General features: G+C 66.6%; 94 protein-coding genes (2 of these 94 running past the window's edge). 37 read left to right on the top strand and 57 right to left on the bottom strand.

Annotated elements, in window-relative coordinates; translation table 11 throughout:
- A protein-coding gene (locus AC1HFW_RS01200) for a cyanophycin metabolism-associated ABC transporter (protein WP_061072112.1) crosses the window boundary here: on the bottom strand, positions 1-482 show its start. It extends 1,804 nt beyond the left edge of the window; the window shows 482 of its 2,286 coding nt (coding positions 1-482); it begins with the start codon at positions 480-482; its stop codon lies beyond the left edge, outside the window.
- A gap of 260 nt (positions 483-742) precedes the next feature.
- On the opposite strand from AC1HFW_RS01200, the gene cphA (AC1HFW_RS01195) reads away from it, so the two are divergent.
- From cphA (AC1HFW_RS01195) to AC1HFW_RS01175, 5 genes are all read left to right on the top strand, one after another.
- Complete coding sequence (cphA, locus tag AC1HFW_RS01195) at positions 743-3,358, top strand: cyanophycin synthetase (RefSeq protein ID WP_035360094.1); 2,616 nt, start codon at positions 743-745, stop codon at positions 3,356-3,358.
- A gap of 63 nt (positions 3,359-3,421) precedes the next feature.
- The gene (cphA, locus tag AC1HFW_RS01190; protein ID WP_061072114.1) at positions 3,422-5,992 is read left to right on the top strand and encodes a cyanophycin synthetase; all 2,571 of its coding nucleotides are present in this window, start codon (positions 3,422-3,424) and stop codon (positions 5,990-5,992) included.
- Positions 5,993-6,661: 669 nt separating this feature from the next.
- Positions 6,662-6,862, top strand: a complete 201-nt coding sequence (locus AC1HFW_RS01185) for a CsbD family protein (protein ID WP_006393596.1) — start codon at positions 6,662-6,664, stop codon at positions 6,860-6,862.
- Positions 6,863-6,888: 26 nt separating this feature from the next.
- Positions 6,889-7,053, top strand: a complete 165-nt coding sequence (locus AC1HFW_RS01180) for a DUF1328 domain-containing protein (protein WP_006389411.1) — start codon at positions 6,889-6,891, stop codon at positions 7,051-7,053.
- A gap of 79 nt (positions 7,054-7,132) precedes the next feature.
- Positions 7,133-7,471, top strand: coding sequence for a BON domain-containing protein (locus tag AC1HFW_RS01175; RefSeq protein ID WP_006393595.1), 339 nt, complete (start codon positions 7,133-7,135; stop codon positions 7,469-7,471).
- Between the two features lie 106 nt (positions 7,472-7,577).
- Here AC1HFW_RS01175 and AC1HFW_RS01170 read toward each other — a convergent pair whose 3' ends face one another.
- The 17 genes from AC1HFW_RS01170 to AC1HFW_RS01090 form a co-directional block, all read right to left on the bottom strand.
- Complete coding sequence (locus AC1HFW_RS01170) at positions 7,578-8,450, bottom strand: PhzF family phenazine biosynthesis protein (RefSeq protein WP_479286445.1); 873 nt, start codon at positions 8,448-8,450, stop codon at positions 7,578-7,580.
- Positions 8,451-8,855: 405 nt separating this feature from the next.
- On the bottom strand, positions 8,856-9,176 hold the full coding sequence (locus tag AC1HFW_RS01165) for a hypothetical protein (RefSeq protein ID WP_479281555.1): 321 nt from the start codon (positions 9,174-9,176) through the stop codon (positions 8,856-8,858).
- On the bottom strand, positions 9,173-9,562 hold the full coding sequence (locus AC1HFW_RS01160) for a VENN motif pre-toxin domain-containing protein (protein WP_479281554.1): 390 nt from the start codon (positions 9,560-9,562) through the stop codon (positions 9,173-9,175). The genes AC1HFW_RS01165 and AC1HFW_RS01160 overlap by 4 nt, the downstream gene beginning before the upstream one ends.
- Positions 9,563-9,799, bottom strand: a complete 237-nt coding sequence (locus AC1HFW_RS01155; protein WP_479281553.1) for a hypothetical protein — start codon at positions 9,797-9,799, stop codon at positions 9,563-9,565. It lies immediately after the preceding gene.
- Between the two features lie 136 nt (positions 9,800-9,935).
- Positions 9,936-10,256, bottom strand: coding sequence for a hypothetical protein (locus AC1HFW_RS01150; RefSeq protein WP_479281552.1), 321 nt, complete (start codon positions 10,254-10,256; stop codon positions 9,936-9,938).
- Between the two features lie 109 nt (positions 10,257-10,365).
- On the bottom strand, positions 10,366-11,103 hold the full coding sequence (locus tag AC1HFW_RS01145; protein ID WP_479281551.1) for a hypothetical protein: 738 nt from the start codon (positions 11,101-11,103) through the stop codon (positions 10,366-10,368).
- The gene (locus AC1HFW_RS01140; protein WP_479281550.1) at positions 11,100-20,816 is read right to left on the bottom strand and encodes a hemagglutinin repeat-containing protein; all 9,717 of its coding nucleotides are present in this window, start codon (positions 20,814-20,816) and stop codon (positions 11,100-11,102) included. The genes AC1HFW_RS01145 and AC1HFW_RS01140 overlap by 4 nt, the downstream gene beginning before the upstream one ends.
- 24 nt (positions 20,817-20,840) lie before the next feature.
- Positions 20,841-22,562, bottom strand: coding sequence for a ShlB/FhaC/HecB family hemolysin secretion/activation protein (locus AC1HFW_RS01135; RefSeq protein WP_479281549.1), 1,722 nt, complete (start codon positions 22,560-22,562; stop codon positions 20,841-20,843).
- A gap of 171 nt (positions 22,563-22,733) precedes the next feature.
- Positions 22,734-24,131: a 4Fe-4S binding protein gene (locus AC1HFW_RS01130; protein ID WP_116521587.1), complete on the bottom strand. Its 1,398-nt coding sequence runs from the start codon at positions 24,129-24,131 to the stop codon at positions 22,734-22,736.
- A 48-nt stretch (positions 24,132-24,179) separates the two neighbouring features.
- Positions 24,180-25,028 (bottom strand): FTR1 family iron permease, encoded by an 849-nt coding sequence (locus AC1HFW_RS01125; protein ID WP_006393590.1) that lies wholly within the window; start codon positions 25,026-25,028, stop codon positions 24,180-24,182.
- A 13-nt stretch (positions 25,029-25,041) separates the two neighbouring features.
- Positions 25,042-25,395, bottom strand: a complete 354-nt coding sequence (locus AC1HFW_RS01120; protein WP_006393589.1) for a cupredoxin domain-containing protein — start codon at positions 25,393-25,395, stop codon at positions 25,042-25,044.
- 2 nt (positions 25,396-25,397) lie between these two features.
- A complete protein-coding gene (locus tag AC1HFW_RS01115) occupies positions 25,398-25,934 on the bottom strand; it encodes an iron transporter (RefSeq protein ID WP_006393588.1) in 537 nt (178 codons plus the stop codon).
- 222 nt (positions 25,935-26,156) lie between these two features.
- Positions 26,157-26,726: a polyhydroxyalkanoate synthesis repressor PhaR gene (phaR, locus tag AC1HFW_RS01110; protein WP_006393587.1), complete on the bottom strand. Its 570-nt coding sequence runs from the start codon at positions 26,724-26,726 to the stop codon at positions 26,157-26,159.
- 120 nt (positions 26,727-26,846) lie between these two features.
- Positions 26,847-27,584: a 3-ketoacyl-ACP reductase gene (locus AC1HFW_RS01105; protein WP_006393586.1), complete on the bottom strand. Its 738-nt coding sequence runs from the start codon at positions 27,582-27,584 to the stop codon at positions 26,847-26,849.
- An 82-nt stretch (positions 27,585-27,666) separates the two neighbouring features.
- On the bottom strand, positions 27,667-29,304 hold the full coding sequence (gene phaC, locus AC1HFW_RS01100; protein ID WP_006393585.1) for a class I poly(R)-hydroxyalkanoic acid synthase: 1,638 nt from the start codon (positions 29,302-29,304) through the stop codon (positions 27,667-27,669).
- A gap of 123 nt (positions 29,305-29,427) precedes the next feature.
- Positions 29,428-30,192, bottom strand: coding sequence for a peptidoglycan editing factor PgeF (gene pgeF / locus AC1HFW_RS01095; protein ID WP_241073499.1), 765 nt, complete (start codon positions 30,190-30,192; stop codon positions 29,428-29,430).
- Complete coding sequence (locus AC1HFW_RS01090; RefSeq protein WP_035360090.1) at positions 30,180-31,178, bottom strand: RluA family pseudouridine synthase; 999 nt, start codon at positions 31,176-31,178, stop codon at positions 30,180-30,182. Before AC1HFW_RS01090 ends, pgeF begins: the two co-directional genes overlap by 13 nt.
- A 107-nt stretch (positions 31,179-31,285) precedes the next feature.
- Between AC1HFW_RS01090 and AC1HFW_RS01085 the strand changes: the two genes are divergently transcribed.
- The gene (locus AC1HFW_RS01085) at positions 31,286-32,074 is read left to right on the top strand and encodes an outer membrane protein assembly factor BamD (protein ID WP_006393582.1); all 789 of its coding nucleotides are present in this window, start codon (positions 31,286-31,288) and stop codon (positions 32,072-32,074) included.
- Between the two features lie 96 nt (positions 32,075-32,170).
- Here the strand turns inward: AC1HFW_RS01085 and AC1HFW_RS01080 are convergent, their stop codons facing one another.
- Positions 32,171-34,258 (bottom strand): ATP-dependent DNA helicase, encoded by a 2,088-nt coding sequence (locus tag AC1HFW_RS01080; protein WP_479281548.1) that lies wholly within the window; start codon positions 34,256-34,258, stop codon positions 32,171-32,173.
- A 229-nt stretch (positions 34,259-34,487) separates the two neighbouring features.
- Here AC1HFW_RS01080 and tex point away from each other — a divergent pair, with 229 nt between their 5' ends.
- A complete protein-coding gene (gene tex / locus AC1HFW_RS01075; protein WP_006393580.1) occupies positions 34,488-36,869 on the top strand; it encodes an RNA-binding transcriptional accessory protein Tex in 2,382 nt (793 codons plus the stop codon).
- A gap of 327 nt (positions 36,870-37,196) precedes the next feature.
- Entirely contained in the window at positions 37,197-37,700 is a 504-nt protein-coding gene (locus AC1HFW_RS01070; RefSeq protein ID WP_006393579.1) for a hypothetical protein, read from the top strand.
- A gap of 91 nt (positions 37,701-37,791) precedes the next feature.
- On the opposite strand, the gene AC1HFW_RS01065 is transcribed toward AC1HFW_RS01070, so the two are convergent.
- From AC1HFW_RS01065 to AC1HFW_RS01005, 13 genes are all read right to left on the bottom strand, one after another.
- Positions 37,792-39,144 (bottom strand): tryptophan--tRNA ligase, encoded by a 1,353-nt coding sequence (locus AC1HFW_RS01065; protein ID WP_241067866.1) that lies wholly within the window; start codon positions 39,142-39,144, stop codon positions 37,792-37,794.
- A gap of 99 nt (positions 39,145-39,243) precedes the next feature.
- A complete protein-coding gene (locus AC1HFW_RS01060; protein WP_061072123.1) occupies positions 39,244-39,567 on the bottom strand; it encodes a DUF3325 domain-containing protein in 324 nt (107 codons plus the stop codon).
- Between the two features lie 6 nt (positions 39,568-39,573).
- Positions 39,574-41,274 carry a PepSY-associated TM helix domain-containing protein gene (locus tag AC1HFW_RS01055; protein ID WP_479281547.1) on the bottom strand — a complete coding sequence of 567 codons (1,701 nt, stop codon included), beginning with the start codon at positions 41,272-41,274 and terminating at the stop codon, positions 39,574-39,576.
- Positions 41,271-41,552, bottom strand: a complete 282-nt coding sequence (locus tag AC1HFW_RS01050; RefSeq protein WP_006393575.1) for a DUF3649 domain-containing protein — start codon at positions 41,550-41,552, stop codon at positions 41,271-41,273. Before AC1HFW_RS01050 ends, AC1HFW_RS01055 begins: the two co-directional genes overlap by 4 nt.
- Positions 41,553-41,575: 23 nt before the next feature.
- Positions 41,576-42,208 (bottom strand): DUF4198 domain-containing protein, encoded by a 633-nt coding sequence (locus AC1HFW_RS01045; RefSeq protein ID WP_479281546.1) that lies wholly within the window; start codon positions 42,206-42,208, stop codon positions 41,576-41,578.
- A gap of 149 nt (positions 42,209-42,357) precedes the next feature.
- On the bottom strand, positions 42,358-44,868 hold the full coding sequence (locus AC1HFW_RS01040; protein ID WP_061072126.1) for a TonB-dependent siderophore receptor: 2,511 nt from the start codon (positions 44,866-44,868) through the stop codon (positions 42,358-42,360).
- 89 nt (positions 44,869-44,957) lie between these two features.
- Positions 44,958-45,914 carry a FecR domain-containing protein gene (locus tag AC1HFW_RS01035; RefSeq protein ID WP_083827841.1) on the bottom strand — a complete coding sequence of 319 codons (957 nt, stop codon included), beginning with the start codon at positions 45,912-45,914 and terminating at the stop codon, positions 44,958-44,960.
- Positions 45,907-46,440, bottom strand: coding sequence for a sigma-70 family RNA polymerase sigma factor (locus AC1HFW_RS01030; protein WP_104021580.1), 534 nt, complete (start codon positions 46,438-46,440; stop codon positions 45,907-45,909). Before AC1HFW_RS01030 ends, AC1HFW_RS01035 begins: the two co-directional genes overlap by 8 nt.
- A gap of 120 nt (positions 46,441-46,560) precedes the next feature.
- Positions 46,561-47,652, bottom strand: coding sequence for a cell division protein ZapE (gene zapE, locus AC1HFW_RS01025; RefSeq protein WP_061072128.1), 1,092 nt, complete (start codon positions 47,650-47,652; stop codon positions 46,561-46,563).
- A gap of 81 nt (positions 47,653-47,733) precedes the next feature.
- The gene (lpdA, locus tag AC1HFW_RS01020) at positions 47,734-49,161 is read right to left on the bottom strand and encodes a dihydrolipoyl dehydrogenase (RefSeq protein ID WP_006393569.1); all 1,428 of its coding nucleotides are present in this window, start codon (positions 49,159-49,161) and stop codon (positions 47,734-47,736) included.
- A gap of 120 nt (positions 49,162-49,281) precedes the next feature.
- Positions 49,282-50,514, bottom strand: a complete 1,233-nt coding sequence (odhB, locus tag AC1HFW_RS01015) for a 2-oxoglutarate dehydrogenase complex dihydrolipoyllysine-residue succinyltransferase (protein ID WP_006393568.1) — start codon at positions 50,512-50,514, stop codon at positions 49,282-49,284.
- Positions 50,515-50,616: 102 nt separating this feature from the next.
- A complete protein-coding gene (locus AC1HFW_RS01010; RefSeq protein ID WP_061072129.1) occupies positions 50,617-53,484 on the bottom strand; it encodes a 2-oxoglutarate dehydrogenase E1 component in 2,868 nt (955 codons plus the stop codon).
- A gap of 329 nt (positions 53,485-53,813) precedes the next feature.
- Complete coding sequence (locus tag AC1HFW_RS01005) at positions 53,814-54,284, bottom strand: Lrp/AsnC family transcriptional regulator (RefSeq protein ID WP_006393566.1); 471 nt, start codon at positions 54,282-54,284, stop codon at positions 53,814-53,816.
- Positions 54,285-54,477: 193 nt separating this feature from the next.
- Between AC1HFW_RS01005 and AC1HFW_RS01000 the strand changes: the two genes are divergently transcribed.
- The 4 genes from AC1HFW_RS01000 (at position 54,478) to AC1HFW_RS00985 (ending at position 59,609) form a co-directional block, all read left to right on the top strand.
- Positions 54,478-55,494, top strand: a complete 1,017-nt coding sequence (locus tag AC1HFW_RS01000) for a 1-aminocyclopropane-1-carboxylate deaminase (RefSeq protein WP_006393565.1) — start codon at positions 54,478-54,480, stop codon at positions 55,492-55,494.
- 228 nt (positions 55,495-55,722) lie between these two features.
- Positions 55,723-56,667 carry an allantoinase PuuE gene (gene puuE, locus AC1HFW_RS00995; RefSeq protein WP_479281545.1) on the top strand — a complete coding sequence of 315 codons (945 nt, stop codon included), beginning with the start codon at positions 55,723-55,725 and terminating at the stop codon, positions 56,665-56,667.
- Positions 56,668-56,678: 11 nt separating this feature from the next.
- The gene (locus tag AC1HFW_RS00990; protein ID WP_479281544.1) at positions 56,679-58,373 is read left to right on the top strand and encodes a hydantoinase/carbamoylase family amidase; all 1,695 of its coding nucleotides are present in this window, start codon (positions 56,679-56,681) and stop codon (positions 58,371-58,373) included.
- Between the two features lie 3 nt (positions 58,374-58,376).
- Positions 58,377-59,609, top strand: a complete 1,233-nt coding sequence (locus AC1HFW_RS00985) for a M20 family metallopeptidase (protein ID WP_479281543.1) — start codon at positions 58,377-58,379, stop codon at positions 59,607-59,609.
- 52 nt (positions 59,610-59,661) lie between these two features.
- Here AC1HFW_RS00985 and AC1HFW_RS00980 read toward each other — a convergent pair whose 3' ends face one another.
- On the bottom strand, positions 59,662-61,713 hold the full coding sequence (locus AC1HFW_RS00980) for an OPT family oligopeptide transporter (RefSeq protein WP_241070496.1): 2,052 nt from the start codon (positions 61,711-61,713) through the stop codon (positions 59,662-59,664).
- A 294-nt stretch (positions 61,714-62,007) separates the two neighbouring features.
- On the opposite strand from AC1HFW_RS00980, the gene mdeB reads away from it, so the two are divergent.
- The 3 genes from mdeB to AC1HFW_RS00965 all read left to right on the top strand — a co-directional run bounded on the left by mdeB (position 62,008) and on the right by AC1HFW_RS00965 (position 67,838).
- Positions 62,008-64,695 carry an alpha-ketoglutarate dehydrogenase gene (gene mdeB, locus AC1HFW_RS00975; RefSeq protein ID WP_479281542.1) on the top strand — a complete coding sequence of 896 codons (2,688 nt, stop codon included), beginning with the start codon at positions 62,008-62,010 and terminating at the stop codon, positions 64,693-64,695.
- Between the two features lie 243 nt (positions 64,696-64,938).
- Positions 64,939-67,236: an NADP-dependent malic enzyme gene (locus AC1HFW_RS00970; RefSeq protein ID WP_006393559.1), complete on the top strand. Its 2,298-nt coding sequence runs from the start codon at positions 64,939-64,941 to the stop codon at positions 67,234-67,236.
- Positions 67,237-67,385: 149 nt separating this feature from the next.
- Complete coding sequence (locus AC1HFW_RS00965; protein WP_116522081.1) at positions 67,386-67,838, top strand: DUF2214 family protein; 453 nt, start codon at positions 67,386-67,388, stop codon at positions 67,836-67,838.
- Between the two features lie 61 nt (positions 67,839-67,899).
- On the opposite strand, the gene AC1HFW_RS00960 is transcribed toward AC1HFW_RS00965, so the two are convergent.
- From AC1HFW_RS00960 to AC1HFW_RS00925, 8 genes are all read right to left on the bottom strand, one after another.
- Entirely contained in the window at positions 67,900-69,009 is a 1,110-nt protein-coding gene (locus AC1HFW_RS00960) for a hypothetical protein (protein ID WP_479281541.1), read from the bottom strand.
- A gap of 113 nt (positions 69,010-69,122) precedes the next feature.
- A complete protein-coding gene (locus AC1HFW_RS00955; RefSeq protein WP_006393556.1) occupies positions 69,123-70,433 on the bottom strand; it encodes a citrate synthase in 1,311 nt (436 codons plus the stop codon).
- Between the two features lie 19 nt (positions 70,434-70,452).
- Complete coding sequence (locus AC1HFW_RS00950) at positions 70,453-70,713, bottom strand: succinate dehydrogenase assembly factor 2 (RefSeq protein WP_035361300.1); 261 nt, start codon at positions 70,711-70,713, stop codon at positions 70,453-70,455.
- Positions 70,714-70,739: 26 nt separating this feature from the next.
- Positions 70,740-71,456, bottom strand: a complete 717-nt coding sequence (locus tag AC1HFW_RS00945) for a succinate dehydrogenase iron-sulfur subunit (protein ID WP_006389365.1) — start codon at positions 71,454-71,456, stop codon at positions 70,740-70,742.
- Between the two features lie 18 nt (positions 71,457-71,474).
- Positions 71,475-73,253, bottom strand: a complete 1,779-nt coding sequence (sdhA, locus tag AC1HFW_RS00940) for a succinate dehydrogenase flavoprotein subunit (protein WP_054429534.1) — start codon at positions 73,251-73,253, stop codon at positions 71,475-71,477.
- A 3-nt stretch (positions 73,254-73,256) separates the two neighbouring features.
- On the bottom strand, positions 73,257-73,640 hold the full coding sequence (gene sdhD / locus AC1HFW_RS00935) for a succinate dehydrogenase, hydrophobic membrane anchor protein (RefSeq protein ID WP_006393552.1): 384 nt from the start codon (positions 73,638-73,640) through the stop codon (positions 73,257-73,259).
- Positions 73,641-74,057, bottom strand: coding sequence for a succinate dehydrogenase, cytochrome b556 subunit (sdhC, locus tag AC1HFW_RS00930; protein ID WP_006393551.1), 417 nt, complete (start codon positions 74,055-74,057; stop codon positions 73,641-73,643).
- A 121-nt stretch (positions 74,058-74,178) separates the two neighbouring features.
- Positions 74,179-74,958: a GntR family transcriptional regulator gene (locus AC1HFW_RS00925; RefSeq protein WP_479281540.1), complete on the bottom strand. Its 780-nt coding sequence runs from the start codon at positions 74,956-74,958 to the stop codon at positions 74,179-74,181.
- Between the two features lie 357 nt (positions 74,959-75,315).
- On the opposite strand from AC1HFW_RS00925, the gene AC1HFW_RS00920 reads away from it, so the two are divergent.
- From AC1HFW_RS00920 to AC1HFW_RS00850, 15 genes are all read left to right on the top strand, one after another.
- Positions 75,316-76,305, top strand: a complete 990-nt coding sequence (locus AC1HFW_RS00920; protein ID WP_054429535.1) for a malate dehydrogenase — start codon at positions 75,316-75,318, stop codon at positions 76,303-76,305.
- A gap of 277 nt (positions 76,306-76,582) precedes the next feature.
- Entirely contained in the window at positions 76,583-77,473 is an 891-nt protein-coding gene (gene prpB / locus AC1HFW_RS00915) for a methylisocitrate lyase (protein WP_006393548.1), read from the top strand.
- A 96-nt stretch (positions 77,474-77,569) separates the two neighbouring features.
- On the top strand, positions 77,570-78,775 hold the full coding sequence (gene prpC / locus AC1HFW_RS00910) for a bifunctional 2-methylcitrate synthase/citrate synthase (protein WP_006393547.1): 1,206 nt from the start codon (positions 77,570-77,572) through the stop codon (positions 78,773-78,775).
- A 79-nt stretch (positions 78,776-78,854) separates the two neighbouring features.
- Positions 78,855-80,306, top strand: coding sequence for a bifunctional 2-methylcitrate dehydratase/aconitate hydratase (locus tag AC1HFW_RS00905; RefSeq protein WP_061072137.1), 1,452 nt, complete (start codon positions 78,855-78,857; stop codon positions 80,304-80,306).
- A 398-nt stretch (positions 80,307-80,704) separates the two neighbouring features.
- Entirely contained in the window at positions 80,705-81,133 is a 429-nt protein-coding gene (locus AC1HFW_RS00900; protein ID WP_192579587.1) for a CopD family protein, read from the top strand.
- A gap of 34 nt (positions 81,134-81,167) precedes the next feature.
- Complete coding sequence (locus AC1HFW_RS00895; RefSeq protein ID WP_479281539.1) at positions 81,168-82,958, top strand: THUMP domain-containing class I SAM-dependent RNA methyltransferase; 1,791 nt, start codon at positions 81,168-81,170, stop codon at positions 82,956-82,958.
- A 248-nt stretch (positions 82,959-83,206) separates the two neighbouring features.
- Positions 83,207-83,395 carry a hypothetical protein gene (locus tag AC1HFW_RS00890; RefSeq protein ID WP_006393542.1) on the top strand — a complete coding sequence of 63 codons (189 nt, stop codon included), beginning with the start codon at positions 83,207-83,209 and terminating at the stop codon, positions 83,393-83,395.
- A 155-nt stretch (positions 83,396-83,550) separates the two neighbouring features.
- Complete coding sequence (locus tag AC1HFW_RS00885) at positions 83,551-84,066, top strand: RDD family protein (protein WP_006393541.1); 516 nt, start codon at positions 83,551-83,553, stop codon at positions 84,064-84,066.
- Between the two features lie 150 nt (positions 84,067-84,216).
- Positions 84,217-85,125 (top strand): DUF2167 domain-containing protein, encoded by a 909-nt coding sequence (locus tag AC1HFW_RS00880; RefSeq protein WP_061072139.1) that lies wholly within the window; start codon positions 84,217-84,219, stop codon positions 85,123-85,125.
- Positions 85,126-85,128: 3 nt separating this feature from the next.
- A complete protein-coding gene (locus AC1HFW_RS00875) occupies positions 85,129-85,854 on the top strand; it encodes a site-2 protease family protein (RefSeq protein ID WP_479281538.1) in 726 nt (241 codons plus the stop codon).
- 106 nt (positions 85,855-85,960) lie between these two features.
- Positions 85,961-86,833: a UDP-2,3-diacylglucosamine diphosphatase gene (locus AC1HFW_RS00870; RefSeq protein WP_104021583.1), complete on the top strand. Its 873-nt coding sequence runs from the start codon at positions 85,961-85,963 to the stop codon at positions 86,831-86,833.
- A 128-nt stretch (positions 86,834-86,961) separates the two neighbouring features.
- Positions 86,962-88,629 carry an acetate--CoA ligase gene (locus AC1HFW_RS00865; protein WP_006393537.1) on the top strand — a complete coding sequence of 556 codons (1,668 nt, stop codon included), beginning with the start codon at positions 86,962-86,964 and terminating at the stop codon, positions 88,627-88,629.
- Positions 88,630-88,675: 46 nt separating this feature from the next.
- Complete coding sequence (locus tag AC1HFW_RS00860) at positions 88,676-89,197, top strand: gamma carbonic anhydrase family protein (protein WP_006389349.1); 522 nt, start codon at positions 88,676-88,678, stop codon at positions 89,195-89,197.
- 86 nt (positions 89,198-89,283) lie between these two features.
- Positions 89,284-90,213, top strand: coding sequence for an Hsp33 family molecular chaperone HslO (hslO, locus tag AC1HFW_RS00855; protein ID WP_061072140.1), 930 nt, complete (start codon positions 89,284-89,286; stop codon positions 90,211-90,213).
- Positions 90,214-90,286: 73 nt separating this feature from the next.
- Positions 90,287-90,925, top strand: coding sequence for a TadE/TadG family type IV pilus assembly protein (locus AC1HFW_RS00850; protein ID WP_479281537.1), 639 nt, complete (start codon positions 90,287-90,289; stop codon positions 90,923-90,925).
- Between the two features lie 82 nt (positions 90,926-91,007).
- Here AC1HFW_RS00850 and ftsB read toward each other — a convergent pair whose 3' ends face one another.
- The 4 genes from ftsB to AC1HFW_RS00830 all read right to left on the bottom strand — a co-directional run bounded on the left by ftsB (position 91,008) and on the right by AC1HFW_RS00830 (position 94,983).
- Entirely contained in the window at positions 91,008-91,463 is a 456-nt protein-coding gene (gene ftsB, locus AC1HFW_RS00845) for a cell division protein FtsB (RefSeq protein WP_479281536.1), read from the bottom strand.
- Between the two features lie 64 nt (positions 91,464-91,527).
- Entirely contained in the window at positions 91,528-92,814 is a 1,287-nt protein-coding gene (gene eno, locus AC1HFW_RS00840) for a phosphopyruvate hydratase (protein WP_006393534.1), read from the bottom strand.
- Between the two features lie 4 nt (positions 92,815-92,818).
- Positions 92,819-93,103: a DUF1330 domain-containing protein gene (locus AC1HFW_RS00835; protein WP_006389344.1), complete on the bottom strand. Its 285-nt coding sequence runs from the start codon at positions 93,101-93,103 to the stop codon at positions 92,819-92,821.
- A gap of 227 nt (positions 93,104-93,330) precedes the next feature.
- On the bottom strand, positions 93,331-94,983 hold the full coding sequence (locus tag AC1HFW_RS00830) for a CTP synthase (protein ID WP_238892088.1): 1,653 nt from the start codon (positions 94,981-94,983) through the stop codon (positions 93,331-93,333).
- 192 nt (positions 94,984-95,175) lie between these two features.
- Here AC1HFW_RS00830 and AC1HFW_RS00825 point away from each other — a divergent pair, with 192 nt between their 5' ends.
- Positions 95,176-96,180, top strand: a complete 1,005-nt coding sequence (locus AC1HFW_RS00825) for a hypothetical protein (RefSeq protein ID WP_479281535.1) — start codon at positions 95,176-95,178, stop codon at positions 96,178-96,180.
- Between the two features lie 73 nt (positions 96,181-96,253).
- Here the strand turns inward: AC1HFW_RS00825 and AC1HFW_RS00820 are convergent, their stop codons facing one another.
- The 9 genes from AC1HFW_RS00820 to AC1HFW_RS00780 all read right to left on the bottom strand — a co-directional run bounded on the left by AC1HFW_RS00820 (position 96,254) and on the right by AC1HFW_RS00780 (position 107,564).
- The gene (locus tag AC1HFW_RS00820) at positions 96,254-98,044 is read right to left on the bottom strand and encodes an aminopeptidase P family protein (RefSeq protein WP_479281534.1); all 1,791 of its coding nucleotides are present in this window, start codon (positions 98,042-98,044) and stop codon (positions 96,254-96,256) included.
- An 8-nt stretch (positions 98,045-98,052) separates the two neighbouring features.
- Entirely contained in the window at positions 98,053-98,955 is a 903-nt protein-coding gene (locus tag AC1HFW_RS00815; protein ID WP_479281533.1) for a M55 family metallopeptidase, read from the bottom strand.
- Positions 98,956-98,975: 20 nt separating this feature from the next.
- Positions 98,976-100,070, bottom strand: coding sequence for a DmpA family aminopeptidase (locus AC1HFW_RS00810; RefSeq protein ID WP_035360086.1), 1,095 nt, complete (start codon positions 100,068-100,070; stop codon positions 98,976-98,978).
- Between the two features lie 169 nt (positions 100,071-100,239).
- Positions 100,240-101,142 (bottom strand): glutathione ABC transporter permease GsiD, encoded by a 903-nt coding sequence (gsiD, locus tag AC1HFW_RS00805; RefSeq protein ID WP_006393528.1) that lies wholly within the window; start codon positions 101,140-101,142, stop codon positions 100,240-100,242.
- Between the two features lie 7 nt (positions 101,143-101,149).
- Positions 101,150-102,070, bottom strand: a complete 921-nt coding sequence (gsiC, locus tag AC1HFW_RS00800; RefSeq protein ID WP_006393527.1) for a glutathione ABC transporter permease GsiC — start codon at positions 102,068-102,070, stop codon at positions 101,150-101,152.
- 88 nt (positions 102,071-102,158) lie between these two features.
- Complete coding sequence (gene gsiB, locus AC1HFW_RS00795) at positions 102,159-103,712, bottom strand: glutathione ABC transporter substrate-binding protein GsiB (RefSeq protein WP_006393526.1); 1,554 nt, start codon at positions 103,710-103,712, stop codon at positions 102,159-102,161.
- 66 nt (positions 103,713-103,778) lie between these two features.
- Positions 103,779-105,665: a dipeptide ABC transporter ATP-binding protein gene (locus AC1HFW_RS00790; RefSeq protein WP_006393525.1), complete on the bottom strand. Its 1,887-nt coding sequence runs from the start codon at positions 105,663-105,665 to the stop codon at positions 103,779-103,781.
- Positions 105,666-105,711: 46 nt separating this feature from the next.
- Positions 105,712-106,692: an isoaspartyl peptidase/L-asparaginase family protein gene (locus AC1HFW_RS00785; protein WP_479281532.1), complete on the bottom strand. Its 981-nt coding sequence runs from the start codon at positions 106,690-106,692 to the stop codon at positions 105,712-105,714.
- Positions 106,689-107,564 (bottom strand): MurR/RpiR family transcriptional regulator, encoded by an 876-nt coding sequence (locus tag AC1HFW_RS00780; protein WP_061072148.1) that lies wholly within the window; start codon positions 107,562-107,564, stop codon positions 106,689-106,691. Before AC1HFW_RS00780 ends, AC1HFW_RS00785 begins: the two co-directional genes overlap by 4 nt.
- A gap of 187 nt (positions 107,565-107,751) precedes the next feature.
- Between AC1HFW_RS00780 and AC1HFW_RS00775 the strand changes: the two genes are divergently transcribed.
- Positions 107,752-108,210, top strand: a complete 459-nt coding sequence (locus tag AC1HFW_RS00775) for a GNAT family N-acetyltransferase (protein WP_479281531.1) — start codon at positions 107,752-107,754, stop codon at positions 108,208-108,210.
- Between the two features lie 91 nt (positions 108,211-108,301).
- On the opposite strand, the gene AC1HFW_RS00770 is transcribed toward AC1HFW_RS00775, so the two are convergent.
- The 3 genes from AC1HFW_RS00770 to AC1HFW_RS00760 all read right to left on the bottom strand — a co-directional run bounded on the left by AC1HFW_RS00770 (position 108,302) and on the right by AC1HFW_RS00760 (position 110,416).
- Positions 108,302-108,955 carry a CoA transferase subunit B gene (locus AC1HFW_RS00770; RefSeq protein WP_006393521.1) on the bottom strand — a complete coding sequence of 218 codons (654 nt, stop codon included), beginning with the start codon at positions 108,953-108,955 and terminating at the stop codon, positions 108,302-108,304.
- Between the two features lie 12 nt (positions 108,956-108,967).
- Positions 108,968-109,666, bottom strand: a complete 699-nt coding sequence (locus AC1HFW_RS00765) for a CoA transferase subunit A (protein ID WP_006393519.1) — start codon at positions 109,664-109,666, stop codon at positions 108,968-108,970.
- 300 nt (positions 109,667-109,966) lie between these two features.
- Complete coding sequence (locus AC1HFW_RS00760) at positions 109,967-110,416, bottom strand: acyl-CoA thioesterase (RefSeq protein ID WP_479281530.1); 450 nt, start codon at positions 110,414-110,416, stop codon at positions 109,967-109,969.
- A gap of 112 nt (positions 110,417-110,528) precedes the next feature.
- Here AC1HFW_RS00760 and AC1HFW_RS00755 point away from each other — a divergent pair, with 112 nt between their 5' ends.
- The 5 genes from AC1HFW_RS00755 to AC1HFW_RS00735 form a co-directional block, all read left to right on the top strand.
- Positions 110,529-112,175, top strand: a complete 1,647-nt coding sequence (locus tag AC1HFW_RS00755) for an electron transfer flavoprotein-ubiquinone oxidoreductase (protein WP_006393517.1) — start codon at positions 110,529-110,531, stop codon at positions 112,173-112,175.
- Positions 112,176-112,189: 14 nt separating this feature from the next.
- The gene (locus AC1HFW_RS00750) at positions 112,190-113,038 is read left to right on the top strand and encodes an NAD(P)H-binding protein (RefSeq protein ID WP_479281529.1); all 849 of its coding nucleotides are present in this window, start codon (positions 112,190-112,192) and stop codon (positions 113,036-113,038) included.
- A 72-nt stretch (positions 113,039-113,110) separates the two neighbouring features.
- Entirely contained in the window at positions 113,111-114,244 is a 1,134-nt protein-coding gene (locus AC1HFW_RS00745; protein ID WP_479281528.1) for a cytochrome P450 family protein, read from the top strand.
- The gene (locus tag AC1HFW_RS00740) at positions 114,241-114,585 is read left to right on the top strand and encodes an antibiotic biosynthesis monooxygenase family protein (RefSeq protein ID WP_006393514.1); all 345 of its coding nucleotides are present in this window, start codon (positions 114,241-114,243) and stop codon (positions 114,583-114,585) included. Before AC1HFW_RS00745 ends, AC1HFW_RS00740 begins: the two co-directional genes overlap by 4 nt.
- A 130-nt stretch (positions 114,586-114,715) precedes the next feature.
- Positions 114,716-115,343, top strand: the 5' portion of a protein-coding gene (locus tag AC1HFW_RS00735) for a GntR family transcriptional regulator (RefSeq protein ID WP_479281527.1). The gene runs 254 nt beyond the window's last position; only the first 628 of its 882 coding nucleotides appear in the window; the start codon lies at positions 114,716-114,718; its stop codon lies beyond the right edge, outside the window.

Here is a 115,343-nt window from a genome sequence, read left to right as displayed (position 1 = left end):
TGCTCCTGGTTGCAGGTGGGGCATTCGTCCTGGCCGGCGGGGATGGCGCTGTTGCAGATGGTGCACTGGCGTTCGCCCGCCTCGGCTTCCGGCTGGCCGGACAGGCGGATCGCCTGCTGCGCCTCGAACTGGCCCAGCAGCCGCAGCGCGGCCGGGTTGCAGGCCAGCGTGAAGCGCCAGATGCCCAGGCGCGCGCTGTCGTCGTGCAGTTCCAGCACGGCGGCGCCGGCGTGGTCGGAAAGATTCAGGGACAGTTGGGGACCGTACGCCCAGGATTCCCAGCCGGTATCGGCCGGGTTGCGGGCGATCACGCGGCGGTCGGTGACCGCGACCAGGCCGGGCTGGAACTTCAGCCGCTGATCCAGGTCAATTTCAACCCAGGCCAGCAGGGTTTCATCCTGCGCGAGTTCGGCGCGGATTTCATCCCGCCAGCGGGCAGGAAAGGCTTCGGCTAGGCCGGAAAGCAGGTGTGGTTTTTTCATTAGAACGCATACCGGGCCAGGACTCTGCCCTACAAGGCGGCGACGGCATGCCAACCCCGGGCTGGCAACGTGTCCCTTCCTTACAACACAACGAGTTCACGCCTTTCAAGGCGTCGTATAGTATCAGCCGATTTTTCTAATTAGGAATATCTGGGATCCCCCACTCGTTGGCATTATTCTTAAGGCGCAACCCCAATAAATTCGCGGTCTTGCATAGGGGCGTCCGCGCGTGCCAACCTGCTTCTCAAGTAAATTAAAACATGAAAAAGAAAGACATTGAATTTCTCGATGTCGTGGCTTTGCGCGGCCCGAACATTTGGACGTACCGTCCGGTACTTGAGGCGTGGGTGGATATCGGCGAACTGGAGGACTACCCCTCCAACACGATCCCCGGCTTCTATGAGCGCCTGACCGCGTGGCTGCCGACCCTGATCGAGCACCGCTGCAGCCCGGGCGTGCGGGGCGGCTTCCTGTCCCGCGTCAAGGAAGGCACCTGGCCCGGCCACATTCTCGAACATGTCACCCTTGAGCTGCAGAACCTGGCCGGTTTGCGCGGCGGCTTCGGCAAGGCCCGTGAAACCTCCACCCGCGGCGTCTACAAGGTCGTCGTGCGCGCCTGGCAGGAACAGGTCACCCGCACCGCCCTGAACGAAGGCCGCGACCTGGTCATGGCCGCCATCGAAGACCGTCCGTTCGACGTCGACGCCGCCGTGGCGCGCCTGCGCCGGCTGGTCGACAAGCACTGCCTGGGTCCCAGCACCGCCTGCATCGTCGATGCCGCCGACGACCGCGACATCCCCTACATCCGCCTGTTCGAAGGCAACCTGGTGCAGTTCGGCTACGGCTCGCGCCAGCGCCGCATCTGGACGGCCGAGACCGACCGCACCAGCGCCATCGCCGAAGGCATTTCGCGCGACAAGGACCTGACCAAGGAACTGCTCTCGACCTGCGGCGTGCCGGTGCCCGAAGGCCGCCTGGTCGACAGCGAGGACGACGCCTGGTCGGCCGCCGAAGACATCGGCCTGCCGGTGGTGGTCAAGCCGTATGACGGCAACCACGGCCGCGGCGTGTTCACCAACCTGACCACCCGCGAAGAAGTCATCTCCGCCTACCGCGTCGCCGTCGACGAAGGCAGCGGCGTCATCGTCGAGCGCTTCGTGCTGGGCAACGAGCACCGCCTGCTGGTGGTGGGCAACCGCATGGTGGCCGCCGCCGCCGGCGAGCCGGCCTGGGTCACGGGCGACGGCAAGTCCACCCTCACCGAACTGATCGACCACCAGATCAACACCGACCCGCGCCGCGGCCGCACCGAAAACCATCCGCTCAATCCGGTGCGGCTGGATTCGGCAGCGCGCCTCGAGATCGCCCGCCAGGGCCTGACCGAAGAAAGCGTGCCGGCCGACGGCCAGCGCGTGCTGGTGCAACGCAGCGGCAACGTCGCCTTCGACGTCACCGATCGCGTGCACCCCAGCGTCGCCGCCACCGTGACCCTGGCCGCCCGCGTGGTCGGCCTGGATATCGCCGGCGTCGACCTGGTGGCCGAGGACATCTCGCGCCCGCTGGACGAACAGCGTGGCGCCATCGTCGAAGTCAACGCCGGTCCCGGCCTGCTGATGCACCTGAAGCCGGCCGACGGCACCCCGCGCCCGGTTGGCCACGCCATCGTCGACCACCTGTTTCCCGAAGGCGACGCCGGCCGCATTCCCATCGTCGGCGTCACCGGCACCAACGGCAAGACCGTGGTGGCACGCCTGGTCGCACGCCTCTTGCACCTGTCGGGCAAGCGCACCGGCCTGGCCTGCAGCGAGGGCCTGTACCTCGACCGCCGCCTGGTGCAGAAGGGCGACCGCGCCGACTTCGCGTCCGGCACCCGCGTGCTGATGAACCGCAACGTCGACGCCGCCGTCATCGAGAACGACAGCGGCGTGATCCTCGGCCAGGGCCTGGCGTATGACCGCTGCCAGGTCGGCGTGGTCACCAACATCGACGACGCCGACCATCTCGGCGACTTCGACATCAACGAAACGGAGCGCATGTTCAATGTGTTCCGCACCCAGGTCGACGTGGTGCTGCCGACCGGCGCCGCCGTGCTCAACGCGCGCGATCCGCGCGTGGTGGAAATGGCCGAGCTGTCCGACGGCGCCGTGATCTTCTTCGGCATCGATCCGGCCCTGCCCGCCATCACCGCCCACCTGCAGCAGGATGGCCGCGCCGTGTTCGTGCGCGACGGCGCCATCGTGCTGGCGCAGGGCGCGCGTGAAGAGCGCCTGGCCGACGTCGCCGCGATCCCGCTGACGCACGGCGGCCGCGTCGCCTTCCAGGTCGAGAACGTGCTGGCCGCCGTGGGCGCGGCCTGGGCGCTCGACATTCCGGTCGAGCTGATCCGCGCCGGCATCGAGACCTTCGACATCGACCAGGCCGACGCGCCCTGGCAGTTCACGCTGTTCGAGCGCAACGGCAGCACCGTGGTGGTGGACGACGTCCACAACGCCTCCGCGCTGCGTCCGCTCATCACCGCCATCGACCAGTTCCCGTCGAGTACCCGCGCCGCCGTGTATTCGGCCGGCGCCGACCGCCGCGACGCCGACCTGATCGAACAGGGCAAGCTGCTGGGCGACGCCTTCGACCGCGTGGTGCTGTACGACGACGCCACCGTCACCAGCAAGCGCCCCGCCGGCCAGGCGCGCGCGCTGCTGCGCCAGGGCCTGGAGCAAGGCAGCCGCGTCAAGCAGATCCTGGACGAGCCCGACCATGGCAAGGCCATCGAGAGCCAGCTCGCCGGCATCGCGGCGGGCGACTTCGTCCTGCTGCAATCCGACGAGGCCTTCTCCGGCCCCACCATCGATCTCGTCCGCCGCTGGATCCAGCAACACTGACATCATCGTGCGCGCCGCGGCGACCCGCCGCGGCCGCGCGCAAGCTAGACAGGAATACCTGCCATGGAAGTTTCCCGTATCCGAGCACTGCGCGGCCCCAACCTGTGGAGCAAGAACACGGCGATCGAGGCCATCGTGTCGTGCGCCGACGCCGAATGCTCGATCGACACCCTGCCCGACTTTGAAGCCCGCCTGCGCGCGCGCCTGCCGCAGACCGGCCTGCTGCGCCCCGAAGGCCACCAGGGCGCGGTCTCGATCGCGCACGTGCTGCAGATCGTCTCGCTGACGCTGCAGGCCTATGCCGGCTGCCCCGTCACCTTCGGCCGCGCCTCGTCCACCATCGAACCCGGCGTGTTCCAGGTGGTGGTGGAATACAGCGAGGAAGAAGTCGGCCGTCTCGCCATGGACCTGGCGCAGCAGCTGGTTCAGGCCGCGCTGGACGACACCCCGTTCGACCTGGCCGACGCCCTCAAGCGCCTGCGCGAGCTGGACGAGGACGTGCGCCTGGGCCCCAGCACCGGCTCCATCGTCAACGCCGCCACCGTCCGCAACATCCCGTACCGCCGCCTGACGCAAGGCAGCATGGTGCAGTTCGGCTGGGGCAGCAAGCAGCGCCGCATCCAGGCCGCCGAGACCGACCTGACCAGCGCCATCTCCGAATCGATCGCGCAGGACAAGGACCTGACCAAGATGCTGCTGGACGCCGCCGGCGTGCCGGTGCCGCTGGGCCGCTCGGTCACCACCGCCGAAGACGCCTGGGCCGCGGCCCAGGAGCTGGGCGGCCCGGTGGTGGTCAAGCCGCGCGACGGCAGCCAGGGTCGCGGCGTGGCGGTCAACATCGAAACGCGCGAGCGCGTGATCCAGGCCTTCGAAGTGGCCGAGGAGATCAGCTCCGAAGTCATCGTCGAACGCTACATCCCGGGCCACGATTTCCGCCTGCTGGTGGTGGGCGGCACGCTGGTCGCCGCCTCGCGCCGCGATCCGCCGCAAGTCACCGGCGACGGCGTGCAGACCATCCGCCAACTGGTGGACCAGGTCAACGCCGACCCGCTGCGCGGCGACGGCCACGCCACCTCGCTGACCAAGATCCGCTTCGACGACATCGCGCTGGCCACGCTGAAAAAGCAGGGCTTCGACGCCGATTCGGTGCCGCCTCCCGGCACCCTGATCTTCCTGCGCAACAACGCCAACCTCAGCACCGGCGGCTCGGCCACCGACGTCACCGATGAAGTTCACCCCGAGATGGCGGCGCGCGCGGTGTCGGCGGCGCGCATGATCGGCCTGGACATCTGCGGCGTCGACGTGGTGGCCGAAAGCGTGCACTACCCGCTCGAGGAACAGAACGGCGGCGTGGTCGAAGTCAACGCCGCGCCCGGCCTGCGCATGCACCTGAACCCCTCGTTCGGCAAGGGCCGCGCGGTGGGCGAAGCCATCATCGCCAACATGTACGCCGACGGCGACGACGGCCGCATCCCGGTCGTCGCGGTGGCCGGCACCAACGGCAAGACCACCACGGTGCGCCTGACCGCCCACATCCTGGGCACGGCCGGCAACCGCGTCGGCATGACCAACTCCGACGGCGTCTACGTCGACAACCTGCGCATCGACACTGGCGACTGCAGCGGCCCGCGCAGCGCCCGCAGCGTGCTGATGCACCCGGACGTCGACGCCGCCGTGTTCGAGACCGCGCGCGGCGGCATCCTGCGCGAAGGCCTGGCCTTCGACCGCTGCAACGTCGCCATCGTCACCAACATCGGCATGGGCGATCACCTCGGGCTGGGCTACATCAGCACCGTCGAGGACCTGGCCGTGGTCAAGCGCGTGATCGTGCAGCACGTGCATCCGAGCGGCACCGCCGTGCTCAATGCCGCCGATCCCATCGTGGCGGAGATGGCCCACAGCTGCCCCGGCTCGATCACCTACTTCGCCGAGGACCGCAACCATCCGGTCATGGCGACGCACCGCGCCCAGGGCCTGCGCGTGGTCTACCGCGATGGCGATGCCATCGTCGCGGCCCAGGGCACCGAGGAAACCCGTTTCCCGCTGGCCGAGATCCCGCTCACGCGCAACGGCACCATCGTGTTCCAGGTCGAAAACGCCATGGCCTCGATCGCCGCCGCCTGGGCGCTGAACCTGAACTGGAGCATCGTGCGCCGCGGCCTGGCCACGTTCGTCAACGACGCCCAGACCGCGCCCGGCCGCTTCAACGTGTTCGACTATCGCGGCGCCACCGTGATCGCCGACTACGGCCACAATCCCGATGCGATCCTGGCGCTGGTGCGCGCGGTCGACGCCATGCCCGCCAAGCGCCGCTCGGTGGTCATCAGCGGCGCCGGCGACCGCCGCGACGAAGACATCCGCATGCAGACCGAGATCCTCGGCGGCGCCTTCGACGACGTGTTGCTGTACCAGGACCAATGCCAACGCGGCCGCGCCGATGGCGAAGTGCTGGCGCTGCTGCAGCAAGGCCTGGTCAATGCCAGCCGCACCCGCCACATCGAGGAGATCCACGGCGAGTTCCTGGCGATCGACACGGCGCTGGCGCGCCTGGGCGCCGGCGACCTGTGCCTGATCCTGGTGGACCAGGTGGAAGAGGCGCTGGCACACATCGCCCAACGCATCCGGGAAGCCTGATCCCGCGCACGGGATCGCATGCAGACGGGGCGCGCGAGCGCCCCGTTTTTATTCTGGATGACCGGCGATGGCCGCCCCGGCCATGCCTGGCGGCCACGCGCCTGGACGCGGCGCTGCGCCGCAGGCCCTAGCCTTGTGGCGCCACCACGGGCACGGCGGCCTGATAGCGATCCGTCACATGGGTGCACCCCAGCGCCGCCATCGCGGCCAGCGCCAGCAGGATCGTACCGAGCAATCGTTGCGTCATGACATGCCTCCCTTGCGTGATGTAGCCAGACCGCGCGGGCCATGAACCCGGGCACGGAACCTGCCCCCGACTATACCGGCGCGCCGGCCATGCAACCAGCGCGGGATGCGCTTGCCCATCGGCGCCACGCAATGCCTGTTTTTCGCCCAAACGCCGTGTAGGTCCCGTTACCAGCCCCGCTCAAAACGGCTCAATACGTTGCTCAGATGTAACTCCCGCTCTTGGTACGCCTGCGCTACCCCTCGTCGAAGGAAGCGCGATTTGCCCCGTCCCCGGCTGTTACATTTACCCACAGCGTCCTTTGACAGGGCTCGCGGCAGGCCTGTACCTTGAACTCAAGCTGATCAGTGCCCAACTCAACCGCGAATGCAGAGCTTATCGGCCATAAGCCGCTGCCCTCGCCCCTACGAAGAGAGGTCACCATGAACAACGACATCATCGCTGGCAAGTGGAAGCAACTGTCCGGCAAGGCCAAAGCGGCCTGGGGTGAACTCACCGACGACGAGTTGACCCGTACGGAAGGCAACGCCGAGCGCCTCGCTGGCCTGATCCAGGAGCGCTACGGCAAGACCAAGGAACAGGCTCAGAAGGAAGTGCGGGATTTCTTTGACCGCAATCCCTGATCCCAACGCCACCAGGAGAAGCTGACATGTTGCACTACGCCGTCGTATTTTTCGTCATTGCGATCATTGCGGCTGTCCTGGGCTTCGGCGGCATCGCCGCCGGCGCCGCGGGCATCGCCAAGATCCTGTTCTTCGTCTTCCTGGTTCTGGCGCTGCTGTCCATTCTGGGCGGCGCATTCCGCAAGAAATAGAAGAACATCGCACCCCGAGAATTTTCGCTTAGCCGTTGCGTCATGAACGCGCTGAACCCCATACATAAGGAGCACAACTATGGAAATCCGCAAGCTGATCGCCGCCGCCGCACTGGGTACGGGCGCCGTCTTCACTTCCATGGCCTTTGCCGCCGATGACGGCAAGCCCAAGCAATCCGTGGGCGAATATGCGTCCGACGCGACCGTGACCACCAAGGTCAAGGCCGCCTTCGTGGCCGACAAGCAATTGAGCGCGCTGGATATCGCGGTCGAGACCACCGATGGCGTGGCCAAGCTGACCGGTACCGTAGGCACCTCCGCCGAAGCCGATCACGCCGCCACCGTGGCCCGCGGCGTCGAGGGCGTGAAGCAGGTCATGAACAACATCAAGGTCGACCCGGCCAAGAACAAGAAGTAAGCCGCCAGGCCTTGTGATGGCCACGCAATGAAAAACCGGCGCCTGTGCTCACACACAGGCGCCGGTTTTCGTTTGACGCGAGATAACGGTGGCGCGATGCGCGGGCTCAAACGTCCACCGTTCCGCGACCGATCTCCAGCGCGCGGCCGCCCACCTGGATGCGTCCGTCGGCCTGCACGTCCAGCAGCAACCGGCAAGGGCGGCCCATCTGGTCGCCCTGCTCCACCAGGAAACTGGCAGGCAGCGCGTGCTGCCGATGCCGCAGCCAGCCGCCCAGGTTGGCGCAGGCCGAACCGGTGCCGGCGTCTTCCTGCACCCCGCCGCCGGGCTTGGCATAGAAATAACGCGTCACCACGACATCGCGCCCGTCCTGCTGGCGGTTCGGGTCGAAGGCAAACAGATAGCAAACCTTGCGCCCCAGGCTGTTGGCCTGCCAGCGATCAAGCTGGGAGGCATCCGGATTTGCTCGCCGCAACGCGTCGACGTTCTTGAGCGGCACCAGTAGCTGGTCCGCGCCCGTATCCACCCAGATGGGATCATCCGCCAGGTCGTCCACGTCCAGCCCCATCAGTCCGGCAATATCAGCGGCCGGCAGCGTCGGCGCCGCCGTGCGCACGCCATTCGGGCAGGGCGCGGTGAAAGTCCAGGCATCACCCTGCGCGGTGACCGGCACGACGCCGGCCTTGAATTCCAATGTCAATGCATCGCCGCGCTTGAGCAGGTCGCGCACCACCTGCGACGTGCCGATGGTCGGATGGCCCGCGAAACCCATCTCGAAGCCGGGCGTGAAGATGCGCACCCGCGCATCGGCCACGTCGGACGGCAGAATGAAAGTGGTTTCGGAAAGATTGAACTGCGCCGCCAGCTCGCGCATGGTGGCGTCGTCCATGCCACGCGCGTCTTCGAATACACAGAGGGGATTGCCGGTGAAGGTGCTGGAAGCGAAGACGTTGAGAAGGCGGAATGCGTAGGTGGCCATGGGTTGGAGGGAGGTTGCCGTGGGGAGGAAGGTCATTACTTTATCGTAACGGGGCGGCTACGGGGCGCTCCCTGTGCTGCACGGTCTACCCTCACCCCGATTCAATACAAATCAATGATTACTGGTCAAATCAAGTGCAATCAGCATCTCTAAATTGCTTAACCTACCCCTCAATTTTCTTGAGTATTCAAACACCGAACCATTCTCCACCCCGCAAATAACTCCCAACACTCTCTCAACCTCAAAACGCACAACAAAACAGCCGTTAACTAGAATATTATATATATCCCCATACTCAGTCGATCTCTGATCTTCAATTCCGCACGTGCTCCTCTCAGTTTCACCCCATCTCTCCTGGGTTACCGTAAGCTCACGTCCAACACGGTTTCGATAAATATTTTTCACTTAATAAAAATCATCACCCAGCTGCCCCTCGGATTTTAGAATGCCCAAAAACCTTTCATAGGCATTTTCATCCAGCTCGAGCAAACCATCCAGCAATCGCTCTCGTATTAGAGCCCAGTGATACACACCAGGAATCACCTCTTCATCTTGGATGTAAATCATTTTGAAACTCAAGACAGAGTCCAGCACATCAACTTTGGAAAGGTTATATACAGATAGTCCACCATGCCCCCAAGGAAAACCCAGACACAGGGATTTATTATTTATCCAATATATTGCAAAAACATCAATTATCTCGCCATTCGATTCTTTAATTTTCATTCACGCCCCTCTGAATTCACCAACAAACGCCGCATATCCGCGTTCATCTGCCACGGGATATCGCTATCTCCCCGCACATGATCTATCGCATCGCGGATCAGCATGCTGTTTGCCGGGATATCGCCGTACTCCTTCCGGCACGCATTTGGATCGGTGGCGCAGACCGAGATCAACCGGTCCTGCTGCGCAACACTCAGCCGCTCCATCTCCTCGATGACTTGATGGCAATCGCCGCGAGCGCCGCAACCTCGTGCGCGCTCCGCGAACTCGTCCAACTGAGGTGCGCTCAGATTGTTATTCTCGACCGCATTCCTGCCCGCCTGCGCGCCAGTCACGCCGCCGGCCGCATCCTCCGTGAAAGGGCCACCCGCAATTCCCGCCGCCAACTAGCTCAGCGTGCTTATCTGCTGCTTCTCGGTTTCGCTCAGCGCGTCGGGGTCTTTACTTGGAAACAGCTGCCGCGCGATCACCCGCGCCGCCAGTTCGCCGCCGCCCGCGCCCAAGCCGCCGGCCAGCGCCGATTGACCGTTCAACCGCGCCGTCACCGCGCCCAGCACCGCGTGCGCCATCGCATTGGCCGCGGGATTGTCCTCGCCGATCCGCCGCTTTATTTCGGTCGCCAAGTAGGGCGCGGCGCCGCTGCCCAATGCGCCGGCCAGGTTATTTCCCGCGAATGCAGTTAGCGCCACATGCCGACCGTTTACCCCCTACGTCGAAGCTCGACTTGAAGAATCGTAACTTCGATATAAACGTTTTTATTTAATAAAAATCATCATCCAATTGCCCCTCGGATTTCAAGATTTCCAAGAATCTTCCATAAGCATTTTCATCCCGCTCAAGCAGATCATCCAACAACCGTTCCCTTACCAGAGCCCAGTGAAGAACACCAGGAATACCACTACCATCTTTACAATAAATCAATTCAAAACTCAACGTGGCATCTACCACACCAACCTCTGAAAGATCATATACACATAGCCCACCATAATTTCTCGAAAATCCCAAACACAGAGTTTTATTACTTACCCAATAAATGGCAAAAACGTTAATAATTTCACCATCCGATCTTTTGACTTTCACCTGCCCCACCTTTTATGGAATCTTTCAAGTCGCAGCCGTCGCCCATGCCGTACCGGCATCGAACCCCATGGCTTCAAAGCGCGTCTACCAGCTACAGCAGGGCTTTTTATTAGCTTCCAGCATGGTTGTAGCGTGCCGGAATTTCATAATCTTCTGGAATATCAGCTAGCGGCTTATCATCAGGCCACCCTGCCTTTTCTATATCATCAAAGATTCTCTTAAAGAAATCTGAAAGGAACTGAGCGGAAGATTGCACCCTTTCGAGTGCGTACCTCACTGCTACCCAATCGTTCGTTCGCATCGATTTCTCAACAAGCTCTAGGTTTATGAGCAAACTCTTTATATCACCAGAATATATTTCATCCAAATTCGACACACAACCCACTCCCCACCCACCCATTGAAAACCGACCCTCACTGTCCGACAAAAAAATTAAGGAGGAGATTATTTTTTTCATTAGATTAAAATTTAATCCATTTGCAAAAAGATCATCTGATGAGTTAGAAACACTCGCAACCTCGCAAGCCACCACGGCACCACTCAACCGTGGAATTATTGAATTCACTCTATCCACATCTTCAACAATGTTATGAAAAAATCCATAAAGGCTTAGCAAATAAACTCTAACTCGAACTATGGCGACCATAGCTGCAACCAGATCTTTTTCCTGCAAAGCCTCATTCAAGATGTTTATCCATACTTGAAGACTAGCGGTTTCCCTTCTTAATTCTTCATCTAAATTCTGCTTGTAATTCACGCACCAGTCCATATCCGACCATTTTTGATCAGAACAAAGCGACCCATACAAACGCGGCAGCAAATACTTTATTTTGTCGATGCCATTCATTTCAACCTTCTCCCTTTCGCCGCCATAGTTTTTGAATCGTTAATAGAACCGTCCAAATTCAGAACCACCTTAAAATTCCCGTGCCTATCAAATACCTCAATATGATCCTTATGCCTCTTATCTAAATAGAAATTATCACCTTTTTTTATATAACCACCAATATCATCATTTGCTTTATAAACAGTCATCCCGTGATAGTGCTGACTTGTTCTTTGTGAATTATTTTTTATTTCACCACCAAAACCAGGCCGCTCGAAAATTGCCGTCATATTTTCAACAGCATCCTTATTTGGTTTATATCGATCGGGCTCCTTATTGAAATGGGTAGTTTGCTTGGATGCTGCCCCCTTCCCTCCTAACTTACCTCCTTTCCCCCCACCCACACCACTAACCACCGCTGGCAACGTCGCAGCCATCACCCGTGCCGTATCGGCATCAAACCCCATGGCTTCAAAACGCTTGGTCCAACCGTGCTCGGCAACAATCCCTCCCGCCTCCACGTCCGACATATACACCGCCGGCATATAGTCGCGAAAATCGTCAGGCAGCGACTTGTCCTTCGCCAGCCTTTTTATCGTGTCGTCGAACAACTCCCATTCGTCAAGCAAATAGCCATATCGTTGCTGGCATTGCTGAGGTGATGTGGCGCAGACTTCCTTTATCTCATCCTGCTGGCGGACATTGGTATCCACCATGTCCCGAATGACTTTCTGGCGTTCCTCTCCTGTGCCGACCTTCGCCCGATGCGCGAAGTCTTCCAACTGAACAACATCTAAAAGGTTGTTCTCCACCGCATTCCTGCCCGCCTGCGCGCCAGTCACGCCGCCAGCCGCATCCCCCGTGGCAAGGCCGCCCACAATCCCCGCCGCCACCTGGCTCAGCGCACTGATCTGCTGCTTCTCGGTTTCGCTCAGCGCGCCGGGATCTTTACCCGGAAACAGCTGCCGCGCGATCATCCGCGCCGCCAGTTCGCCACCGCCCGCGCCCAACCCACCGGCAAGCGCCGATTGACCGTTCAACTGCGCCGTCACCGCGCCCAGCACCGCGTGCGCCATCGCATTGGCCGCGGGATTGTCCTCGCCGATCCGCCACTTGATTTCAGTCGCCAGGTAGGGCGCGGCGCCGCTGCCCAATGCGCCGGCCAGGTTGTCGCCCGCCAGCGCCGTCAGCGCGCCGGTCACCGCCTGTGCCGCTTTTTGCAGATCGCTGCCGGTGCCGTATTGCTTCATGGCGTTGGCATAGGCCCGGTCCATCACGTCCGCACTGGTGTAGAGCCGGCCTTCCTTGCCCAGCTGCGCCTTGGCTTCGGCCAGCGCCTTCGGGTCGGTCTGCGCCTTCAGGCCCGCGATATCGCCCTGCGTGCGGATGACGTCCATCGCCTGACTGCCGAGCTCGCCGATCAGCTGCATTTGCCTGAGGCGGTTCTGTTCTTTTTCCTTGTTGAAGATCGGGCTGATGCTGCCGTCGTTCGCGTGCGCCGCGTCACGGTTCAGTTCCGCCAAGTCCTGGCGCTGGTTGGCCTGATCGCGTACGCGCAAGCCGCCTTCGCTCACCGCCGCACGGGTGGTGCCCGACGCATGCCCGCCGTGGTTGGCGCCGGACAGCACGCCGCTGGCCGCGTTGGTCAGCAGGTCCTTGCCCACCGGCCCGCCCGTGCCCATCGAAACGCCGCTGTGCTGCGCCTTGAAATCCGCGCGGTTGTCGATGTCGCGCCAGCCCAGGGTTCCGGTATCCAACCGGTTTTGATCCGGAGCGGCCGTGCTTGCGATGACCGCGCCGTCCAGCTGGGTATGACGGCCCACCGTGACGTCGTAGCCGCCCCGCCCGGCGAATAACCCGGTCTGTTCCTTGACCGAGTCAAAATCGCTGCGCAGTTTGTCCTGGCTTGCGCTGATATTGGCCGAGCCGGTCATCGAACCAAAGGTAAAGCTGCCGCCGGCGCTGACGTTGCGCTGCTGCGCGGTGTAGCGGCTGCTGTCCTGTTCGCTCTGCAACGTCAGGTCGCCGCCGACGTCGATGCCGACCCGTCCGCCACTGGCCTGGGCGCCCTTGAGCAGGGTGTCGCGGCCGCTGCGCAGCGCCAGGCGGCGACCCGCGTCCAGCGTGGTCTCGGCATGGGTCAGCCCATTCCCTTTTTCGCTGCCCTTACCGGCGTTGATGCCGGCCGACACGCTGATGCCATAGCCACCAGACCCTACGCCGATACCGACGCCGATATTGCCGCCGTGGCTGCTCTGCCTGCCGTCGGTATGCTCGATGTTCTGCGCCGACAGCAGGGAGATATCGCGGTCAGCCGTCAGCGATACATCCTGGCCGGCCTTGAGCCGCGCGCCCACCAGCGCGATATCGCCGCTGCCGGCGGCCCCGCCGGTGCCAGTGGCCGCTATCGACACGCTGCGCGCCGCGTTCAGCGTGCTGCCTTGCGCTTGCTGGCTTTCGGAGCGGGTTTCGCTCCGGGACGACTGGCTGCCATAGGACAGACTGACACCGATGGTGTTGGTCGCTCCCTGCGCCGCGTCCTTGTCGCCCGGCGCCACCCCGGCGGCAGCGTTCCTGGCATCGGCGGCCTGCGTCTGCAGGCCGTCGCGCTCGAACGCCTGCGCCGCCTGAACGCCGGAAAGCGCCGCCTTGGCGCCCTGCAACGTCCGCAGGCGTCCGTCGCTCTCCTGCCTGGCCTGCTGCGCCGTGCTGACCGCGGTGTTGAGCGCGCTGCCGACGGTCCCGGACAGCGCGACGGTCAAACCGCTTTGTTTCGACTCGAACGTCTCTTGCCGGGTGCGCTTGTCATAGCCAGGATCGATGCGCACGCTGTCCGCGGCAATGTCCAGATCCTGTCCCGCCACCACGTCGGCGCCGCCCAGGTGCACGCGCTTGTCCGCGACGATGGTGACGTCGCCTTGGGTGCTCCCGACGGTGCTCACGCTCTGGCTCTGGACGGTGCCTTTCTCGTCCGCTTCATGGCGCGAGGACTGGCTGCCGATGGTGAAGCCGATGCCGCCGCTATCCAGCAATCCGCTCTTTTTCTTCTTTTCCTGCAGGTAGCGGGATTCAGTTTCGGTGGCCGCTGAAATATCGACGTCGCGCCCCGCGCGCAGAGTGACGTCGCGGTCGCCGACAATGGCCGAGCCGGTCACCGCCAGGTCATTGCCCGCCACGATGCCAACACGGTCGCCGCTCAGCATGCTGCCGGCCTCGCGCGTCACGCGGTCGTCCTTGGCCGTGTCGCTGCTGCTCTTGCGCAGGAAGCCCTTTTTCTCGGCATGTTCCCGCGACTGCCGCGTCTCGCTTTGGGTGCTGCTGGATATCCGCACATCTTGCCGCGCCTGCAGGGCGAGATCACCTTGCTCGCTATGCAGCGTGCTGCCCGTCACGGCGATATCGCCGGTACGGGCGACGATCGTTATGCCGTCCTGGCCACTGAGCGTGCTACCGGTGGCCTCATTACGCGAGGATTCCATCTCACGCCGGCCTTTGGTCTTGCCGTCGCGCGTATGCTCGACGTCCTGATCGGTCACCCGCCGACGCGCGCTGCCGAGGGAAACGTCGTTGGCCTCCAGGCTTATCTGTCCTTGCCGACTGTCGACCTGCGCGCCTTCCAGCACGGCGGCGTTGCCCGCCTGTACGGTGACGCCTTTATCACCGCGCACGCTCGCCAGGCTCAAGCGCTGTTCTTCCCGCAGGTTGTCGACCGAAGACGTGCTGCTGCCGGCCTTGAGCCGGGTCGTGTTGGTGGTGGCGGCCGCCAACAGCCGGACATCGCCCCCCGCCTGCAAGTGCGTCGAACCACCCGCGGCGACCTGGCTGCCTTGCACGACGAGGTCCCGCCCCGCCGTCACGCTGACGTTGCTCCCCGCGTTCAGGGTACTGCCCTGCGCCTGCTGCCATTCGCCGCTGACTTGCGCCATGCGCTTGCCGGCGGTCTCCATGCCTGATCGGGTACGGTTGCCCAGGGCGCCGGCAATCACGTCGACGCTTGCGCGATGGCGGCTCTGCGCGACGCCGATATCCAGGTTGTCGCGCGCGCTCAGGCTCAGGTTCTGCGAGGCGTCCAACCTGGCGCCACGCAGGCGAATGTCGCCGCCGTCGAGCTTGATGTCGCTGGCGCTCATGCTGGCCTGGCGTAACGCGTCCTGCAGGTTGCTGCGGATCGTCAGGCTGTCGGCCCGCGCATCGATACGGTCGGCGCGGATGTCGCCGCCGCGATGCAGGAACTGGCCAGCGTCGATCCCGAGCGCGCGGTCGGCGAACAGGTCGCCGGCATTGTCGATACGATTCGCCGCCAGTTGCAGGCTGCCACCGCCAATCAGCGCGCCATCGCCGGTAAGGCGTAGCGTGGGGGCCGCCAGATAGACCTTGGGCACCCATACCGTCTGCGGGCCCGTGCCGGTGTCGACCGTTTCGCTGACCATCCAGACGATGTCCTGCTGCAGCGCCGCGATCTGTTCCGGGGTCAAGGCGACGCCAGGCACCAGTTGAAGGTCCTGCGCCGCTTTCGCCCCTGTGTCCATCAATGCCTGGTATTGCGCCATGGCGCTTGCACCGCGCACCGACGGCCGGCCAGTCAATTGCAGCATCTGTTCGCGCACCAGGCGCTGTTCAAGGAAGCCGTCCCCCAGGCGCTTGTGTGATCGTGCGGGATCGAACCCAACCCGCTTCAGCAGGTAGTCGCTGCTGATGAATCTGCTGCGGCTGGTGAAGCGCTCATCGGTCACGACCAGGTAGGGACTTGCCGGCGCCGATGGTTGACGGAACAGCCCGTTGTTCGGGATCGACGTGACCACCCGGCTCAAATGCTGCCTTTGGGTCAACGCCTGTTCGGCGGGCGGCAAGGGGCGCCCGACCGCCAGGGGCGTGGCCGCATCGACGGGATCTTCGTCGGGCATCGTCATCGCCAGCGGATTACGCCGCGATTCGGCGCGCTCGGCGTCCACTGCCGCGAGCGCTGCGGCGACGCCGCTGATTTGCGCCTGGCCGACCGTGGTGCTGGTGATGCTCGCGCCGTGGATGGTGACGCTGCCGTTGCCGGTCATGACACTGTCGACGGTACTCAGCGCGGTGGTGACGTCACGGTTGAACGTCGGATACCAATGCACCGTGTCCCTGTCGTAGTGGTCGACGATGATTTCGTGGCGGCGCTCGTTGACGGAGTACCCCCGGTTGTCGACCGTGCCGTCGACGGCGGTGTCGAGGTTGCCGTTGGCGGTGATGACGCTGGCATCGTTGAACAGGTTCCCGGAGACGCGCAACGCCATGTCGCCGCCCGCCAGGATGCGGGCGCCGGTGCCTTCGGACACCAGCCTGTCGCGGGTCACGGTGGCGGTGACCGTGCGCTCGCGGAAATTGTTGTAGTCCGTCACGAAGGGCGCATCGACGATATCGACGTGACTGTCAGGGCTCCATTTCTCGACGTGCCCCTCGTCATATTCGCGCCAGACCGTGTTGTGATACGGCGTGGGCACGCGGGTCTGCCGATATCCGCGCGTCTCGTAGAAGGTCATGGCATAGCGGCCATCCGCATCAGGCGTCAACGCCAGGTAGTTGACCCACAGCGTTGTCATCCTGCCCCCGCGGCCACGGACGCTCACCTGGGCGCGCTTGCCCGGGGCGTCTATGGCCATCAGGGTGCCGTACGGATTGCTTTTCGCGGTCGCCAGGTCCTGAAAGGTCAGGAGCTGCGTGGTGGGCGCCATGCTGCCCACGTCGGGATTGACGCCCGAACCGTAGGAACGCCAGTAGTAGTTGTAGCGGTGCCAATGGGTCGGTGCCTGCACGTCCGCGTCGCGCGCGATCTGCAGGCCTTCGCGCAGGTTCTCCAGGCGCTTTGCCCCGATCGCGACATCACCATCGGCCTCGATGGCGCTTGCGCGGTTTTCCAGCAGATCGCCGCTATCCAGGTTCAATGCGCCGCCGCTGTACAGAAGGCCGCCCTCCTGGTTCGTCAGCCGTTCCCGTGCCTGTATCGACAGCTGCCGCATGGCAGCGACCACGCCATCCTTGCCATGGTTGTCGATGACCCGGCCGCGCACGGTGATGTCATCCCCCATCACGGCGGCGGGATTGTCCAGCGTATCGACATCGAGCGTCATGCGATCCGCTTCCAGTCGACCCGTGTTGCGCAGCATGCCCGTGGTCACGCGCAGCCCCTGGCTCGCCAGGGAACCCGGGTTGGTGAAATGCGTGCTGCGCAGGACGAGCTCCCCCGGTAGCAGCCATTGGGCCTGATTGGTCAGGGCGCCGTCCACGACGAGCGTGACCCGGCCGTTGCTGCTGATCGTGTCGCCCGCGCGATGGAGATAGTCCTGCCCTACCGCCAGCGACAGAGCGCCTTGACTGAGCAGCGTGCCGCCCTGGTTGTCCAGGGTATGGGTATCGATGGCGAGCACGTCGCCGCTTTGCACCACCCCGTCCTGGTTGAACAGCGCACCGGCCTTCAATCCTGTGTGGGTCGTGCCCAGCAATACGCCGCCATCACGGTTGATCAAGTGATCCGCCGCAATGTCCAGCCGCCCCTGGCTGGTGATGTGCCCGCGCCCGCTGTTATCCAGCCGCGCCGCATTCAGCACGAAGGCCTTGGCCGCCCCCAACCGGCCCGCCTGGTTGTCCAGCCGGTCGGCAACCAGGGCCAGCGCGCCCGCTCCGCTGAACACCCCGTGCCGATTGCTGACCTGTTGCGCGGTGATGTGTTGATCACCGTCGCTGCGCACCTTGCCCTGGTCATTGCCCAGCAGTCCGGTGATACGCAGATCGAGCCGCCCCAGGCTGTCGATGGCGCCGCCTTCGTTCAGCAATTGTTGCGCGTCGAGTTGCAACGCCTCGTCGCTTTGCAATTGGCCCAGCCGGTTATCCAGGACGTTGCGCACATCGAGCCGCGCTTGCCGCTGGCTATGGATCAGGCCTAGCCCCGTGTTGTCCAGCCCTTGCGCGGCGAGCGTCAGCCCGGTGCCCGCCAACATGCGGCCCTTGGCGTTGTTGATGAAATCCACGGGCGTGGCATCGTCCGCGCCCTGCACCGACAACGGTCCCGCGGCGTCGATGTCGCCGGCATGATTGTCGATATTGCGCGCAACCCGCAGCGTCAGGGCCGCGGCCGACTGCACCGTGCCCTGGGCGTTATCCAGGATGTTCGCCGCAAGCGTGGACACGCCTTGGCTCTGTACCGATCCCGCCGTGTTGTCGAATTCCCCGGCCGTCGCGGACCAATCGCCCTGGCTGCTCATCGCCCCTTGCGGGTTGAGGATGTCTTGCGCATGCAGCTGCTGCGTCTTGCGACTGAAGATGCGGCCGCCGCCGTTGTCCAGCGTGCGCGCGAATCGCATATCCAGGCTGTCCAGCGTCTGGATGCTGCCTTGCGCATTGCCCAGCCGGTCGGCGCGCACCACCGTACGCCCCTTGCCGGTCAGTTTTCCGCCCTGGTTGTCCCAGGCGCCGGCCAACGTGAGAGCCAGGCCTTGCTGGCTCAGGACGGTTCCCTGCCGCAAGTTGTTCAGCGCCCCGCCCGCCAACGACATGGCGCCGCCGCTTTGCAGGGACCCCGCGCTGTTGTCGAACAGGCTCGCGGCGCCCCCTCGCCAGGCCAGCGCTTGCCCGGCCGTCAGGGTGCCGCCGTGGTTGACGACATCGCCGGACGTATCCAGCTCGAACGCACCACCCGATTGCAATAACCCGCCGGTGTTGGCCAAGCCGTCCACCGTCGCCTGGATCCGCGCGCCCGCGAGGGCGGTGGCGTCGTGGTTGTTCCAAATGCCGCCCGCCTCGACGGACAGTGTCTCTTTGGCCTCCAGCCAGCCGTGCGCGTTATCCAGGACCTGCCGCGTCGTCAGCCGCAGATTGCCCAGGCCGATCAGTTGGCCCTGGCTGTTGCTCAGGCGTTGCGCGGCCACCGCGACCTGCGCGCCGGTGATTGTCCCGGCCGTGTTGTCGAGCGCGCCCCGCGCATGCAGGGCCAGCGTGGTGCCGGCCCGCATGGTGCCGTCGGTGTTATTGACCCCGCCGTCCGACGTGACTTCCAACGCCTGCGGGCTCGTGATCTTGCCGGACCGGTTATCCAGCGAACCGGCCTCCAGCGCCAGGAGGCCGTTGCCGCCCAGCTCGCCGTCGCGGTTATCCAGCAGGCCGCCGATGCGCCAATGCTGCGGGACGCCCGCAAGCGCCACCAGGCGCCCCTGCCGATTGTCGACGGCACCCGCATCCAGCGCCAATTGGCGGGCTTCGATGGCGCCTTCGGCATTGTCCAGTACGCCAGCCAAGGTGAAGCGGCTGGCGCCATCCTCGACCTGCGTCCATACCGCCTGCCGGTTGAGCAGGCTATTGCCATCGACCCTCCAGTTGCCGGTCCGCACCTTTGCCTGCCGCGCGTCGATGGCCCCCGTCGTGCTCAACGCCAGCCCGCGGCTGTCGATCCTGGCCTGCGTCAACGCCACGCCGCCGTCCCGCGCCTGGACCTTTACGAGATCCGCCGCAAGCGTGGCCTGGCCCAGGTCCACCCGGCCGCCCTGCAGGTCGATCGTCTTCTTGCTGAACAGGCTGCCGCTGGCGCGGACATCTTCCTGGCTGTTCAGCACCAGGTCGGCCTCTCTCGTCAGCACACTGTCGAGATCGCTGCCGGCCAACACGTTGCCGCGGCTTTGAATGCCCCGCTTGGCCGTCAGCCGGACATCGCCGGCCGCCGCCAGCGTGCCGGACTGTTCGAGGCTTCCATCCCGGCTCTCGACCGACAACATGCCGCCGCCATGGAGCTTGCCGTGATACGCAATGCCGTCCCGCGCGACCAGCGAAATATCGCCGCCGGCCTGGATCACGGGCTGCGTTGAACCCGCCAGCCAGCTGAGCTTGCCTTCGCTGCTTATCGTCAGTGTTTTCGACGCCAGCACATGCCCGCCCTGATTGCGCACCCCGACCCCGGCCTCGGTGCCGATCATGTGAATGTGGCCGCTGTACATGCCGCCCATCTCGCCCATGTCTATCGACAGTTGCGGCTTGATGGCGTCGGAGGCCAGCGGCGTAATCGTTGCGCCATCGGCACTGACACGGTTGCGTCCCGCCACGATCGACACGTCTTCCCCGGCCCACACGCCGGCATTCACTTGCACCGCGCGCGCCAGGATGTCGACGTAGCGGGTGTCATGGCGCGGATCGCCATTCAGGCCGCCGCCTTCGATTCGCACCACGCCCTGCTCGACCCGGAATCCCGCCAGGGTGCCGTCGGCATTGCGCTGCGGCTGCCCCGTGCTGAGGGTCATGCGCCCCGCGTTGATGGCGCCGCAACCGTCACACAGGATCCCTGACGGATTGGCGACGATGACCCGCGCCTTGTCGCCGGCGACCTCCATGAACCCGCGCAGCACGCTCGGATTGGCGCTGTTCACCTCATTGAGAATGACCCGCGCCCTTGCGCCGTTCGCATCGAGGTTGGGGTTGCCCTGGATCATCCCCGCCAACCGGGTCGAGGTCATGACCGCCGAGTTGTTGAGAATCACGCCTTTCCGATCGACGTCGAACTGGGTGTACCGGTTGTGCGACAACCCGCCCTGATCAGGCGCTGCGATGTTGACCTGCGGCAGGCCATTCTGCGTGGTCACCACATGCGGGCGCTGTGCCGTTGGCGCCGCGCCATCGGCAACGATTCCGTCCGCGGCCGCCGGCCTGCCAAGCATGACCAAGCCTGCCAACCAGACGGTCCACAGGACGAAAGCGAAGCGGTAGCGATATCGCATGAACCAGGTCTTTGAAAAGCGCTATCAGATTTCCAGATTCATGCTGAATCCGATCGTCATTCCAGCGGTGTGGAAACCACGCGGTTTGTAGATGGGCGCACCAGCAAACAGGTCGTAGCCAAGCTTTTTCCAGAGCGCACCGCGCACGCCCAGGGCTGCGCCCGCCAACTGGCGCCCGACCAGATACCGGGCCCCCTGGCCGCCGACCCACCCGTAATCCAGAGCCGCATACAGCGCGTTGCTGGGTGACAACCCATTCCATGCGAATTCATTGCGCCAGAGCAGTCCGTTTTCGCCGGACAGCGTCTGCTCGCCATCGAAGCCGCGCACCGTATAACGGCCGGCGATGGCCATGCGCTCCTGGGGCGTCAGCGCGTCCGGGCTCCACTGGCCCCGGACGATCGCCAGATAGCGCCAAGGCTGCTTTCCCCAGGAAAAGGGTTGGTCGACGCTTACGTCGCCCGACAGCACGCCGCCGCGGGCACTGCCGCTGCGCGAAGCTTCCTCGGGTGCCGCGAGGGCGCCGAATGCGCCGGTGCCGTGCCTCCAGCCCACGTTCGCATCCAGCGTGGCGCTGCCGAAATAGCTGCGCTGGTTGACGCCGAACTCCCATCCGGCCGTGCGACGCCGCTGCTGCTCGATGGCAATGTCATTGACCGCGTTGGTGGAATATTTGCGATACACACGCAGGTTGAGCGTGGTCTTGTGAGACTGGTCGCGATACACCAGCCGCGACACGCCGACCTGAAGGCTCGCGCTTTTCCCGCTGTATCTGAGCACCTCGTTGGCGCTGGGGAGGTTCTGGTGATAGGCGTAATTGCTGTAATTGACGGAGTAGGCCCAATAACCAAGCGGGAACATGTAATTCAAGGCGTTCGAACGATTGCCGAGCGCGCCCTGCGGGAACAGGTCCCTGCCGACGTTGGCATAGAAAAGATCGTTGTGCGCGAAGGGGGCGTCCACGGCCACGGTGGCGGAACCGAGGTAACGCCCGGTGCTGTCCGAACCGCTATCGTCCAGGCCGATGCTTAGCCGTATCGGTCGGCTTTCTTGCCAGCTCACCAGCAGATCGCTGGTGGATTCGCGCTGTCCTGGCGTGATCCGGATATCGGCGGCCGCACTGGGAACGCGCTTGAGATTTTCCAGTCCCTGCTCGATATCGCGCAGGTTGAGAATATCGCCCGACGATGCCGGGATGGCATTCCATAAGCGACCGCGCCACGAAACCGACTCGTCGTAGCGGATATCACCCACGCGGCCGGGCAGCAGCGTCAAGACCAGAAGGCCGCCGGTCAGATCCTGCTCGGGTGCCAGCACCCGCGTCGTGACATAGCCTTTGGCCAGGATGGCGTTCTGCACCTTGTTGATGGCCGCCGTGATGCCCTGGCCGCCAAGGCAGTGGTTGATTACATCCGCAGCGGCATCGAGCGCCCATTGAAAGCTGGCGGACGAATCGCCTGTCAGCCGCAGGGCCTTGATGACGAAGCAAGGGCTTTCATCGGCGGGGTAATCGGATGGGGATGCTTCAGGGCGGGGAAGGCGCCCGTCGACGCGCGGGGTATTCTGCTGTTGCAGGACACGTTCACGCTCTTGTTGGCGCAACTGCTCGCGGGCATCGATGGAGATTGCCGGCGGTGGCGGCGCCTCGGGCACCGAGGCGCCGAAAGCCGGTGAAACGACGGCGGCGAGAACCAGAAACCCTGGCCCCAGGAAGAACAACCGCTTATCGCCACGACCGCACCGCATCTCTGCTCCTTGATTGCGCGGAGCCAGAGTAGCAACGAATTACCAGCGGACGTAATTGTTAAATGGTCGTACAAATTCAAGCGCCGCCGCGATATGCGGGAAACAGCGCGGGATATTTCCCGCGCGTGACGCCGCGGTTTCTTCGCCTGCTTGCTTGTTATCTTGCGGGCATTACCAGATGGCGAAGAACAGCACCCAGGCCCAGCAGAACGGCGCCAGGCCGGCGGCCAGCACCAGCCAGGCCGCGCCCTTGCGCGCCAGGCTCACCGGGCGCTGGTTCAGCAACCGGGCGAACAGGCGCAGGGTCCACAACACGGCCAGCGTCAGCAGCGTGAAGCGCACCGGCGCGGCCCAGGCGGCGCGCACGCCTTCGTGCTTGAGCAGGTTGATGGTGGTGGCCGACAGCCCCAGGAACACGCCGATGCCTGCCGACGGAATCAGGCCCTGCGCCAGCTTGTGCAGTCCCGGGCGGAACCAGCCGCCCGCGGGCTGACCGTCCACCGGCGCCGCCGGCGCCAGGCGGTCGGCGATCCACAGCGACAGGAAACTGGCGCCGCCGATGCAGATCGTGGCGCCCACCACGAACATCATGATGCCGGCGCCGTCGAGCCACGAAAAGCTGTCGTTCACTTCCGGATAGTGGGTCAGGATGAACCACGGCGCATTGTCCATCAGCGGCCACATGATGTCGTGCTCGACCAGCCAGGTCGCGGCCCATTGCTTGGCCGCCACGTACCAGGGGCTGGCGCTCCAGAGGAACGCGCCCATGGCGATGCCCATCAGGCCGAAGCACAGCAGCGCGGTCTGCCAGGGTTCGCCGTCGGTGACGCTGACGACTTCTTCCTCGGGCGAACGCGGCGTCAGTTCGATGGCGCCGCGATAGCCGCTGCAGCGGCCGCAAACGTGGCAGTCGCCGGCGCCCTTCATATGTCGCAAGGGCACCAATGGCGCACAGTTGATGGGTTCGATCCGGATGACCGGATGGCGCCACTTTTCCTCGTTGACCTTGAAATGCCACGGCGCCAGCTTGGCCAGCAGGTTGAAGACGCCGTTGACCGGACAGAGGTATTTGCACCAGACCCGCTTGCTGCGGCCATAGCGCCAGCCGACGATCATCGCCGCCACGGTCGAACCGCCCAGCACCGCCAGCACCGCCAGCGGGTATTGGTAGACGCTGACCAGTTGGCCGTAGATGGTGGTGAGCGCGAAGGCCACGAACGGCCAGCCGCCCCAGCGCATCCACTTCGGAATGGCATGCCCCTGGCCGCGTTCGCTGGCCCATTCGGTGAGCATGCCCTCCGGACAGAACCAGCCGCACCAGGCCCGCCCGAGGATCGGCATCGAGATCAGCACGAACGGCCACCACACGCCCCAGAAGGCGAACTGGGCGACGATGGTCAGGTTGTTGAAAACCGATGCCGAATTGTCCGGCAGCGGCATGATGGCCGGCACGATCAGGAGGAACGCGTATATCGCAACAATGCCCCACTGCAGCTTGCGCAACAGAGGGGCATGGTCTCGGAGAAAGTCGGCGATACGGGAGGTTGCCCTCCCGAGTGCAGCTGCCATGGTCAAACCTTCATTAATTCAGTCCGATAAATGGGTCGGAATCAGCGGTCAAGAAGCGGCACGGGTGGCCGCGACCGGCGCGGGCTTGCCGCCCACCCAGCGCAGCAACGCCCAGACCACGATCCAGTACGCAACCCACAACAATACCGAAATCAGGGCGGGCAAGGCACGATAACCCGCGAAATCAGCCAGGATCTTGCCAACGCCGGTGCTGTCGCTCAACAGCCACGAGCTGTCCCAGACCGGATCGATGATGGTCGGCAGCACGTCCAGCGAAATCAGGTGATCCAGGCCGCCCACCAGCAACGAACCGGCCAGCAGCAGCAACAGGATTTCGGTCACGCGGAAAAAACGGCGCCAGGTGATGAGCTTGCCGCCCAGTTGCAGCAGCCAGAAGGTCAACAGCGCCACCACGAAACCGGCCACGCCGGCCAGCGCCAGCATCAGCATGTTGCTGCCGCCCTCGCCCGCCGCGACGGTGCCGTACAGGAACACCACGGTTTCGCTGCCTTCGCGGGCCACCGCGATCGCCACCAGGACAAACAGGCCCCACCAGTTGTCGTTGGCCATGGAAGACCGGGCGCCACTTTCGAGCTCGCCCTTGAGGGTGCGGCCGTGCTTCTTCATCCACACGACCATCTGCACCACCAGCGCGCAGGCCGCCAGCGACATGATCGCCTGGAACCATTCCTGGCCTTCGTCGCTGAGCCACGACGACACGCCCAGCAGCACCAGCGCCAGCGCGACCGCCAACGCCAGGCCCGCGCCCACGCCACCCCACAGATACTTCAGTCCGCGCTTGCCTTCCGGCGTCGCGCGCAGCCAGGTGTACAGAATGCCCACCACCAGCATGGCTTCGACGCTTTCGCGCCAGACAATGAAAAGAACCTGTTCCATGTAGTGCGGCCGCCTATTCCTTGGGCTTGACGATCAGGGTGCCTTTGACCGCCTGGTGAAAATCATCGAAGAACGGATACTCGCCGGGGCGCGAGATGGTGATGACCACGAACGACTTGACCCCGGGACCGAGCACCTTCTCCTTGCGCAGCGGAATGCTTTCGAATTCCACCGGCTCGTTGCTTTCGTTGATCAGTTCGATCTTGAAGCGGCCGGCCGGGACTTCCAGCGTGGCCGGTTCAAAGGTGCCGTCCGGCTTGAACGTCAACGTGAAGGTAGGCAGTTCGTCCGCCTGCGCGGGCGCCATGCCGGCCAGGCCAGCCAGGCTGATCAGCAGCGCGGTGATGACGCGGGACAGGCGACGCACGATCAGTAACCGCCCTTCTTGCCGGTGCCGGCGTAGACGAAGTCATATTCGAGTTCGATCGGCTTGAACCAGTCGCCCACCCCGGTTTCCTTGTCGATGTGGCGACCGAAGTGGTTCATCTTGTTGGCCGTCGGCGGCAGGATGGTGTACTTGAGCTTGTACTTGCCCGGGCCTTCGAGCTTGATGTTTTCGCCATAGTGCGGGCCGTCGTTGGCCACCATGGGCATGAGCTCGCCCTTCTGCACGTTCTGGCTGCCGACCTTCTGGATCTCGTAGTTCACGACCAAATAGGGCATCCACTCGCCTTCCGGGAAACCGGTGGGGTTGCCGGCGGTGGCGTGGATGTCGGCTTCCAGGTGGACGTCGGAATCCTTGGCGGGACGCATCATGCCCGGCGGGTCCATTTCGATCGGCTGCAGGTAGACCGCGCCGATTTCCATGCCGCCTTTTTCCACGGGCTTGCCGATGGGGTATTCGGCCGCTTGGGCGGCGGACACGCTCAAAGCGACAATGGCCAGCGCCAAGGCTTTCTTCATCATGTGGGTCATCCTCAAAGCTCGATTGAAACGACGGCGTTCAAAACATAAACAAGAACCGTTTGCATTAATGTAACGAAAAAATCTGACATCCCCCTGAATCGGAATAGTCCGAAACAAGAGGATGCTTGCGTCCGGTCAAGCCAAAAGAAAGCCGGCGGCGCAATCGCGCCGCCGGCTGGCCGGCTTTCGGGCCCGCGGCCAGGCCGCGGTCCGGAGGATCCGCTACGGCTTGCGGCCGCCGCCCTGCGAACCGCCCGGCGTGAACGGGAAGTTCGAGAACATGGCCCGGGTCTGGTCTTGCATCTGGTCCTGCATCTGCACGAACAGGTTTTTGCTCTGGTCGATGTAGTTGTTCATCATGTTCTGCAGCATCGGCGTCTGCACGTTCATGAACTGGGTCCAGGCCTCGGGGCCGAACTGGCTGCCGTACAGGCCCTTGGACTGCTCGGCCATGCGCTGCTGGATTTCCATGAAGGCCTGGATGTTCTTTTCCAGGTACGAGCCCATGATGCCCTGCATCGCATGGCCGTAGAAACGGATGATCTGCGACAGCATGTTCGACGAGAACATGGGCATGCCGCCGCTTTCCTCTTCGAGGATGATCTGCAGCAGGATGCTGCGCGTGAGATCCTCCGCGCTCTTGGCGTCGACGACCTGGAATTCTTCGTTGGCCAGGACCAGTTGCTTGACATCCGCCAGGGTGATGTAGGTGCTGGTCCGGGTGTCGTACAGACGACGGTTGGGGTACTTTTTAATCAGGCGCAGGCTGGCGCCGGTTTGTGCTTGCGTCATGGTTGTCCCCGGATCGGGCGATCTCTAAGACTTCGAATAGGGTGAAGTGTAATGCCGCGGCGCCTTCTCCCCGAAGCGCCGCGGCCTGGAAAGGCCGTCCCGCGGGCGGCCCGCGATGCGTCAGCCCATGTGCAGGCCGCCGTTGAGCGAGAAGTCCGCGCCGGTGGAAAAGCCGGATTCGTCGGAAGCCAGCCATGCCGTCATCGACGCGATTTCCTCGGGCGTGCCGAGGCGGCGCACCGGGATGGTGGCGACGATCTTTTCCAGCACGTCCGGGCGGATGGCGCGCACCATGTCGGTCCCGATGTAGCCGGGCGAGATGGTGTTGACGGTGACGCCCTTGCTCGCGACTTCCTGGGCCAGCGCCATGGTGAAGCCATGGATGCCGGCCTTGGCCGTGGAGTAGTTGGTCTGGCCGAACTGGCCCTTCTGGCCGTTCACCGAACTGATGTTGATGATGCGCCCCCACTGGCGCTCGACCATGCCGTCGATGACCTGCTTGGTCACGTTGAAGAGGCTGTTCAGGTTGGTGTCGATGACCGCGCGCCAATCGTCGGCGGTCATTTTCCGGAACAGGCCGTCGCGGGTGATGCCCGCGTTGTTGACCAGCACATCGACCTGGCCGAGTTCCGCCGTGATGCGTTCGAAGGCGGCGACGGTGGAATCCCAGTCGGACACATTGCCGACGGAAGCATGGAAGGTATATCCCTGCGCTGCTTGTTCATCCAGCCATTGCTGGTAATTGCGGCTCGGGCCGCAGCCTGCCACGACGCGAAAGCCCTCTTTGGCCAGGCGTTGGCAAATAGAGGTGCCGATCCCGCCCATCCCGCCTGTAACGTAAGCCAGTTTTCCGCTCATTGGACTTCCTCCTGTGTGCGACGGACGCCTCGTTGATTGACTTCTACTTCTTATTGGCCTGGGGCCCGCCGCAAGCGCGGCTTCAGGCGGCCCTGACCTTCACATACCTGCCAGGCGCCGGCTCGATCGGCCGGTAGCTGGCGTTACCTGATTTTGCCCGAGCCTTGACCTGCTTGCCGGAATGCCCGGCCAGCCAGCCCGCCCAGTCGGGCCACCAGCTGCCCGGTTTTTCCTGCGCCTGCGCCAGCCAGGCGTTGGGATCGCCCGGCAGCGGCTTGCCCGCGCCGCCCATATTGTCCGCCACCCAGTAGCTGCGGCGCTTCTTGGCCGGCGGATTGACCACCCCGGCGATGTGGCCCGACGCGCCCAGCACGAAGCGCTGCGGACCGCGCAGCACCTGGGTCGAGGCGTAGGCCGAGACCCACGGCACGATGTGATCTTCGCGCGAACCGAAAATATACGCCGGCATCGACAGGCGCGTCAGGTCCAGCGGCAGGCCGGCGGCCTGGGCCCTGCCCGGCACCTTGAGATTGTTTTCGAGGTACGTGTTGCGGAAGTACCAGGAAAAGAACGGTCCCGGCAGGTTGGTGCTGTCGCCGTTCCAGAACAGCAGGTCGAAGGCCGGCGGCTTCTGGCCCTTGAGGTAGTTGCCGACGACGTAGTTCCAGACCAGCTCGTTGGGCCGCAGGAACGAAAAGGTGGTGGCCAGGTCGCGTCCCGGCATCAGCCCGCCGGCGCCCAGCTGATGGTCGCGCAGCAGGGCGTGGGCCTCGTCGACGAAGACGCTCAGGATGCCGGTGTCGTGGAAATCGAGCAGCGAGGTCAGCAGCGTCAACGCCGCGACCGGATGTTCGCCGCGCGCCTCGGCCAGCGCCAGCGCCGAGGCCAGCATGGTGCCGCCGACGCAGAAACCGAGGGCGTTGACCTGCGGCTGGCGCGTGATGTCGCTGGCCACCCGCAGCGCCTGCAGCACCGCGTCGTCGAGATAGTCCGACCAGGTGGCACGATCGACGCCGTCGGTATCGCTGGCCAGCGGATTGCGCCAGGAGATCAGGAAAACGGTGAAGCCCTGCTCGACCGCGTGGCGCACGAACGAGTTCTCGGGCTGCAGGTCGAGGATGTAGAACTTGTTGATGTTCGGCGGCACGATCACCAGCGGCACCTCGTGCACCGTGGCGGTGGTGGGCGCGTACTGGATCAGCTGGAACAGCGGATTCTCGAACACCACCTCGCCGGGCGTCACCGCCACGTTGCGGCCGATCTCGAACTGGGTCTCGTCGGTCTGGGTGATGCGGCCTTTCTTGACGTCGCCCAGCAGATTGGCCAGGCCCTCGTTCAGGGCGCGGCCGGCGCTTTCGACGATGGACTGCTGGGCGTCGGGGTTGAGGGCCAGGAAGTTCGAGGGCGACAGCGCGTCGACCCACTGCATGATCGAGAAGCGCAGCCGGTCGCGCATCGGTTCGCTGACCTGGGCGGCGTCGACCATGCGCGACATGGCGCGGGCCGACAGCAGATAGGTATGGGCCATCAGCAAGTGCTGGCCATTGGCGGCCCAGGCCTCGCCGGCGAAGCGCCGGTCGGCCAGCGGGGTCAGCGCGCCGCGGCGGGCGTCGTCGCACAGCCGCTGCCATTCGCGCGAGAATTCAGCCTGGATATCGGCCAGGACGTCCGGAGCCACGCTCACCGGAAGGGGCCCTGAGGCGGAGAGATTGGCATTCACTTCGACACCTTGTTATCGAGACTTCCCGATTGATGTTGCATGTCGGGTTCAGCGCTGTCAATGCGGGTATTCAATGAGGCCAGCAAGGCTAGCCGCCCGCGCGTGCGGCCGCTTTGCGCTGGATCAGTCCGGGTCGAGCCAGGCCAGCAACGCCATGCGGCCGGTCTCGCTGTCGCGGCGGTAGGAAAAGAAGCGCCCGGCGTCCGCCACGGTGCACAGGCCGCTCAGGGTGACGTCCTGCACGCCGGCCCGCCGCAGGCGGAATTCGGCCAGGCCGGCCAGGTCGGCCAGCCATTTGCCCGCCACGCCCGGCCGCGGCCGGAAGTAGCGTTCGGCGGCGGGGTCGTCCGCCATGAAGGCGTCCAGCACGTCGCGGCCGACCTCGAAGGCGTCCGGCCCGATGCCCGGGCCGACCCAGGCGCGCCAGGCGCTTGCGTCCGGCGCCTTGGCGCGCATGGCGGCCAGGGTGTTTTCCAGCACACCGCCGGACAGGCCGCGCCAGCCGGCATGGGCCGCGCCCAGGACACGGCCGTCGGCGTCGGCGATGACGACCGGCAGGCAGTCCGCCACCATCACGGCCAGCACGCGGCCCGGCTGGGCGGTGACGCTGGCGTCCAGCGCCGGCTCGTCGGGCAGGTCAGTGGCGTCGGCGTCGATCACGTCGCTGCCGTGCACCTGGCGCAACCACAACGGCTCGGCCGGCAGCGCCGCGCGCAGGCGGCGGCGGTTCTCGGCCACGGTGTCGGGATCATCGCCGGCGCGGCGGCCCAGGTTGAGGGTGTCGTGCGGCGCCACGCCCACGCCGCCGGCGCGGGTGGTGCAGAAGTAGTTGACGCCGGCCCAGGCGGGGCCGGTCACCACGGGCAAGCCTTCAATCACGCGTTCCATGCGATCGCTTCCTGGACCAGGGTCATGTCCGCCGGCACCGGCGCGGCGAACTGGACCTCGCCGCGCCCGCCCGGATCGTCGAAATGCAGGGCGCGGGCGTGCAGCATCTGCCGCTGCGCGCCCGCGATGTTCTTGCCGCCGTAGATAGTGTCGGCCAGCAGCGCATGCCCGAGGCTGGCCAGGTGCACCCGGATCTGGTGGGTGCGGCCGGTTTCCAGGCGACAGACCACCTCGGTGACGCGGCCGCCGGGATCGACCTGGCCGCGGCGCGCCGGGGCATAGTGGGTGATGGCGGGCTTGGGCGCCACCGGCCGTTCGACGCTCATGCGCACCGGCACGCGCGGATCGCGGCCGATCGGCCGGTCGACCTTGCCGGCGGCGGCCAGCCAGCCATGCGCCAGGGCGACGTATTCGCGCCCCATGCTGCGCGCCTGCAGCTGGCGCACCAGGTGGGTCTGGGCGATTTCATTGCGCGCCACCACCATCAGTCCGGAGGTGTCCTTGTCCAGCCGGTGAACGATACCGGCACGGGCCACCTGCGCCAGTTCGGGGTAGCGGTGCAGCAGGCCGTTGAGCAGCGTGCCGCTCCAGTTGCCGGCGCCGGGATGCACCACCAGGCCGGCGGGCTTGTTCACCACGATCCAGTCGGCGCTTTCGTCCACCACGGGGAAATCGATCGGTTCGGGGGCGAAAGCCAGGGTTTCGGGCGCCGGTTGGGCCCAGACCGTGATTTCGTCGCCGGGCCCCACCGTCTGGCGGACCTTGCCGGGCGCGCCGTTGACGTGGACGTTGCCGGCCTCGATCCAGCCTTGCAGCCGGCTGCGGGAATGGTCCGTCAACAGCCCGGCCAGCACCTTGTCCAGCCGGTCGGCGCGGGTGCCCGCGGGCACCGTTACAAGTTGCGGTTCGCCGCGCGGGTTTTCGCCGGGAAGGCTCAGGAGTTCATCGTCGGAAACGAGATCTGCGCTGATGGCTGTATCAGACATGGAGACAAATCATATAATCAGCCTGCCATGCTAACACCAAGGATACGATTCTCGTGATTCACCACTCCGCAGCTCCCTTGAACCCCGCCTCCCGAAGCGGGTCGGTTTTGCGCGTGGTTATCGCGCTATTTGCCGTCATCGCGATCGCCGGTTGCGGTTCGACCAACAGCAAGTACGACAAGACCACCAACTGGAGCGCCGAACAGCTCTACGCCGACGCCAAGGCCGAAATCTCCTCGGGTGGCTGGAAAGAAGCGCGCGAGCGCCTGACCGCCATCGAGAGCCGCTATCCCTTCGGCGTCTACGCCCAGCAGGCCCTGCTGGAACTGGCCTACGTCAACTGGAAGGACGGCGAAAACGAACAGGCGCTGGCCGCGATCGACCGCTTCCAGCAGCTCTACCCCAACCATCCCGGCACCGACTACGCGCTGTACCTGAAGGGCCTGATCAACTTCACGCCGGCCAGCGCGTTCATGAGCAACATCACCGGCCAAGATCCGGCCGAGCGCGACCCCAAGGGCCTGCGCGCGTCCTATGACGCGTTCAACGACCTGATCAAGCGCTACCCGGACAGCAAGTACACCCCGGACGCCATCAAGCGCGTCGCCTGGCTGGTCAACACCATCGCCATGAACGAAGTGCACGTGGCCCGCTACTACTACGAGCGCGGCGCCTACATCGCCGCCGCCAACCGCGCGCAGACCGTCATCACCGACTTCGAGGGCGCCCCCGCTACCGAAGAAGCGCTCTACCTGATGGTGCAGTCCTACGACAAGCTCGGCATGACCGAACTGAAGAACGACTCGCAGCGCGTGTTCGACAAGAACTTCCCCAACAGCTCGTTCAAGGACAAGGGCCTGAAGGCCGACAAGAGCTGGTGGAATCCGTTCAACTGAACACCGCTCGCATGGGAAAAGCCCCTCGATCTCTCGAGGGGCTTTTTTTATCCGCCATCCCGGCGTCCGATTCTTGCGGCGTGATGCGCCGCCGTCCTATTCCTGCTTGCGGCGGTAGAAGGCCAGCACCTCTTCCAGCTCGCGCGTCCGCGCGAACGGCGGCAGGCCGCGCCACAGGCGCTTGCCATAGGGCTTCTCGACCAGGCGGGCATCGCCCACCATCAGCACGCCCCAGTCCGATTCCGTGCGGATCAGGCGGCCGGCGCCCTGCTTGAGCGAGATTGCGGCCTCGGGCAACTGGTATTCCGAGAACGGATTGCCGCCGTGGGCGCGACAGGCCCGCAGCCGCGCCTCGATCACCGGATCATCGGGCGGCGCGAACGGCAGTTTGTCGATCGCCACCAGCGTCAGCACGTCGCCGGGCAGGTCGATGCCCTCCCAGAAGCTGGCGCTGCCCACCAGCACCGGGTGCGTCAGCTTGCAGAAGCGGTCCAGCAGGTCGCGGCGCGTGCCCTCGCCCTGCTTGAGCAGCGGCCAGTCGTGGCCGGCGTCGTCGAAGGCGTCTGCCAGCAGGTTGGCGACCTTGTCCACGGCGCGCAGCGTGGTGCACAACACCAGCGTGCCGCCCGGGCTGGCTTCCAGCAGCGGCAGCAGAGTCTGCACGAAGCGCTCCAGGAACTGCGGCGATTGCGGCTCGGGCATGCCGCGCGGCACGAACAGCAGCGCCTGCTCGGGGTAATCGAAGGGCGATTCCCACTTGCCGGTGCGGGCGCGATCCAGGCCCAGCTGGCCGGTGAAATGGGTGAACTCGCCGTTCACCGACAACGTGGCCGAGGTCATGATCCAGGCCTGGCCCGGCTTGCGGTATTTGGAGAACGCCTGCGCCACCGACAGCGGCGCGGAATGCAGCCGCACGTGATGCTGGCCATGCTCGACCCAGCGCACCGCCGGCCCGGTCCACTCCACCGCCGCGGCCGCGCCTTCGAGAATCGCGGCGGGCGTGGACAGGCCGTCGCCCAGCGCCGATTGCGGCGCCGGCGCGGGCGCCTGGTCGTCGCGGCCCCAGCCTTCGTCGTTGAAGCCGGCGCCGTCGCGGCCCGGCGTGGCCCAGCGCTTGAGACGCATGGCGATCTCGGCGCCGCTGCGGGTGGCGGCCACCAGGTCGGGATGGCGTTCGGCGACCGAGCCCAGCGCGTTGGTGGCGATGTCCACCGCCTCGCGCAGCACCGCCAGCGCGGCATCGAACTCATCGGCATTGGGAATGGCCTCGAACGTGGCCTTGCGGCCCGGCAGCCGCTCGAGCGGCGCACAGGCCAGGCGCAATTCGCGCGTGGCCGTTTCCAGGTGGCGCGCCACGTCGCTCCATTTAGTGGCTTCACGCGCGTACGCCAGGCCGGCGGCCTCGAGCGCGCGGCCGAAGTCCAGCAACTGGTGGGTGGACACGCTGCTGCCCAGGAAGCGGGTGGCCGTGTCGGGCAACTGGTGCGCTTCGTCGAAGATGACGGTGTCGGCCTCGGGCAGCAGGTCGGTGACGCCTTCTTCGCGCAGCACCAGGTCGGCCATGAACAGGGCGTGGTTGACCACCACCACGTCGGCCTCCTGGGCCTGGCGGCGGGCCTTGACCACGAAACAGTCGCGGATGCGCGGGCACTCCTGGCCCAGGCAGTTCTCGCGCGTCGAGGTGACGCGCTGCCAGATATCGGCGTCTTCGGGCACCTGCGCCAGGTCGCCGCGGTCGCCGGTCTTGGAAATGCCGGCGAATACCTGGATCTGGCGCAATTGCTGGGTCTCGGTGCGCGACTTCAAGGCGCGTTCGTCGCCCTGCAGGCGTTCCAGGTGGTAATGGCAGACGTAGTTGCCGCGGCCCTTGAGCAGCGCGGCGGTGACCGGCGCGGCCAGCGCCGCGCGCACGCGCGGCAGGTCGCGGGCGAACAGTTGATCCTGCAGGGTGCGCGTACCGGTGGAAATCAGCACCTTGCCGCCCTGGATGAAGGCGGGTACAAGGTAGGCCCAGGTCTTGCCGATGCCGGTGCCGGCCTCGGCCACCAGCGTGGCGCGATCCTGGATGGCCTCGCCAATGGCCTGCGCCAGTTCCACCTGGGACGGGCGCGGCTTGTAGCCGGGCATGGCCGACGCGAGCGGGCCGTCCTCGGCGAAGAATTCGGAGATGTCCAGGTCCAGCATTGAAACAGCCGGGCGTCGCGATCGACCGCGCGGGTCGACGGTCGGGGCGCCAGGCCCTGAATAGGGTGGGAAAGGATCAAATGATACCCGCTGGCGCCGCCCTTTTCCGCCGATCGCGTCGCAAACGCCACATCCCATGGGGACGGATGTGTCCCGCCTGGCACGTTCCGTAACAACGGCTTATGGCACAATCCGCCCCTTGTTTTTCCTTTTTTGCCGTCGTATCGAGATGTCTGAAACTTCCGTTATCACGAACGTCGCCGCCGGCGTCGACAATGCCCGTATCGTTGCCCAGCTCGCCACCGAGCTCGGCGCACGCGCCTCCCAGATCGCCTCCGCGGTGGAACTGCTGGACGATGGCGCCACCGTGCCCTTCATCGCGCGCTACCGCAAGGAAGCCACCGGCGGCCTGGACGACACCGTCCTGCGCAACCTGGAAGTGCGCCTGGGCTACCTGCGCGAGCTCGAAGAACGCCGTGGCTCGATCCTCGAATCGATCTCGCAGCAAGGCAAGCTGACGCCCGAACTGCAGCAGGAAATCGCCACCGCCGATACCAAGCAGCGCCTGGAAGACTTGTACGCGCCGTACAAGCCCAAGCGCCGCACGCGCGCCCAGATCGCCCGCGAGGCCGGCCTGGAGCCGCTGGCCGACGCCATCCTGGCCGACCCGGCCTGCGATCCGGCCGCGCTGGCCGCGCAATACCTGAATCCCGAAGCCTCGATCAACGACGCCAAGGCGGCGCTGGACGGCGCCCGCGACATCCTGGCCGAGCGCTACGCCGAGAACGCCGACCTGCTGGCCGACATGCGCGAGCACCTCTGGTCCACCGGCTATCTGTATTCCAAGATGGTCGACGGCAAGGAAACCGAAGGCGCCAACTTCCGCGACTGGTTCGACTTCAACGAGCCGCTGCGCACGCTGCCGTCGCACCGCATCCTGGCGCTGCTGCGCGGCCGCCAGCAGGGCGTGCTGGAAATCCGCCTGGGCCTGGAAACCGAGCTCGAAGCGCAACTGCCGCACCCCTGCGTGGCGCGCATCGCCGGCTTTCTCAAGCTCGGCAATGGCCTGTTCGCGCTGGACGCCTCGCCGCGCGCGCGCTGGCTGGGCGAAGTGTGCCGCTGGACCTGGCGCGTCAAGCTGGTGACGGCGTTCGAAAGCGAACTGGTCGGCCGCCTGCGCGAGACCGCCGAGGCCGAGGCCATCCGCGTGTTCGCCGCCAACCTGAAGGATCTGCTGCTGGCCGCGCCGGCCGGCCCCAAGGCCGTGCTGGGCCTGGATCCCGGCATCCGCACGGGCTGCAAGGTGGCCGTGATCGACCAGACCGGCAAGGTGGTCGATACCTCCACCGTCTACCCGTTCGAACCGCGCCGTGACCGCGAAGGCACCATCAATACGCTGGCCGCGCTGGTCGCGCGCCACAAGGTCGACCTGATCGCCATCGGCAACGGCACCGCCTCGCGCGAAAGCGAGAAGCTGGTGGGCGACATGCAGGAACGCTTCCCCGACCTGAAGGTGACGCGCGTGGTCGTGTCCGAGGCCGGCGCCTCGGTGTACTCGGCGTCGGAAACCGCCGCGCTCGAATTCCCCGATCTCGACGTGACGCTGCGTGGCGCCGTGTCGATCGCGCGCCGCCTGCAGGATCCGCTGGCCGAGCTGGTCAAGATCGATCCCAAGGCCATCGGCGTCGGCCAGTACCAGCACGACGTCAACCAGCGCGAGCTGGCGCGTTCGCTGGACGCCGTGGTCGAGGATTGCGTGAACGCCGTGGGCGTCGATGTCAACACCGCCTCCGCCGCGCTGCTGGCGCGCGTGTCGGGCCTGAACTCGCTGCTGGCCAAGAACATCGTGGCCTGGCGCGACGAGAACGGCGCCTTCCCCACCCGCGAACTGCTGCGCAAGGTGCCGCGCTTCGGCGACAAGGCCTTCGAGCAGGCCGCCGGCTTCCTGCGCATCCCCAACGGCGACAATCCGCTGGACGCCTCGTCGGTGCACCCGGAAGCCTATCCGGTGGTCGAACGCATCGTGGCCAAGATCAAGGCCGAGGTGAAGCAGATCATCGGCCAGCGCGATGCGCTCAAGGGCGTGTCGCCGTCCGACTTCACGGACGAGCGCTTCGGCCTGCCGACGGTGCGCGACATCTTCGCCGAACTGGAAAAGCCCGGCCGCGATCCGCGCCCCGAGTTCAAGACCGCCCAGTTCAAGGAAGGCGTCGAGACGCTCAACGACCTGTATCCCGGCATGGTGCTCGAAGGCGTGGTGACCAACGTCGCCAACTTCGGCGCGTTCGTCGACATCGGCGTGCACCAGGACGGCCTGGTCCACATCTCGGCGCTGGCCGAGAAGTTCGTGAAAGATCCGCGCGACGTGGTGCGCGTGGGCCAGACGGTCAGCGTGAAGGTGCTGGAAGTGGACGTGGCGCGCAAGCGCGTGGCCCTGACCATGCGCATGAACGACGCCGCCGTGCCGGCCCGGCGCGGCGCCGACGCCGCCCCCAAGGGCGGCGAGCGTGGCGGCCGCCGCCCGCAAGGCGACAGCGGCCGCGGCAACGCCGGCGGCAGCGGCGCGATGAACAGCGCCATGGCCGACGCGTTCGCCAAGCTCAAGCGTTGAGTCCCCTCCCCTGGCCGCTCCCCATGGGAGCCGGCCAGGCGGCATCCGCAAGTCCTCCAACCGGCGCCCAGGCGCCGGTTGTCATTCAGGGTTGTCATTCAACTAAGGACTTTCCCTCAAAGCCTCCCCTTCCTTGCGTTGCCTCAAGCCGGACGCAACAAAAATAAGGGAAAATATCGAATTGTGTCCAAATAATAATAAGCCGGCGGATCGGGCATGCACGGCGGAAGCAAACCCATGATCAGGCGAGCTGCGGCGCAAGCGTCTATCGGGTCGAAGCACAAGAAAAACAGCGCCATACCTGAGAGACCGGAGATCCGTCCCGCCATGCGCAACACGATTACGCTTGCCGCCAACGAAACGGCAATCATCACCGAGAAAGAAGCCAGCCTGAGCGGCGCCTACAACGAAGTCACCCTCGGCCAATATGCCCACCTGACGGTGGACGGCGCCGAAGTCACCTTCAAGCACATCACCCTGGAACGCCTGGGCAGCCGGATCATCGAACTGGCCAACGGCGCGCAGTTGCACGTCGGCGCGCTGGGATTCGCCAGCATGGGCGCCAGCATCATCTACCGCATCGGCGCCGGCTGTGCGCTGACCTTCGACGCCAGCCAATGGGATCCGGAAGTCGTGGCCAACACCACGTTCGATTTCGTCAGCCAGGGCAGCGGCACGCTCAAGTACTTCCCGTTCATCAACCCCGAGTGGCTCGACTGCCCCACCGTGACGGGCTATTCGGAAGGCGACATGCTGGAAATCGCCGGCCAGGGCAGCGCGCAACGATTCCAGGTGCGCGACGGCCGCATCGTCTCCGCCAACGCCCGCTAGGCGCGGCGCCCGACGCGCGGCAAGCTTTTCCGCCGCACAAACGACAAGGGCGGCGCGATGGCGCCGCCCTTGCCTTGCTGCCTGCGCGGCGTTATTCCTGCGCCATCGAGCGCAGCGCGTCGCGCGCCTTCGCCAGCTGCGCCTGGACGTCGCCCTCGGCGCCGGCGGGCGCCGTCGCCACGGTCGCGCCGTCCAGCACCGCCGCCAGGCCTTCGGCCGTGGCTTGCAGCAGGGTCTCGGGCGATTCCGCCTGCAGGCGACGCATCAGCGCGCCGGCTTCCTTGGGATCGGCGAAGCGTTGCGACAGCAGCAGTTCCTCGCCATCGGCGGCCAGGAAGCGGAAACGGAAGCCGCCGTCCTCGTCGCGGAAGCTGACGAAACGCGCGCCCTTGCCCTTTTCCTTCTTGGCCGGCGCGTCCTTGCCCGGCGCCTGCGCGTTCAGGTTGCGCAGGCCCACGGCCTCGCGCAGTTCGCGCATCATCGGCACCGCCAGCTTGCGCGCCTTGGCGGCGCCGGCCTGCAGCACGTCCTCGATGCGCCCGGGGTTGGCCATCAAGTCGAAGTAGCGCTCGCGCATCGGCGCCAGCAGGTTCTCCAGGTGGTCGTAGAGCGCCTGCTTGGCCTCGCCCCAGCCCAGGCCTTCCTCGAGCTGCTTGCGGAACGCCGCGGCCTGTTCGTGCGTGGCGAAGGCGCGGTAGATGGTGTACAGGTGCGAGCCTTCGGCGTCCTTGGGTTCGCCCGGTTCGCGCGAGTCGGTGACGATGCGCATGATCGAGGCGCGCAGCGCCTTGGCGCCGCCTTCGAACAGCGGAATGGTGTTGTTGTAGCTCTTGGACATCTTGCGGCCGTCCAGGCCCGGCAAGGTGGCCACGTCTTCCTCGATGGCGACCTCGGGCAGCGTGAAGTACTCGCGGCCGTACAGGTGATTGAAGCGCTGGGCGATGTCGCGCGCCATTTCCAGGTGCTGGATCTGGTCGCGGCCCACCGGCACCTTGTTGGCGTTGAACATGACGATGTCCGCGGCCATCAGCACCGGATACGAGAACAGGCCCATGGTCACGCCGTCGTCGGGATCCACGCCCTTGGCCACGTTCTGGTCGACCGAGGCCTTGTAGGCGTGCGCGCGGTTCATCAGGCCCTTGGCCGTGACGCAGGTCAGCAGCCAGCTCAGCTCGGGGATCTCGGGGATGTCCGACTGGCGGTAGAAGGTGACGCGTTCGGGATCGAGGCCCACCGCCAGCCAGGTGGCGGCGATTTCAAGCCGCGAACGGGCCACGCGGGCCGGATCGTCGCACTTGATCAGCGCGTGGTAGTCGGCCAGGAAGAAAAACGCGTCGACACCCGGTTGCGTGCTCGCCTGGACCGCCGGGCGGATCGCGCCAGCGTAGTTGCCGAGGTGGGGGGTTCCGGAGGTGGTGATGCCAGTGAGGACGCGGGTGTTCATGGACGATGCAGGCGTTTGCTTGGTGAAACGCCCAGTGTAACGTGCCGCGCGTGGCGCCAGGATGGCACGGGACGGCGACGGGCCGCCCGGGCGCCGCGATTACAGGACGGCCAGCAGCGGCGCGGCCAGCGCGCACAGCCCGCCGGCCGTCAGCGCGGCGCGCGGCCGGAAGGTCAGGAACCAGATCAGCAGCAGGCCGGCGATGCTGAGGATGCCGATCCATTCGATGGTGCCATAGCTCCAGCCCCAGACCGCGGCCGAGGCGCACAGCGACAACGCCAGCGCCAGCCAGCCGAAGGTGCGCAACGGCACGCGATGGCGGCGCGGCAAGGCGCGGTCGAACAGGTCCTCGTAGTGACGATCCATGCCCAGGCACAGGGCGGAGAATCCCGCGTAGGCAAGGCAGAAGGCGGCGAGCGTCATGGCGTATCACCTCGGTTCATAGGCAGCTTCGGAAGGGGAATGCGAGGGCGTCAGATCGGGCGCGGCGGGACGGGGCCGGGCCTGCGCCGCTTGCGCCGGGGCGGGCGCTTCGGCGGCCGTCGCGGCGCGGGCGCGGACGGGCGCCTTGGCGGCGCCCTTGGCCGGCGCCTTGCGTGCGCGGGCGGCCTTGCGCGCCATCCAGCCCAGGAGCAGCGCGCCAGCCAGGCAGGTCAGGTCGAAACCGGCCATGACCCAGTCGCCCGCCGGCAGCGACACGCCGAGGTGGCGCGACGTGGTCAAGGCGTTGACCACCGGCACCAGCGCCAGCGAGGCGGCGGCCAGCGTCAGCAGGTCGACCCATTTGCGCTTGTGGAACAGGAACGCGTACACCAGCGACAGGCCCCAGGCGCTGAAGAACGCGCGCACTTCCCACAACTGGCGGCCCGGCAGGTCGGCCGGCACCAGGCGGTTGGTCCAGAAGAACGCGGCGACCGCGATGAAGAGGCCCGCGATGGTGCCGGCGTTCAGGCCGTCCACCAGGCGCAGCGAGAAGGCCTCGCGCGCGCCGGGGCGCGCCTTCTGGCGGCGCTTGGCAATCCACAGCACCAGGCCGGAGCCGACCATGCCCGTGCCCGCCAGGCTGACCAGGAAATAGAACCAGCGCAGCAGCGGCTCGGCGAACAGCCCCAGGTGCAGTCCGATGACCACGCCGGCGGTGCGCATGGTGGGAGTCAACTCGTCCTGCCCTTCCTGGAAGGCGCCGGTGACGCCGTCGAACCTCGCATACGGCGCGAGCCGGCCGTAGGACACGCCGTCCGCCGCATCGCGCGCCAGGGTCACCGTGGCGCCAGCATCGCCGGGATTGTTGACCGTGACGCGGCCGACCCGTCCATGCCAACGCTGCTCGACCTGTTCGACCAGCGGAGCAAGCGCCACCAACGGCGCCGGCTCATTGCGAGGCGGCGAGACCTTGAAGCCCGGGAACATGTCGTCGGCGTACTGGCGCGGGTTTTCGTAGGCGGCCAGGATGCCGGCCGGCAGCAGCATGCTGGCGAACAACAGCAGGCCGCTGAACGTGATCATCAAATGGAACGGCAACCCCAGCACCGACAGCGCGTTGTGGCCATCCATCCAGGCGCGCTGGCCGCCCTTCTTCGGGCGGAAGGTGAAGAAGTCGGCGAAGATCTTCTTGTGCGTGATGATGCCGCTGATGATGGCCACCAGCATGAACATGCCGGCGATGCTGGCGAGCCAGCGCCCCCACGGGAACGCCGTCTCGAGTTCGAAATGGAAGCGGTAGAAGAAGTCGCCGCCGCGCGTCTCGCGACCCGCGACGGCCTGGCCGGTCAGTGGGTCGAGCTTGGCGCGCACGAAGCCGCGTTCGCCCGGCTTGGGTTTCTGCACCTGGTACAGCAGCAGGATCTCCGGCTCGCGGTCTGAGGGCGGCGTGATGAACCAGCGCTTGGCGTCGGGCGCGTGCTCGGTCAGGTAGCGCTGCGCCATGGCCACGGACTCGAGCGTGGGCGCGGCCTTCACCTGGATCTCGGGCTGCATCCAGCGGGTGATCTCGGGACGGAAGAACGACAGCGTGCCGGTCAGGAACATCGCGAACAGCACCCAGCCGAAGATCAACCCCGACCAGGTGTGCAGCCACGACATGGATTGGCGCAGGCCTTCGCCTTGCGCTTTTCCGGTACTCGGTTTCATGCGCCCCCCACCATGCGGCCGATCAGGAACAGGCCGCCGAACAGCGCCGCCGGCAACAGGATGCCGGCCCAGGCGCGCCAGGCGTTGCGGGTGGCGAACACCCAGATCACGCCACAGGTGTAGACCACGAAGGCCGACATCTGCGCCGCGACGACGGCGTCGGCGCGCTGCATGGGCAGCCAGACGGCCAGGCAGGCCGCAGCCGCCGAGGCCAGGCCGTAGCCGCCGAGGATGGCGGCCAGGGCCCGCGAGGCCACGGCCAGACGGTAGCGCATCATGCCTGCGCCGGCTGCGGGAGCTTTCACTTGGTCACGTTGAAGGTCAGGGTGGAAACGTAGCGGATCTTGGTATAGGCCTTGCCGTCGGCCTCGCCGGCCTTGCCCTCGACGTGGGCGGCTTCCAGCACGTACTGGCCCGGCCACGGCGTGGTGATCTCGATGCGGCCGTTCTCATCGCTGTGGAAACGCTTTTCCCACTTGGGCGGGCCGAACACGGTGACTTCGGTCTTGGCCAGCGGCTTGCCCTTGAAATGCAGCACGAAGGTGTTGCTGCCCGCGGCGGCCGGCACCAGTTCCAGGTCGAGCTTGCCCTGGGTGTCTTCGCGGCCGGCTTTGGCGCCGTACTGCATCAGCGTGTCCTTGAACTGGATCGGCTGCGACAGGCGCACGTCGCCCTTGCCGCTGGCGGCGAACTCGACGAAATCCGCGCCCTCGGCCGACGCCTTGAGCGCCTTGCCGTCGGCGCCGGTCACCACCGGCGCCACCAGGACCTTGCCCAGGAGGCCGTCGCGCTTTTCACGTAGGTCGTCCGCCCACTCGCCGAAGTACGCCTTTGCCGGCCCCTGGTCGGCCCGCTCGAGCCAGACGAAGTGCGCCTGCGCCGCGCCGGCGCTGCCCAACAGCGCGATGGCTGCCAAAGTCCTTGCGAATTTCATTGTCGATCTTCCTGTTATGAACGCCGGTCCGGAACCGCCCCCGCGGCGGTTACCGTATCGGCAGGGTCTGAATTATAACCATTCTCACTACGATGCGAGACTTTGCATGCCTGCCCGCCCACGGCCGCGCCGCGGACGGGCAGTCTGATTTACCAGCGATACCGCAGGCTGGCCTTGATCGAGCGCTGGTAGCCGTACCAGCACCAGGAATCGCCCGAGCACGAGGCGATGTATTCCTTGTCGAACAGGTTCTGCACGTTCAGCGCCACCTGCATGCCCTTGAGCGACGGCGACACGCGGCCCAGGTCGTAGTCCAGCATCAGGTCGAACAGCGTGACCGACGGCACCTTCATGGTGTTGGCCTCGTCGCCGTACGACGACCCGATGTAGCGCACGCCGCCGCCCACGCCCAGGCCGGCCAGCGGACCGCCCTGCAACTGGTAGCGGGCCCAGGCCGAGGCCTGCTGCGACGGCACGCCCACCGGCGCCTTGCCCTTGAGGTTCAGTCCCGTGGTGCCGGGATTGGCCTTGGAATAGGCGTTGTCCAGCAGCGAATAGCCGGCCATCAGCGTCAGGCCGCGCAGCGGTTCGGTCTTGGCCTCGAGCTCGATGCCCTGCGTGCGCAGCTCGCCGGACTGGATCTGGCAGCGCGCATTGGACGTGCCGCACAGGTGCGTCGGATCCGGATCGGTGGTCAGCATGTTCTCGCGGCGGATGTCGAACGCGGCCACCGACAGCAGCGTCGCGCTGCCCGGCGGCTGGTACTTGATGCCGACCTCGTACTGGTTGCCCTCGATCGGCTTGAACGGCGCGTTGTTCCAGCCGGTGCCCGACTGCGGCTCGAACGATTCGGAATAGCTGAAGTACGGCGCCACGCCGTTGTCGAAGTTGTAGATCACGCCGAAACGGCCGGTGAAGGCCTCGGCGCGCAACGACGAAGGCGTGGTGCGACCGGTGGCGATGGCGGTGCTCTCGCCGACGTTGCGCGACCAGTCGTAGCGTCCGCCCAGCAGCACCGAGAGGCGGTCGATCTTGATCTGGTCCTGGAAGTAAAGGCCGGTCTGGTACTGCGTGGTGGTGGCGTCGGTGGAGAAGGCCGGCACCGGAATGTTCTGGTGGTTGTCCGGGTTCATCACGTTCAACGCGGGCGCGCTGCCGAAGCCCGACAATGTGTCGGTCTTGACGTGTTGGTAGTCAAAGCCCAGCAACACCGTGTGGCCGAAGGCGCCGGTGTCGAAACGCGCCTGCAGGTTGTTGTCGATGGTCAGCGCGCCGACCTCGACGTCGGTCGCGATCGCGGCGCGCTGCTGGTAGAGGTAGCGGCTGTCGGTGTAGCCGTAGAAGCGGCTGGACGCGCCGTAGATGCTGCGGTACTTGGCATCGGAATGAGTCCAGCGCAGGCTCTGCGTCGCCTTCAGGCTGTCGCTGAAGCGGTGGTCCAGCACATAGCCGAGCGAATAGCTCTTGCGGTCGCTCTTCTCGAAATTGGCGTCGCCGTCGTAGTAGCTCGGCGACAGGCGGATGCCATCCGGCGCCGACAGCAACGAACGCATCGGCGGCACGGCGCCGTAGGAACCCATGTCGGGATCGCGCTGGAAGTTCGTCAGCACCGTCAGCGACGTGTCGCCATTGGGCTTCCAGGTGAACGCCGGCGAAACGAAGTAGCGACGCTCCTTGGTGTGGTCGATCTGGCCGTCGGACATGTAGCCCGATCCCACCAGGCGGTACAGGTACTTGCCGTCCGCATCGAGCGGGCCGCCGAAATCGAAGTTGGCGCGCCGGTAGTCGTAGTTGCCGACCTGCAGCTCGACTTCATGCAGGGCTTCTTCCAGCGGCCGCTTGCTGACCTGGTTGACCACGCCGCCGGGGCCGCCCTGCCCGTACATCACCGAGGCCGGCCCTTTCAGCACGTCCACGCGCTCCAGCCGGTAGGCGTCCACCTGCGGCAGGGCATCGCGCCCACCGAACACCCGCAGGCCGTCGAGGTAGGTCGACGCGGAAAAGCCGCGCACGCTGAACTGGTCGAGCCGCGTGGCGGTCGCGCCGCGCGTTTCGGTCGCCACGCCGGGCGTGTAGCGCAGCACCTGGTTCAGCGTCTGCGCGCCCTGCTCGGCGATCTGCTCGCGCGTGACCACGGACACCGATTGCGGCGTCTCGATCAGCGGCGTGTCGGTCTTGGTGGCGCTGACGCTGGCGCCGGCCACATAGCCCACGGTCGGCGCCAGCGCGCTGAGGGAATTGCCCGACACCGTGACCGGCGCCAGCGTATGCGTATCGCCCGCCGGCGCGGCCGGGGCCGCCACCAGCGTCCAGGTGTTGCCGGACTGGGCGCGCGCCTGCAGGCCGCTGCCCGCCAGGATGCGGGCAAAGCCGGCGCCCACCGAATAGGCGCCGTCCAGGCCGCCGGAACGCAGGCCGCGCACCTGGGCCGGATCGAACGACAGCACCACGCCGGCGCTGCGCGCGAACTGGGTCAACGCATCGCCGAGCGGACCAGCGGCGATCTGGTAGGTGCGCGGCGCCTGGGCGGCGGCGGGCGAGGCTTGCGCCCAGGCGGCGGGCGCGGCGGCCAGCCAGGCGCCGGCGCAGGTCGCGGCAAGCACGGCCAGGCGGCCGGCGGTCAAGGTCGCGCGAGGGCGCGGGCAGGATGAAGCGGACACGAAAAACTCCCTGTACGTAGGTCTCTATCTCTGCCTTTCCGTACCGGGAACAAAAACCTGCAATGCGTCGAGCGAGAAAATTGTAACGATCAGGCCGTGCGTGGCCCGACTTGCAGCCAGTACTGCGTGTGGCGCGTCACCACGATGGGCAGGGCCGGCTCCAGCGCCCTGAGCGCGCGTTCGGCGTCGTCCAGCGGAAAGACGCCCGACAGCCGCAGGGCGGCCACCGCCGGGTCCACCCGGATCACGCCGATCCGCTGGCGCGCCAGGTATTGGGCGAAGGCATCCAGGCGCCAGTCCTTGGCCACCACCAGGCCATCAACCCAGGCCAGGCGGTCCGGGTCCGCGGCATGCCGCTCGACGCTCCCCTGCGCGCCATAGGTCAGGCGTTCGCCCGCCTCGACCTGGGCCTGCTGCCCATCGCGCAGCAGCGCGACGCTGCCCTGGTAGACCCCGAGCCGCGCGCCGTCGTCGGTGCGCCGTACGTCGAAGCGCGCGTTCTCGGCCAGCAGCACGCCATAGCCCGTATCCACCCGCAGCGCGGCCGCGCCCGGCCGCGCTTGCGCGTGGACCAGGATCTCGCCGCGCAGCAGGTCGATGCCGCGCGCGCCGCCATCGAGCCGCAAGCGCAGCGCGCTGTCGCTGTTCAAGGTGACGTGCAGGCCATCGGCCACGGCGACCGCGCGCCGTTCGCCAACGCCGGTGCTCAGGTCCGCCGCCAGCCGTTGCCACGGCGTGTGCCGGTATCCGGCCCATCCCGCCACCCCGACACCCGCAAGCGTCAGCATGGCGCGCAAGGCGCGGCGGCGACCGGCCGGATCCGGAGCGTCCAGCGCCGCATGCGCCAATGCCGCGGGAACACGGCGCGCATCGCGGCCGATCATTTCCAGCCGTTCCCAGGCCTGCCGGTGCAGGGGATCCCGCGCCAGCCAGGCATCACAGGCGTCACGGTCGCGCGCATCGGCCTGGCCGGATTGCAGGCGGGCCCACCAGGCGATGGCTTCGCGCACCACGGATTCCGGCGGCCTGCCGATGACGCTAGTCATAGAGCGCGGCATAGCAGGCGGACATGGCGCGCACCATGTACTGCTGCACGGAACTGAGCGACACGCCGAGCCGCTGCGCGATTTCGGGATAGGTCAGGCCGTCCAGCTGCGACAGCAGGAACGCCGAGCGCGCCTTGGGCGGCAGGCTGTCGAGCAGCCGGTCGAGCTGCATCAGGGCCTGCATCTGCTCGGCCTGCGTCTCGGGCGACGGCGCATGGGCCTCGGGCATTGAGGCCAGATAGGCCAGGTAGGCGTGTTCAAGCGCCGCGTGCCGTTGGTGATCGACCACCAGGCCCTTGGCGATGGTGGTCAGCAGGGCCCGCGCATCAGCCGTGCGCACCGCCTTGCGGCCCTGGATGACGCGCACGAACACGTCCTGCGCCAGGTCCTCGGCGCGGTGCGCGCAGCCGAGCTTGCGGCGCAGCCAGCCGAACAGCCACGGCCGATGGTCGCGGTACAGGCCATCGACGGGCGTGACGGACGCATCGGCGCAAGAGACCGAAGACGGGATGAAGGGGGAAGACACTTGAAGACTGCGGTGCGGGACCTGAAGTCTTCGGATGTTAATTGATAATGACTTGCATTACCAACATTAACCACGCAAACCGCCCCGCTCGCGTCCACGGGACGGGCGCTTGCGGCATAACTACAACGTTACGGTCAGGCGGCGTTCGGATTCCAGGTATTCGCGCGACTGCATTTCGAGAATGCGCGAGACCGTGCGGTGGAATTCATTGGCCAGCACGCCCTCGGTATAGATTTCCTCGGGTTCGCACTCGGCCGACATGATCAGCTTGACGCGATGGTCGTAGAACACGTCGATCAGCCAGGTGAAGCGGCGCGCCTCGGAGGCCTGGCGCGGCCCCATGCGCGGCACGCCGGACAGGATCACGGCGTGGAAGCGGTTGGCCAGCTCCAGGTAATCGTTCTGCGAACGCGGGCCGCCGCACAGCGTGGCGAAGTCGAACCACACCACCGAACCGGCCAGCGCCAGCGCGCGGATCTCGCGGTGCTCGATGTGCAGCACCGGCTCCTGCGGCGGCGTGTCGGCCAGGCTGTCGAACGCCTGCTGCAGCGCCTGCTGCGCATGCTCATCGAGCGGCGAGTGGTAGCACTGCACCTGCTCGAGCGAACGGCGGCGGTAGTCGACGCCGGCGTCCACGTTCATCACGTCCATGCGCGCCTGGATCAGCTCGATCGCCGGCAGCACGCGGTCGCGGTGCAGGCCGTCGGGATACAGCGTCGACGGCTCGTAGTTGGAGGTCATCACGAACGAGGTGCCGTACTCGAACAGCTTGAACAGCAAGCGGTGCAGGATCATCGCGTCCGCCACGTCCGACACGTGGAACTCGTCGAAACAGATCAGGCGGTAGCGCTTGGCCACGCGCTTGGCGACCTCGTCCAGCGGGTCCTGCATGCCCTTCACTTCTTCCAGCTCGCGGTGCACGCCACGCATGAACTCATGGAAGTGCAGGCGCGTCTTGCGCACCACCGGCACGGTGGCGTAGAACGCGTCCATCAGGAAGCTCTTGCCGCGCCCCACCCCGCCCCACAGGTACACGCCGCGCGGCACGTCGGGACGGTTCAACAGCTTCTTGAGCGCGTTCGAGCGCAACGCCTTGAACTTGATCCATTCGTCGTAATAGCGCTGCAGCCGGTCGATCGCCTTTTTCTGGGCGGCGTCGGGCTGGTAGCCGCGTTCGGCCAGGGCTTGTTCGTAGTATTCGCGGACGTTCATGGAAGAGGCAGGTCAAGCAAGTGAAAAAAAGGGCGGGTCCGAGAACCCGCCCCTTTGGCCAAGCCGCAGCGCGGTGCCGGATCAGAAGTTCAAGGCGCGCTTGTCGACGGCCAGGGCGGCTTCCTTCACGGCTTCCGACAGCGTCGGGTGCGCATGGCAGATGCGGGCGATGTCTTCGGCGGCGCCGCGGAATTCCATGATGGTCACGGCTTCCGAGATCAGCTCCGAGGCCATCGGGCCCACGATGTGCACGCCCAGGACTTCGTCGGTCTTGGCATCGGCGATCACCTTGGCGAAGCCGGTGGTGTCACCCAGCGCGCGGGCGCGGCCGTTGGCCAGGAACGGGAAGCTGCCGGCCTTGTACTCGCGGCCTTCGGCCTTGAGCTGCTGCTCGGTCTTGCCGACCCAGGCGATTTCCGGCGAGGTGTAGATCACCCAAGGCACGGTGTCGAAGTTGACGTGGCCGTGCTGGCCGGCGATGCGCTCGGCAACCGCCACGCCTTCTTCCTCGGCCTTGTGCGCCAGCATCGGGCCGCGCACCACGTCGCCCACCGCCCAGACGTTGGGCAGGTTGGTCTTGCAATCGCCGTCCACGGCGACGAAGCCGCGCTCGTCAAGCTTCAGACCCACCGCGTCGGCGTTCAGGCCGCCGGTGTAGGGCACGCGGCCGATCGAGACGATCAGCTTGTCCACCACCAGCTTCTGCTCGGCGCCCTTGGCGTCGACGTAAGGCACGGTCACCGACTTGGCGGTCGCCTTGATCTCGCCGATCTTGACGCCCATCTGGATGTTCAGGCCCTGCTTGGTGAAGGCCTTCAGGGCTTCCTTGGCCACTTGCTGGTCAGCGGCGGCCAGGAATTCCGGCATCGCTTCCAGGATGGTGACGTCGGCGCCCAGGCGGCGCCACACGCTGCCCATTTCCAGGCCGATGACGCCGGCGCCGATCACGCCCAGCGACTTCGGCACGGCGCCGATGTTCAGCGCGCCGTCGTTGGACAGCACGACCTTTTCATCGAACGGCAGGCCGGGCAGCTCGCGCGCCGACGAACCGGTGGCGACCACCACGTGCTTGGCAACCAGGTCTTCCTCGGCGGTGCCGGTGACCTTGATGGCCCAGCCGCCCTCGACCTGGCCGACGAACGCGCCCTTGCCATGGAAGAAGGTGACCTTGTTCTTCTTGAACAGGTACAGGATGCCGTCGTTGTTCTGCTTGACCACCGAGTTCTTGCGGCCGATCAGCGTGTCGAGCTTCAGGCTGACGCCCTTGACTTCGATGCCGTGCTCGGCGAAGTGGTGGTTGGCTTGCTCGAAGTGCTCGGACGATTGCAGCAGCGCCTTGGACGGGATGCAACCGACGTTGGTGCACGTGCCGCCGGGAGCCGGGCCGCCCTGGCCGTTTTGCCAGGCGTCGATGCAAGCCACCGACATGCCGAGCTGCGCGGCGCGGATGGCGGCGATATAGCCGCCGGGGCCCGCGCCGATGACGACGACGTCGAATTGTTTGGACATAGTGTTCTCGCGAATGAGGAGGGAGTGAAACTCGCCCCGGCCCGCGCGAGCCGGCCCGTGAGGCCGGCCGGGCGCCGCCGGCCCGAAGGCCGCGGCGGCGCCGGGCTCAGGGCGCCGAGATTACAGGTCCAGCAACAGGCGCTGCGGATCTTCCAGGGCGTCCTTCATGGCGACCAGGCCCAGGACGGCTTCGCGGCCGTCGATGATGCGGTGGTCGTAGGACAGGGCCAGGTAGTTCATCGGGCGGATGACGATCTGGCCGTTTTCCACCACGGCGCGATCCTTGGTGGCGTGCACGCCCAGGATGGCCGATTGCGGCGGGTTGATGATCGGGGTCGACAGCATCGAGCCGAACACGCCACCGTTGGAGATCGAGAACGTGCCGCCGGTCATCTCTTCGATGCCCAGCTTGCCGTCGGCGGCGCGGCGGCCGAAGTCGGCGATCGTCTTTTCGATTTCAGCGATCGACAGCTGGTCGGCGTTGCGCAGGATCGGCACCACCAGGCCACGCGGGCTGCCGACAGCGATACCGATGTCGAAGTAGCCGTGGTAGATGATGTCCTTGCCGTCGATCGAGGCGTTGATCAGCGGGAACTTCTTCAGCGCGGCAACGGCGGCCTTGACGAAGAACGACATGAAGCCCAGCTTGATGCCGTGTTCCTTCTCGAACTTGTCCTTGTACTTGTTGCGCAGATCGATGACCGCTTGCATGTTCACTTCGTTGAACGTGGTCAGGATCGCGTTTTCCTGCTGCGATTGCAGCAGGCGCTCGGCGATGCGGGCACGCAGGCGGCTCATCGGCACGCGCTGTTCCGGACGGCCGTCCAGCGACAGCGTGGTCGGGGCGGGCGCGGCGGCGGCCTTGGCCGGGGCGGCCTTGGCGGCGGGGGCGCTGGCGTTCAGGGCGTCGCCCTTGGTGACGCGGCCGTCACGGCCGGTGCCGGCGACGTTGGCGGCGTCCACGCCCTTCTCGGCGAGGATCTTGGCGGCGGCGGGCGAAGCCACGCCGGCGGCGGCGGTCGAGGCGGGAGCGGCCGGGGCGGCGGCGGCTTGCGCGGCGGCCTTGGGCGCTTCGGCGGCGGGGGCGGTCGCCGGGGTGGCGGCGGCCTTGCCGGCGGTGTCGATACGGGCCAGGACTTCGCCCGAGGTGACGGTGCTGCCATCGCCCTTGACGATTTCAGCCAGCACGCCCGAGGCGGGAGCCGGCACTTCCAGCACGACCTTGTCGGTTTCGACTTCGATCAGGATTTCGTCCGCTTCGACGGCAGCGCCGGGCTGCTTCTTCCAGGTCAGCAGGGTCGCTTCGGAGACGGATTCGGAGAGTTGAGGGACGACGACGTCGGTGATAGCCATTTTGTTTATTCCGTAAAGTGTGTGTTCTGGACCGCGCGGCGCGGGCAAAGTTCGAAACGGGGTTTCCGCAACTTGCCGCGCGCCGCGCGCGCATCGGGTTGATTACTTGGTCAGCATGACCTTGAACTTGGGCGCGAACGCCGTTTCGATCAGGGCCTTCTGCTGCTCCTGGTGCTTGGCCAGGTAGCCCACGGCCGGCGATGCCGACGCGGCGCGACCGGCGTAGCCCAGCTTCTGGCCTTCGACCATGTTCTCGTACACGTGATGCTGAACATAGAACCAAGCGCCCTGGTTCTGCGGCTCGTCCTGGACCCAGATCACTTCGGTTGCCTTCGGGTACTTGCGCAGTTCGGTCTCGAACGACTTGTGCGCGAACGGGTACAGCTGCTCGACGCGGACGATGGCGACGTTGTCGGCGCCACGTTCACGGCGGGCATTGACCAGATCGTAGTAGACCTTGCCCGAGCAAGCCAGCACGCGCTTGACCTTGGCGGCGTCGATGGCCTCGTCGACCTCGCCGATGACCGGGCGGAAGCTGCCGCCGGCCAGTTCGGTCAAAGGCGAACCGGCGTCCTTGTTGCGCAGCAGCGACTTGGGCGTGAACAGCACCAGCGGCTTGCGGAACGGACGGATCATCTGGCGGCGCAGCACATGGAAGATCTGCGAGGCCGAAGTCGGCTGGATCACTTGCATGTTGTTGTCGGCGCACAGCTGCAGGAAACGCTCGATGCGGCCCGACGAGTGCTCGGGGCCCTGGCCTTCGTAGCCGTGCGGCAGCATCAGGGTCAGGCCCGACTGGCGGCCCCACTTGGCTTCGCCGGAGCTGATGAACTGGTCGATCACGACCTGGGCGCCGTTGACGAAGTCACCGAACTGGCCTTCCCAGATGGTCAGCGTGTTGGGTTCGGCGCTCGAGTAGCCGTATTCGAAACCCAGCACGGCTTCTTCGGACAGCACCGAGTCGATCACGGTGAACGGGGCCTGGCCTTCCGAGACGTTCTGCAGCGGAATGTAGGTGCCGTCGTTCCAGCGCTCGCGGTTCTGGTCGTGCAGCACGGCGTGGCGGTGCGTGAACGTGCCACGGCCCGAGTCCTGGCCGGTGATGCGGATGGCGTAGCCCGACGACACCAGCGTGGCGAAGGCGAGGTGTTCGCCCATGCCCCAGTCCAGGTTCATCTCGCCCTTGGCCATGGTGCGGCGGTCGTTCAGCAGCTTGGCGACCAGCGGGTGCACCGTGAAGCCTTCCGGCACCGTGGTGATGCGCTCGCCGATGCGCTTGAGCTCGGCCAGCGGCACGGCGGTGTCGGCCTGGTCGGTCCACTTGGCGCCCAGGAACGGCGACCAGTCGATGGCGTACTTGCTCTTGTAGTCGGTCAGCACCGGTTCGATGGTGCGCTGGCCGTCTTCCATCAGCTGGCGGTAGTCCTTGACCAGTTGGTCGGCTTCACCCTCGGCCAGCACGCCTTGCGTGGTCAGCTTGTCGGCGTACAGCTTGCGCGTGCCGGGGTGGTGGCCGATGCGCTTGTACATCAGGGGCTGCGTCAGCGACGGGGTGTCCTGCTCGTTGTGGCCCAGCTTGCGGAAGCAGACGATGTCCACGACGACGTCGTGGCGGAACTGCAGGCGGTAGTCCAGCGCCAGCTTGGTCACGAACACGACGGCTTCGGGATCGTCGCCGTTGACGTGGAACACCGGCGCTTCGATCATCTTGGCCACGTCGGTGCAATACAGCGTCGAGCGCGAGTCGCGCGGATCCGACGTGGTGAAGCCGATCTGGTTGTTGATGACGATGTGCATCGTGCCGCCCGTGCCGTAGCCGCGGGTCTGGGCCAGGTTCAGGGTTTCCATGACCACGCCCTGGCCGGCGAAGGCCGCGTCGCCGTGCACCAGCACCGGCAGCACTTGCTTGCCTTCGGCGTCGCCGCGGCGTTCCTGGCGAGCGCGCGCGCTGCCTTCGACCACGGGGTTGACGATTTCCAGGTGGGACGGGTTGAACGCCAGCGACAGGTGCACCGGACCGCCACGGGTCGACAGATCGCTCGAGAAGCCGTTGTGGTACTTCACGTCGCCGTCGGTCAGGCCTTCGGCGTGCTTGCCTTCGAACTCGGCGAACAGGTCGCCGGGCATCTTGCCCATGATGTTCACGAGCAGGTTCAGGCGGCCGCGGTGGGCCATGCCGACCACGATTTCCTGGACGCCGTTTTCACCGGCGTGGTTCACCACTTCGTCCATCGAGGCGATGAAGCTTTCGCCGCCTTCCAGCGAGAAGCGCTTCTGGCCGACGTACTTGGTGTGCAGGAAGCGCTCGAGGCCTTCGGACTCGGTCAGCTGCTGCAGGATGTGACGCTTTTCCTCGACCGAGTAGGTCGGCGCGCCCAGCGTGGTTTCCAGGCGTTCCTGGATCCAGCGCTTGGCGGCGGGGTCGGAGATGTGCGTGAATTCGGCACCGATGCTGCGGCAGTACGTGTCGCGCAGCGCCTTCAGGATGTCGCGCAGCGTCATGGTGCTGGCGGTCGTGAAGTAGGTGTTGGTGGCCGAGTAGGTCTGGTCCAGGTCGGCTTCGGTCAGGCCGTAGAAGGCCGGATCGAGTTCGGGGATCGGGGGACGTTCCTGGCGCTTGAGCGGATCCAGGTCGGCCCAGCGCGAACCGAGCGAGCGGTAGGCGGCGATCAGCGATTGCACCGAGACTTGCTTGGAGGCGACGCTCAGGTCGGGTTCGGCGGCGCGTTGCACGAAGGCATTGGCCTTGGCGCGCTGGGCGAACGATTCGACGATGGGAGCGTGGGCCTGGTCGCGGGTGGATTCCTGGCCGTCGGTGGCGGGAGCGTGCTGCAGCTGGTCGAAGTATTCGCGCCAGTTGTCAGGCACCGAACCGGGGTTGTCGAGGTAGGCTTCGTAAAGCTCCTCAACGTAGGGGGCATTCCCCCCAAACAAGTAAGACGTGGATAGGGATTCTATTTCCGAAGACATAATCGCTTCACCTTTACGAGTGCTTCACTCGATTACGATGCAGGAAAACCTTCCGCGACACGGGCTTCCCGTTTAGCGGATAGCAGGGGCAGAAGGCGCGTACAAGCCTTGAAAGCCGTATGGATGAAAGTATAACCCTTTGAGTTTATGGGCGTCTTCTTGCGATTGCGTGACGCAAAAGCGCAAGCGGAATGGCTCCATGCGGGTTTGGAATGTCCGTTCAACCCCTGCAATTACGCCGTCTACTCGCCACCAATTTCCGCTAACGAAAAATGCCGCATTGCGGCATTTTTTTTGGCCCGCGCACCGGGTGTTGCGCAATTGCCTCGTCAGAGCGGCAGCTCGGTGGTCGACAGGATCTCTTTCAGGACGAAGAAAGTGCGGATCTGGCGCACGCCGGGCAGCTTGATGATCTCGCCCGCGTGCAGCTTGTTGAAGCGCTCCAGGTCGCGGATGCGCAGCATCAGGAAGTAGTCGAACTCGCCCGCGACCAGATGGCATTCGAGGCAGCCGCTGATGCCGCGCGCCGCCGCCTCGAAGTCGGTGAAGGACTCGGGCGTGGAGCGGTCCAGCACCACCCCGACGATCACCAGCGTGGCCATTTCGACCTCGGCCGGCTCCAGCAGCGCCACGGTCTTCCTGATGATGCCCTCGGCCTTGAGCTTTTCCACCCGCCGCAGGCAGGCCGCGGGGCTCAGGTGGACGCGCGCGCTCAGGTCCAGGTTGGTGATCTGGGCGTCCTGCTGCAGCAGGCGCAGGATCTGGCGGTCGATGCGATCCAGCCCGGCAATGGCAGCCATTCAATATGTCCCTATAAAATTTAATTTGGTATTTATTTTTTATTCATAAATATTAGATCCAAAAAACCAATTTCCAAAAAATTTAAATGGAAGAAATCCAAAAAATACGCAATTGACCAACAATCCGACGGGTTCCTATGATTTTTCCATCCGCGGCGCCGTCCGCCCGGACCGTTTCCCCCCAGGAGCCCGCATGGATCTGCAACGCTTTCCCCGCCATCGCCTGACCTTCGGCGACACCCCCATCGAGAAGCTCGAGCGTCTGTCCGCCCACCTCGGCGGCAAGGTCGAGATCTACGCCAAGCGCGAGGACTGCAACAGCGGCCTGGCGTTCGGCGGCAACAAGCTGCGCAAGCTGGAATACCTGATTCCGCAGGCGCTGGAACAGGGCTGCGACACGCTCGTCACCATCGGCGGCATCCAGTCCAACCACACCCGCATGGTGGCGGCCGTGGCCGCCAAGCTCGGCCTGGCCTGCGTGCTGGTGCAGGAGAACTGGGTGGACTACTCGGACGCCGTCTACGACCGGGTCGGCAACATCATGATGAGCCGGCTGATGGGCGCCGACGTGCGCCTGGTGGACCAGGGCTTCGACATCGGCTTCCGCCGCAGCTGGGAAGAGGCGCTGGAAGACGTGCGCAAGCGCGGCGGCAAGCCCTATGCGATTCCGGCCGGCGCCTCCGACCATGAACTGGGCGGGCTGGGCTATGTGGGCTTCGCCGAGGAAGTGCGGCGGCAGGAGGCCGAGCTGGGCTTCAAGTTCGACTACATCGTGGTCTGCGCCGTCACCGGCAGCACGCAGGCCGGCATGGTGGTGGGCTTTGCCGCCGACGGCCGCGCCGACCGCGTGATCGGCATCGACGCCTCGGCCACGCCCGACCAGACCCGCGCGCAGATCCTGCGCATCGCCCGCCGCACCGCGGACATGGTGGGCCTGCAGCGCCCCATCACCGACAGCGACGTGGTGCTGGACACGCGCTACGCCTACCCGGCCTACGGCCTGCCCTCGGCCGAGACCAACGAGGCCATCCGCCTGTGCGCGCGGCTCGAAGGCATGATGACCGACCCGGTCTACGAGGGGAAATCGATGCAGGGCATGATGGACATCGTGCGGCGCGGCGAAATCCCCGCCGGCTCCCGGGTGCTGTACGCGCATCTCGGGGGGGTACCGGCGATCAACGCCTACAGCTTTCTCTACCGCAACGGCTGACGGCGGCTACGGCGCCAGCGCCTGGCCCTGCGGCGACCTGCGCTGAACCGCCCTTTTTTCGATGTTCCCCCAACACCCCGCCGGCAGCGCATGCCGGCGGGGTGTTCGCTTGATGGCGGCCGGCCTTGCCTGATGTATTAGGGTCATCACTAATGATGTACATAAATTGTATACAGACAATGCGGTTTACCTTATCGTGTCGAACACGATGTCCACGCCCGCCCAGCCATGAGCACCTACGACGCCACCCAGCCCTACCCGCGTGACCTGATCGGCTACGGCCGCAATCCGCCGCACGCGCAATGGCCCGGCGGCGCCCGCATCGCGGTGCAGTTCGTGCTCAATTACGAGGAAGGCGGCGAGAACTGCGTGCTGCATGGCGACGCGGGGTCCGAGCAGTTTCTGTCGGAAATGTTCAACCCGGCCAGCTATCCTGAACGCCACCTCAGCATGGAAGGCATCTACGAGTATGGCTCGCGCGCAGGCGTCTGGCGCATCCTGCGCGAATTCGAAAAGCGCGGCCTGCCGCTGACGGTGTTCGCGGTCGGCATGGCCTTGCAGCGCCACCCCGAGCTGGCCGCGGCGCTGGTCGAGCTGGACCACGAGATCGCCTGCCACGGCTGGCGCTGGGTGCACTACCAGCACGTGGACGAAGTCACCGAGCGCGAACACATGCGCCTGGGCATGGACGCCATCGCGCAACTGACCGGCGCCCGCCCGCTGGGCTGGTACACCGGCCGCGACAGCCCGCGCACGCGCCGCCTGGTGGCGGACTACGGCGGCTTCGAATACGACAGCGACTACTACGGCGACGACCTGCCCTTCTGGATGCGGGTGCAAAAGAGCGACGGCAGCGTGGCGCCGCAACTGATCGTGCCCTACACGCTGGACTGCAACGACATGCGCTTCGCGCTGCCGCAGGGCTACTCGCACGCCGACCCATTCTTCCAGTACCTCAAAGACAGCTTCGACGCACTCTACGCCGAAGGCGAAGAGGCCCCCAAGATGCTCAGCATCGGCATGCACTGCCGGCTGCTCGGCCGGCCGGGCCGCATCGTCGCCCTGCAACGCTTCCTGGATCACATCGCGCGCCACGACCGCGTCTGGGTCTGCCGCCGCCTGGACATCGCCCGGCACTGGCAGGCGCGCCATCCCTATCAACCCGCTCTTTGAACGGCGCAACCATGGCCCATACCCTCGCCCAATTCAACGACGCCGCGCCGCAAGACGCGGCCGCCATGCTGGCCGACCTGTATCCGCACGCGCCCTGGGCCGCGCAACAGGCGGTAGGCGCGCGGCCGATGCACAGCGTGGCCCAGCTGCAGCTGGCGCTGCAACGCGCGGTGGACGATGCCGACGTCGCCACGCAACTGGCGCTGCTGCGCGCCCAGCCCGCGCTCGACGCTGGGACCGACGCCGCCGCGCGCATCGCCGACCATGCCGCGCGTTTCGGCTTTCCCTTCGTGCTGTCCCGCTACAGCCCGCGCTGCGCCGGCCTGCAAGACGCGCAACGGGTCCAGGCGCTGGAGCGCCGCCAGCACAACGCGCCGGACGACGAACGCCGCGAAGCCCTGCGCCAGTTGCACCGCGACGCCGAAGTGCGGCTGCACGAACGTTTCGGCGCCGAACCAGACCTGGGCAACGACATCTGGGACTGGCAGGAAAAACTCAGCGCGCACAGCGACCCCGGCTACGCTGAGAACGGCCAGCTCACCGTCACCTACCTGACCGATGCGCACCGCGCCTGCGCGCAGCGCATCTCGCACTGGATGCGCGATTGCGGCTTCGACGAAGTCGGCATCGACGCGGTTGGCAACGTGGTCGGCCGCTACCATGCGGTCCGCGCCGACGCGCCCATCCTGATGAGCGGCAGCCACTACGACACGGTGCGCAATGCCGGCAAATACGACGGCCGCCTCGGCATCTTCGTGCCGATGGCCTGCGTGCGCGCGTTGCACCGCCAGGGCAGGCGCCTGCCCTACGCGATCGAAGTGATCGCCTTTTCCGAAGAAGAGGGCCAGCGCTATCCGGCCACCTTCCTCGGTTCCGGCGCGCTGATTGGCGACTTCCAGCCGCGCTGGCTGGAACAGAAGGACGCCGACGGCATCAGCATGCGCGAGGCCATGGCGCACGCGGGGCTGTGCGTCGACGACATTCCCAAGCTCAAGCGCGACCCGGCCCGCTATCTGGGCTTTGTCGAAGTGCATATCGAACAGGGCCCCGTGCTCAATGAAATGGGCCTGCCGCTGGGCGTGGTCACGTCCATCAACGGCTGCGTGCGCTACCGCGTGCGCATCCACGGCACCGCCTGCCACGCCGGCACCACGCCGATGGACCGGCGCCGCGACGCCGCCGTGGCCGCGGCCGAGCTGATCGTGTTCGTCGAAGGCCGCGCCGCGCGCGATGGCGACTCGGTCGGCACTGTCGGCATGCTGGAAGTGCCCAATGGCTCGATCAACGTGGTGCCCGGCGAATGCCGCTTCAGCCTCGACCTGCGCGCGCCCAGCGATCGGCAGCGCGATGCGCTGGCCACGGACGTGCTGGCCGAACTGGAAGCGATCTGCCAGCGCCGCGGCCTGCGCTACACGCTCGAGGAAACCATGCGGGCCGCCGCCGCCCCCAGCGCGCCCGCCTGGCAACAACGCTGGGCACGCGCGGTCCAGGCGCAGGGCGTGCCGGTCCACTGCATGCCCAGCGGCGCCGGCCACGACGCCATGAAGCTGCACGAGATCATGCCGCAGGCCATGCTGTTCGTGCGCGGCCAGAACGCCGGCATCAGCCACAACCCGCTCGAATCCACCACCAACCACGACATGCAGCTGGCCGCACAGGCGATGCAACGGCTGCTCGACGATCTCGCCAACGAAGCAACGAGCTGAACCATGACCGACTACGCCCGACTCGACGCCTGGGTGGACGCCCACTTCGATGAAGAAGTGCGCTTCCTGCAGGAACTGGTGCGCGTGCCGACCGACACGCCGCCGGGCAACAACGCCCCCCACGCCGTCCGCACCGCCGAACTGCTGCAGGGCTTCGGCCTGCAGGCCGAGTCCCATCCCGTGCCCGCCGACGAGGTGCGCGCCTACGGCATGGAATCCATCACCAACCTGATCGTGCGCCGCGAATACGGCGCCGGCGGCCGGCGCGTCGCGCTCAATGCCCACGGCGACGTGGTGCCGCCGGGCGACGGCTGGGAACGCGATCCGTACGGGGCCGAGATCGTCGACGGCAACCTCTACGGCCGCGCCGCCGCGGTCAGCAAGAGCGACTTCGCCAGCTTCACCTTCGCGCTGCGCGCGCTCGAGGCGGTGGCCCGTCCGAGCCAAGGCGCGGTCGAGCTGCACTTCACCTACGACGAGGAATTCGGCGGCCTGCTCGGCCCGGGCTGGCTGCTGCGCCAGGGGCTCACCCGCCCCGACCTGCTGATCGCGGCCGGCTTCAGCTATGAAGTCGTGACGGCGCACAACGGCTGCCTGCAGATGGAAGTCACGGTGCACGGCAAGATGGCGCACGCCGCCATTCCCGCCACCGGCGTGGACGCGCTGCAGGGCGCGGTCGCGATCATGAACGCGCTCTACGCGCAGAACGCGCGCTACCGCGAAATCACCTCGCAGGTCGAGGGCATCAGCCACCCCTACCTGAACATCGGCCGCATCGAAGGCGGCACCAACACCAACGTGGTGCCGGGCAAGGTGGTGTTCAAGCTGGACCGCCGCATGATCCCGGAAGAGAACGCGGCCGAGGTCGAGGCCGACATCCGCCGCATCATCGAACAGGCCGCGGCCGCCATGCCCGGCCTTCGCGTCGAGATCAAGCGCCTGCTGCTGGCCAACGCCATGCGGCCGCTGCCCGGCAACCAGCCGCTGGTCGAGGCCATTCGCAAGCACGGCCAGGACCTGTTCGGCGAGCCCATCCCCGCCATGGGCACGCCGCTCTACACCGACGTGCGCCTGTATGCCGAGGCCGGCATTCCCGGCGTGATCTACGGCGCCGGGCCGCGCACCGTGCTGGAATCGCACGCCAAGCGCAACGACGAACGCGTGGCGCTGGAAGACCTGCGGCGCGCCACCAAGGTCATCGCCCGCACCCTGGCCGACCTGCTGCAACCGGCATGAAAAAAGGGCATGGCGCCCACGCGCCATGCCCTTTGACCGCCACGCGGCGGCGCTACGCCAGCCGCATCACGCGGCGCCAGAACAGCACCGCCACCAGCGCGAACACCGCCAGTCCCAGGAACGAAGCGGTACGCGCGAATTCCTCGCCCGCGATCGCCAGCGGCGCATCGGTGCCGGCGGCGCCGATGATGGCGGCCATCACCACGCCCACCAGGCTCTCGCCCACGATCAGGCCCGAGGCGATCAGCACGCCGCGCCGGTTGGGGGCCTCGGCGAACGACTCGTAGTCCTTGCCGGCGGCCGCGGCGCGACGGCGCAGCGCCCGCTCCAGCAGCCAGGCCAGCAGCGCGCCGGCCACGATCGGCGCCGCCACGGTCGGCGGCAGGTAGATGCCGATGCCGACCGCCAGCACCGGAATGCGAGCCACCTTGCAGGTGCGCTTGAGCACCTCGTCCAGCGCGATCAGGCCGACACCGACCGCCATGCCGATCAGGATCATGGTCCAGTTCAGCTGGTGGGTGAAGATGCCGCGCGCGATCGCCAGCATCAGCGTGGCCTGCGGCGCCGACAGCGCCTGCGCCGGGTCCATGCCTTCGCGCGGCATGGCGTCGGCGAAACCGTAGGCGTTGTACAGCAGTTCCAGCACCGGCGAGATCACCGCCGCGCCGACCACGCAGCCGATCAGCAGCGCCACCTGCTGGCGCCAGGGCGTCGCGCCCACCAGCCAGCCGGTCTTCAGGTCCTGCAGGTTGTCGTTCGAGATCGATGCCACCGCCACCACCGCCGAGGTGCTGAAGATGGCCAGCGCGATCGTCATCTGCACGCCGTTCTGCACCGCCAGCAACTCGCCGCCCAGTGCCAGCATCAGCAGCGACACCAGCACGATGGCAACGATGCCCACGCCCGAGATCGGGCTGGTCGACGAGCCCACCAGGCCGGCCATGTAGCCGCAGGCCGCGGCCACCAGGAAGCCGAACACGAAGGCGAACAGCACCGCGTAGGCCACCAGTTTCCAGATGGCCGCGGCCGATAGCGGCGCGCCGGCCAGGAACACCTGGAAGGTGATCACCAGCACCGCCACCAGCACCAGCGTGACGACCGAGATCCAGCCGGCCGACAGGTCGCGCTCGGTGCGCGGGGCCTTGCCGGCGCGCGCCGCGCCAGCGCGGGTCAGCGCCGAAAACGAGGCCTTGACGCCGCGCGCCATCGGCACGAACAGCGTCGCCAGCGTCCAGATGGCGCCCACGCCGATCACGCCGGCGCCGATGAAGCGCACCTGCGACGACCACAGCCCGGTGGCGAACTTCGCCAGCGTCATGTCGGCGGGAATCTCGGCCATGGAGGTCAGGATCGGCACCGCGATGCCCCACGAGATCACCAGCCCGGTCAGCATGGCCAGGCCGGCCACGATGCCGATCAGGTAGCCGGCGCCCAGCAGCGCCAGCGAGAAGCCCATCGGCAGCCGGAACACCGCGCCGCCCAGCGCGAACCAGCCGCTGACGCCGTCGCCCAGCACCCGCAGGCCGCTGGCGGCGAAGCTGACCGCCGCCGCCACTACGCCGCCGCTGACGATGTCGCCCATGCCGGTGGCGGCCGGCTTGGCCGGCGCCCGCCCGGACTCTTCGGCCGCATCCTGGGCGCGCTCGGCGCTGCCGACCCGCAGGATCTCGGCCGCCGCCACGCCTTCGGGATACGGCAGGTCGCTCTGCACCACCATCACGTGGCGCAGCGGAATCGTGAACATCACGCCCAGCATGCCGCCGGCCGCGCAGATGCCCAGCGTCTGCCAGAACGGAAAGCCCTGCCAGTGGCCCATCATGACCAGGGCGGGCAGGATGAAGATGATGGAGGACAGCGTGCCGGCCGCCGAGGCCTGCGTCTGCACCATGTTGTTCTCGAGGATGTTGGCGTCCTTGAACAGCCGCAACACCGACATGGAAATGACCGCCGCCGGGATCGCCGACGAGAAGGTCAGGCCGACCTTGAGCCCCAGGAACACATTGGAGGCGGTGAAGATGATGGTGATCACTGCGCCCAGCAGCACGCCGCGGAACGTCAGTTCCGGTAGCGTGACCTCTGCCGGGACGGTGGTGGGTTGAGTCATTGAAGTCTCCTTCTACTGGCCGGGGTCGACCCGCCGCGGGAGCGGGACGGCCACGGCTTTCAGGGCGTTTACGCCCTGTTGGTTGCCGGTTTGTTTTTTCTGAAGCGCGAATTCTAGCGCCTCGGCGTCCAGCAGGTGGTCACCACCGGTAAGCGGCCCATCGCAGCAGATCCTGCCGTCCACCCAAAAAACGGCGGACGATTATGCTGAAAACCCGGGTTCTCCCCCGGCTTTTTGATTACCCATGCCCCAGGGACAGGACTAGCATGGCGCTTACAAGGAGACAAAACCATCATGTGCGACGCCAGCCATTCCCCCGCCGGAGCAGATCCCCGGCATGACGCCGACCCCGCCGAGACCGCCGAATGGCGCGACGGCCTGCAGTCCCTGGTCGAGGCCTCGGGCGCCGACCGGGCGGGCTATGTGCTGGACAACCTGCTGGGGCATGCCGCCACGCTGGGACTGCGCGCCAACAGCCAGACGCGCACCGCCTACCTGAACACCATCCCCGCCGACCAGGAACCGCCCTTCCCCGGCAACCTGGCGGTCGAGGAACGCATCGCCCGCATCAACCGCTGGAACGCGCTGGCCATGGTGGTGCGCGCCAACCAGGCCCATGGCGAACTGGGCGGCCACATCGCCAGCTACGCCTCGGCCGCCGACCTGTTCGAGGTCGGCTTCAACCACTTCTTCCGCGCCGCCGGCGCCGATGGCCCGGGCGACCTGGTCTACATGCAGCCGCACTCGGCCCCCGGCGTCTACGCCCGCGCCTACCTGGAAGGCTTCCTGAGCGATGACGACCTGGCCCACTTCCGCCAGGAAATCACCGCCACCACGCGCGGCCTGCGCGGCCTGTCGTCGTACCCGCACCCGTGGCTGATGCCGGACTTCTGGCAATTCCCCACCGGCTCGATGGGCATCGGCCCCATCAACGCGATCTACCAGGCGCGCTTCATGCGCTACCTGGAACACCGTTCGCTGGTGCCCGGCGGCGACCGCAAGGTCTGGGGCATCTTCGGCGACGGCGAAATGGACGAGCCGGAATCGATCGCCGCGCTGACCCTGGCCGCGCGCGAAAAGCTCGACAACCTGGTGTTCGTGGTCAACTGCAACCTGCAGCGCCTGGACGGCCCGGTGCGCGGCAACGGCCGCATCATCGACGAACTGGAAACGCTGTACGCCGGCGCCGGCTGGAACGTCATCAAGCTGGTCTGGGGCAGCGACTGGGACGCGCTGCTGCGCCGTGACACCAACGGCGCCCTGGCGCGCGCCTTCGCCAACACGGTGGACGGCCAGTTCCAGACCTTCGCCGCCAACGATGGCGCCTTCAACCGCGCCCACTTCTTCAACCAGAATCCCGAACTGGCGGCGCTGGTGGCCGACTGGACCGACGAAGCCATCGACCGCCTGCACCGCGGCGGCCACGACATGGTCAAGATCCATGCCGCGTATCACCGCGCCGCGCATCATCGCGGCCAGCCCACCGTGATCCTGGCGCAGACCAAGAAGGGCTTCGGCATGGGCACGGCGGGCCAGGGCAAGATGACCACCCACCAGCAGAAGAAGCTGGACGACGAGGCGCTGCTGGCGTTCCGCGACCGCTTCGCGCTGCCGATCTCCGACGCCGACTGCCTGGCGCTCAAGTTCTACCGCCCGGCCGAGGACAGCGCCGAGCTGCGCCACCTGCAGGCGCGCCGCGCCGCGCTGGGCGGCCACATCCCCCGGCGCCAGACGCAGGCGCCACGGCTGGCGCCGCCAGCGGTCGATCAATGGGCCCGCTTCGCGCTCAGCGCCGACGGCAAGGAAATGTCGTCCACCATGGCCATCGTGCGCATGCTGACGGCGCTGCTGAAGGACCCGCAGGTCGGCCCGCGCATCGTGCCCATCGTGGCCGACGAGGCGCGCACCTTCGGCATGGCCAACCTGTTCCGCCAGATCGGCATCTATTCGGCCCAGGGCCAGCTGTACCAGCCCGAGGACATCGGCTCGGTGCTGTATTACCGCGAGGCGCGTGACGGCCAGATCCTGGAAGAAGGCATCACCGAGGCCGGCGCGATCTCGTCGTGGACGGCGGCCGGCACCAGCTACTCGGTCAACGGCCTGCCGATGCTGCCCTTCTATATCTATTACTCGATGTTCGGCTTCCAGCGCATCGGCGACCTGATCTGGGCCGCCGCCGACCAGCGCACGCGCGGCTTCCTCATCGGCGCCACGTCCGGCCGCACCACGCTGGGCGGCGAAGGCCTGCAGCACCAGGACGGCTCCAGCCACATCATGGCCGCGGCCGTGCCCAACTGCCGCGCCTACGATCCGGCCTACGCCTACGAAGTCGCGGTGATCGTCGAATACGGCATGCGCCGCATGCTGGACGAACAGCGCGACGAATTCTTCTACCTGACCGTCACCAACGAGAACCTGGCGCAGCCCGACCTGCCGCAGGACGGCGTCGCGGCCGAAGGCATCCTGCGCGGCATGTACCGCCTGCGTCCGGCCCGCCAGCAGGCCGCGGTGCGACTGCTGGGCGCCGGCCCCATGCTGCGCGAAGCGGAAATGGCCGCCGAGCGGCTGCACGCGGAATACGGCGTGGATGCCGAGGTCTGGAGCGTGACCAGCTTCTCCGAATTGGCGCGCGATGGCCGCGAGGCCGAACGCGCCCGCGCGCTCGGCCTGCCCACCGCGCCGGATGCGGACTGGGTGCGCGCCTGCCTGGGCGGCAGCGACGCGCCGGTGGTGGCCGCCACCGACTACGTGCGCGCCGTGCCCGAGCAGATCCGCGCCTGGGTGCCGGCGCCCTACCGGACGCTCGGCACCGACGGCTTCGGCCGCAGCGACACCCGCGCCCGCCTGCGCGACTTCTTCGAAGTCAGCGCCGACTGGATCGTCCTGCACGCGCTGGACAGCCTGGGCCTGCAGGCGCAGGCCGACACATTGCGCCAGAAACTCGGGGCCGCGACCCGCGCCACGCCGCCTTGGGCGCAATAACGCGCTGAAAGCAAAGGAAAAAGCCCCGATCCCAGGGGCTTTTTCCTTTTGCGTGGCGGCGCCGCGAAAGCGCGCCGGCTTGATCAAAATCGGACGATCGCTGCGGTGCAGCAACCAATTCGCGCCGCTTTCTGTTGAAATACGGGTGTTCCCTAAGCATTTCCCAAAGAATACGGCGGGCCGCGAGCCCGCTTTTTGCTTTCCGTTTTTTATCTACAGTTAGCGCCGAAAAGGCTATATCCCATGGACGAAACCCTCACCAAGCTGGCGTTGGATTACCACGCCTATCCCACCCCCGGCAAAATCTCGGTCACCCCGACCAAGACGCTCGCCAACCAGGACGACCTGTCGCTGGCGTACTCGCCCGGCGTGGCCGCCGCCTGCATGGCCATCTTCGACCAGGGCGACGACGCCGCCTCCAAGTACACCTCGCGCGGCAACCTCGTTGGCGTGATCACCAACGGCACCGCCGTGCTGGGCCTGGGCAACATCGGTCCGCTGGCCGCCAAGCCGGTCATGGAAGGCAAGGGCTGCCTGTTCAAGAAGTTCGCCGGCATCGACGTGTTCGACATCGAACTGGCCGAGAACGACCCCGACAAGCTGGTCGACATCATCGCCGCGCTCGAGCCCACGCTCGGCGGCGTCAACCTCGAGGACATCAAGGCGCCCGAGTGCTTCTACATCGAGAAGAAGCTGCGCGAGCGCATGAAGATCCCCGTCTTCCACGACGACCAGCACGGCACCGCCATCATCTCGTCGGCCGCCATCCTGAACGGCCTGAAGGTCGTGGGCAAGGACATCGGTTCGGTCAAGCTGGCCTGCTCGGGCGCCGGCGCCGCCGCCATCGCCTGCCTGGACCTGCTGGTGCACCTGGGCGTCAAGCGCGAGAACATCTACGTGGTGGATTCGCGCGGCGTGATCTGGGAAGGCCGCGATGAAAACATGGAAGCCAACAAGAAGCGCTACGCGCAGAAGACCGACGCGCGCACGCTGGCCGACGTGGTCAATGCCGCCGACGTGTTCCTGGGCTGCTCGACCGCCGGCGTGCTGACCGCCGACATGGTCAAGACCATGGCCGACCGTCCGCTGATCCTGGCGCTGGCCAACCCGGAACCGGAAATCCGCCCGGAAGTCGCCAAGGCCGCCCGCCCCGACTGCATCATCGCCACCGGCCGTTCGGACTACCCGAACCAGGTCAACAACGTGCTGTGCTTCCCCTTCATCTTCCGCGGCGCCATGGATGCCGGCGCCTCGCGCATCACCGAGGAAATGAAGCTGGCGTGCGTCAAGGCCATCGCCGAACTGGCGCAAGCCGAACAGAACGATGAAGTGGCCCGCGCCTACGCCGGCCAGGAACTGTCGTTCGGCCCCGACTACATCATCCCGAAGCCGTTCGACCCGCGCCTGATCGTCCAGATCGCCCCGGCCGTGGCCCAGGCCGCCGCCGACTCCGGCGTGGCCGCCCGTCCGATCGAGGACATCGAGGCCTACCGCCAGAAGCTGATGGGCTTCGTCTACCACTCGGGCCAGCTGATGCGCCCGCTGTTCGCCCAGGCCAAGAAGGCGCCCAAGCGCGTCATCTACGCCGACGGCGAAGACGAGCGCGTGCTGCGCGCGGTGCAGACCGTGGCCGACGAAAAGCTGGCGTTCCCGATCCTGATCGGCCGCCCGTCCGTGATCGAGATGCGCATCAAGAAGTTCGGCCTGCGCCTGGTGGCCGGCCAGCACTTCGAGATCGTCGATCCCGAAGACGACAGCCGCTTCAACGAAACCTGGACCGCGTACTACCAGCTCAAGGGCCGCGAAGGCGTGACCCCGGCCATCGCCAAGGCGATGATCCGCAAGCACAACACGCTGATCGGCGCGATGCTGCTGCGCCGTGGCGATGCCGACGCGCTGCTGTGCGGCGTGGCCAGCAAGTACGACAACCAGCTCAAGTACATCGACGAAATCATCGGCAAGAAGGAAGGCCAGACCTACGCCGCCCTGAACGTGCTGATGCTGCCCGACCAGACGCTGTTCGTCACCGACACCCACGTCAACGAGAACCCGTCGGCCGAGGAAGTGGCGAACATCACCATCCAGGCCGCCGACGAGATGCTGCGTTTCGGCGTGGTGCCCAAGATCGCCCTGCTGTCGCACTCGAACTTCGGCAGCCGCGTCACGGAATCGTCGCGCAAGATGGCCGCCGCGCGCCAGCTGGTGCAGGACCGCGCGCCCGACCTGGAAGTGGACGGCGAAATGCACGCCGACGCCGCCCTGTCGGAAAAGATCCGCGTGCTGGCCTACCCGGACAGCACCCTGAAGGGTCCGGCCAACCTGCTGGTCATGCCGACGCTGGACACCGGCAACATCACGTACAACATGCTGAAGATGACCGGCAGCAATGGCGTCGCGATGGGTCCGATCCTGCTGGGCGCCGCGCGCCCGGTGCACATCCTGACGACCAGCGCCACCGTGCGCCGCATCGTCAACATGACCGCCCTGGCCGTGGTCGATGCGCAGCAGGAAGCCGCCGAGGCCGCCAAGAAGCGCCGTTGATCGCATTGCGCTGATCGGCAGGCAAGGGACGCCCCGCGGGGCGTCCTTTTTTTTGCGCGGCTTGATGGCGTGATGGTGCGCGGCGACGGGCGAATGGTAAAAACGGGGCAGAGATTTCCCTCGACCCTTCCTTACTGGAGCCCGACCCTATGCTGCTAGACGCCTTCCTGGCCTGGTTTCACTTCCTGGCCATCTTCGTGCTGGTGGTGGTGCTGACCGCCGAAGCGGTGCTGCTGCGCCCCGACCTGACGCCGGCCACGCTCAAGCGCCTGGTGGTCTATGACCGCCTGTACCTGCTCAGCGCGATCCTGGTGCTGGTCACCGGCGTGCTGCGCCTGATGCTCGGCGTCAAGGGCGCCGCCTTCTACATGGGCAACCCGTGGTTCCACGCCAAGATCACGCTGTTCGTCATCATCGGCCTCTGTTCGGCCCCGCCCACGCTGGCCTTCCTGCGTTGGGCCAGGCAGGCGCGCCAGCAGCCCGCCTTCGTGCCGGACGCCGCGCAGATCAAGCGCGCGCGCCGCTGGGTGATGATCGAATCGCACCTGTTCATCTTCCTGCCGCTGTTCGCCGTCCTGATGGCGCGCGGCATCGGCGCGTAAAACCCGCGCCGCGGCCCGCGCCCTCGGGTACGGCGCGCCGCGCCAAGACGGCCCGCGCGGTTCAGGGACAGCGCGCGCGGGTCGGCTGGGGCATGTCGTCGCCGACGATGATGGTGGCGAAATGAAACACCCCCACCGTGTCGTTCTTGACCACGTCCACGACCTCGCCGGCCAGCGTCTGCATCACCGACATGCCCTCGGGCACGTCGGCCTGGCCCTCGCGCTTGGCGACCTGGCCGTTCCACGGACTCAACACCAGCACGCCCGGATAGGATTCACGGTCATCGCCGCGGCCACGCCGCGCCGTCTTGACCTGCGTGCCGGCCGCATAGTCGACGCCGCCGAACCGCGTCGGGCAAGCCAGCTCCGCATCGCTCACGCGCAGCAGGCGCCGCTGGCCATCCAGGTAGAGCCGAGGCTCGCTCAAAGGCAGCCCGTACACCTTGACCGCGACCGGGTCCTTGACCTCGATGCGCCATTGGTCCGGATCGCGCGAGCCATCGGTATAGACCGTGCCGCTCGACCCGTACACGATGGAACCCGACGCGAGATCCAGCGCCTCGACCCGGTTGCCCGGGCCCAGCACGCATTTGTTCAGCATCTTCAGGGCGCCGTCGGCCTCCACGTCGAATTCGATGTCCTGGGTGGCATCACACTGCCAGCCCTGCACCGCCTGGCTGCCCGCGCCGCGCAGCAGCACGCTGCGTGGATGGCGGCCGCGAAGCGCGTAGGTCTCGCTGTCGTAGTCGGCATCCAGATAGCGCGTGGCGCGCGACGCCTGCACGCCGTACATCGCCACGGGCTGCGGAAACTCGGCCTCGACGTAGGTTTCGAGTTGCCCTTCATCCTGCAGTTTCAGGCGCGTGCCGGCGGGCATGGCGATGCCGCCCACCGTCGTCGTCGCCTCCAGGGTGACGTTGCGGGCCGCCTCGCGACGATCGCTTTCGCGCCCGATCTGCCAGATGACCGCCTGGACCCAGGCATAGAAGGCAAACGGCACCGCCAGCACCACGAACAGCAGGCTGGAGGTCTTCCAGTATTTGCGGACCGTGCGGCGCGCTCCGCCGCTGGCCACCAGCACCAGCGCCCAGCCCAGCAGCGCCAGGCCGGCAAGAAACCCCAGGGAAACGAAAATGTAGAAGCCCGCGGAGGGCAGCGCTATCGGAATCATGGCAAGGATGATAAACGCCAAACCGCCCTGCCGCGACCACGCGGCCGACGGCGGCGCGAGCGGGCAACAAAAAACCGCCCGAAGGCGGTTTCTTGTTCAAGCCAGGCAGCGTATCAACGCTTGTCCATCGGGGGCACGTCGCGCGTGACCGAACCGGTGAACAGCTGGCGCGGACGGCCGATCTTGTAATCAGGATCCGACAGCATTTCGTTCCACTGGGCGATCCAGCCCACCGTGCGGGCCAGCGCGAAGATGGCAGTGAACAGCGAGGTCGGGATGCCGATGGCGCGCTGGACGATACCCGAGTAGAAGTCCACGTTCGGGTACAGCTTGCGCTGCACGAAGTACGGATCCGACAGGGCGATGCGTTCCAGTTCCATGGCCAGCTTGAACAGCGGGTCGTTTTCCAGGCCCAGGGCCGAGAGCACTTCCTTGCACGTTTCCTGCATCAGCTTGGCGCGCGGGTCGTAGTTCTTGTAGACGCGGTGGCCAAAGCCCATCAGGCGCACGCCCGAGTTCTTGTCCTTGACCTTCTCCATGAACTCGCCGACCTTGGCGATGCCGCCGTTGGCTTGCAGCTCTTCGAGCATCTGCAGGCAAGCTTCGTTGGCGCCGCCGTGGGCCGGGCCCCACAGGCAAGCCACGCCGGCCGAGATGGCGGCGAACGGGTTGGTGCCCGACGAACCGCACAGGCGGACCGTGGAGGTCGAGGCGTTTTGCTCGTGGTCGGCGTGCAGGATGAAGATGCGGTCGAGCGCGCGCTCGACGACTTCATTGACCTTGTAGTCTTCGCACGGCGTGGCGAACATCATGCGCAGGAAGTTGCCCGTGTAGGACAGGTCGTTCTGCGGGTAGATGAACGGTTGGCCTTGCGAGTACTTGTACGCCATCGCGACCAGCGTCGGCATCTTGGCGATCAGGCGGATGGCCGAGATGTGACGGTGTTGCGGGTTCGTGATGTCGGTCGAGTCGTGGTAGAACGCCGACAGCGCGCCCACCAGGCCCGTCAGGACGGCCATCGGGTGGGCGTCGCGACGGAAGCCGCGCAGGAAGAAGTGCAGCTGCTCGTTGACCATCGTGTGATGGGTCACTTGCGAATCGAAGTCGGCCTTCTGTTCCTGGTTCGGCAGTTCGCCGTTCAGGATCAGGTAGCAGATGTCCATGAAGTCGCAATTGACGGCCAGCTGCTCGATCGGGTAGCCGCGGTACAGCAGCTCGCCCTTGTCGCCGTCGATGTAGGTGATGCCCGATTCGCAGGCAGCGGTCGACATGAAGCCGGGGTCAAACGTGAACATGCCCGTCTGGCCGTACAGCTTGCGGATGTCGATCACATCCGGACCAACCGTACCCTTGTAAACAGGGAACTCAATGGGTGCGCTGCCGTCCGAGAAGGACAGAGTGGCTTTTTTGTCAGACAGGTTCATGTTTTTTCCTCTCAATTAATCAGAGCGACCGCATCTGGCCGATGATGCCGCGGAGTCGGGGCGTGTCGAGCGCGCCCTCGAGTTCCTTGCGGGCCAGCAGCAGGTCGAGAAGATCGTTGTCTCCCATCTCGAAGAGCTGCGTCAATGCCGTCACGTCATCGTCGGTAAGCTCGGCCTCGTGGGCGTCGAGATACCGGGTGATGATCAAGTCGTTTTCGAGCAGGCCCCGGCGCGCCCGCCAACGCAGACGCGCCCGTTCCAGTTCAGTAAGCCTGCTCATCATTACACCTTAAATACACCAAACTACTAGACCGTGCGACGGACCATCAGTTCCTTGATCTTGCCAATGGCCTTGGTCGGGTTCAGCCCCTTGGGACAGACGTCGACGCAGTTCATGATGGTATGGCAACGGAACAGGCGGTACGGGTCTTCCAGGTTGTCCAGACGCTCGCCGGTGGCTTCGTCGCGGCTGTCGGCGATGAAGCGGTAGGCTTGCAGCAGGCCGGCGGGGCCGACGAACTTGTCCGGATTCCACCAGAACGACGGGCAGGAAGTGGAACAGCACGCGCACAGGATGCACTCGTACAGGCCGTCCAGCTCTTCGCGCGCCTCGGGCGACTGCAGGCGCTCTTTCTCGGGCGGCGGCGTGTCGTTGATGAGGTACGGGCGGATCGAGTGGTACTGGTTGAAGAAGTGCGTCATGTCCACGATCAGGTCGCGGATCACGGGCAGGCCCGGCAGCGGGCGCAGCACGATCGGTTCCTTCAGCTCGCGCAGGTTCGTCGTGCAGGCCAGGCCGTTCTTGCCGTTGATGTTCATGGCGTCCGAACCGCACACGCCTTCACGGCACGAGCGGCGCAGGGCCAGGCTGTCATCGACGTCGTTCTTGATGCGCACCAGCGCATCGAGCAGCATCTTGTCGGTGGGCTGGAGTTCGACTTCCAGCTTCTGCATGTACGGGCGCTCGTCCTTGTCCGGATCGTAGCGGTAGATTTCGAACTTGACGATTCTCTTGGTGCTCATAGTAGGCTCTATCCGGACTTAGAAGGTACGCGCCTTGGGCGGGAAGGACTCGACCGTCAGCGGCTTCATCTGCACAGGCTTGTAATCCAGGCGGCTGCCTTCGGAGTACCACAGCGTGTGCTTGAGCCAGTTCTCGTCGTCGCGGGTCGGGTGGTCGTCCAGCGCATGGGCGCCACGGCTTTCGGTGCGGTTGGCGGCCGACTTGATGGTGGCGCGGGCCACTTCGGTCATGTTGGCCAGCTCCAGCGCCTCGACGCGCGCGGTGTTGAACACCTTGGACTTGTCCTTGAAATAGATGTTGTCGGCTTGCTTGGCCAGGTCTTCGATCTGGGTCACGCCTTCGTTCAGCAGTTCCAGCGTGCGGAACACGCCGCAGTGGCGCTGCATCGAGAAGCGGATGGCGTTGCCGATGTCCTGGGTCTTCTCGCCCGAAGTGCGCGATTCCAGCTTGTTGACGCGGTCCAGCGAGAATTCGACGGCTTGCTGCGGCACGGGCTGGTGCGCGTGCTGGCGTTCCGGATGCGAATTGACGATGTGGTTGCCGGTGGCGCGACCGAACACGATCAGGTCCAGCAGCGAGTTGGTGCCCAGGCGGTTGGCGCCGTGCACCGACACCGCGGCGCATTCGCCGATGGCGTACAGGCCGTTGACGATCTTGTTCTCGCCGTTTTCGCGCGTCAGCACCTGGCCGTGGTAGTTGGCCGGGATGCCGCCCATCTGGTAGTGGATGGTGGGGACGACGGGGATCGGTTCCTTGATCGGGTCGACGTTGCCGAACTTGATGGCGATTTCGCGGATCGAGGGCAGGCGCTTGTTGATGACGTCGGCGCCGAGGTGGTCGAGCTTGAGCACCACGTAGCTGCCGTCCGGACCGCAACCGCGGCCTTCCTTGATTTCCTGGTCCATCGAGCGCGACACGAAGTCACGCGGGGCCAGATCCTTCAGCGTGGGCGCGTAGCGTTCCATGAAACGCTCGCCGTCCTTGTTCAGCAGGATGCCGCCTTCGCCGCGCACGCCTTCGGTGATCAGCACGCCGGCGCCGGCCACGCCGGTCGGGTGGAATTGCCAGAATTCCATGTCCTGCAGCGGGATGCCCGCGCGGGCGGCCATGCCCAGGCCGTCACCGGTGTTGATGAAGGCGTTGGTCGACGCGGCCCAGATACGGCCGGCGCCGCCGGTGGCCAGCACCGTGGTCTTGGCTTCCAGGATGTAGATCTCGCCCGTTTCCATTTCGAGGGCGGTCACGCCCACGACGTCGCCGGCTTCGTTGCGCAGCAGGTCCAGCGCCATCCATTCGACGAAGAACTGGGTGCGGGCGGCAACGTTGCGCTGGTACAGGGTGTGCAGCAGCGCATGACCGGTACGGTCGGCAGCGGCACAGGCGCGCTGGACCGGCTTTTCACCGAAGTTGGCGGTGTGGCCGCCGAACGGACGCTGGTAGATGGTGCCGTCGGGGTTGCGGTCGAACGGCATGCCGAAGTGCTCGAGCTCGTACACGGCGTTCGGGGCTTCGCGGCACATGAATTCGATGGCGTCCTGGTCGCCCAGCCAGTCCGACCCCTTGACGGTGTCGTACATGTGCCAGTACCAGTTGTCTTCGCTCATGTTGCCCAGCGAGGCGCTCACGCCGCCTTGCGCGGCCACGGTGTGCGAACGCGTGGGGAACACTTTGGACAGCACCGCAACGGACAGGCCCGCTTGGGACAGTTGCAGCGAACAACGCATGCCGGCTCCGCCGGCGCCAACGACCACCACATCAAACTGGCGGCGCGGCAAGGATTTCAGGACAGAGACCACGGCTTAGATGCTCCAGAGGATTTGCGCGAAGTAAACGACCGTACCGATCAACCAGAGGATCGTCAGCACTTGCAGCAGCAGGCGCAGGCCCACCGGCTTGACGTAGTCCATCCAGATGTCGCGCACGCCAATCCAGGCATGCCAGGCCAACGCAAAGAAGGCAAGGGAGGCCAGGATCTGGCCAACCGGAATGAAGCCCACGTAGAAATTGAACAGCTTGACCCAGTGTTCGTACGTGAAGGCGGGCATCGTCAGGATGCCGATGAGCAGCACCAGCGTGTACACGGCCATGATGACGGCGGTGATGCGCTGGATGATGAAGTCCATGACGCCATAATGGGCGCCGACGACCAGGCGCTTGGGTCCGTAGTTTTTAGCGGCGGCCATTTACAGCACTCCGAACAGTTTGAGACCGAACACCAGCGTCAGCGCCAGGCTGACACCGAAGACCACGCCGGCGCTTTTCTTGGCCGACAGCTTGTCGATACCCAGGTGCAGGTCCAGCAGCAGGTAGCGGATGCCGGCACAGAAGTGGTGCAGGTAGCCCCAGATCAGGACCAGGAAGACCAGCTTGACGATCGGGTTGGCCGCGATGGAGGCGATCCATGCGAACGACTGCGGCGCGGCCACGCTCGCTGCGAACAGCGGAACGATGACCAAGGGCAAACAGAGGAACAGCAGTATGCCGCTGATGCGGTGCAGGATGGACAGCTTGCCGGCCAGGGGCAGGCGATAGGAGAACGCAACTTGGGCAAGCCCAATATTGCGAAACTGCGGACGTGGCTTGGCAGCGGTGTCGGACATGACGGCCTCGGTGTTTCGGAACTAGGGAATCGTGACGGCGCTAATGCCGTGGCCCTTGCGGGCAAACACGGTATTTTCGCCCAGAGATTGGGTTGGTATCAAATCGTAGATAAAAAGCTCATCAATTCAGACTATTGCGGTAGTGGTAGCGATCGGTCAAGTACAAGCCCCGGCGAATTTCCATGGGGCGGTCACCATACGTGTACGACACGCGATCCACCTGCAACAACGGCGCGCCGGCGGCAACATTAAGCCACGTACAGACTTCGGCCGGCGCCGCCACGGCGCGCAGCTTTTCGTCCGCGCGCACCATGCTCACGCCGAACTCGGATTCAAACAGGCCATAGAGCGGCGCCTTGTTGGCGGTCAGCAGCTCCTGGGTGAGGCCGCGGAAGATCGATCCGGGCAGCCAGATGTCGTCCAGCACGGTGGGCGCCTGCCCCATGCACAGCAGCCGGCGGATCGAGATCACGGTTTCGCCGGCGCGCAGGTCGAGCGCGCGCGCGATCTCGGCCGGGGCGCGCAGGCGGCGGCACTCGAGGATGCGGCTTTCCGCCCGCACGGCCTCGCCCTCTTCATCGGGGGCCAGGCGCAGGAAACGGTAGCGCACACGGGCTTCATGGTGGGTGGCGACGAAGGTGCCCTTGCCCTGGCGACGCAGCAGCAAGTGTTCGGCGGCCAGCTCATCGACCGCCTTGCGCACCGTGCCCTGGCTCACCTGGAAACGGGCGGCCAGATCGATTTCGCTGGGGATGAGTTCGCCGGGCTTCCATTCGCCGCGGTCCAGGCTCTGCACGAGCAGGTCCTTGATCTGGCGGTACAGCGGACTGAAAGCGGCCCCCTCGCCCGTCGGACGGGCGGCGCGTGTGCGTAGGGGAGTTTCGGGCCGGGGGTCTGCCATGGATCGTCTTGGAAGTGTCATGTTCATCCGGAGAATGGAAAGGCAGCGCAAACGATGCGGTTTCCATTCGCATGCGCTGCTGCGTTGCCGGTGTTCTGGCCTGATACAGGCGCGCAGCCGGCGGTGCTGCGGCGCATTCGAACAAACGCTCTATTGTGGCATATCGGGGGCGGCGCTGTCCAACGTCTTATGTCTTATATAAGATATAAGATCAATTGACGCACCCGTAAATTAGTTCTAGGATTTCTGTCTGTCCGGCAACCTGTCCGCCCCTCGCGCGCGGAGGGCCTTCGCCGCTCAACGGATTACACTGATTGGTGAGATTTTTTTCTCGCCACACCATTACGGAGAACGTCCATGTCTAAGCCTGCCTTGCGTGTCGCCGTCACCGGCGCCGCCGGCCAAATCGGTTACGCCCTGCTGTTCCGCATCGCCTCCGGCGAAATGCTGGGCAAAGATCAGCCCGTCATTCTGCAACTGCTCGAAATTCCCGACGAGAAAGCGCAAAAGGCCCTGAAGGGCGTCATCATGGAACTGGATGACTGCGCCTTCCCGCTGCTGCAGGAAGTCACCGCCCACAGCGATCCGCGCACGGCGTTCAAGGATGCGGACGTGGCCCTGCTGGTCGGCGCCCGCCCGCGCGGCCCCGGCATGGAACGCAAGGACCTGCTGTCGGTCAACGCCCAGATCTTCACGGCCCAGGGCAAGGCCCTGAACGACGTCGCCAGCCGCAACGTCAAGGTCCTGGTGGTCGGCAACCCGGCCAACACCAACGCCTACATCGCCATGAAGTCGGCGCCGGACCTGCCCGCCAAGAACTTCACCGCCATGCTGCGCCTGGACCACAACCGCGCCCTGTCGCAACTGGCCGCCAAGTCGGGCAAGGCCGTGGCCGACATCGAAAAGCTGGTCGTGTGGGGCAACCACTCGCCCACCATGTACCCCGACTTCCGCTTCGCCACCGTCGGCGGCGAATCGCTGTCCAAGCTGATCAACGACGACGCCTGGAACCGCGACACGTTCATCCCCACCGTGGGCAAGCGCGGCGCCGCCATCATCGAGGCCCGTGGCCTGTCGTCGGCCGCCTCGGCCGCCAACGCCGCCATCGACCACGTGCGTGACTGGGTCCTGGGCAGCAACGGCAAGTGGGTCACCATGGGCATCCCGTCGGATGGCTCCTACGGCATCCCCGAAGGCATCATCTACGGCGTGCCGGTCACGACCGAAAACGGCGAATACAAGCGCGTCGAAGGCCTGGAAATCGACGCCTTCTCGCGTGAACGCCTGGACTTCACGCTGAAAGAGCTCCTCGAAGAGCGCGACGGCGTCAAGGACCTGCTGAAGTAAGCAGTCATCAAGCAGAATTGGGCCCGTTGACGCGGGCCCAATTCGCAAGCGGACGGCGCGTCAACGGATGCGCCGTCCGCGGAACGCAAGCCTGCCTCTTTGCGCCCGCGCAATGAATTGTCGCGAAGGGGACAGATTTACGTTCCGCGACCGCGGTAAGGTCGTGGCCAGGCGCCGGAGCCCGATCCGGCACGGCCACCCGCCGCGGGCCCGCAGACCCAGCCATCCCAGCCGGGGCAACGTCACGACACCCGGCCCTCTATAACGGAGACTCCTCATGTCCAGACCCGAATCCGCCGGCGCCCTGTTCCGCCGCGCGCTCGCCGAAGAAAGCCCGCTGCAGATCATCGGCGCCATCAACGCCAACCACGCCCTGCTGGCCAAGCGCGCCGGCTACCGCGCCATCTATCTTTCGGGCGGCGGCGTGGCGGCGGGTTCGCTGGGCCTGCCCGACCTGGGCATCAACACCATGGACGACGTGCTGACGGACGTGCGCCGCATCACCGACGTCTGCGACGTGCCGCTGCTGGTCGACATCGACACCGGCTTCGGTCCGTCGGCGTTCAACATCGCCCGCACCGTCAAGAGCCTGATCAAGTTCGGCGCCGCCGCCTGCCACATCGAGGACCAGGTCGGCGCCAAGCGCTGCGGCCACCGTCCGGGCAAGGAAATCGTCAGCACCGAGGAAATGGCCGACCGCGTCAAGGCCGCGGCCGACGCCCGCACCGACAGCGACTTCTACCTGATCGCGCGCACCGACGCCATCGCCTCGCACGGCGTGGACGCCGCCATCGAGCGCGCGCTGGCCTGCGTCGAAGCCGGCGCCGACGCCATCTTCGCCGAAGCCGCCTACGACCTGCCGACCTACGACCGCTTCGTCAAGGCCGTCAACGTGCCGGTGCTGGCCAACATCACCGAATTCGGCAAGACGCCGCTGTTCTCGGTGGAAGAGCTCAAGAGCGTGGGCGTGGGCATGGTGCTCTACCCGCTGTCGGCCTTCCGCGCCATGAACAAGGCCGCCGAGGCCGTCTACACCGCGATCCGCCGCGACGGCCACCAGAAGAACGTGGTCGACCTGATGCAGACGCGCGAAGAACTGTACGACCGCATCGGCTACCACGAATTCGAATCGCGCCTGGACGCCCTGTTCCAGAAGGGCAAGGCCTGAGCGCGCGCCACCGTATCCGGCGCCGCGGCGACCCCGCGGCGCCCCGCTTCCCCCATTGCATTGCATCGACCACCGCGAAAGGAAAGGAGTAGAGACATGAGCACGGCTCCCAAGAAGCAAGCAGCCAAGACGGACGCCACCCCGGCCGCCAAGCCGGAAGAAAAGGCCGGCTTCAAGCCCAAGAAATCGGTCGCGCTGTCCGGCGTGGTCGCCGGCAACACGGCGCTGTGTACCGTCGGCCGCAGCGGCAACGACCTGCACTACCGCGGCTACGACATCCTGGACATCGCCCACACCAGCGAGTTCGAGGAAATCGCCCACCTGCTGGTCCACGGCAAGCTGCCCAACAAGGCCGAACTGAAGGCCTACAAGGAAAAGCTGCGCTCGCTGCGCGGCCTGCCGGTCCAGCTGCAGGACGCGCTGGAAGCGCTGCCCGCCGCCAGCCACCCGATGGACGTGATGCGCACGGCCGTCTCGGTGCTCGGCTGCGTGCTGCCCGAGAAGGACGACCACAACCTGCCCGGCGCGCGCGACATCGCCGACCGCCTGATGGCCAACCTGGGCTCGGCCCTGCTGTACTGGTACCACTACAGCCACAACGGCCGCGTGATCGACGTGCAGACCGACGATGACAGCATCGGCGGCCACTTCCTGCACCTGCTGCACGGCGAGAAGCCCAGCGACGAATGGGTCAAGGCGATGCACATCTCGCTGAACCTGTACGCCGAGCACGAGTTCAACGCGTCCACCTTCACCGCCCGCGTCATCGCCGGCACCGGCTCGGACATGTTCTCGGCCATCACCGGCGCCATCGGCGCGCTGCGCGGCCCCAAGCACGGCGGCGCCAACGAAGTCGCCTTCGACGTGCAGAAGCGCTACGAGACGCCCGACGAAGCCGAGGCCGACATCCGCCGCCGCGTCGAGGCCAAGGAAGTCATCATCGGCTTCGGCCACCCGGTCTACACCGTGTCCGACCCGCGCAACAAGGTCATCAAGGAAGTGGCCAAGAAGCTCTCCAAGAAGGCCGGCAGCACCAAGATGTTCGACATCGCCGAACGCCTCGAGACGGTCATGTGGGACATCAAGAAGATGTTCCCCAACCTGGACTGGTTCTCGGCCGTCAGCTACCACATGATGGGCGTGCCCACCGCCATGTTCACTCCGCTGTTCGTGATCGCGCGCACCGCGGGCTGGTCGGCCCACATCATCGAGCAACGCGTCGACAACAAGATCATCCGCCCGACCGCCAACTACGTCGGTCCGGAAGATCAGAAGTTCGTGCCGATCGACAAGCGCAAGTAAGACGACATGGGCCTGCCGACGCCTTCCCCCGCGCCGCGCGGGCCCAGTGCCGCCTGTATTCACTCAGGAGAGGTACCCAATGTCTGCCCCGATCTCCAACGTCCGTCCCGAGCCCGACCAGGTCCTGGTCGATATCGCCGACTACGTACTGAACTATGAAATCCAGAGCGGCCTGGCCTACGAGACCGCCCGCAACTGCCTGATCGACACCCTCGGCTGCGGCCTCGAGGCGCTGGAATACCCGGCGTGCCGCAAGCTGCTGGGCCCCATCGTCCCCGGCACCGTCGTGCCGCACGGCGCCAAGGTGCCTGGCACCCAATTCCAGCTTGATCCGGTACAAGCCGCGTTCAACATCGGCGCGATGATCCGCTGGCTCGATTTCAACGACACCTGGCTGGCCGCCGAATGGGGCCACCCGTCCGATAACCTGGGCGGCATCCTGGCCACCGCCGACTGGCTCTCGCGCACCGCCGTCGCCGCCGGCAAGCCGCCGCTGACGATGCGCGCCGTGCTGACTGGCATGATCAAGGCGCACGAGATCCAGGGCTGCATCGCGCTGGAAAACTCCTTCAACAAGGTCGGCCTGGACCACGTGGTGCTGGTCAAGGTGGCGTCCACCGCCGTGGTGGCGCAGATGCTGGGCCTCACCCGCGACGAAGTCATCAACGCCGTCTCGCTGGCCTGGGTCGACGGCCAGAGCCTGCGCACCTATCGCCACGCCCCCAACACCGGCAGCCGCAAGAGCTGGGCCGCCGGCGACGCCACCAGCCGCGCCGTGCGCCTGGCGCTGATCGCCCGCACCGGCGAGATGGGCTACCCCTCGGTGCTCTCCGCCAAGACCTGGGGCTTCTACGACGTGCTGTTCAAGGGCCAGCCGTTCAAGTTCCAGCGCCCCTACGGCAGCTACGTCATGGAAAACGTGCTGTTCAAGATCTCGTTCCCGGCCGAGTTCCACTCGCAGACCGCGGTCGAATGCGCCATGCAGATCCACGACCGCCTCAAGTCCCTGGGCAAGTCCGCCGACGACATCGCCAGCATCACCATCCGCACCCACGAGGCGTGCATCCGCATCATCGACAAGAAGGGTCCGCTGAACAACCCCGCCGACCGCGACCACTGCATCCAGTACATGGTCGCCGTCCCGATCCTGTTCGGCCGCCTGACCGCCGCCGACTACGAGGACGACGTCGCCGCCGACCCGCGCATCGACGCCCTGCGCGACAAGATCACCTGCGTCGAGGACCCGGCCTACACCCGCGACTACCACGACCCCGACAAGCGCTCCATCGCCAATGCCCTGACCGTCAAGTTCACCGACGGCACCCAGCTCGACGAGGTCGTCTGCGAATACCCCATCGGCCACAAACGCCGCCGCGCCGACGGCATCCCCCAACTGGAAGCCAAGTTCCGCACCAACCTGGCCCGCATCTTCCCCGCCCGCCAACAGGCCCGCATCCTGGAAGCATCGCTGGACCAGAAAAAGCTGGAAGCAATGCCCGTCCACGAATACGTCGACCTGTATGTGATCTAAGGCGACAAGCAAACGCCTCCCCACCACCGCGCAGCGAACCTTCTGCCGACGCAAACCCCAACGCGTAAGTCAAAACCGGCCGCCCGCGCGGCCGGTTTTGACGGGCCCCGCAAACCTCTCCACACCCCCACCGGTCTGGCAGCACCTCATTTCTCGAACCCCGTAGCCCCTCGCGGCGGCGGATTGGGGGGCGGGCAACCTCGATGCGCCCGAGGGAATCCGAAGGGAGCCGCAGGCGGACGAGGATGACGCAGGGGCAGTCCGGAGCGAACGCTCCGGACCGCAATCGTGGGCGCCCGCCCCCCAATCCGCCGCCGCGAGGGGCGACCTACGAAGAACCTCCAGCCCCCAGCAATTACAATCTCCCTTCCCCAAGAAAACAGAGACCGAACCCCACCATGTCCATGCTCTGGGTAAAAACCTTCCACATCGTCTTCATCGCCTCCTGGTTCGCCGGCCTGTTCTACCTGCCCCGCATCTTCGTGAACCTGGCCCAGCAATCGGATTCGGCCGTGCAGGTCACCCTGCTCGGCATGGCGCGCCGCCTCTACCGCTTCACCACCATCCTGGCGGTCATCGCGGTGGCGCTGGGGATGTGGCTGTACCTGGGCTACGGCATCGGCGTCGGCCCCGGCAACGGCTGGATGCACGCCAAGCTCTTTTTCGTCCTGCTCGTCATCGGCTACCATCACGCCTGTGGCGTCATGCTGCGAAAATTCGAACAGGGCAAGAACACCCGTTCGCACAAGTTCTATCGCTGGTTCAACGAAGTTCCCGTCTTGCTGCTCTTGGTGGTGGTGGCGCTGGTCGTCGTCAAACCCTTCTGATTCCCCCTACCTTTGCACATTCGCCAGGATTCGTATGTCCGCTGATGACCAGGACCGCCCGCGCAAGACGCTGACGATCAAGAAAACCGCGCGCGACGCGCATGCCGAAGCCGCGCCCAAGCGCGTGCGCACCGGCGCCCGTGCCCGCCTGGTCGCCCAGAACGAGCGCGCCAAGGACAACGTCGAACGCCAGAAGGACCCCGAGGGCTACCAGCAGCGCCAGGCCGCCGCCCGCGCCGCGCGCCGGCCGGACGACCGTGAACGCGGCGACGGCCCGCGCCGTGCGGACGGCCCCCGTGGCGACAACCCGCGTCGTGGCGACGGCCCGCGCGGCGACAGCCCGCGTCGCGGCGATGGCCCGCGCGGCGACCGCCCGCGCCGTGGCGATGACGCCCGCAACGACAGCCCGCGCCGCGATGCCGCGCCGGCGCCGCGATCGGGCCGCACGCCGCAGCGCGCGCCGCGCCTGGACGACCAGTACATCGCCCCGGCCACGCCCGCCGGCCGCTTCTACGATCCGTTCGAGGATGACGGCCCCGCGCCCGAGTTCGCGCCGGAACCCGATTACGACGACGACGCGCCGATCCACGCCGGCGCAGCCCGGGACGACGACGCGCCGCGCGACCACGCGCCCGCCGTCGAGATCCGCGAACGCCGCCCGCGCGAGCCGCGCCAGGCCGAGCGTTTCAAGGTTTTCGCCCCCTGCCCGCAGGGCCTGGAAGAAGCCCTGACCGCCGAGATGCAGGCCCTGGGCTACGACGACGCCGAAGCCGGCCGCGCCGGCTGTTCCTTCACCGCCGACTGGGCCGGCGTGCAGCGCGCCAACCTGTATTCGCGCCTGGCCACCCGCATCCTGGTGCAGGTCGCCCACGCCGAGATCTCGCACGAAGACGACATCCTCGACCTGGCCCGCGACACTCCCTGGGAACGCTGGTTCGGCGCCGAGCAGACGCTGCGCGTGGACACCTCGGCGATCAAGAGCCCGGTGCAGAGCCTGCAATACTGCAACCTGCGCGCCAAGGACGGCATCTGCGACCGCCTGCGCGAGCTGGAAGGCGAACGCCCCAGCATCGACACGGTCCGCCCGGACGCGCGCGTGCACCTGTTCCTGACCGGCCACACCGCCACCCTGTACCTGGACACCTCGGGCGAATCGCTGTTCAAGCGCGGCTGGCGCCTGGACAAGGGCGACGCGCCGCTGCGCGAGAACCTGGCCGCCGGCATGCTGGCGCTGGCGGGCTGGGACCCGGCCGCGCCGCTGCTGGACCCGTTCTGCGGCTCCGGCACCATCCTGATCGAAGCCGCCTGGATCGCGCTGGGCGTGCCCCCCGGCATCTCGCGCCCGTTCGGCTTCGAGCGCCTGCGCGGCCACGACGCCTACCGCTGGCGCGACCTGAAGGACGACGCCCGCGCGCGCATCCTGCCGCAGCTGGACGCCCCGCTGGTCGGCTACGACCTGGACCCGCAGGCCGTCGAATTCGCCCGCAACAACGCCGAACGCGCCTGGCTCACCGCCGACTCGATCCGTTTCGAGGTGGGCGACGCCCGCGAAGTGCAGGCGCCGGCCGACCATGGCTGGATCGTCACCAACCCGCCCTACGGCGAGCGCATGGCGACCGAGCAGGACGCCGACCTGTGGCGCGACTGGGCCACCTGCCTGAAGCGCAATTTCGCCGGCTGGCAGCTGCACGTCATCACCAGCGACCTGACCCTGCCCAACCAGATGCGCCTCAAGCCCAAGCGCCGCGTGCCGCTGCACAACGGCGCCCTGGACTGCCGCCTGTTCGGCTTCGAGCTGGTCGCCGCCGGCTACCGCGACGCCTGACGCGCCCCTCACGCCCGGGGCGGTTCCCCCCCGGGCGCCCTCCTTTTTGCTGCCGGCCGCGCGTTGTAAAAGCGCCGCAACATCGCCCCCGTATCTTTGCTTATGGTGCCCCGCGGCGCCGATTTGGGGCATCATCAGCACCAAGGTGTTGCCGATACGCACCAGGTGCTTGCACAGTTTCAGGGTTAACCCTATAATTCGGGTTATCCCTAGTAGCTAAACAACAGTGCAAGCCCGTGGAGGCTATTGTGATCAACCCGAACAACACCATCCGCCTGACCGACGAACTTGAGCGTCAACTGATGCTCCAGGCCATCGAAGAACAGTTCCGCCCGCACCCGATGCGTGCGTTGGCCGCAGGCCTGCGTAAGCTGGCCCACGGCGTCCGTGCCCTGGCTGGCAAGACGAGCGCCAAGAACGCGCACTCCGCCGCCTGAAGCAGGACCCCCAGGCCTTCGGGCCTGAACGATTTCCCCTTGGGGGCTGCATAGCCCCTTTTATAGACCCGCCCTTACCGGCGGGTTTTTTTTATGGTCGGCACCGGGAAACCGTCAACCCACCGGGCGGTGGCTTTGTCGGATAATACCGGCCCATGACAGACGCCTTCCTCGACCAGACCCCCAACCGGCTGCGCCGGTTCGCCTGCATGATGTACGAAGCCGTGCTGCTGTTCGGCGTCGTGTTCCTGGCCGGCTACCTGATGGATACGCTGACCCAGAGCCGCAACGCGCTGGCATTGCGGCCGCTGCGCCAGGCCTGGCTATTCGTGGCGATCGGCGCCTATTTCGTGCTGTGCTGGCGCCGCCGCGGCCAGACGCTGCCGATGAAGACCTGGAACATCCGCCTGGTCGATCGCGACGGCAACCCGCCATCCACCGCGCGCCTGATCCTGCGATACGTGCTGGCCTGGCCGCTGGTGCTGGCCGGCGCCGCCGTGGTCTGGGCCGCCGCCAGCGCCACCGGCTGGCCGTCGATGGACATGTTCATCGTGGCCGCGCCCTTCGCGATCTTCCTCTGGTCGTGGGTCGATCCGGACGGCCAGTTCCTGCACGACCGCCTGCTCGGCACCCGCCTGCGCAACGCGCCGCAGCGCAAGAAAGCGCGCTGAACCCGGCGGCGGCGCACGCTGACCGCGCGCTGAACATACCTGCTTACAACTGGCAAAATCGTGCGGCGAATTTGGTGCTTGCTTTCAGAAAGTTGAAAGTCGCGCGCAAAGACAATGGGGCCCCTTTCATAGACGCTCCAATAACTAATCATGCGCGCACTCCTCTCCCGCCTGTCGCTGGCCGCCGCCAGCGCCCTCCTGTTCCTGCCGTTCGGCGCCTCGGCCCAGAACGCCGCCGCGCAACAGGAGATCGAAGCCGCGATGAAGGCCGCCTACGCGGCCGCCCAGGAAGGCCCGGCCGACGTGAAGCTGGGCGACCAGGCCGTGGTGCACCTGCCCGAATCGATGTTCTTCGTGCCGCGCATCCAGGCCGACCGCCTGATGGCCGCCTACGGCAACGGCAAGGACCCCTCGCTGCTGGGCGTGGTCATGCCCAAGAGCGACGATGACGACTGGGTCATCACCGTCAATTTCGACAAGGCCGGCTACATCAAGGACGACGACGCCAAGAACTGGAACGTCAGCGAGCTGCTGGACAGCCTGCGCGACGGCACCGAGGAATCCAACGTCGAACGCAAGAAGCGCGGCTTCCCCGAACTGGTCATGGACGGCTGGGTCGAGGCGCCCAAGTACGACAGCAACACCCAGCGCCTGGTCTGGTCGGTCGCCGTCAAGCACAAGGGCGAGTCCGCCAACGACAACCCCACGGTCAACTACAACACCTATGCGCTGGGCCGCGACGGCTACATCACGCTGGACCTGATCACGCAGAAGAACCTGGTGCCGAAGGACAAGACCGCCGTGCTGACCCTGCTGGACAACCTGAAGTACGTCGAAGGCAAGCGCTACGCCGACTTCAACTCGTCCACCGACAAGGTCGCCGAATACGGCCTGGCCGCGCTGGTCGCGGGCGTGGCCGCGAAGAAACTGGGCCTGTTCGCCGTGATCGCCGCGTTCCTGGCCAAGTTCGCCAAGGTCGGCATCCTCGCCGCCGCGGCGCTGGGCGGCGGCCTGTGGAAGCGCTTCCGCGGCAAGAAGGCCGAGCAGCAACAGTCGTAAGCAATGAAGCTGCTCCTGCTGCTGTTTTCCGGTCTCAAGTACCTGAAATTCGGCAAGCTGTTCGCCACCGGCGGCACCATGCTGCTGTCGGTGGCGGTCTACGCGTTCATCTTTGGCTGGCGCTACGCGGCGGGCTTCGTGCTGTTGCTGCTGGTGCATGAACTGGGCCACTACATCGCGGCGCGGCAACGCGGGCTGGATGTGGGCGCGCCGGTGTTCATCCCGTTCGTCGGCGCCTGGATCCAGCTCAAGGACATGCCGCACGATGCCGACACCGAGGCCTACGTGGGCCTGGGCGGCCCGCTGGCGGGCACGGTGGCGTCGCTGGCCTGCTACTTCGCGGCGCGCAGCACCGGCAGCGACCTGCTGCTGGCGCTGTCCTATGCGGGCTTCTTCATCAACCTGTTCAACCTGATCCCGCTGTCGCCGTTCGATGGCGGCCGCATCACCGCGGTGCTGTCGCCGCGCATCTGGCTGGTGGGCGTTCCGGTGCTGGTGGCGCTGTTCTTCTGGCGTCCCAGCCCGATCCTGATCCTGGTGGCCGTGCTGGCCTTTCCCAATGTGGTGCGGGCCTTCAAGTACGACCCGTCGCTGCCCGAGAACCAGGCCTATTACGGCACCACGCTGGAAAGCAAGCTGACCTACAGCTGCGCCTACCTGGGCCTGGTCTGCGTGCTGGCCATCATGGCCCACGACGTGCACGATATGCTGGGCCACCTGCGCGGCTGAGCGCCGCCTGTTTGACGGCCGTCACCACCGGCGCGGCGATGGCCGTCACAACAGCGTCACTTTTTTTTCATGTCACGGTCATCGCGGGATGGTTTCATTCCCAGGCATGACGACAGCCCCCATGGATAGCACCGTGAACGAAATCCGCCCCACGCACTGGCGCGCTCTCTGGATTTCCGACATTCACCTGGGCACCGCCGGGTGCAAGGCGGAGTTCCTGCTGGATTTCCTCGAGCACAACGATTCCGACACCCTCTACCTGGTCGGCGACATTGTCGACGGCTGGCAGCTGCGCAAGCACTGGCACTGGCCGCGGGCCCACAACGACGTGATCCAGCGCATCCTGCGCAAGGCCCGCAACGGCACCCGGGTGGTGTTCATCCCCGGCAACCATGACGAATTCGCGCGCGAGTTCGCCGGCTTTGCCTTCGGCGACATCGAGATCCTGGACGAGGACGTGCACGTGACGGCCAAGGGCCTGCGCCTGCTGGTGCTGCACGGCGACCAGTTCGACGGCGTGATCCAGCACAGCCGCTGGCTGGCCCATCTGGGCGACGGCCTCTACCAGCTGGCGCTGTGGATCAACCACCACTTCAATCGCCTGCGCCATCGCATGGGGCTGCATTACTGGTCGCTGTCCCAGTACCTCAAGCACAAGGTCAAGAACGCGGTGTCGTTCATCACCGACTTCGAGGAGGCGCTGGCCGGCGAGGCCCGCCGCCGGGGCCTGGACGGGGTGGTCTGCGGCCACATCCACAAGGCCGAGCTGCGCGACGTCGGCGGCATCCTGTACTGCAACGACGGCGACTGGGTGGAAAGCCTGTCGGCCCTGGCCGAGACCCATGACGGCCAGCTGCAGTTGCTGGACTGGGCCGCGATCCAGGCCGAGCGCCAGGCCGACCCGGCGCAACGCAAACCCCGTTCGCTGTCCCTGCCGGCGCTGCCGTCGGCACTGCGCCGCCAGGGCAAACACCCGTGATAACCCTTATACGTCCCCGTTACGCAACGGGGATATTGCAGTTCACGGCCCTCTAGGTCATGCTTGCAATTGGGGCAACGGGCAAAAACTGACCCGTTCACGCTGCAACATGCTTACAACATAGGGCCATGAACGACCAATATCAGGTGCTCTACCAAACATTCCGCTGGCTGGTTCCCACCCAGTTCAACATAGCGGAAGCGTGCTGCCACCGCTGGGCATCCAGTAGTCCGGATGCGCGGCGCATCGCCATCTACTACGAAGATGAAGCCGGCAACCGCGAGGTCTGGACCTATGCGCGGCTGGCCGAGGCCGCCAATCAGCTGGCCAATGGCCTGGTGAAGATGGGCGTGGGCCGGGGCGACCGGGTAGGTGTGGTTTTGGGACAACGCCCGGAGACCGTGGTCGCCCACATGGCCATCTACAGCGTGGGCGCGGTGGTGCTGCCGCTGTCGGCGCTGTTCGGTCCCGAAGCCCTGCAGAGCCGCCTGTGCGATTCCGAGACCCGCGTCGCCATCGTCGACCATGCCTCCAGCGCCAACCTGCTGGCCGTCAGCGACCATTGCCCCAACCTGCAGCAGATCATCGGCATCGGCTTCGCCGACGAGCGTGTCCTGCCCTGGCGCAGCCTGCTGGCGCGCCAACCCAGTGAATTCAAGCCGGTGCCGACGCGTTCGTCGGACCCCGCCATCCTGCTCTATACCTCCGGCACCACCGGCGCGCCCAAGGGCGCCCTGCTGCCGCACAGTGCGCTGATCGGCAACCTGCCGGGCTTCGTGGCCTCGCAGGACTGGTTCCCGCGGCCCGCCGACGTGTTCTGGTCGCCCGCCGACTGGGCCTGGACCGGCGGCATGATGGACGCGCTGCTGCCGACGCTGTATTTCGGCCACCCCATCGTCGGCACCCGCGGCCGTTTCTCCGTCGAACGCGCCTTCGAGCTGATGGAGCGCTACCAGGTCACCAACACTTTCCTGTTCCCGACCGCGCTGAAGATGATGATGAAGGCCGTGCCCGAGCCTCGCAATCAGTACCAGCTGGCCCTGCGGTCGATCATGAGCGCCGGTGAAAGCGTCGGCGAGACCGTCTTCGAATGGTGCCGGTCGGCGCTGGGCGTGACCCCCAACGAGATGTTCGGCCAGACCGAGATGAACTACGTGGTCGGCAACAGCCAGAAGCGCTGGCCGGCCAAGCCGGGCAGCATGGGCCGGCCCTACCCCGGCCATCGCGTGGCGGTGCTGGACGACGCCGGCCAGCCGGTGGCGGCCGGAGAAACCGGCGAGATCGCCGTGAATCGCTACGACATCCACGGTTTTCCCGACCCGATCCTGTTCCTGGGCTACTGGCGCAACGAAGCCGCCACCCAGGCCAAGTTCAAGGGCGACTGGTGCCTGACGGGCGACCTGGCCCGGATCGACGCCGACGGCTACCTCTGGTACGCCGGCCGCGCCGACGACGTGTTCAAGTCGTCCGGCTACCGCATCGGCCCCGGCGAGATCGAGAGCTGCCTGATCGGGCACCCGGCCGTGGCCAATGCCGCGGTGGTGCCCAAGCCGGACGCCGAGCGCGGCGCGGTGGTCAAGGCCTACGTGGTGCTGACGCCCGAATTCGCCCAGCGCGACCGCAGCGACATCATCGAGAACCTGCAGGAACACGTGCGCGAGCGCCTGGCGCCCTACGAGTACCCGAAGGAAATCGAGTTCGTCGACGAATTGCCCATGACCACCACCGGTAAAATCCAGCGTCGCATCCTGCGCCTGCGCGAAGAAGAACGCGCGCAAGCGTCCAGGCCCCAATGACGCGGGCGGGTCCGCAGAGACCCGCCGCCGTACCCGGAGACAGGGCATGCCCATTTACCAGCTCGACGACCTCATTCCCCGCATCGACCCCGCCGCCTACGTGGCCGACAGCGCCGACATCATCGGCAACGTCACGCTGGAGGCCGGCGTCAGCATCTGGTCGCACGTCTCGATCCGTGGCGACAACGACGCCATCCTGATCCGCCAGGGCACCAATATCCAGGAAGGCAGCGTGCTGCACGTGGATACCGGCTGTCCCATGACCATCGGCCCGAACGTCACCGTGGGCCACCAGGCCATGTTGCACGGCTGCACCATCCACGAGGGCGCGCTGGTGGGCATGCAGGCGATCGTGCTGAACAACGCCGTGATCGGCCGCAACTGCCTGATCGGCGCCGGCGCCATCATCCCGGAAGACCGGGTGATTCCGGACAATTCCCTGGTCATCGGCATCGGCAAGATCGTGCGCGAGCTGTCGGACGAGGAAATCGCCAATCTGCACAAGAACACCGCCCATTACGTGGCGCGCGGCCAACACTACAAGACCGCCCTGAAACGGCTGGCCTGACCCCGCCGCCGGGAACGTCCCGGCAAGCCCCTACGCCCCTGCCGCCGGCAGGGGGAATCGGCCGTCCGATCGGCTAACATTCCCCCATGACCGATCAGCTCAAGAAATACCTCCTCGAAGACCGCAGCGTCCGCGTCCAAGCGGTGCGCCTCACGGATACCTGGAAGGCCGTCCAGGCCAACCACGACTACCCACCCGCCATCACCCACCTGCTGGGCGAACTGGTGGCGGCCTCCACCCTGCTGGCCGCCAACATCAAGTTCGACGGCTCGCTGGTGCTGCAGATCCAGGGCGACGGCCCGATCGCCCTGCTGGTGGTGGAATGCCGTTCCGACCTCAGCCTGCGCGCCACCGTCAAGGTGCGCGAGGGCCACGAGGTGCCGGCCGATGGCGACATGCAGAGCCTGCTGAACCCCGGCGGCAACGGCCGCTTCATCGTGGTGCTGGATCCCCAGCACAAGGTGCCCGGCCAACAGGCCTACCAGGGCATCGTGCCGCTGGAAGGCGAAACCGTCGCCGAGGCCCTGCAGCACTACATGAAGGCCTCCGAACAGCTCGACACCCGCCTGTGGCTGGGCGCCGACGCCGACCATGCCGCCGGCATGCTGATCCAGCGCCTGCCCCACCATGGCGGCTCGGATGCGACCACGCTCAGCGAACAGGCCGCCACCGAGACCTGGGACCGCGCCACGGCGCTGGCCTCCACGCTCAAGCGCGACGAACTACTGGCCACCGAGATCGACACCCTGATCCACCGCCTGTTCTGGGAAGAAACGCTGGTGGCGTTCGATCCGCAGCCGGTGCGCTGGCACTGTCCGTGCACCCGCGAGCGCGTGGCCAACATGCTGCGCTCGCTGGGCCAGGTCGAGGTCGACGACATCCTGGCCGAACGCGGCCAGGTCGACGTGGCCTGCGACTTCTGCGGCAAGCCCTACGTCTTCGACGCGGTCGATTGCGCCGCGCTGTTCACCGGCAGCCAGCCGGCCAACGGCGACGCGCCGCCCACCGTGCACTGAACCCGCGCCGGGGGCCCATCCCTCGGCTTGTACGAATCGACAGGCGGTCATGCCCGCGCCACACTGGCCGGCCATGACCGCCTTTTTTATCGCCCCGCGTTCCGGCGCCGCGCGTTCGTTGCAGCGCGGCGCCGCCGCCCTTGAATTCACCCTGGTCGCCGCCCTGGTGCTGCTGCTGGCGCTGGGCACGCTCGAGGCCGTCCGCTGGCAACTGACCCGCCAGGTCGTGCACCTGGCCCTGTTGCAGGCGGCCCGCGCCGGCGCCACGGCCCACGCCGATCCCGCCCGCATCCGCGCGGCGTTCCAGCAGGCCCTGCTGCCGCTGCACGCCGGCAGCGGCGGTGAAGCCGGCGCCCGCCGCCGGCAGGCCAGCGCCCAGGCGCACATCGCCGCGCGGGTGGGCGCGTCCCCCTGGCGCATCGAGATCCTGCGGCCCGACCTGCCGGACAGCCGCAGCATCTTCCTGGCCAATACGCTCAGGCTGCGGTTGACCTACCTGTACCGTCCCCTGTTGCCGCCACTGCGCATGCTGCTGGCCGCGCTGGCCAGAACCGACGGCAGCTACGCGGCCGCGGCTTGGGCCAGCGGCCTGGCGCCGATCGCCATGGAACTCGAGCTGGAGATGCACAGCCATCCCGTGGACTGGCGCGGCGGGCGGCCGTACCCGGCCGGCGTGGTGGCCGGGGCGTGCCGCGGCCTCCACTGCCCGTGAGCGGACGGGGTGGCGCGGACATCGGCGCTGGGATGTGACGGGACCGTCGGCGGGTCCGGGCATTGCCCGGACGCGGGGCGGATCAGCGTTGGGGCGTGGCGCTGCCGTTGGCGGGCCGGGCATTGGCCGGCCGTGTGGCGGATGGGACGGATGTGGCGGCCGGGGCCGGCCTGGCGGGCGTGGCCGGCGCGCTCGCGCGCACCGGGGTGGCCGGACGGGTGGCGGCCTCGGTGGCCAGCGATGCGCCGCCCGCGGGCGGCTGGGTGTTCTGCGGCAGGATATGCACGAAGACTTCGCCGTCGCGCATCATGCCCAGTTCACCGCGGGCCCGTTCCTCGATGGCGCCGGAGCCGTTTTCCAAATCGCGGACTTCGGCTTCCAGGGCCGCGTTGCGCGCGCGCAGGCCTTCGTTGGTCTCGCGCTGCGCCGCCACCTGGCGTTGCAGGTCCCAGACCTTGAACCAGCCGCCCTTACCCAGCCAGAGCGGGTACTGGATCAGCCCTACCAGCACGAACAGCACCAGGAACAACAGGCGCATACGCAGGAACCCTCAGCAGTCGTGGCGCAAAGAAGGCCGCGGCGCGCGCCGCGGCCCGCTTACATTAACGCAAGTTGTAGAAGGCTTCCAGACCGGGGTACGACGCGACTTCGGCCAGCTCTTCCTCGATGCGCAGCAGCTGGTTGTACTTGGCCATGCGGTCCGAACGCGACAGCGAGCCGGTCTTGATCTGCATGGCGTTGGTGGCCACGGCGATATCGGCGATGGTCGAATCCTCGGTTTCGCCCGAACGGTGCGAGACGACGGCGGTGTAGCCGGCGCGCTTGGCCATTTCGATGGCGGCGAAGGTTTCGGTCAGGGTGCCGATCTGGTTGATCTTGATGAGGATCGAGTTGGCCACGCCCTTCTGGATGCCTTCGCGCAGGATCTTGGTGTTGGTGACGAACAGGTCGTCGCCCACCAGTTGCACCTTCTTGCCGAGCTGGTCGGTCAGCAGCTTCCAGCCGTCCCAGTCGTTTTCAGCCATGCCATCCTCGATCGAGATGATCGGGTACTTGTCGCACCAGGTGGCGAGCAGGTTGGTGAATTCCTGCGAGGACAGCGAGATGCCGCCTTCGCCGGCCAGCGTGTACTTGCCGTCGCGGTAGAACTCGGAGCTGGCGCAGTCCAGGCCCAGGGCGATCTGCGTGCCCGGCTCGTAGCCGGCTTCGGTGATCGCCTTCAGGATCAGCTGGATCGCGGCTTCGTGGCTGGCCACGTTGGGGGCGAAACCGCCCTCGTCTCCCACCGCGGTGGACATGCCCTGGCCGTGGATCAGCTTCTTGAGCATGTGGAAGACTTCGGCGCCCCAGCGCAGGGCTTCACGGAAGCTGCCCGCGCCCACCGGCAGGATCATCAGTTCCTGCAGGTCGAGGGTGTTGTTGGCGTGCGCGCCGCCGTTGATGACGTTCATCATCGGCACGGGCATGCTCATGGGGCCGCTGCCGCCGAAGTAGCGGTACAGCGACAGGCCGGATTCGTCGGCGGCGGCGCGGGCCACGGCCATCGAGGCGGCCAGCAGGGCGTTGGCGCCCAGGCGTTCCTTGGACTCGGTGCCGTCCAGCTCGATCAGGGTGCGATCGACGAAGGTCTGCTCCTGGGCGTCCAGGCCCATCAGCGCTTCCGAGATTTCGGTATTGAGGTTCTCGACGGCGCGCAGCACGCCCTTGCCGAGGTAGCGGCTCTTGTCGCCGTCGCGCAGCTCGATGGCTTCGCGGGCGCCGGTGGACGCGCCCGACGGCACGGCCGCGCGGCCCATGGCGCCGGATTCCAGCAACACGTCACATTCGACGGTCGGGTTGCCGCGCGAATCCAGAATCTCGCGGCCGATGATATCGACGATTGCACTCATGACTTTACATTCCCTGAACGATAAACATATTCATCACGGCCGCGCCTTCGCGGGCATTGCGGGCGCGTCGGTACTGCCAGGAGTCGTAGAAGGCCTGGGCCGCGGCCATGGACGGAAACTCCATGACGACGGTGCGGCCGGGCTCACGCCCCTCGAGGTGCCGGGATTCGCCGCCGCGCACCAGGATCTTGGCATCGTACGCGCGCATGGCGAGCGTGGACAGACGCTTGTAATCCTCGTACTGCGCGGGCTTGGTCACTGTGACGTCGGCGATGAGGTAGGCACTCATGGGGTTCCTTCAGAGCAGTTGCGTTGATGGGGTCGCGGCGCCGGACCGCATGACACGGGCAGTGTCTCGCAACACGGCCGGGCCGTGCCTGTCCGATGCTAAGTGGTTGTATCCGAAAGCAGCGCCGTGGCGCGAGGCCACGGCGCATTGTCCGCCAGGAGCGAAGGCGGGAACAAGGCCGGCGGCCCGGGCGGCGCAGATGCGCGGCTCGGTGCCGCCGACCCCCATTACGCCCCCTGGCCGCGGCGAGCCTTCTGCTCGATGGCGGCGCGGATGTAGCTGGAGAACAGCGGATGGCCGTCACGCGGGGTGGACGTGAACTCCGGGTGGAACTGGACGCCGACGAACCAGGGGTGGTCGGGCAGTTCCATCATTTCCGGCAGGTTCTCGGTCGGGGTGCGCGCGCTGATCACCATGCCGGCCTCTTCCAGGCGCGGCACGTAGACGTTGTTGACTTCGTAGCGGTGGCGATGGCGCTCGTTGACTTCGTCGCCGTAGATCGTCTGGGCGCGGGTGCCGGCCTTGATCGGCACGCGCTGCGCGCCCTTGCGCATGGTGCCGCCCAGGTCGGACGAGTTGTCGCGCTTCTCGACCTTGCCTTCGCGGTCCATCCACTCGGTGATCAACGCCACCACGGGGTGCGGCGCCGACGGATCGAACTCGGTGCTGTTGGCGCCGCCCAGGCCGGCCACGTGGCGCGCGAATTCGATCACGGCCAGTTGCATGCCCAGGCAGATGCCCAGGTACGGCACGCCGTTTTCACGGGCGTAGCGGATCGCGGCGATCTTGCCCTCGGTGCCGCGCTTGCCGAAGCCGCCCGGCACCAGGATGGCGTCCAGGTGCTTGAGCTGGTCGGTGCCGCGGGTCTCGATGTCTTCGGAATCGATGTACTCGATGTTGATCTTCGAGCGCGTGTGGATGCCGGCGTGCACCAGGGCTTCGGTCAGCGACTTGTACGATTCGGTCAGGTCGACGTACTTGCCGACCATACCGATGGTCAGCTGGTGCTCGGGGTGTTCGAGCGCGTAGACCAGGTTGTCCCACATGGACAGGTCGGCCGGCGGCGGGGTCAGGCCCAGCGCCTCGCAGACGATGTTGTCCACGCCCTGCTTGTGCAGCATGGCCGGGATCTTGTAGATCGAGTCGGCGTCCCACACCGAGATGACGGCATCCAGGGGGACGTTGGAGAACATCGAGATCTTGGCGCGCTCGTCGTCCGGGATGGGACGGTCGGCGCGGCACAGCAGCGCGTTCGGGTAGATGCCGATTTCGCGCAGCTTCTGCACCGAGTGCTGGGTCGGCTTGGTCTTGAGCTCGCCGGCGGACGCGATGAACGGCACCAGCGTCAGGTGCACGAAGGCGGCGTTGTTGCGGCCCATGCGCAGGCTCATCTGGCGCGCGGCTTCCAGGAAGGGCAGCGATTCGATGTCGCCCACGGTGCCGCCGATCTCGACGATGGCGACGTCGGTGTTGCCGTTCCAGGCGGCGTCAGCGCCACGGGCGATGAAGTCCTGGATCTCGTTGGTGATGTGCGGAATGACCTGGACGGTCTTGCCCAGGTAGTCGCCACGGCGCTCCTTGCGCAGCACCGATTCGTAGATCTGCCCGGTGGTGAAGTTGTTCACCTTGTGCATGCGGGCGGACACGAAACGCTCGTAGTGGCCCAGGTCCAGGTCGGTTTCGGCGCCGTCTTCCGTGACGAACACTTCACCGTGCTGGAACGGGCTCATGGTGCCCGGATCGACGTTGATGTAGGGGTCGAGCTTGAGCATGGTGACCTGCAGACCACGCGACTCGAGGATGGCGGCAAGCGACGCAGCGGCGATGCCCTTGCCCAGGGAAGACACCACTCCGCCGGTGACAAATACGTATTTGGTCATCGTAATAAGCGCCCGGGACGAGCGGGCGCGTGCGGGAAATTTGGATTATAGCCGGGAGGCGGAACTTGTCTGGGTTTTCCCCTAGCGGCCACGCGTAACATTTGGCTGCACTCGCGCGGCTGACCGAAATTCCGTCGCGGCGACCTTCATGCTATGGTCGTCCCCGATTTCGTCGTCCCGAGGCGCTTGCCGATGAACCTTCCGACCGCACACCCGAACGCGCTGGCCAGGCGCCTGACCGCCGCCGCCATCGGCCTGCAGTTGCTGGGCGCCATCCTGCTCCAGCTCTACCTGGTAAGCGCCGGACCGCTGGCCGCGCTGACGCGCCAGGCGTTTTCCCGGCCCGACATGGTGGCGAGCACGGTGGTGAACATCGTCGTCGGCTGCATCCTGGTCGGCCTGACCACCTGGGGCGCCACGCAGCGCTGGCTGCGCCGGCACAACGCGGGCGACGTCGACCGTCCGGGCCGGATGGTGGCCGTGCTGCTGGCGGTCTCGCTGGTGCTGTTCGTGCTGATCTCGACCGGCCTGGCGTTGCTGCATCATGGTTTCTACACGCTCATCGTCAGGCACAAGGAATGGGTGGACGAGGCCTTCGGCTATTACGGCGTCCGCCGCATGCTGCTGATGGCCCTGCCGCCCAAGCTGTGCGCCATCCTGCTCACCATCCTGGGCAGCTGGCTGGCGGTGCGCATCGCGGCCTGGAGCGTCACGCCCGTCGCCGCCACGCAGGCGCCGTCCATGCAGCGGCGCCACGCCGCGTGGATCGCCGCGCTGACGCTGCTGCTGTGGCAATTGCATGTCGCGCTGGTGGTGGGCCTGTACTTCATGAACGATGCGGGATCGGCCGGCATGCTGGAGCACGCGATCGGCTACTGGATACTGCCCGCGTTGCTGCTGGCGCTGGCCGCATGGGTCTGCCTGCGCAGCCTGCCGCAAGCGCTCGGCACGGCCGGCATGGGCCGCGCCATCGCCCACGGCACCTTCGCCTTCTGGCTGACCCAGGTGCTGGGAATCGGCCTGGCTCTTTTGGTCCTCTGGACCATGACCTGGAGCCAGCTGATGCGCACGGCCGCGTCGTACACGACCTCGGTGGTGTCGGTGCTGATCTACAGTGTGCTGCTGGCGCTGAGCTGCTACCTCGGCGCCCGGCTGTTCTACCGCCGCCGGACGCCGCCGGAGATCGCATCGGCCTGAGCCTGAGCGCCGCGCGATGGCGCGCCATGAAAAAAGGCCCCTCGGGGCCTTTTTTCATGGTCGGACACAGCGTTCAGATGGCCGCGGTGCGACGCTCCAGCCAGTCCAGGGCCTCGCCTTCCACCAGCGGCGACAGGCGCTTGAGCACCGTCTGGTGGTAGTCGTTGAGCCACGCGATTTCGTCGGCGCGCAGCAGCGACGGTTCGATGCAGCGCGTGTCGATCGGGCACAGCGTCAGCGTCTCGAAGCACAGGAACTCGCCCAGCTCGGACGTCAGCCAGGCGCGGTTGGCCACCAGGTTCTCGATGCGCACGCCCCAGCGGCCCGGGCGGTAGATGCCCGGTTCGTTGGAGGTGATCATGCCCGGCTCCATCGCCGTGTGCGGGCCAGGGGCCGCGCGGTAGGAGATGACCTGCGGGCCTTCATGCACGTTCAGGAAATAACCCACGCCGTGGCCGGTGCCGTGGCCGTATTCGGCGCCGCCTTCCCAGATCGGGGCGCGCGCGATGGCGTCCAGCATCGGCGACGGCGTGCCGCGCGGGAACGAGGCGCGCGACAGCGCGATCATGCCCTTGAGCACCAGCGTGAAGTCGACCTTCTGGTCGGCGCTGGGCGTGCCCACCGCGACCACGCGGGTGATGTCGGTGGTGCCGCCCAGGTACTGGCCGCCGGAGTCGATCAGCAACAGGCCGTCGCCCTCGATGGTGGCGTGCGATTCGGCCGTGGCGCGATAGTGCGGCATGGCGCCGTTGGCGTTGAAGCCGGCGATGGTGGCGAAGCTGGGGCAGACGTAGTCCGGGCGGCGCGCGCGGGCGGCGGTGATCTGCTCGTCGATGGTCAGCTCGGTGATGCGCTCGTTGCCCAGCGCGCCTTCGAACCAGGCGAAGAACTCGCACAGGGCCGCGCCGTCCTGTGCCATGGCGTGGCGCACGTTGGCCAGCTCGGCGTCGGTCTTGCGCGACTTGATCAGGGTGGACGGATTGATGGCCTCGACCCGCGGCACGGCCGGATCCATCGCGTGGAACACGCCGCAGGTGACGCGGGCCGGGTCGATCAGCAGCTTCTGGTCCCGTTCCAGCGAGGCCAGCGCATCGGCGGCCTGGGCATAGTCGGCCACCTCGACGCCGTCGGCGGCCAGCGTGGCGCGCAGGGCGGCGTCGATCTTGCCATCGGCCACGAACAGCGTGGCGTGGTCCGGGCCGATCAGCGCGTGGCCGACGAACACCGGGTTGTAGTCGACGTCGGCGCCACGCAGGTTGAAGAGCCAGGCGATGTCGTCGAGGGTGCTGACGAAATGCACGTCGGCGCCATGGGCGCGCATGGCGGCGCGCACCTGGGCCAGCTTGTCGGCGCGCGCGACACAGGCCTGCGGCGCCACGTGTTCGTAGATCGCGGCCCGCGGCAGACCGGCGCGGTCCGCCCAGATGTCGTCGAGCAGGTCGGCGCGGATTTCCAGCGTGGCGCCCGACGTGGCGGCGGCCACCGACAGCGCGCGGAACGCGGCCAGGCCCAGCACCTGTCCATCGACGCCGATGACGTCGCCGGCGCGGGTATTGGCGGCCAGCCAATCCACGTGGCCCGGGGTGGTGGCGACGGCGATCTTCATCAGCTGCACGCCGGTGCCGGCCAGCTGCGCCTCGGCCTGCACCCAGTAGCGGCTGTCGACCCACAGGCCGGCGAAATCGGCCGTCACGACCAGCGTGCCCACCGAGCCCGTGAAGCCCGACAGCCAGCGCCGGCCCTGCCAGCGCGCCGGCAGGTATTCGGACAGGTGCGGATCCGAGGACGGCACGATATAGGCGGACAGGCCGCGGCGGCGCATGGCCTGCCGCAGTTGGGCAATACGGGTGTCGGTGCTGGACATGGGTTTCCTTAGCGCAACATGAAGGACATGGCGGCCAGGCTGTTCAAGGTGCGAACGGCGGCCTGCATGCTGTCCGTGGTGAACCGCAGCGTCACGCCGTCCACGCGTTCGAGCGTGGGCCACATGCAGAACAGGTCGGCGAGCGCCGCGCTCTGCGTCTGCAACCGGCATTCTATAGGGGCGGGGATGCGGAAAGGAACTGCCTTTCCACCGCTGGGCCGCCCCGAGGTGGAAACGCCCCCTTGGGGGGCAGCAAGCCCGCTCTGCGGGCGCGGCGTGGGGGCCGTTTCCTTCAGATTGCGCACCGCAGCCTCCGCGGCGGCGGCGATGGCGCGGCGCGAGGCCGCCGGCGACAGCGTCACGCCACTGCCCTGGCCGTGCGCGACCTTGGTCTGCACCCATTGCGCGCCGGGGAACAGGTCGGTGGTCTCGGCGATGAACACGTCGTCGCCGGTGGCCAGGATGACGGGCACGCCCATCTCGCCGGCCAGCGCGCCGTACAGGCCGGCCTCGCCCAGCTCCATGCCGTTGATGAAGACGCGCGAGAAGGCGAAGCTGTTGATGGTGTGCGCGAGGATGCCGCGGCCCTGCGAGCGCGAGTGGTAGCCGATCATGAAGACGGCGTCGCAGCCCTCTTCCAGGCCGCCCATCATGCCCAGGTAGCGCGGCTTGCCCAGCACCAGGCGGGCGCGTTCGTCGAGGCCGTCCGGCAGCAGGTTGCGAAAGCCGCCGTGCGAATCGTTGACCAGGATCTCTTCGGCGCCGCCCGCGATGGCGCCCTGCACGGCGGCGTTGGCCTCGGCCGTCATCCAGGCGCGGGCGCGCTCGTATTCGCCGTTGCCGGCGCGCACTTGTTCGGCGTGGAAGACGCCGGCGACGCCTTCGATATCGGTGGAAATCAGGATCTTCATGGGGTGTGCCTTGGTAGGATTCAGAATTCGGTGTCCGCCAGCCACTGGCGCCAGGCGGGAGCGGCGTCGCGGATGGCGGCGCGGTGATGGCCGTCGCGGCCCTGCACGCCCTCGGCCTGCCACAGCGCGGCGATGATGGCCTGCTCGCAGGCCTCGGCGGCCGCCTCGAACAGCGGATCGATGCGGGTTTCGTGCAGCATGGCCAGCGCCGGCATCGGCTGCTCGGCCTGTTGCGGCACGGTGTAGGCGGTGGAGAACGCCAGCGCGATGTCGCCGCTGCCATGGCCGAACACCGAGCCGGTGCGGGCCAGGCCGGCGCCGGCGCGCAACGACAGGCGGCGCAACTGGCGCGCGTCGAGCGGCGCGTCGGTCGCCACCAGCAGGATGATAGACCCCTTCTCCGGCACGATGGCGGCGTTCTCGCCCGCCTGCGCCAGGCCGCGGTCCAGCTGGTCCGCCAGCCGCCGGCCGAAGGGCCGGCCGGCCACGGTCAGATTGGGCAGGCGGCCGAAATTGGCCAGCACCAGCGCGCCGACGGTATGCCGCAGGCCCGGCTGGATCGACGCCACGCGCGAGGCCGAGCCGATGCCGCCCTTGAAGGAAAAGCACGACATGCCGCGACCGGCGCCGACCGCGCCCTGCGCCATGCGCTTGTCCGCGGCGGCCAACGCCTGGGCGTAGTGCGACTCCTGCACCGCCATGGCCTGGATGTCGTTCAGGTAGCCGTCGTTGCACTCGAACACCAGCGGATTGACCGTCGACATGCCGCGGCCGATCTCGGGATTGGCCGCCACCGCCGAACGGATCTGGGCGTTGGCCACGGTGCCCACGCCGAAGGTGTTGGTCAGCGCGATCGGCGTTTCCAGCACGCCCAGCTCCTGCACCTGGACCAGGCCGGTGCTCTTGCCGAAACCGTTCAGCACCGTCGCGGCGGCAGGCACCTTGTCCAGGAACAGGTTGCCGCCGTGCGGGCGCACCACGGTCACGCCGGTCTGCCGCGCGCCGTCGTCCAGCGTGCTGTGGCCGACGGCGATGTCGCCCACGTCGCAGATCGAGTCGAGCGGGCCGGCCTCCAGCTTGCCGATGCGGGGTTGGTCCAACGCTTGTTTGTCCATGCTTGTCGCTGCGTGTCGCCACGCTCCAGAATGCAAAATGCCGCCGTCCTGCGTGGCCGTGGCGCGCGCCGCGAGGCGGGCGCCCGGACGCGGGCGGCGGCAAGGGAACCGATGGCGCGCGCCAAGCCCCGGGGGGCGGTCGGCGCGGCGGCCATCATCCGCTTGGCGGTTACTTGCGATCGATCTTGGGATCGAGCGCGTCGCGCAGGCCGTCGCCCAGCAGGTTGAACGCCAGCACCGTCAGGAAGATCGCCAGCGCCGGGAAGATTGCCACGTGCGGGGCGATCACCATGTCGGCGCGCGCCTCGTTCAGCATCGCGCCCCACTCCGGCGTGGGGGGCGAGGCGCCCATGCCCAGGAACGACAGGCTGGCCGCGGTGATGATCGAGGTGCCGATGCGCATCGTGCCGTACACCACGATCGGCGAGATCGTGCCGGGCAGGATGTGGCGCATGATGATGGTCCAATCGGACGCGCCCACGCTCTTGACCGCCTCGACGTAGGTCATCTGCTTGATCGACAGCGTGTTGCCGCGCACCAGGCGGGCGAACGCCGGCACGCTGAACACGGCCACGGCCACGATCACGTTGACCATGCTCGAGCCCAGGATCGCGACCACGCCGATGGCCAGCAGCATGCCGGGGAATGCCAGCAGCACGTCGGAGATGCGCATCGTGATGCGTTCCCACCAGCCTTCGTAGTAACCGGCCATCAGGCCCATGAAGGTGCCGACGACGGCGCCCATGGCGACGGACAGGAAACCGGCGGCCAGCGAGATGCGCGCGCCCATGATGATGCGGCTGAAGATATCGCGGCCCAGCGAGTCCACGCCCAGCCAGTGCGTCAGCGACGGGCCGGCGTTGAGCGCGTCGTAGTCGAAGAAGTTCTCCGGATCGAACGGCACGATCCAGGGGGCGAAAACCGCCACTACGACCAGCAGCAGGACGAAGATGCCGGCGCCCACGCCCAGCTTCTGCTTCTTGAATTTGCGCCAGAACTCGGTGGCGGGCGTGCGCACGTCGTTCTTGGGCGCGGCGGTGGCGACGGTTGCGGCGGGTGTCGTATTGCTCATGGCCGCCTCACTTGTAACGGATGCTGGGATTGATGACGCCGTAGAGCACGTCGACAATCAGGTTGATCAGGATGAATTCGAACGAGAACAGCAGCACCAGGCCCTGGATCACCGGGTAGTCGCGCTGGGTCACGGCATCGACCAGCAGGCGGCCGAGGCCGGGCCAGTTGAACACCGTCTCGACCACGATCGAGCCGCCCAGGAGGAAGCCGAACTGCAGGCCCATCATGGTGACGACCGGGATCAGCGCGTTGCGCAGCGCATGCTTGATGACCACGCGGCGCTCGCTCAGGCCCTTGGCGCGGGCGGTGCGCACGAAGTCTTCCTGCACCACTTCGACGAAGGAGGCGCGGGTGAAGCGCGCCATCACCGCGGCCACGGCCGCGCCCAGCGTGATGGACGGAAGTATGTAGTGTTTCCAGCTGGAGGCGCCCACGGTTGGCAGCCAGCCCAGGTTCACGGAGAAGATCTGCATCAGCATCATCCCCAGCGCGAATGCGGGGAACGAGATGCCGGACACCGCCAGCGTCATGCCGAGGCGATCGGGCCAACGGTTGCGCCAGACGGCGGACACGATCCCGATGATCATGCCGAAGGTGACGGACCAGGCCATACTGGCGATCGTCAGCCACAGCGTGGGCATGAAGCGGTCGGAGATTTCGGTCAAGACGGGACGCTTGGTACGCAGCGAGGTACCCAGGTCGCCTTGCAGCATGTGGCTGAAGTAGCGCACGAACTGCTGCGGCAGGGGCAGATCCAGCCCCAGTTCCTTGCGCACCAGTTCGACGGTCTGCTGGTCGGCCTCCTGGCCCGCGGCCAGTCGCGCCGGGTCGCCCGGAAGCATGTGCACAAACAGGAACACGACCACGGCCACCAGCAGCAGCGTGGGGATCATGCCCAAAAGACGTTTGACGATATAGGTCAGCATTGAAATTCCTGCAACATCGGCGGGGACACCGCGTCCCCGCCGTATGTGGCCTTGCAAGGGCCTTGCGGCCCCGAGAGTTACCGCCGGATTACTGCTTCAGATCGATGTCGCCGAACCAGAACGAGGTGTCCGGTTCCACGTACACGCCCGACAGGTTCTTCGACTTCACGTACAGGTTGTTCTGGGTCACCAGGAAGGCCCACGGGGCGTCCTTCCAGATGGTTTCCTGAACGGTCTTGTAGATCTCGGTCTTCTTGGCGCGATCGGTCGTGGCCAGGGCTTGCTGGATGCCGTCGTCAACCGACTTGTTCGAGTAGTACGACACGTTGTTGAGCACCGGCGGGAAAGCGGCGGTGGTCAGCAGCGGACGCAGGCCCCAGTCGGCTTCGCCGGTCGAGGACGACCAGCCGGCGTAGTACATGCGGACCTTGGCGTCCTCAGGCTTCTGCACCTGTTGCACGCGCTGCACGCGCTGGCCCGATTCCAGCACTTCCACCGACACCTTGATGCCGACTTGCGCCAGTTGCTGTTGCAGGAACTGCACCACCTTCACCGAGGTGCCGTCGTTGTAGGCGGACCAGAGCTGGCTTTCGAAGCCGTTGGGGTAGCCGGCTTCGGCCAGCAGCGCCTTGGCCTTCTTGATGTCGTACGGCCACGGGCCGGTCTTGTGGGCGAAGTCCACGCCGGTCGGCACGACGCCGTCGACGATGGTGGCGTAGCCCGAGAAAGCGACCTTGGCCAGGGCTTCCTTGTTGATGGCGTAGTTGATGGCTTCGCGCACCTTGACGTTGTCGAACGGCTTTTGCTGCGTGTTCATCGACAGGTAGCGGGCCATGATCGAGTTCTTGTGGTCGACCACGTCCAGCTTGTCGTTCTTGGACAGCACGGCGGCCTGCTCGAACGGCACCGGGAAGGCGAATTGCGCTTCGCCCGTCTGCACCACGGCGGCGCGGGTGTTGTTGTCGGTGACGGTGCGGAAGGTCAGGGTGTCGACCTTCGGGTAGCCCTTCTTCCAGTAGCCGTCGAACTTCTTGACCTTCAGGTATTCGGCCGGTTTCCATTCGACGAATTCGAACGGGCCGGTGCCGACCGGGTGGAAGCCGATTTCCTTGCCGTACTTGGCCAGGGCGGCCGGCGAGATCATCATGGCGGCCGGGTGGGCCAGCGCGTTGATGAAGGCCGAGAACGGCTTCTTCAGGGTGATCTTGACGGTCAGCGGATCAATCACGTCGATCTTCTCGATGACGCTGAACTGGATGTAGCGCGACAGGCGGTTGTCCGGATTGGCCGGGCGGTCGAAGTTGATCTTGACGGCTTCGGCGTTGAACGGGGTGCCGTCATGGAACTTGACGCCATCGCGCAGCTTGAAGGTGTAGACCAGGCCGTCTTCGCTGACGGTGTAGTCGGTGGCCAGGACCTTCTGGACCTTCAGGTCCTTGTCGAACTCGAACAGGCCTTCGTAGTAGGCCTTGCCGGCCGCCTGGTTCAGCGTGCTGTTGGTGTTGTACGGGTCGAGCGTTTCCAGTGCGATGGAGACGGCAAACGTCACGTCCTTGGCAGCATGCGCCAGCGGCGAGGTGAGCACGCCGAAGGCCACCGCGGCGGCGGCCATCAGCTTGGTGGGGCGCAGAACTTTCATCATTGCAACTCCTGGTTCCTGTACGGAATTAGGGGGTTTGGTGGAAGAAAAACAAGTACGACAACTGACTCAATACGCTCCGCCGACCGCGTGGCGGGCGACGAAGTGATCGGTTCCTACCTGTACCAGCGGTTGCACCACCGGCTCGTCGCCGAGCTTGCGGATCGGGCTGGGAATTTCATCGGACAGCAAGGTGCGCTTCATGTGGCGACGCGACGGATCCGCGATCGGCACGGCGGCCATGAGCTTCTTGGTATACGGGTGCTGCGGGTTCTCGAAAATGGCCCGGCGCGGGCCGATCTCGACAATCTGTCCCAGGTACATGACGGCCACGCGGTGGCTGACGCGCTCGACCACGGCCATGTCGTGCGAAATGAACAGGAACGAAATGCCCATGTCGCGCTGCAGGTCGATCAGCAGGTTGACGATCTGCGCCTGGATCGACACGTCCAGCGCCGACACCGATTCGTCCGCGATCACGACCTTGGGGTTCAGGGCCAGGGCGCGCGCGATACAGATGCGCTGGCGCTGGCCGCCAGAGAATTCATGCGGATAGCGCTGCGCCATTTCGGGCGGCAGGCCGACGCGCTCGAGCAATTCGGCCACGCGCTGCTCGGCTTCCTTGCCCTTGGCCACGCCGTGCACCAGCAGCGGTTCCATGATCGAGAAACCGACCGTGACGCGCGGATCGAGCGAGGCGAACGGGTCCTGGAACACGAACTGGATGTCGCGGCGCAGGGCTTGCAGTTCGGAAGTCTTCAGGCGCACGATGTCGCGCCCGCCGAAGCGGATCTCGCCGCCCTGGCTGTCCACCAGGCGCAGCAGCGAACGGCCGGTGGTGGACTTGCCGCAACCGGACTCGCCCACCAGCGACAGCGTTTCGCCGGGGTACAGGTCGAAGCTGACCTTTTCCACGGCGTGCACGCGGCGCTGCACGCGGCTCAGGATGCCGCCGCGCAGGTCGAAACGCGTCACCAGGTCGCGCACGCTCAGGATCGGCTCGCGGCGCGCGGCCGGCACTTCCTGGGTGCTGGTGGCGCCGGGCTCGGCCACGGGCTGCGCCTTGCCGTCCACCTGCAGCAGCGGGAAGCGCGCCGGCAGGTCGGTGCCCTGCATCGCGCCCAGCTTCGGCACGGCCGACAGCAGCGCCTTGGTATAGGCGTGCCGGGGCGTGGCGAACACCGACGCCGACGGGCCTTCCTCGACCTTGTCGCCGCGGTACATGACCAGCACGCGGTCGGCCACTTCGGCGACCACGCCCATGTCGTGGGTGATGAACACCACGCCCATGTGCATCTCTTCCTGCAGCTGGCGGATCAGTTGCAGGATCTGCGCCTGGATGGTGACGTCCAGCGCGGTGGTGGGTTCGTCGGCAATCAGCAGCGCCGGCTTGCAGGCCAGCGCCATGGCGATCATGACGCGCTGGCGCATGCCGCCCGACAGCTGGTGCGGGTAGCGGTCCAGCACCGACTTGGCTTCCGGGATGCGCACCTGTTCCAGCATGCGCAGGGCTTCGGCGCGCGAGGCCGCGGCGTCCATGCCCTGGTGCTCGCGGATCGACTCGGCGATCTGGTCGCCGGCGGTGAACACCGGATTCAAGGAGGTCATCGGCTCCTGGAAGATCATGGCCATGTCGGCGCCGCGCACATTGCGCATCGCGCGCTGGTTGGCGTTGACCAGGTCGATCACGGAGCCATTGCGCCGGCGCAGGGCCATGCTGCCCTGGGCGATGCGGCCACCGCCATGTTCCACCAGGCGCATCAGCGCCAGCGACGTCACCGACTTGCCCGAACCCGATTCGCCCACGATGGCCAGGGTCTCGCCCCGGTCCACATGGAACGACAGGTTGCGCACGGCTTCGACCGTGCGCTCCGAGCCCACGAAGCGCACCGTCAGGTCGTCGACCTGGACCACGCGGTTATCCGGCAGCGCCAGGCTGTTTGCGCGATCAACCATATCTCTAGTAATCCCCAAAACTTACAAAAACGAAGCCCGCTGCCGCTCAGCGGTAGATGGCGGTAACCGGCTTCTCACCGACGCGGGCGTAACCGCGGTACATGCCTTCCGTGTTGAACGGCAAGGCCACATTGCCCTGGGCGTCGACGGCCACCAGGCCGCCCTTGCCGCCGATGGTGGGCAGTTTTTCCATCACGACGCGGTCCGCCGCCGTTTCCAGCGACGCGCCGCAATATTCCATCTGAGCCGCCACGTCATAGGCGGCGACCATGCGGATGAACATCTCGCCGGTACCCGTGGTGGACACGGCGCAGGTCTTGTTGCTGGCGTAGGTGCCGGCGCCGATCAGCGGCGCGTCGCCGACGCGGCCGACCTGCTTGTTGGTGATGCCGCCGGTGGACGTGGCCGCGGCCAGGTTGCCCTGCGCGTCCACCGCCACCGCGCCCACGGTGCCGAACTTCTTGTCGGAATCGAGCGGATCGGCCGGCGCCGGCTGGCCGCGCGCGACCATGGCCTGGCCGTCGTGGTCCAGCACCGCCGCTTCCGGCGTTTCGCGCTGCACGCGCAGCAGCTGCTCGCGGCGCGCGTCGGTCGAGAAGTACGACGGGTCGACGATTTCCAGGCCGGCGTCCTTGGCGAAGGCTTCGGCGCCCTCGCCCACGAACAGCACGTGCTTGCTGGTTTCCATGACCTTGCGCGCGGCGAACACCGGGTTGCGCACGCAGTTGACGTTGGCGATGGCGCCCGAACGCAGCGTGGCGCCGTCCATGATGGCGGCGTCCAGCTCATGGGTGCCGGCGCTGGTGAACACGGCGCCATGGCCGGCGTTGAACAGCGCGCAATCTTCCAGCAGGCGCACGGCTTCGGTGACGGCGTCCAGCGCGCTGCCGCCACGGGCCAGCACGGCCTGGCCGGCGGTCAGGATGGATTCCAGCGCGCTCAGGTATTCCTGCTCTTTCTCGGGCGACATGGCCGCGCGGGACATCGCGCCGGCGCCACCGTGAATCGCGATCACGGGTTGAATCATCGTTTACCTACTCCATGGATGAGCCACGGCATCACGGACTGGGTCACCCCAGCGGCGGCCGCGACGGAATTCTTGGCCCGATAGGCCACCGCCGCCGACAAGGCCTCGATCAGGCCCAGCGCGGCGGTTTCGGAATTGGGGATCAGCTGGCGCGTGGACACCGCGTACAGCACCACCGACGCGGTCGGGGCCAGCGGCGAGGTGGGCTTGTCGGTCAGCACCAGCACCGGCACGCCGGCCTGCTTGGCGGCGCCGGCCAGGGTCACGGTGTCGGCCAGGTAGCGTGGAAAGCCGATGGCGATGACCAGATCCTTGCTGGTCATGCGCGACATCTGGCGCGCCGCATGCGACACACCGCCCGGACCGGCCAGCGACTCGACCGAATGCAGGTGCATGCACAGGCCGCGCTGCAGCATGCCGGCCAGGAAGCCGCTGGCGCCGAAGCCGATGATGAAGACGCGGTCGGCGGCCAGGATGGCGTCGACCGCCTGTTCACAGGCGGCGGCGTCCAGGCTTTGCAGGTTGCGCTGGGCGTTGCGGATGTCTTCTTCGAGGGTCGCGGCGAAGATCTGCACCGCGCTGGCCGAGTGCGCGAGTTCGGTGCGCAGCTTTTCGACCGGCTCCAGCGCCGCCTCGAAACCGCGCGCCAGTTCGGCGCGGAATTGCGGGTAGCCCGGCAGGTCCAGGGCGCGCGCGAACCGGTTGGCGGTCGCGACCGACACCCCCGCCGCCGCCGCGAATTCGTCGATGGTCATGGTGGCGACCCGGAACTGGTGCGCCAGCACGTATTCGGCCATCTTGTGCTGCTTGCGGCTCAGCGCGGGCTGGGCCCGGGCGATCCGATCAGCGATCGTGAGTGCGGCCTTGTTCATCGAGAAAAGGGGGGAAACGTAGCGGAGGTTTATGTAAATCTGTTTACACACAAATTTTAGATAAGAAAATTCATTTTCATACTAAGGGTATACCCGTGAATTTATGTAACAGTGCTTCAAAAGAAACGGGGCCGGTTTGATGTACGCTTGATCCCTGCCTTTTCCCTTTGATTTCGGGACTTTTCGAATGCCCCTCTGGACCTGCAAACCCCACGCGGAACTGACCCTGGCCGAGCTCTACGCCATCCTGCGCCTGCGCTCGGAAGTGTTCGTGGTGGAACAGGACTGCGTCTTCCTGGACATGGACGGCAAGGACCTGCTGGGGCAGACGGAACATCTGATGGCCTGGGACAACGGCGAGCTGCTGGCCTATTGCCGCCTGCTCGAACCCGCCCTGAACGACGGCCAGGCGGTCATCGGCCGCGTCATCACGGCGCCGGCCGCGCGCGGCACGGGCCTGGGCCACGAACTGATGCGCCGCGCCAAGGACGAAGTGGCGCGGCTGTGGCCGGGCCAGCCGGTCTACCTGGGCGCGCAGGCCCGGCTGCGCGGCTATTACGGCGGCCACGGCTTCGTGCCGGTGACCGAGGAATACATCGAGGACGGCATCCCGCACGTCGGCATGCTGCTGCGCGAAGCGGCCTGAACGCCGCCCTGCTCCGCCCGCGGCGCCGTGCGGCCGGCCCAATGAAAAACGCCCCTTTGCGGGGCGTTTTTCATTGGGGCGTGGCGGAGGCTTACTTGACCGCCGACACGTCCAGCTTGGCGGCCGTCTTGGACTGGATCTCATCCACCGTCACGCCGGGCGCCGTTTCCAGCAGCTTCAGGCCGTTGTCGGTGACTTCCATCACGCCCAGGTCGGTGATGATCAGGTCGACCACGCCCACGCCGGTCAGCGGCAGGTTGCACTCGGGCAGCAGCTTGATGTCCTCGGTGCCGTCCTTCTTCTTGGCCACGTGTTCCATCAGCACGACCACGCGGCCGACACCGGCCACCAGGTCCATCGCGCCGCCCATGCCCTTGACCATCTTGCCGGGGATCATCCAGTTGGCCAGGTCGCCCTTTTCGGACACCTGCATCGCGCCCAGGATGGCCAGGTTGATCTTGCCGCCGCGGATCATCGCGAACGAGTCGGCCGACGAGAAGATCGACGAGCCGGGCAGCGTCGTGACCGTCTGCTTGCCGGCGTTGATGAGGTCGGCGTCGACCTCGGCATCGGTCGGGAACGGGCCGATGCCCAGCAGGCCGTTTTCGGATTGCAGCCAGACTTCGACGCCCTTGGGCACGTGGTTGGCCACCAGGGTCGGCAGGCCGATACCCAGGTTCACGTAAAAACCGTCTTGCAGCTCGCGCGCGGCGCGCGCCGCCATTTCATCGCGGGACCATGCCATGTCGTGTTCTCCTTAGGCCGGGCGAGTGGTGCGTTGTTCGATGCGCTTTTCCGGATTGGCGTTCAGCACGATCCGGTGCACATAGATGCCGGGCAGGTGGATCTGGTCGGGGTCCAGGCTGCCGGTGTCGACGATCTGCTCGACCTCGACCACGGTGAACTTGCCGGCCATGGCCACGTTCGGGTTGAAGTTGCGCGCCGTCTTGCGGAACACCAGGTTGCCGCTGCGGTCGGCGATGTGCGCCTTGACCAGCGACACGTCCGGCACCAGCGAACGCTCCATCACGTATTGCTGGCCGTCGAATTCGCGGATTTCCTTGCCGTCGGCGACGATGGTGCCCACGCCGGTGCGGGTGAAGAACGCCGGGATGCCGGCGCCGCCGGCGCGCAGCTTCTCGGCCAGCGTGCCCTGCGGCGTGAATTCAAGCTCGAGTTCGCCCGACAGGTACTGGCGTTCGAATTCCTTGTTCTCGCCCACGTACGACGCGATCATCTTGCGGACCTGGCGCGTGTTGAGCAGCTGGCCCAGGCCGAAGCCGTCGACGCCCGCGTTATTGCTGATGCACGTGAGATCCTTCACGCCCGAATCGCGCAGCGCGGCGATCAGGGCCTCGGGAATGCCGCAGAGGCCGAAACCGCCGACGGCGATCATCTGGCCGTCCTTGACGATGCCTGCCAGCGCCTCCTGGGCGCTTGCAAAAACCTTGTCCATCGCTCCAACTCCTAGTTAAGGTCGAACTGAAGAGGATCCGCCCGCCCTGCCGGACCGCATGCCCCGCGAAGGAGGCCGGCGATCCTGGGTGGACCCTGTCTTTTACTTGGGGCGCGGCTGCCGGTTTCACGGCCCGGCGGCATCGCGGCGTGGCCCGATGCCTGCTGGTTCGCGGCGCCGATGGTGGCGCGCCCTGTCATTCGTATTGTGGTTCTGTCCTGGATTTTAACGGCATGGCCGGCAAATGCGGGCGCCGTTTCAAACGCCGCATTGAAGTCGGACCGCCCGCCGCCGGCGCGCCTAGGCCGCCGGCTGGAACTGCGTGGCCATTTTCGCCAGCACTTCTGGCGGCCACGGGGCGGACGTATTGGCCACGTAATCCATCCACACCAGCACGTTGCGCCCCCGCGCGTAGGGGCCACCGTCGTCGCCGACCTTCTCGAGCAGCAGCTCGAATTCGGCGCTGGAACGGCCGATGCGCGTCACCTTGTGCGTCACGCGCACCGTGGCGGGATAGGTCAGCGGCCGCAGGAAATCGCAGGACGCGTGCGCCAGGATGGCGCCGTCGTCGGCCGGCAATTCAAAGCCCGCGTCGTACAGGATCTGCATCCGCGCCTCTTCCATGAGGCGGAAATACAGCGTGTTGTTGAGATGGTTCAAGGCGTCGGAATCGCCCCAACGCAAGGGCAAATCCACATGATGGGTATCCCCAACCGTCAGAATCCGCGCAGACAGAGTGTCCGGGTTCACCAATTGCTCCTGATATCTGATGGAAATGCGAAGACGTGCAAGGTCTCCGCCTGCAATACAATCGCCGATAATACTTCCAGCCATATATGGAATACATACGGGGAGCTTTGCAATGTCTGAACGCGAGTCGATGGAATATGACGTGGTCGTGGTTGGCGGGGGTCCCGCCGGCTTGGCCACCGCTATCCGTCTGAAGCAACTGGCCGCTGAGAAGAACCAGGAAATCGGCGTCTGCGTCCTGGAAAAAGGCGCGGAGCTGGGCGCGCACATCCTGTCCGGCGCCGTGATGGACCCGCTGGCCCTGACCGAGCTGATCCCCGACTGGAAGGAAAAAGGCGCGCCGCTGACCGTGCCCGTGACGCAGGACAAGTTCCTGTTCCTGTCCGAAAACGGCGCGCGCGCGACGCCGAACTGGCTGCTGCCGCCCTGTTTCCACAATGAAGGCAACTACATCGTCCGCCTGGGCGACGTCGTCAAATGGCTGGGCGAACAGGCCGAGGCGCTGGGCGTCGAGATCTTCCCGGGCTTTGCCGCGGTCGAAGTGCTGTACGACGAGAACGGCGCCGTGCGCGGCGTGGCCACCGGCGACATGGGCGTGGCCCGCGACGGCAGCCACACCGACCACTACCAGCCGGGCATGGAACTGCATGCGCGCTACACGGTGTTCGCCGAAGGCGCGCGCGGCCAGCTCGGCCGCCAGCTGATCGACCGCTACAAGCTCGACGACGGCCGCGATCCGCAGGCCTACGGCATCGGCATCAAGGAAATGTGGGAAGTCGATCCGGCCCAGTCCAAGCCCGGCCTGGTGATCCACACCGCCGGCTGGCCGCTGGATTCGGATACCTACGGCGGTTCGTTCCTCTACCACCTGGACAACAACCTGGTGGCCGTCGGCATGATCGTCGGCCTGGACTACGCCAATCCGTGGCTGTCGCCGTTCGACGAATTCCAGCGCTACAAGACCCACCCCGCCATCCGCGGCACCTTCGAGGGCGGCAAGCGCATTGCCTACGGCGCGCGCGCCATCACCGCCGGCGGCCTGCTGTCGCTGCCCAAGCTGACGTTCCCGGGCGGCGTGCTGGTCGGCTGTGAGGCCGGTTTCCTGAACGCCTCGCGCATCAAGGGCAGCCACGCCGCCATCAAGTCCGGCAAGCTGGCCGCCGAGGCCGCGTTCGACGCGCTGGTGGCCGACCGCCGCCAGGACGAACTGGCCGCCTACCCGGAAGCCTTCAAAAATTCGTGGCTGCACGCCGAGCTGAACAAGGCGCGCAACTTCAAGCAGTGGTTCAAGAAGGGCCGCACCGTGGCCACGCTGATGACCGGCATCGAGCAACTGGTGTTCAAGGGCAAGATGCCCTGGACCCTGCGCCACAGCAAGCCCGACCATGCCTGCCTGCAGCCGGCCTCGCAGTGCGCCCGCATCGACTATCCCAAGCCCGATGGCAAGCTGACCTTCGACAAGCTCAGCTCGGTGTTCATCTCCAACACCAACCACGACGAAAACGAACCCATCCACCTGACGCTGAAGGATGCGTCGGTGCCGGTGAAGGTCAACCTCGCCAAGTACGGCGGCCCGGAATCGCGCTACTGTCCGGCCGGCGTCTACGAGTTCGTCAAGGACGACCACGGCGAGGACCGCCTGCAGATCAACGCGCAGAACTGCGTGCACTGCAAGACCTGCGACATCAAGGACCCGACCCAGAACATCGTCTGGGTGGCGCCGCAAGGCGGCGAGGGCCCGGTCTACAGCGGCATGTAGCAAGGTCGCGGGCGATGGCTGAACGCGTGCTCTTCATCGGCTGCGGCGATCTCGGCCAACGCGCCGCGCGCCGCTTCCTGGCGCGCGGCGACGAGGTCCACGCGCTGCGCCGCCATCCCCCCGCGGGCGACGCCAGCGGCATCCGCTGGCTGCAAGGCGACATCACCCGCCCCGATGGCCTGCCGGCCTTGCCGGCCGGCATCACCCGCGTCATCCACGTCGCCACCGCCGGCGCGCGCGATCCGGCCGCGTACCGCGGCGTGTTCGTCGACGGCCTGAAGCATGCGCTGGACGCGCTCGACACGTCGCGCGTGGAACGCATCGTGTTCGTGTCCTCCAGCGCGGTCTATGGCGAACACCATGGCGACTGGGTCACCGAAGACACCCCGCCCGCGCCGCAGGGCTTCAATGGCCGCATCCTGCTGGAAGCCGAAGCGCTGCTGGCCGCGCAGGCGCTACCGCACACCACCTTGCGTTTCGCCGGCCTCTACGGCCCCGGCCGCCTGCAGCTGATCGAACGGCTGCGCGCCGGCGACGCGCGCGCGCCGAGCCAGCCGCCGCACTGGGCCAACCGCATCCACATCGACGACGCCGCCGCCGCCATCGCGCACGTGGCGCTGCTGCCCGCGGCGCAACCGGTCTACATCGGCTGCGACGACACGCCGCTGCCGCTGCATGAACTGTATGCGGACCTGGCGCGCATGATCGGCGCGCCGGCCCCGGCCGAAGGCCCCGCGCCCGCCGGCATCGGCAGCAAGAAGCTCAGCAACGCCCGTCTGCGCGCCAGCGGCCTGGCGCTGCGATGGCCCGACTCGCGCGCCGGCTACGCCGCGCTGCTGGCGGACGCGGCCTCGCCGGCATAGTTCGACCGACACCGAATCGTCGGCGGCGTGACGCGGCGATACTGGCTTGCCCAGACCCGCTCCCACGCCGCCATGTCCATCCTCTCCCCGCTCGATCCGCTCCAGGCGGTGACGCACGCCAACCCCTATCCCTATTACGCCGCGCTGGCCAGGGACCGGCCGCTGTACCACGACGCGCGGCTGGGCCTGTGGGTCGCCAGCGGGCCGCGGGCGATCCTGGCGCTCATGCGCCATCCCGCCGCCCGCGTGCGTCCTGTCGCCGAGCCGGTGCCGCGAGGCATCGCGGTGGGCCCGGCAGGCCAGTTGTTCGGCCGCTTCCTGCGCATGAACGACGGACCGTCGCAAGTCCTGCTCAAGCCCTTGCTGAGCGAATTCCTCGCGCAACAGGCGCGGCAGGCGCGCGATCCCGCGTGGCCGCGGCTGGATGCGGGGCAGGCTTCGACGCGGACACCCGATGCCGCCGCCATCGACCGCTTCCTGTCTGCCGCGCCGGTGCTGGCGCAGGCCTGTTTCATCGGCCTGCCCGATGCCCTCGCGACGAACTGTGCGCGCGATATAGGCGACTTCCTGGCGGCCCTGCCGCCCGCCGCGCCGCGTGCCCGGATCGCGGCCGGGCACGCGGCCGCCGAACGGCTGGCCGCGCGCTTGCGCGCCCACCTGGACGATCCCGCCGCCGCCCCGGCGCTGCGCGAATTGCGGCGCCAGGGGATCGACGCCGGGCTGGAGCCGGCGCTGCTGGCCGCCAACCTGGCGGGGCTGCTGTTCCAATCCTGTGACGCCGGCGCCGGCCTGCTCGGCAACGCGCTGCTGCGGGCCGGCCGTCATGGCGCCGCGGCCGACCTGACGGTCGCGCAGGCCCTGGCGCTGGTCGACGCGACGCTGCGCGAAGATCCGCCCATCCACAACACCCGCCGCTTCCTGGCCGAGGCCATCGACCTCGATGGCCAGCGTCTCGAGGCCGGCGCCACGGTGCTGCTGGTGCTGGCCGCCGCGGCCATGGCGCAACCCGACGCGCACTGGACCTTCGGCGCCCTGGGCCACGCCTGCCCCGGCCGCGACCTGGCGCGGCGGCACGCGGCGGGCGCGCTGGTCCACCTGCTGCGGGCCGGCGTCGATGGCCGCGCCCTGGCGGGGCGCGCGCGCTACCGCCCGCTGCCCAATGCCCGGATTCCCCAATTTGATTTCACCGAGGAGCCCACCCCATGATCGCCGTGATATTCGAAGTCGAACCCACCGACGGCAACCCCGCGCCCTATCTGCACATCGCCGCGGGCCTGATCGACGAACTGAAGGCCATCGACGGCTTCATCTCCGTCGAACGCTTCCAGAGCCTGAGCACGCCGGACAAGCTGCTGTCGCTGTCGTTCTGGCGCGACGAGGACGCGGTCAGGCGCTGGCGCACGCTGGACTCGCACCGCCGCGCGCAGGAGGCGGGGCGCGGCGGCGTGTTCGCCAACTATCGCCTGCGCGTCGCGCAGGTGCTGCGCGACTACGGCATGCAGGAGCGCGAGCAGGCCCCGGGCGACAGCCGCGCGCGCCACGGCTGAGCGGGCGCCGGTCCCTCCCCGGGCCCGGCCGCGCGGCCACCACGGGCGGGCGCGCCGCGTTACAGTTGGGCCGATTACGGCGGCCCATCTGTCCGTTACCATTGCTCCACCGCCGCTCCCGCGCCCATTCATGCCCACTGCCGCTCACGCCCGCCCCACCCCGCTGCAAGTCGATCTGGCGCGCCTGATTGCGCAGGACATCGTGGCCCGGCGCTATGCGCCCGGCGCCCACCTGTCCGAGGAAGCGCTGGCCGCGGGCTACGAGGTGTCGCGTACGCCGGTGCGGGGCGCCCTGCGGCTGCTGGCGGCGCAAGGCCTGATCACGCATCGGCCCAACAGCGGCTACACCGTGGCCGAGAACGCCGCGCTGGCCACGCCCGCCATCGCCGGCGCCGTGCCGACCCAGAACGAACTCTATCGCCGCCTGATCGACGACCGCGCCACGCGCGCGCTGCCCGACCAGTTCACCGAGCGCGAACTGCTGCAACGCTATCCCGCGCCGCGCAGCGTGCTGGCCAAGACCCTGCTGCAACTGTCGGCCGACGGCCTGATCGAAAAGCGCAAGGGCCACGGCTGGCAGTTCGCGCCGTCGCTGGAGAACCGCGAGGCGCTCAACGAGAGCTACCGGTTCCGCATGACGATCGAATGCGCCGGCCTGCTGGAGCCCTCCTTCAAGCTCGACCGCGACGCCCTGGCGCGCATGCGGGCCGCGCATGAGACGCTGATCCAGCGCGACGACGCCGACATCTCCGCCACCG

Source organism: Achromobacter sp. ISS7, assembly GCF_056523125.1.
The sequence above is the reverse complement of the archived record's forward strand: the minus strand, read 5'-3'. Positions and strand labels throughout refer to the sequence as shown.

Bases quoted from the DNA above. Each gene is read 5' to 3' on its own strand.
- cphA (WP_035360094.1), top strand. From the start codon at position 743: ATGAAAAAGAAAGACATTGAATTTCTCGATGTCGTGGCTTTGCGCGGC.
- cphA (WP_061072114.1), top strand. From the start codon at position 3,422: ATGGAAGTTTCCCGTATCCGAGCACTGCGCGGCCCCAACCTGTGGAGC.
- AC1HFW_RS01185 (WP_006393596.1), top strand. From the start codon at position 6,662: ATGAACAACGACATCATCGCTGGCAAGTGGAAGCAACTGTCCGGCAAG.
- AC1HFW_RS01180 (WP_006389411.1), top strand. From the start codon at position 6,889: ATGTTGCACTACGCCGTCGTATTTTTCGTCATTGCGATCATTGCGGCT.
- AC1HFW_RS01175 (WP_006393595.1), top strand. From the start codon at position 7,133: ATGGAAATCCGCAAGCTGATCGCCGCCGCCGCACTGGGTACGGGCGCC.
- AC1HFW_RS01170 (WP_479286445.1), bottom strand. From the start codon at position 8,450: ATGGCCACCTACGCATTCCGCCTTCTCAACGTCTTCGCTTCCAGCACC.
- AC1HFW_RS01165 (WP_479281555.1), bottom strand. From the start codon at position 9,176: ATGAAAATTAAAGAATCGAATGGCGAGATAATTGATGTTTTTGCAATA.
- AC1HFW_RS01145 (WP_479281551.1), bottom strand. From the start codon at position 11,103: ATGAATGGCATCGACAAAATAAAGTATTTGCTGCCGCGTTTGTATGGG.
- AC1HFW_RS01140 (WP_479281550.1), bottom strand. From the start codon at position 20,816: ATGCGATATCGCTACCGCTTCGCTTTCGTCCTGTGGACCGTCTGGTTG.
- AC1HFW_RS01135 (WP_479281549.1), bottom strand. From the start codon at position 22,562: ATGCGGTGCGGTCGTGGCGATAAGCGGTTGTTCTTCCTGGGGCCAGGG.
- AC1HFW_RS01130 (WP_116521587.1), bottom strand. From the start codon at position 24,131: ATGGCAGCTGCACTCGGGAGGGCAACCTCCCGTATCGCCGACTTTCTC.
- AC1HFW_RS01125 (WP_006393590.1), bottom strand. From the start codon at position 25,028: ATGGAACAGGTTCTTTTCATTGTCTGGCGCGAAAGCGTCGAAGCCATG.
- AC1HFW_RS01115 (WP_006393588.1), bottom strand. From the start codon at position 25,934: ATGATGAAGAAAGCCTTGGCGCTGGCCATTGTCGCTTTGAGCGTGTCC.
- phaR (WP_006393587.1), bottom strand. From the start codon at position 26,726: ATGACGCAAGCACAAACCGGCGCCAGCCTGCGCCTGATTAAAAAGTAC.
- AC1HFW_RS01105 (WP_006393586.1), bottom strand. From the start codon at position 27,584: ATGAGCGGAAAACTGGCTTACGTTACAGGCGGGATGGGCGGGATCGGC.
- pgeF (WP_241073499.1), bottom strand. From the start codon at position 30,192: ATGGAACGCGTGATTGAAGGCTTGCCCGTGGTGACCGGCCCCGCCTGG.
- AC1HFW_RS01090 (WP_035360090.1), bottom strand. From the start codon at position 31,178: ATGTCTGATACAGCCATCAGCGCAGATCTCGTTTCCGACGATGAACTC.
- AC1HFW_RS01080 (WP_479281548.1), bottom strand. From the start codon at position 34,258: ATGCTGGACCTGGACATCTCCGAATTCTTCGCCGAGGACGGCCCGCTC.
- tex (WP_006393580.1), top strand. From the start codon at position 34,488: ATGTCTGAAACTTCCGTTATCACGAACGTCGCCGCCGGCGTCGACAAT.
- AC1HFW_RS01070 (WP_006393579.1), top strand. From the start codon at position 37,197: ATGCGCAACACGATTACGCTTGCCGCCAACGAAACGGCAATCATCACC.
- AC1HFW_RS01065 (WP_241067866.1), bottom strand. From the start codon at position 39,144: ATGAACACCCGCGTCCTCACTGGCATCACCACCTCCGGAACCCCCCAC.
- AC1HFW_RS01060 (WP_061072123.1), bottom strand. From the start codon at position 39,567: ATGACGCTCGCCGCCTTCTGCCTTGCCTACGCGGGATTCTCCGCCCTG.
- AC1HFW_RS01055 (WP_479281547.1), bottom strand. From the start codon at position 41,274: ATGAAACCGAGTACCGGAAAAGCGCAAGGCGAAGGCCTGCGCCAATCC.
- AC1HFW_RS01050 (WP_006393575.1), bottom strand. From the start codon at position 41,552: ATGATGCGCTACCGTCTGGCCGTGGCCTCGCGGGCCCTGGCCGCCATC.
- AC1HFW_RS01045 (WP_479281546.1), bottom strand. From the start codon at position 42,208: ATGAAATTCGCAAGGACTTTGGCAGCCATCGCGCTGTTGGGCAGCGCC.
- AC1HFW_RS01035 (WP_083827841.1), bottom strand. From the start codon at position 45,914: ATGACTAGCGTCATCGGCAGGCCGCCGGAATCCGTGGTGCGCGAAGCC.
- zapE (WP_061072128.1), bottom strand. From the start codon at position 47,652: ATGAACGTCCGCGAATACTACGAACAAGCCCTGGCCGAACGCGGCTAC.
- lpdA (WP_006393569.1), bottom strand. From the start codon at position 49,161: ATGTCCAAACAATTCGACGTCGTCGTCATCGGCGCGGGCCCCGGCGGC.
- odhB (WP_006393568.1), bottom strand. From the start codon at position 50,514: ATGGCTATCACCGACGTCGTCGTCCCTCAACTCTCCGAATCCGTCTCC.
- AC1HFW_RS01010 (WP_061072129.1), bottom strand. From the start codon at position 53,484: ATGTCTTCGGAAATAGAATCCCTATCCACGTCTTACTTGTTTGGGGGG.
- AC1HFW_RS01005 (WP_006393566.1), bottom strand. From the start codon at position 54,284: ATGGCTGCCATTGCCGGGCTGGATCGCATCGACCGCCAGATCCTGCGC.
- AC1HFW_RS01000 (WP_006393565.1), top strand. From the start codon at position 54,478: ATGGATCTGCAACGCTTTCCCCGCCATCGCCTGACCTTCGGCGACACC.
- puuE (WP_479281545.1), top strand. From the start codon at position 55,723: ATGAGCACCTACGACGCCACCCAGCCCTACCCGCGTGACCTGATCGGC.
- AC1HFW_RS00990 (WP_479281544.1), top strand. From the start codon at position 56,679: ATGGCCCATACCCTCGCCCAATTCAACGACGCCGCGCCGCAAGACGCG.
- AC1HFW_RS00985 (WP_479281543.1), top strand. From the start codon at position 58,377: ATGACCGACTACGCCCGACTCGACGCCTGGGTGGACGCCCACTTCGAT.
- AC1HFW_RS00980 (WP_241070496.1), bottom strand. From the start codon at position 61,713: ATGACTCAACCCACCACCGTCCCGGCAGAGGTCACGCTACCGGAACTG.
- mdeB (WP_479281542.1), top strand. From the start codon at position 62,008: ATGTGCGACGCCAGCCATTCCCCCGCCGGAGCAGATCCCCGGCATGAC.
- AC1HFW_RS00970 (WP_006393559.1), top strand. From the start codon at position 64,939: ATGGACGAAACCCTCACCAAGCTGGCGTTGGATTACCACGCCTATCCC.
- AC1HFW_RS00965 (WP_116522081.1), top strand. From the start codon at position 67,386: ATGCTGCTAGACGCCTTCCTGGCCTGGTTTCACTTCCTGGCCATCTTC.
- AC1HFW_RS00960 (WP_479281541.1), bottom strand. From the start codon at position 69,009: ATGATTCCGATAGCGCTGCCCTCCGCGGGCTTCTACATTTTCGTTTCC.
- AC1HFW_RS00955 (WP_006393556.1), bottom strand. From the start codon at position 70,433: ATGAACCTGTCTGACAAAAAAGCCACTCTGTCCTTCTCGGACGGCAGC.
- AC1HFW_RS00950 (WP_035361300.1), bottom strand. From the start codon at position 70,713: ATGAGCAGGCTTACTGAACTGGAACGGGCGCGTCTGCGTTGGCGGGCG.
- AC1HFW_RS00945 (WP_006389365.1), bottom strand. From the start codon at position 71,456: ATGAGCACCAAGAGAATCGTCAAGTTCGAAATCTACCGCTACGATCCG.
- sdhD (WP_006393552.1), bottom strand. From the start codon at position 73,640: ATGGCCGCCGCTAAAAACTACGGACCCAAGCGCCTGGTCGTCGGCGCC.
- sdhC (WP_006393551.1), bottom strand. From the start codon at position 74,057: ATGTCCGACACCGCTGCCAAGCCACGTCCGCAGTTTCGCAATATTGGG.
- AC1HFW_RS00925 (WP_479281540.1), bottom strand. From the start codon at position 74,958: ATGGCAGACCCCCGGCCCGAAACTCCCCTACGCACACGCGCCGCCCGT.
- AC1HFW_RS00920 (WP_054429535.1), top strand. From the start codon at position 75,316: ATGTCTAAGCCTGCCTTGCGTGTCGCCGTCACCGGCGCCGCCGGCCAA.
- prpB (WP_006393548.1), top strand. From the start codon at position 76,583: ATGTCCAGACCCGAATCCGCCGGCGCCCTGTTCCGCCGCGCGCTCGCC.
- prpC (WP_006393547.1), top strand. From the start codon at position 77,570: ATGAGCACGGCTCCCAAGAAGCAAGCAGCCAAGACGGACGCCACCCCG.
- AC1HFW_RS00905 (WP_061072137.1), top strand. From the start codon at position 78,855: ATGTCTGCCCCGATCTCCAACGTCCGTCCCGAGCCCGACCAGGTCCTG.
- AC1HFW_RS00900 (WP_192579587.1), top strand. From the start codon at position 80,705: ATGTCCATGCTCTGGGTAAAAACCTTCCACATCGTCTTCATCGCCTCC.
- AC1HFW_RS00895 (WP_479281539.1), top strand. From the start codon at position 81,168: ATGTCCGCTGATGACCAGGACCGCCCGCGCAAGACGCTGACGATCAAG.
- AC1HFW_RS00885 (WP_006393541.1), top strand. From the start codon at position 83,551: ATGACAGACGCCTTCCTCGACCAGACCCCCAACCGGCTGCGCCGGTTC.
- AC1HFW_RS00880 (WP_061072139.1), top strand. From the start codon at position 84,217: ATGCGCGCACTCCTCTCCCGCCTGTCGCTGGCCGCCGCCAGCGCCCTC.
- AC1HFW_RS00875 (WP_479281538.1), top strand. From the start codon at position 85,129: ATGAAGCTGCTCCTGCTGCTGTTTTCCGGTCTCAAGTACCTGAAATTC.
- AC1HFW_RS00870 (WP_104021583.1), top strand. From the start codon at position 85,961: ATGACGACAGCCCCCATGGATAGCACCGTGAACGAAATCCGCCCCACG.
- AC1HFW_RS00865 (WP_006393537.1), top strand. From the start codon at position 86,962: ATGAACGACCAATATCAGGTGCTCTACCAAACATTCCGCTGGCTGGTT.
- AC1HFW_RS00860 (WP_006389349.1), top strand. From the start codon at position 88,676: ATGCCCATTTACCAGCTCGACGACCTCATTCCCCGCATCGACCCCGCC.
- hslO (WP_061072140.1), top strand. From the start codon at position 89,284: ATGACCGATCAGCTCAAGAAATACCTCCTCGAAGACCGCAGCGTCCGC.
- AC1HFW_RS00850 (WP_479281537.1), top strand. From the start codon at position 90,287: ATGACCGCCTTTTTTATCGCCCCGCGTTCCGGCGCCGCGCGTTCGTTG.
- ftsB (WP_479281536.1), bottom strand. From the start codon at position 91,463: ATGCGCCTGTTGTTCCTGGTGCTGTTCGTGCTGGTAGGGCTGATCCAG.
- eno (WP_006393534.1), bottom strand. From the start codon at position 92,814: ATGAGTGCAATCGTCGATATCATCGGCCGCGAGATTCTGGATTCGCGC.
- AC1HFW_RS00835 (WP_006389344.1), bottom strand. From the start codon at position 93,103: ATGAGTGCCTACCTCATCGCCGACGTCACAGTGACCAAGCCCGCGCAG.
- AC1HFW_RS00830 (WP_238892088.1), bottom strand. From the start codon at position 94,983: ATGACCAAATACGTATTTGTCACCGGCGGAGTGGTGTCTTCCCTGGGC.
- AC1HFW_RS00825 (WP_479281535.1), top strand. From the start codon at position 95,176: ATGAACCTTCCGACCGCACACCCGAACGCGCTGGCCAGGCGCCTGACC.
- AC1HFW_RS00820 (WP_479281534.1), bottom strand. From the start codon at position 98,044: ATGTCCAGCACCGACACCCGTATTGCCCAACTGCGGCAGGCCATGCGC.
- AC1HFW_RS00815 (WP_479281533.1), bottom strand. From the start codon at position 98,955: ATGAAGATCCTGATTTCCACCGATATCGAAGGCGTCGCCGGCGTCTTC.
- AC1HFW_RS00810 (WP_035360086.1), bottom strand. From the start codon at position 100,070: ATGGACAAACAAGCGTTGGACCAACCCCGCATCGGCAAGCTGGAGGCC.
- gsiD (WP_006393528.1), bottom strand. From the start codon at position 101,142: ATGAGCAATACGACACCCGCCGCAACCGTCGCCACCGCCGCGCCCAAG.
- gsiC (WP_006393527.1), bottom strand. From the start codon at position 102,070: ATGCTGACCTATATCGTCAAACGTCTTTTGGGCATGATCCCCACGCTG.
- gsiB (WP_006393526.1), bottom strand. From the start codon at position 103,712: ATGATGAAAGTTCTGCGCCCCACCAAGCTGATGGCCGCCGCCGCGGTG.
- AC1HFW_RS00790 (WP_006393525.1), bottom strand. From the start codon at position 105,665: ATGGTTGATCGCGCAAACAGCCTGGCGCTGCCGGATAACCGCGTGGTC.
- AC1HFW_RS00785 (WP_479281532.1), bottom strand. From the start codon at position 106,692: ATGATTCAACCCGTGATCGCGATTCACGGTGGCGCCGGCGCGATGTCC.
- AC1HFW_RS00780 (WP_061072148.1), bottom strand. From the start codon at position 107,564: ATGAACAAGGCCGCACTCACGATCGCTGATCGGATCGCCCGGGCCCAG.
- AC1HFW_RS00775 (WP_479281531.1), top strand. From the start codon at position 107,752: ATGCCCCTCTGGACCTGCAAACCCCACGCGGAACTGACCCTGGCCGAG.
- AC1HFW_RS00770 (WP_006393521.1), bottom strand. From the start codon at position 108,955: ATGGCATGGTCCCGCGATGAAATGGCGGCGCGCGCCGCGCGCGAGCTG.
- AC1HFW_RS00765 (WP_006393519.1), bottom strand. From the start codon at position 109,666: ATGGACAAGGTTTTTGCAAGCGCCCAGGAGGCGCTGGCAGGCATCGTC.
- AC1HFW_RS00755 (WP_006393517.1), top strand. From the start codon at position 110,529: ATGTCTGAACGCGAGTCGATGGAATATGACGTGGTCGTGGTTGGCGGG.
- AC1HFW_RS00750 (WP_479281529.1), top strand. From the start codon at position 112,190: ATGGCTGAACGCGTGCTCTTCATCGGCTGCGGCGATCTCGGCCAACGC.
- AC1HFW_RS00745 (WP_479281528.1), top strand. From the start codon at position 113,111: ATGTCCATCCTCTCCCCGCTCGATCCGCTCCAGGCGGTGACGCACGCC.
- AC1HFW_RS00740 (WP_006393514.1), top strand. From the start codon at position 114,241: ATGATCGCCGTGATATTCGAAGTCGAACCCACCGACGGCAACCCCGCG.